At 66.4% G+C, this 113,298-nt stretch carries 108 protein-coding genes, 1 tRNA gene, 1 other RNA gene and 1 pseudogene (1 of these 111 only partly in view); 58 read left to right on the top strand and 53 right to left on the bottom strand.

Translation table 11 applies throughout. The features are described from left to right. Together C4N9_RS05500 and C4N9_RS05495 are read right to left on the bottom strand one after the other, a co-directional pair. Positions 1-1,584, bottom strand: partial view of a xanthine dehydrogenase family protein molybdopterin-binding subunit gene (locus C4N9_RS05500; protein WP_109532303.1) — the 5' portion only. It extends 792 nt beyond the left edge of the window; 1,584 of the gene's 2,376 nt are visible here — the first part of the coding sequence; its start codon is at positions 1,582-1,584; its stop codon lies beyond the left edge, outside the window. A gap of 89 nt (positions 1,585-1,673) precedes the next feature. Further along, entirely contained in the window at positions 1,674-2,162 is a 489-nt protein-coding gene (locus C4N9_RS05495; RefSeq protein ID WP_109532302.1) for a (2Fe-2S)-binding protein, read from the bottom strand. 176 nt (positions 2,163-2,338) lie between these two features. Here C4N9_RS05495 and purQ point away from each other — a divergent pair, with 176 nt between their 5' ends. The 21 genes from purQ (at position 2,339) to C4N9_RS05390 (ending at position 29,235) form a co-directional block, all read left to right on the top strand. Next, entirely contained in the window at positions 2,339-3,007 is a 669-nt protein-coding gene (gene purQ, locus C4N9_RS05490) for a phosphoribosylformylglycinamidine synthase subunit PurQ (protein WP_109532301.1), read from the top strand. Positions 3,008-3,115: 108 nt separating this feature from the next. Further along, complete coding sequence (locus tag C4N9_RS05485; RefSeq protein WP_245902483.1) at positions 3,116-4,846, top strand: sensor histidine kinase; 1,731 nt, start codon at positions 3,116-3,118, stop codon at positions 4,844-4,846. 72 nt (positions 4,847-4,918) lie between these two features. Then, positions 4,919-6,298, top strand: coding sequence for a sigma-54-dependent transcriptional regulator (locus tag C4N9_RS05480; RefSeq protein WP_109532299.1), 1,380 nt, complete (start codon positions 4,919-4,921; stop codon positions 6,296-6,298). A gap of 510 nt (positions 6,299-6,808) precedes the next feature. Beyond that, on the top strand, positions 6,809-9,958 hold the full coding sequence (locus C4N9_RS05475) for an Rne/Rng family ribonuclease (RefSeq protein WP_109532298.1): 3,150 nt from the start codon (positions 6,809-6,811) through the stop codon (positions 9,956-9,958). A 209-nt stretch (positions 9,959-10,167) separates the two neighbouring features. Beyond that, entirely contained in the window at positions 10,168-10,914 is a 747-nt protein-coding gene (locus C4N9_RS05470; RefSeq protein ID WP_109532297.1) for a cytochrome c biogenesis CcdA family protein, read from the top strand. 88 nt (positions 10,915-11,002) lie between these two features. Beyond that, a complete protein-coding gene (locus C4N9_RS05465; protein WP_109532296.1) occupies positions 11,003-12,220 on the top strand; it encodes a lipase family protein in 1,218 nt (405 codons plus the stop codon). A 5-nt stretch (positions 12,221-12,225) separates the two neighbouring features. Continuing rightward, positions 12,226-13,590: a cytochrome P450 gene (locus C4N9_RS05460; RefSeq protein ID WP_109532554.1), complete on the top strand. Its 1,365-nt coding sequence runs from the start codon at positions 12,226-12,228 to the stop codon at positions 13,588-13,590. Between the two features lie 231 nt (positions 13,591-13,821). Beyond that, positions 13,822-14,853, top strand: coding sequence for a TRAP transporter substrate-binding protein (locus C4N9_RS05455; protein WP_109532295.1), 1,032 nt, complete (start codon positions 13,822-13,824; stop codon positions 14,851-14,853). Positions 14,854-14,945: 92 nt separating this feature from the next. Further along, positions 14,946-15,953 (top strand): TRAP transporter small permease subunit, encoded by a 1,008-nt coding sequence (locus C4N9_RS22085; protein WP_210403985.1) that lies wholly within the window; start codon positions 14,946-14,948, stop codon positions 15,951-15,953. Between the two features lie 14 nt (positions 15,954-15,967). Further along, positions 15,968-17,353: a TRAP transporter large permease gene (locus tag C4N9_RS05445; protein WP_109532294.1), complete on the top strand. Its 1,386-nt coding sequence runs from the start codon at positions 15,968-15,970 to the stop codon at positions 17,351-17,353. Positions 17,354-17,423: 70 nt separating this feature from the next. Further along, positions 17,424-18,026 (top strand): LysE family translocator, encoded by a 603-nt coding sequence (locus tag C4N9_RS05440; RefSeq protein WP_109532293.1) that lies wholly within the window; start codon positions 17,424-17,426, stop codon positions 18,024-18,026. Between the two features lie 47 nt (positions 18,027-18,073). After that, on the top strand, positions 18,074-18,424 hold the full coding sequence (locus tag C4N9_RS05435) for a hypothetical protein (RefSeq protein WP_109532292.1): 351 nt from the start codon (positions 18,074-18,076) through the stop codon (positions 18,422-18,424). 101 nt (positions 18,425-18,525) lie between these two features. Beyond that, positions 18,526-19,686, top strand: a complete 1,161-nt coding sequence (locus C4N9_RS05430; protein ID WP_109532291.1) for an isovaleryl-CoA dehydrogenase — start codon at positions 18,526-18,528, stop codon at positions 19,684-19,686. A 35-nt stretch (positions 19,687-19,721) separates the two neighbouring features. Next, a complete protein-coding gene (locus C4N9_RS05425; RefSeq protein ID WP_168192129.1) occupies positions 19,722-20,249 on the top strand; it encodes a lysozyme inhibitor LprI family protein in 528 nt (175 codons plus the stop codon). Continuing rightward, on the top strand, positions 20,246-21,808 hold the full coding sequence (locus C4N9_RS05420) for an AMP-binding protein (RefSeq protein WP_109532289.1): 1,563 nt from the start codon (positions 20,246-20,248) through the stop codon (positions 21,806-21,808). The genes C4N9_RS05425 and C4N9_RS05420 overlap by 4 nt, the downstream gene beginning before the upstream one ends. Continuing rightward, entirely contained in the window at positions 21,805-23,409 is a 1,605-nt protein-coding gene (locus C4N9_RS05415; protein WP_109532288.1) for a carboxyl transferase domain-containing protein, read from the top strand. Before C4N9_RS05420 ends, C4N9_RS05415 begins: the two co-directional genes overlap by 4 nt. Positions 23,410-23,742: 333 nt before the next feature. Continuing rightward, positions 23,743-24,165, top strand: coding sequence for a hypothetical protein (locus C4N9_RS05410; protein WP_109532287.1), 423 nt, complete (start codon positions 23,743-23,745; stop codon positions 24,163-24,165). Positions 24,166-24,288: 123 nt separating this feature from the next. Then, positions 24,289-26,217, top strand: a complete 1,929-nt coding sequence (locus C4N9_RS05405) for an acetyl-CoA carboxylase biotin carboxylase subunit (RefSeq protein WP_109532286.1) — start codon at positions 24,289-24,291, stop codon at positions 26,215-26,217. After that, positions 26,214-27,092 (top strand): ferritin-like domain-containing protein, encoded by an 879-nt coding sequence (locus tag C4N9_RS05400; RefSeq protein ID WP_109532285.1) that lies wholly within the window; start codon positions 26,214-26,216, stop codon positions 27,090-27,092. The genes C4N9_RS05405 and C4N9_RS05400 overlap by 4 nt, the downstream gene beginning before the upstream one ends. A gap of 171 nt (positions 27,093-27,263) precedes the next feature. After that, entirely contained in the window at positions 27,264-28,595 is a 1,332-nt protein-coding gene (locus C4N9_RS05395; RefSeq protein WP_245902470.1) for a DUF5930 domain-containing protein, read from the top strand. After that, positions 28,585-29,235, top strand: a complete 651-nt coding sequence (locus C4N9_RS05390) for a bactofilin family protein (protein WP_109532284.1) — start codon at positions 28,585-28,587, stop codon at positions 29,233-29,235. The genes C4N9_RS05395 and C4N9_RS05390 overlap by 11 nt, the downstream gene beginning before the upstream one ends. A gap of 76 nt (positions 29,236-29,311) precedes the next feature. Here C4N9_RS05390 and C4N9_RS05385 read toward each other — a convergent pair whose 3' ends face one another. Continuing rightward, the gene (locus tag C4N9_RS05385) at positions 29,312-30,112 is read right to left on the bottom strand and encodes a DUF2189 domain-containing protein (protein WP_109532283.1); all 801 of its coding nucleotides are present in this window, start codon (positions 30,110-30,112) and stop codon (positions 29,312-29,314) included. An 89-nt stretch (positions 30,113-30,201) separates the two neighbouring features. Next, positions 30,202-30,672 carry a hypothetical protein gene (locus C4N9_RS05380; protein ID WP_109532282.1) on the bottom strand — a complete coding sequence of 157 codons (471 nt, stop codon included), beginning with the start codon at positions 30,670-30,672 and terminating at the stop codon, positions 30,202-30,204. 280 nt (positions 30,673-30,952) lie between these two features. On the opposite strand from C4N9_RS05380, the gene C4N9_RS21805 reads away from it, so the two are divergent. Next, entirely contained in the window at positions 30,953-31,117 is a 165-nt protein-coding gene (locus C4N9_RS21805) for a hypothetical protein (protein WP_168192128.1), read from the top strand. A gap of 38 nt (positions 31,118-31,155) precedes the next feature. Here C4N9_RS21805 and prfB read toward each other — a convergent pair whose 3' ends face one another. Beyond that, positions 31,156-32,280: a peptide chain release factor 2 gene (prfB, locus tag C4N9_RS05375; protein WP_109532281.1), complete on the bottom strand. Its 1,125-nt coding sequence runs from the start codon at positions 32,278-32,280 to the stop codon at positions 31,156-31,158. 127 nt (positions 32,281-32,407) lie between these two features. Continuing rightward, positions 32,408-32,878, bottom strand: coding sequence for a thioredoxin-dependent thiol peroxidase (gene bcp, locus C4N9_RS05370; protein ID WP_109532280.1), 471 nt, complete (start codon positions 32,876-32,878; stop codon positions 32,408-32,410). An 85-nt stretch (positions 32,879-32,963) separates the two neighbouring features. Here bcp and queA point away from each other — a divergent pair, with 85 nt between their 5' ends. After that, positions 32,964-34,019, top strand: coding sequence for a tRNA preQ1(34) S-adenosylmethionine ribosyltransferase-isomerase QueA (queA, locus tag C4N9_RS05365; RefSeq protein WP_109532279.1), 1,056 nt, complete (start codon positions 32,964-32,966; stop codon positions 34,017-34,019). A gap of 33 nt (positions 34,020-34,052) precedes the next feature. Here the strand turns inward: queA and C4N9_RS05360 are convergent, their stop codons facing one another. Further along, positions 34,053-34,922: a LysR family transcriptional regulator gene (locus C4N9_RS05360; protein WP_109532278.1), complete on the bottom strand. Its 870-nt coding sequence runs from the start codon at positions 34,920-34,922 to the stop codon at positions 34,053-34,055. A 91-nt stretch (positions 34,923-35,013) separates the two neighbouring features. Here C4N9_RS05360 and C4N9_RS05355 point away from each other — a divergent pair, with 91 nt between their 5' ends. Then, entirely contained in the window at positions 35,014-36,234 is a 1,221-nt protein-coding gene (locus C4N9_RS05355) for an acyl-CoA dehydrogenase (protein ID WP_109532277.1), read from the top strand. An 85-nt stretch (positions 36,235-36,319) separates the two neighbouring features. Here C4N9_RS05355 and uvrA read toward each other — a convergent pair whose 3' ends face one another. Continuing rightward, the gene (gene uvrA, locus C4N9_RS05350) at positions 36,320-39,184 is read right to left on the bottom strand and encodes an excinuclease ABC subunit UvrA (protein WP_109532276.1); all 2,865 of its coding nucleotides are present in this window, start codon (positions 39,182-39,184) and stop codon (positions 36,320-36,322) included. Between the two features lie 84 nt (positions 39,185-39,268). Here uvrA and C4N9_RS05345 point away from each other — a divergent pair, with 84 nt between their 5' ends. The 4 genes from C4N9_RS05345 to lpdA all read left to right on the top strand — a co-directional run bounded on the left by C4N9_RS05345 (position 39,269) and on the right by lpdA (position 43,475). Next, complete coding sequence (locus C4N9_RS05345; RefSeq protein ID WP_109532275.1) at positions 39,269-39,805, top strand: rhodanese-like domain-containing protein; 537 nt, start codon at positions 39,269-39,271, stop codon at positions 39,803-39,805. Between the two features lie 179 nt (positions 39,806-39,984). Beyond that, on the top strand, positions 39,985-41,232 hold the full coding sequence (locus C4N9_RS05340) for an MFS transporter (protein WP_109532274.1): 1,248 nt from the start codon (positions 39,985-39,987) through the stop codon (positions 41,230-41,232). A gap of 128 nt (positions 41,233-41,360) precedes the next feature. Beyond that, positions 41,361-41,942: a DUF924 family protein gene (locus C4N9_RS05335; RefSeq protein WP_109532273.1), complete on the top strand. Its 582-nt coding sequence runs from the start codon at positions 41,361-41,363 to the stop codon at positions 41,940-41,942. Between the two features lie 138 nt (positions 41,943-42,080). Beyond that, positions 42,081-43,475 (top strand): dihydrolipoyl dehydrogenase, encoded by a 1,395-nt coding sequence (gene lpdA, locus C4N9_RS05330; protein WP_109532272.1) that lies wholly within the window; start codon positions 42,081-42,083, stop codon positions 43,473-43,475. A 61-nt stretch (positions 43,476-43,536) separates the two neighbouring features. Here lpdA and C4N9_RS05325 read toward each other — a convergent pair whose 3' ends face one another. From C4N9_RS05325 to C4N9_RS05270, 12 genes are all read right to left on the bottom strand, one after another. Next, on the bottom strand, positions 43,537-44,172 hold the full coding sequence (locus C4N9_RS05325; protein WP_109532271.1) for a 5'-methylthioadenosine/S-adenosylhomocysteine nucleosidase: 636 nt from the start codon (positions 44,170-44,172) through the stop codon (positions 43,537-43,539). Then, complete coding sequence (locus C4N9_RS05320; protein WP_109532270.1) at positions 44,169-44,630, bottom strand: hypothetical protein; 462 nt, start codon at positions 44,628-44,630, stop codon at positions 44,169-44,171. The genes C4N9_RS05325 and C4N9_RS05320 overlap by 4 nt, the downstream gene beginning before the upstream one ends. Next, complete coding sequence (gene ilvN, locus C4N9_RS05315) at positions 44,620-45,186, bottom strand: acetolactate synthase small subunit (protein ID WP_109532269.1); 567 nt, start codon at positions 45,184-45,186, stop codon at positions 44,620-44,622. Before ilvN ends, C4N9_RS05320 begins: the two co-directional genes overlap by 11 nt. Positions 45,187-45,210: 24 nt before the next feature. Then, positions 45,211-46,977, bottom strand: coding sequence for an acetolactate synthase 3 large subunit (locus C4N9_RS05310; protein ID WP_109532268.1), 1,767 nt, complete (start codon positions 46,975-46,977; stop codon positions 45,211-45,213). A 434-nt stretch (positions 46,978-47,411) separates the two neighbouring features. Then, positions 47,412-48,275, bottom strand: coding sequence for an arginyltransferase (locus tag C4N9_RS05305; protein WP_109532267.1), 864 nt, complete (start codon positions 48,273-48,275; stop codon positions 47,412-47,414). 166 nt (positions 48,276-48,441) lie between these two features. Further along, positions 48,442-48,876, bottom strand: coding sequence for an RDD family protein (locus tag C4N9_RS05300; protein ID WP_109532266.1), 435 nt, complete (start codon positions 48,874-48,876; stop codon positions 48,442-48,444). Continuing rightward, positions 48,873-49,337, bottom strand: coding sequence for a YbaK/EbsC family protein (locus tag C4N9_RS05295; protein ID WP_109532265.1), 465 nt, complete (start codon positions 49,335-49,337; stop codon positions 48,873-48,875). Before C4N9_RS05295 ends, C4N9_RS05300 begins: the two co-directional genes overlap by 4 nt. A gap of 164 nt (positions 49,338-49,501) precedes the next feature. Further along, complete coding sequence (locus C4N9_RS05290) at positions 49,502-49,969, bottom strand: SspB family protein (RefSeq protein WP_109532264.1); 468 nt, start codon at positions 49,967-49,969, stop codon at positions 49,502-49,504. Positions 49,970-50,047: 78 nt separating this feature from the next. Beyond that, positions 50,048-50,821: a DUF1194 domain-containing protein gene (locus C4N9_RS05285; RefSeq protein ID WP_109532263.1), complete on the bottom strand. Its 774-nt coding sequence runs from the start codon at positions 50,819-50,821 to the stop codon at positions 50,048-50,050. 72 nt (positions 50,822-50,893) lie between these two features. Continuing rightward, positions 50,894-51,248: a transfer-messenger RNA gene (gene ssrA / locus C4N9_RS05280) on the bottom strand. 20 nt (positions 51,249-51,268) lie between these two features. Continuing rightward, complete coding sequence (locus tag C4N9_RS05275; protein WP_109532262.1) at positions 51,269-52,036, bottom strand: potassium channel family protein; 768 nt, start codon at positions 52,034-52,036, stop codon at positions 51,269-51,271. Between the two features lie 9 nt (positions 52,037-52,045). Further along, a complete protein-coding gene (locus C4N9_RS05270; RefSeq protein ID WP_109532261.1) occupies positions 52,046-52,861 on the bottom strand; it encodes a FadR/GntR family transcriptional regulator in 816 nt (271 codons plus the stop codon). Between the two features lie 171 nt (positions 52,862-53,032). Between C4N9_RS05270 and C4N9_RS05265 the strand changes: the two genes are divergently transcribed. The 4 genes from C4N9_RS05265 (at position 53,033) to C4N9_RS05250 (ending at position 57,392) form a co-directional block, all read left to right on the top strand. Then, positions 53,033-54,454 carry a cryptochrome/photolyase family protein gene (locus tag C4N9_RS05265; protein ID WP_109532260.1) on the top strand — a complete coding sequence of 474 codons (1,422 nt, stop codon included), beginning with the start codon at positions 53,033-53,035 and terminating at the stop codon, positions 54,452-54,454. 73 nt (positions 54,455-54,527) lie between these two features. Next, positions 54,528-55,739 carry an SAM-dependent methyltransferase gene (locus tag C4N9_RS05260; RefSeq protein WP_109532259.1) on the top strand — a complete coding sequence of 404 codons (1,212 nt, stop codon included), beginning with the start codon at positions 54,528-54,530 and terminating at the stop codon, positions 55,737-55,739. A 68-nt stretch (positions 55,740-55,807) separates the two neighbouring features. Then, positions 55,808-56,266: a TrgA family protein gene (locus tag C4N9_RS05255; RefSeq protein ID WP_109532258.1), complete on the top strand. Its 459-nt coding sequence runs from the start codon at positions 55,808-55,810 to the stop codon at positions 56,264-56,266. Continuing rightward, complete coding sequence (locus tag C4N9_RS05250) at positions 56,256-57,392, top strand: NUDIX domain-containing protein (protein ID WP_109532257.1); 1,137 nt, start codon at positions 56,256-56,258, stop codon at positions 57,390-57,392. The genes C4N9_RS05255 and C4N9_RS05250 overlap by 11 nt, the downstream gene beginning before the upstream one ends. Before the next feature lie 5 nt (positions 57,393-57,397). Here the strand turns inward: C4N9_RS05250 and C4N9_RS05245 are convergent, their stop codons facing one another. The 3 genes from C4N9_RS05245 to C4N9_RS05235 are packed head-to-tail and all read right to left on the bottom strand — an operon-like array spanning position 57,398 to position 60,752. After that, entirely contained in the window at positions 57,398-58,642 is a 1,245-nt protein-coding gene (locus tag C4N9_RS05245) for a multidrug effflux MFS transporter (RefSeq protein ID WP_109532256.1), read from the bottom strand. After that, entirely contained in the window at positions 58,600-59,238 is a 639-nt protein-coding gene (locus C4N9_RS05240; protein ID WP_109532551.1) for a DsbA family oxidoreductase, read from the bottom strand. The genes C4N9_RS05245 and C4N9_RS05240 overlap by 43 nt, the downstream gene beginning before the upstream one ends. Beyond that, positions 59,235-60,752, bottom strand: a complete 1,518-nt coding sequence (locus C4N9_RS05235) for a class I adenylate-forming enzyme family protein (protein ID WP_109532255.1) — start codon at positions 60,750-60,752, stop codon at positions 59,235-59,237. The genes C4N9_RS05240 and C4N9_RS05235 overlap by 4 nt, the downstream gene beginning before the upstream one ends. A gap of 170 nt (positions 60,753-60,922) precedes the next feature. Here C4N9_RS05235 and C4N9_RS05230 point away from each other — a divergent pair, with 170 nt between their 5' ends. Further along, the gene (locus C4N9_RS05230; RefSeq protein WP_109532254.1) at positions 60,923-61,546 is read left to right on the top strand and encodes a helix-turn-helix domain-containing protein; all 624 of its coding nucleotides are present in this window, start codon (positions 60,923-60,925) and stop codon (positions 61,544-61,546) included. A 19-nt stretch (positions 61,547-61,565) separates the two neighbouring features. Here C4N9_RS05230 and C4N9_RS05225 read toward each other — a convergent pair whose 3' ends face one another. Next, positions 61,566-61,697: an entericidin EcnA/B family protein gene (locus tag C4N9_RS05225; RefSeq protein ID WP_109532253.1), complete on the bottom strand. Its 132-nt coding sequence runs from the start codon at positions 61,695-61,697 to the stop codon at positions 61,566-61,568. Beyond that, a complete protein-coding gene (locus tag C4N9_RS05220; RefSeq protein WP_425440796.1) occupies positions 61,694-63,529 on the bottom strand; it encodes an extracellular solute-binding protein in 1,836 nt (611 codons plus the stop codon). The genes C4N9_RS05225 and C4N9_RS05220 overlap by 4 nt, the downstream gene beginning before the upstream one ends. A 293-nt stretch (positions 63,530-63,822) precedes the next feature. On the opposite strand from C4N9_RS05220, the gene C4N9_RS05215 reads away from it, so the two are divergent. Together C4N9_RS05215 and C4N9_RS05210 are read left to right on the top strand one after the other, a co-directional pair. Continuing rightward, positions 63,823-64,605 carry a 3-hydroxybutyrate dehydrogenase gene (locus C4N9_RS05215; protein ID WP_109532549.1) on the top strand — a complete coding sequence of 261 codons (783 nt, stop codon included), beginning with the start codon at positions 63,823-63,825 and terminating at the stop codon, positions 64,603-64,605. Positions 64,606-64,735: 130 nt separating this feature from the next. Further along, positions 64,736-65,785, top strand: a complete 1,050-nt coding sequence (locus C4N9_RS05210; RefSeq protein ID WP_109532252.1) for a patatin-like phospholipase family protein — start codon at positions 64,736-64,738, stop codon at positions 65,783-65,785. Positions 65,786-65,796: 11 nt separating this feature from the next. Here the strand turns inward: C4N9_RS05210 and C4N9_RS05205 are convergent, their stop codons facing one another. The 9 genes from C4N9_RS05205 to C4N9_RS05170 form a co-directional block, all read right to left on the bottom strand. Continuing rightward, positions 65,797-66,477 carry a DUF502 domain-containing protein gene (locus C4N9_RS05205; protein ID WP_109532251.1) on the bottom strand — a complete coding sequence of 227 codons (681 nt, stop codon included), beginning with the start codon at positions 66,475-66,477 and terminating at the stop codon, positions 65,797-65,799. A 120-nt stretch (positions 66,478-66,597) separates the two neighbouring features. Continuing rightward, the gene (locus tag C4N9_RS05200; RefSeq protein ID WP_109532250.1) at positions 66,598-67,503 is read right to left on the bottom strand and encodes a pseudouridine-5'-phosphate glycosidase; all 906 of its coding nucleotides are present in this window, start codon (positions 67,501-67,503) and stop codon (positions 66,598-66,600) included. Next, positions 67,500-68,393 carry a PfkB family carbohydrate kinase gene (locus C4N9_RS05195; RefSeq protein WP_109532249.1) on the bottom strand — a complete coding sequence of 298 codons (894 nt, stop codon included), beginning with the start codon at positions 68,391-68,393 and terminating at the stop codon, positions 67,500-67,502. Before C4N9_RS05195 ends, C4N9_RS05200 begins: the two co-directional genes overlap by 4 nt. Continuing rightward, positions 68,390-69,022, bottom strand: a complete 633-nt coding sequence (locus tag C4N9_RS05190) for a class I SAM-dependent DNA methyltransferase (protein ID WP_109532248.1) — start codon at positions 69,020-69,022, stop codon at positions 68,390-68,392. Before C4N9_RS05190 ends, C4N9_RS05195 begins: the two co-directional genes overlap by 4 nt. A gap of 42 nt (positions 69,023-69,064) precedes the next feature. Beyond that, on the bottom strand, positions 69,065-71,137 hold the full coding sequence (locus C4N9_RS05185) for a tetratricopeptide repeat protein (RefSeq protein ID WP_109532247.1): 2,073 nt from the start codon (positions 71,135-71,137) through the stop codon (positions 69,065-69,067). A gap of 2 nt (positions 71,138-71,139) precedes the next feature. Continuing rightward, positions 71,140-71,907 (bottom strand): sulfotransferase domain-containing protein, encoded by a 768-nt coding sequence (locus C4N9_RS05180; protein WP_109532246.1) that lies wholly within the window; start codon positions 71,905-71,907, stop codon positions 71,140-71,142. After that, the gene (locus C4N9_RS05175; protein WP_168192127.1) at positions 71,904-72,704 is read right to left on the bottom strand and encodes a sulfotransferase family protein; all 801 of its coding nucleotides are present in this window, start codon (positions 72,702-72,704) and stop codon (positions 71,904-71,906) included. The genes C4N9_RS05180 and C4N9_RS05175 overlap by 4 nt, the downstream gene beginning before the upstream one ends. Continuing rightward, positions 72,701-73,462 carry a hypothetical protein gene (locus tag C4N9_RS21800; RefSeq protein ID WP_168192126.1) on the bottom strand — a complete coding sequence of 254 codons (762 nt, stop codon included), beginning with the start codon at positions 73,460-73,462 and terminating at the stop codon, positions 72,701-72,703. Before C4N9_RS21800 ends, C4N9_RS05175 begins: the two co-directional genes overlap by 4 nt. Positions 73,463-73,474: 12 nt before the next feature. Next, positions 73,475-74,992: a glycosyltransferase family 2 protein gene (locus C4N9_RS05170; protein WP_168192125.1), complete on the bottom strand. Its 1,518-nt coding sequence runs from the start codon at positions 74,990-74,992 to the stop codon at positions 73,475-73,477. Positions 74,993-75,227: 235 nt separating this feature from the next. Here C4N9_RS05170 and C4N9_RS05165 point away from each other — a divergent pair, with 235 nt between their 5' ends. From C4N9_RS05165 to C4N9_RS05135, 7 genes and pseudogenes are all read left to right on the top strand, one after another. Further along, a complete protein-coding gene (locus tag C4N9_RS05165; RefSeq protein WP_146195120.1) occupies positions 75,228-76,493 on the top strand; it encodes a trypsin-like serine peptidase in 1,266 nt (421 codons plus the stop codon). A gap of 244 nt (positions 76,494-76,737) precedes the next feature. Beyond that, positions 76,738-77,199 (top strand): annotated as a pseudogene (gene rplU / locus C4N9_RS05160) (50S ribosomal protein L21); the annotation flags it as partial. Positions 77,200-77,241: 42 nt separating this feature from the next. Next, the gene (rpmA, locus tag C4N9_RS05155; protein WP_109532241.1) at positions 77,242-77,511 is read left to right on the top strand and encodes a 50S ribosomal protein L27; all 270 of its coding nucleotides are present in this window, start codon (positions 77,242-77,244) and stop codon (positions 77,509-77,511) included. Positions 77,512-77,614: 103 nt separating this feature from the next. Continuing rightward, positions 77,615-78,172 (top strand): GNAT family N-acetyltransferase, encoded by a 558-nt coding sequence (locus C4N9_RS05150; protein ID WP_109532240.1) that lies wholly within the window; start codon positions 77,615-77,617, stop codon positions 78,170-78,172. Positions 78,173-78,301: 129 nt separating this feature from the next. Then, a complete protein-coding gene (gene obgE / locus C4N9_RS05145; RefSeq protein ID WP_109532239.1) occupies positions 78,302-79,339 on the top strand; it encodes a GTPase ObgE in 1,038 nt (345 codons plus the stop codon). Beyond that, entirely contained in the window at positions 79,327-80,451 is a 1,125-nt protein-coding gene (proB, locus tag C4N9_RS05140) for a glutamate 5-kinase (RefSeq protein WP_109532238.1), read from the top strand. Before obgE ends, proB begins: the two co-directional genes overlap by 13 nt. Before the next feature lie 11 nt (positions 80,452-80,462). Then, a complete protein-coding gene (locus tag C4N9_RS05135) occupies positions 80,463-81,740 on the top strand; it encodes a glutamate-5-semialdehyde dehydrogenase (protein ID WP_168192124.1) in 1,278 nt (425 codons plus the stop codon). Here C4N9_RS05135 and C4N9_RS05130 read toward each other — a convergent pair. Continuing rightward, entirely contained in the window at positions 81,730-82,329 is a 600-nt protein-coding gene (locus tag C4N9_RS05130; RefSeq protein ID WP_109532237.1) for a histidine phosphotransferase family protein, read from the bottom strand. The two genes, C4N9_RS05135 and C4N9_RS05130, sit on opposite strands and share 11 nt — an antisense overlap. On the opposite strand from C4N9_RS05130, the gene C4N9_RS05125 reads away from it, so the two are divergent. From C4N9_RS05125 to olsA, 3 genes are all read left to right on the top strand, one after another. Further along, positions 82,328-82,501: a DUF3553 domain-containing protein gene (locus C4N9_RS05125; protein ID WP_109532236.1), complete on the top strand. Its 174-nt coding sequence runs from the start codon at positions 82,328-82,330 to the stop codon at positions 82,499-82,501. The genes C4N9_RS05130 and C4N9_RS05125 overlap by 2 nt on opposite strands. A 94-nt stretch (positions 82,502-82,595) precedes the next feature. Further along, a complete protein-coding gene (gene olsB / locus C4N9_RS05120; protein ID WP_109532235.1) occupies positions 82,596-83,402 on the top strand; it encodes an L-ornithine N(alpha)-acyltransferase in 807 nt (268 codons plus the stop codon). Continuing rightward, complete coding sequence (gene olsA, locus C4N9_RS05115) at positions 83,395-84,297, top strand: lyso-ornithine lipid O-acyltransferase (RefSeq protein WP_483875172.1); 903 nt, start codon at positions 83,395-83,397, stop codon at positions 84,295-84,297. The genes olsB and olsA overlap by 8 nt, the downstream gene beginning before the upstream one ends. Before the next feature lie 10 nt (positions 84,298-84,307). On the opposite strand, the gene pgl is transcribed toward olsA, so the two are convergent. The 5 genes from pgl to C4N9_RS05090 form a co-directional block, all read right to left on the bottom strand. Continuing rightward, complete coding sequence (gene pgl, locus C4N9_RS05110) at positions 84,308-84,979, bottom strand: 6-phosphogluconolactonase (protein ID WP_109532234.1); 672 nt, start codon at positions 84,977-84,979, stop codon at positions 84,308-84,310. Next, complete coding sequence (gene zwf, locus C4N9_RS05105) at positions 84,980-86,428, bottom strand: glucose-6-phosphate dehydrogenase (protein ID WP_109532233.1); 1,449 nt, start codon at positions 86,426-86,428, stop codon at positions 84,980-84,982. 98 nt (positions 86,429-86,526) lie between these two features. Then, complete coding sequence (locus C4N9_RS05100; RefSeq protein WP_109532232.1) at positions 86,527-87,111, bottom strand: HNH endonuclease; 585 nt, start codon at positions 87,109-87,111, stop codon at positions 86,527-86,529. 172 nt (positions 87,112-87,283) lie between these two features. Beyond that, positions 87,284-87,949 carry an alpha/beta hydrolase gene (locus tag C4N9_RS05095; RefSeq protein ID WP_109532231.1) on the bottom strand — a complete coding sequence of 222 codons (666 nt, stop codon included), beginning with the start codon at positions 87,947-87,949 and terminating at the stop codon, positions 87,284-87,286. A gap of 19 nt (positions 87,950-87,968) precedes the next feature. Beyond that, positions 87,969-88,616 carry a DNA-3-methyladenine glycosylase family protein gene (locus tag C4N9_RS05090; protein WP_109532546.1) on the bottom strand — a complete coding sequence of 216 codons (648 nt, stop codon included), beginning with the start codon at positions 88,614-88,616 and terminating at the stop codon, positions 87,969-87,971. Positions 88,617-88,781: 165 nt separating this feature from the next. On the opposite strand from C4N9_RS05090, the gene pgi reads away from it, so the two are divergent. Next, positions 88,782-90,404 (top strand): glucose-6-phosphate isomerase, encoded by a 1,623-nt coding sequence (gene pgi, locus C4N9_RS05085; RefSeq protein WP_109532545.1) that lies wholly within the window; start codon positions 88,782-88,784, stop codon positions 90,402-90,404. A 160-nt stretch (positions 90,405-90,564) separates the two neighbouring features. Here the strand turns inward: pgi and C4N9_RS05080 are convergent, their stop codons facing one another. Beyond that, positions 90,565-91,407 carry an alkaline phosphatase family protein gene (locus tag C4N9_RS05080; protein ID WP_109532230.1) on the bottom strand — a complete coding sequence of 281 codons (843 nt, stop codon included), beginning with the start codon at positions 91,405-91,407 and terminating at the stop codon, positions 90,565-90,567. A 146-nt stretch (positions 91,408-91,553) separates the two neighbouring features. On the opposite strand from C4N9_RS05080, the gene betC reads away from it, so the two are divergent. Continuing rightward, positions 91,554-93,059 (top strand): choline-sulfatase, encoded by a 1,506-nt coding sequence (gene betC / locus C4N9_RS05075; RefSeq protein WP_109532229.1) that lies wholly within the window; start codon positions 91,554-91,556, stop codon positions 93,057-93,059. Between the two features lie 28 nt (positions 93,060-93,087). On the opposite strand, the gene C4N9_RS05070 is transcribed toward betC, so the two are convergent. After that, entirely contained in the window at positions 93,088-93,480 is a 393-nt protein-coding gene (locus C4N9_RS05070) for a hypothetical protein (RefSeq protein WP_109532228.1), read from the bottom strand. Between the two features lie 331 nt (positions 93,481-93,811). Beyond that, on the bottom strand, positions 93,812-96,442 hold the full coding sequence (locus tag C4N9_RS05065) for a DUF2339 domain-containing protein (RefSeq protein ID WP_109532227.1): 2,631 nt from the start codon (positions 96,440-96,442) through the stop codon (positions 93,812-93,814). Between the two features lie 100 nt (positions 96,443-96,542). Here C4N9_RS05065 and rpe point away from each other — a divergent pair, with 100 nt between their 5' ends. Next, positions 96,543-97,244: a ribulose-phosphate 3-epimerase gene (gene rpe, locus C4N9_RS05060; RefSeq protein WP_109532226.1), complete on the top strand. Its 702-nt coding sequence runs from the start codon at positions 96,543-96,545 to the stop codon at positions 97,242-97,244. A gap of 453 nt (positions 97,245-97,697) precedes the next feature. Here rpe and C4N9_RS05055 read toward each other — a convergent pair whose 3' ends face one another. The 5 genes from C4N9_RS05055 to C4N9_RS05035 all read right to left on the bottom strand — a co-directional run bounded on the left by C4N9_RS05055 (position 97,698) and on the right by C4N9_RS05035 (position 102,312). Next, positions 97,698-98,570 (bottom strand): helix-turn-helix transcriptional regulator, encoded by an 873-nt coding sequence (locus C4N9_RS05055; RefSeq protein ID WP_168192123.1) that lies wholly within the window; start codon positions 98,568-98,570, stop codon positions 97,698-97,700. A gap of 332 nt (positions 98,571-98,902) precedes the next feature. Next, complete coding sequence (gene tsf, locus C4N9_RS05050; RefSeq protein WP_109532224.1) at positions 98,903-99,811, bottom strand: translation elongation factor Ts; 909 nt, start codon at positions 99,809-99,811, stop codon at positions 98,903-98,905. 95 nt (positions 99,812-99,906) lie between these two features. After that, on the bottom strand, positions 99,907-100,674 hold the full coding sequence (gene rpsB / locus C4N9_RS05045) for a 30S ribosomal protein S2 (protein WP_109532223.1): 768 nt from the start codon (positions 100,672-100,674) through the stop codon (positions 99,907-99,909). Positions 100,675-100,843: 169 nt separating this feature from the next. Next, entirely contained in the window at positions 100,844-101,692 is an 849-nt protein-coding gene (locus C4N9_RS05040; RefSeq protein WP_109532222.1) for a GNAT family N-acyltransferase, read from the bottom strand. A gap of 122 nt (positions 101,693-101,814) precedes the next feature. Next, entirely contained in the window at positions 101,815-102,312 is a 498-nt protein-coding gene (locus tag C4N9_RS05035; RefSeq protein ID WP_245902469.1) for an outer membrane protein assembly factor BamE, read from the bottom strand. A gap of 232 nt (positions 102,313-102,544) precedes the next feature. Between C4N9_RS05035 and C4N9_RS05030 the strand changes: the two genes are divergently transcribed. From C4N9_RS05030 to C4N9_RS04995, 8 genes are all read left to right on the top strand, one after another. Beyond that, the gene (locus C4N9_RS05030) at positions 102,545-103,108 is read left to right on the top strand and encodes a YceD family protein (protein WP_109532221.1); all 564 of its coding nucleotides are present in this window, start codon (positions 102,545-102,547) and stop codon (positions 103,106-103,108) included. Between the two features lie 206 nt (positions 103,109-103,314). Beyond that, on the top strand, positions 103,315-103,518 hold the full coding sequence (rpmF, locus tag C4N9_RS05025; RefSeq protein ID WP_109532220.1) for a 50S ribosomal protein L32: 204 nt from the start codon (positions 103,315-103,317) through the stop codon (positions 103,516-103,518). A 23-nt stretch (positions 103,519-103,541) separates the two neighbouring features. Further along, entirely contained in the window at positions 103,542-104,672 is a 1,131-nt protein-coding gene (plsX, locus tag C4N9_RS05020; protein ID WP_109532543.1) for a phosphate acyltransferase PlsX, read from the top strand. Then, positions 104,669-105,655, top strand: a complete 987-nt coding sequence (locus C4N9_RS05015; RefSeq protein WP_109532219.1) for a beta-ketoacyl-ACP synthase III — start codon at positions 104,669-104,671, stop codon at positions 105,653-105,655. The genes plsX and C4N9_RS05015 overlap by 4 nt, the downstream gene beginning before the upstream one ends. Before the next feature lie 115 nt (positions 105,656-105,770). Further along, on the top strand, positions 105,771-106,082 hold the full coding sequence (gene ihfA, locus C4N9_RS05010) for an integration host factor subunit alpha (RefSeq protein ID WP_109532218.1): 312 nt from the start codon (positions 105,771-105,773) through the stop codon (positions 106,080-106,082). Between the two features lie 9 nt (positions 106,083-106,091). Continuing rightward, positions 106,092-106,985 (top strand): MerR family transcriptional regulator, encoded by an 894-nt coding sequence (locus C4N9_RS22080; protein WP_210403984.1) that lies wholly within the window; start codon positions 106,092-106,094, stop codon positions 106,983-106,985. A 153-nt stretch (positions 106,986-107,138) separates the two neighbouring features. Continuing rightward, positions 107,139-107,216, top strand: a tRNA-Pro gene (locus C4N9_RS05000). A gap of 70 nt (positions 107,217-107,286) precedes the next feature. Further along, a complete protein-coding gene (locus C4N9_RS04995; RefSeq protein WP_109532217.1) occupies positions 107,287-108,381 on the top strand; it encodes a 2'-deoxycytidine 5'-triphosphate deaminase in 1,095 nt (364 codons plus the stop codon). A gap of 27 nt (positions 108,382-108,408) precedes the next feature. On the opposite strand, the gene C4N9_RS04990 is transcribed toward C4N9_RS04995, so the two are convergent. Continuing rightward, positions 108,409-109,431, bottom strand: coding sequence for a TDT family transporter (locus tag C4N9_RS04990; RefSeq protein ID WP_168192122.1), 1,023 nt, complete (start codon positions 109,429-109,431; stop codon positions 108,409-108,411). 172 nt (positions 109,432-109,603) lie between these two features. Here C4N9_RS04990 and C4N9_RS04985 point away from each other — a divergent pair, with 172 nt between their 5' ends. Together C4N9_RS04985 and C4N9_RS04980 are read left to right on the top strand one after the other, a co-directional pair. After that, on the top strand, positions 109,604-110,578 hold the full coding sequence (locus C4N9_RS04985; protein WP_109532215.1) for a glucokinase: 975 nt from the start codon (positions 109,604-109,606) through the stop codon (positions 110,576-110,578). A gap of 68 nt (positions 110,579-110,646) precedes the next feature. Continuing rightward, a complete protein-coding gene (locus C4N9_RS04980; protein ID WP_109532214.1) occupies positions 110,647-111,330 on the top strand; it encodes a M48 family metallopeptidase in 684 nt (227 codons plus the stop codon). A gap of 94 nt (positions 111,331-111,424) precedes the next feature. Here the strand turns inward: C4N9_RS04980 and C4N9_RS04975 are convergent, their stop codons facing one another. The 4 genes from C4N9_RS04975 to csgH form a co-directional block, all read right to left on the bottom strand. Next, positions 111,425-111,973: a VOC family protein gene (locus tag C4N9_RS04975; RefSeq protein ID WP_109532542.1), complete on the bottom strand. Its 549-nt coding sequence runs from the start codon at positions 111,971-111,973 to the stop codon at positions 111,425-111,427. A gap of 172 nt (positions 111,974-112,145) precedes the next feature. Next, positions 112,146-112,556, bottom strand: a complete 411-nt coding sequence (locus C4N9_RS04970) for a hypothetical protein (protein ID WP_109532213.1) — start codon at positions 112,554-112,556, stop codon at positions 112,146-112,148. Between the two features lie 50 nt (positions 112,557-112,606). After that, entirely contained in the window at positions 112,607-113,014 is a 408-nt protein-coding gene (locus tag C4N9_RS04965) for a curlin (RefSeq protein ID WP_109532212.1), read from the bottom strand. A gap of 92 nt (positions 113,015-113,106) precedes the next feature. Beyond that, on the bottom strand, positions 113,107-113,298 hold a 192-nt coding region (gene csgH, locus C4N9_RS21795), incomplete at its 5' end, for a curli-like amyloid fiber formation chaperone CsgH (RefSeq protein WP_168192121.1).

The following is a 113,298-nucleotide window of genomic DNA, read 5'->3' as shown; positions in this document are numbered from 1 at the left end:
CGCATCGATGCCGATCATCTCGGCCACGACCTGCGCGAAGGTGGTCTCGTGCCCCTGACCGTGCGAATGCGAGCCGGTATAGATGCTGATCGAGCCGGTTGCGTTGACCCGCACTGTGGCGGATTCGTAAAGACCGGCGCGGGCGCCCAGTTGTCCGACGAGGTTCGACGGCGCGATGCCGCAGGCCTCGATGTAATGGGCGATGCCGAAGCCGCGCAGCTTGCCGCGTTTCTTCGATTCCTCGGCCCGGGCGGCGAAGCCCGCGTAATCCGAGATCTCGAGCATCTTGTCCATCGTCGCGTCGTAATTCCCGGTATCGTATTCGACCGCCACGGGGGTGGCATAGGGGAATTGATCGGCCTTGATGAAGTTCTGACGCCGCAGCTCGACCGGATCGACGCCCAGCTCGCGCGCGGCCTTGTCGATGACCCGTTCCAGCTGGAACGTGGCCTCGGGGCGGCCGGCGCCGCGATAGGCATCGACCGGCACGGTGTTGGTAAACACGGCCTTCACGTTCACATAGATAAGCGGCGTACGGTAATTGCCGGCCATCAGCGTGCCGTGCAGCCAGGTCGGGACCGAGGGCGCGAAGGTCGACAGATAGGCGCCCATATTGGCGTAGGTCTCGGTGCGGATCGCGGTGAAGTTGTTCGCGTCATCGAGCGCCAACTGGATCTTCGTCACGTGGTCGCGGCCATGCGCATCCGAGATGAAGGCTTCCGACCGCGACGAGGTCCATTTCACCGGGCGCTTCAGCTGACGCGCGGCAAAGGTGCAGAAGGCTTCCTCGGCATAGTGGAAGATCTTGGTGCCGAAACCGCCGCCCACATCGGGCGCGACGACGCGCAGCTTGTGCTCGGGAATGCCCAGCACGAAGGCGCCCATCAGAAGGCGGATCACATGCGGGTTCTGCGAGGTGGTATAAAGCGTGGAATTGTCGTTCCAGGGATCGTAATCGCCCACCGCCACGCGCGGCTCCATCGGGTTGGCGACGAGCCGCTGGTTGACCAGTTCCAGCGTGGTGACATGGGCGGCCTTGGCGAAGGCGTCCTCGACGGCGGCCTTGTTTTCCTCGACGAAGCCCCAGTCGTAGCACAGGTTGGACGTCAGGTCGTCATGCACCTTGGGCGCGCCCTCGGCCAGCGCGGCCTTCATGTCGACGACCGCGGGCAGGTCCTCGATATCGAGCTCGATCGCCTCGGCGGCGTCACGCGCCTGTTCCAGCGTCTCGGCGATGACCACGGCGACGGGATCGCCGACATGGCGCACCTTGCCCTCGGCCAGGATCGGGTGCTTGGGCTCCTGCATCGGCTGGCCGTGTTTGTCGGTGATTTGCCAGCCGCAGGGCATGCCGCCCACGCCCTCGAAATCTTTCGCGGTGAAGACGCGGATCACGCCGTCCATGGCTTCGGCGGCCGCGGTGTCGATGCCGTTGATCTTGCCGTGGGCAACCTGTGAGCGCAGGAAATAGGCATGGGCCTGTCCGCGCAGATTGATGTCGTCGGTATAGCGTCCGTTCCCGGTGAGGAAACGAACGTCTTCGCGCCGCTTCGTGCTGGCGCCGATTCCGCCGTCCTTGGGCATGGAATCCCTCCCTGATGTCGGTGACGGTGCGTGACATCACGCACCCTACAAGTCCTGCGCTGCGGCGGGCGGACCGCCGGCAGCCGTCCTCATTCGGCGGCGACGGCCCCGCCTGCATCCTGACCCGACGCCGCCATCACCGCCTTGACGATGTTGTGGTAGCCCGTGCAGCGGCAGATATTGCCTTCGAGGTAGTGGCGCACCTCGGCCTCGGTCGGCTTGGGATTCTCGGCCAGAAGCGCCGCCGAGGCCATCACCATGCCCGGCGTGCAGAAGCCGCATTGCAGGCCGTGATGGTCCTGGAATGCCTGCTGGATCGTGCCCAGCGACCCGTCGGCATTGGCCATGCCTTCGATCGTGGTGACGCTGGCCCCGTCGACATCCTGCGCCAGCACCGTGCAGCTTTTCACCGCCTGTCCGTCCATATGCACGACGCAGGCGCCGCACTGGCTGGTATCGCAGCCGACATGGGTACCGGTCAGACCCAGTTCCTCGCGCAGGAACGACGACAGAAGCGTGCGTCCCTCGGCCTGTCCCGACATGGACCGGCCGTTCACGGTCAGTGTAACCTTGGTCATGTATCCCTCCCTTGGATGGGCGCATCAAAGCACGCGGGCGCGGCGCATGAAATGCCACCTTAGGCGTATTTTCGCGAAAAGCGCGCGGACCGGGCGCCGATTCCCCCCTTTCTTTGCCTGCCGCATCGCAGTATTGGGGGCGCATCCAGTCCCGCCTGACAGTATCGGAGCCGCGCATGAAAGCCGCCGTGATCACCTTCCCGGGTTCCAATTGCGACCGTGACCTTGCCGTGGCCTTCGAAGCGGCCGGGGCAGAGGTGACGCGCGTGTGGCACAAGGATGCGACGCTGCCCGAGGGCACCGATGTCGTGGGCGTGCCGGGCGGGTTCAGCTTCGGCGATTACCTGCGCTGCGGGGCCATCGCCGCGCGCTCGCCCATCGCCAAGGCCGTGATCGCCCATGCCGAGCGTGGCGGCTATGTTCTGGGCGTGTGCAACGGCTTTCAGGTCCTGTGCGAAACCGGGCTTCTGCCGGGCGTGCTGATGCGCAATGCGGGGCTGAAATTCGTCTGCAAGCCGGTCGCGCTGCGGGTCGAAAGCACCGACAGCGCCTTTACCTCGGCCTATCAGGCGGGCGCCGAGCCGATCATCCCGATCGCCCATCACGACGGCAATTACCAGGCCGACGAAGACACGCTGGCCACGCTGGAAGGCGAGGGACGCGTGGCGTTCCGCTATGTGAGCAACCCCAACGGCTCGCGCAATGACATCGCCGGCATCCTGTCGGCCAATCGCCGGGTGCTGGGCATGATGCCGCATCCCGAGCGCGCGGTCAGCGCGCAGCATGGCGGCACCGATGGCCGGGCGCTGTTCGACGGTCTCATGGGCGCCTTGGCGCTTACCTGAGGCGCGGGGCAGGCGGTGTCGCTTGAGCCGCTCGCGGCGCTTGCGTAAGTTGTGCGCATGAGCACCGACCCGTCGCAATCGCAACCCGTATCGGTCCTGAGGACGGGGATGCCCGCCTGGGGCAAGGCGCTGATCGGCGCCTTGCTGGCCGTCGCGGTGGCGGTGGTCTGGGTGATGGACGACTGGCTGAGCGAAAGCTTCACCGTCGATACCCGCACCCGCGCCGAGCTGCGGCTGGTGCTGTATGCCGGGAATATCGAAGCCGAATTGCAGCGCACGCAGATCGTGCCGATTCTTCTCGCGCGTGACCCGGTGCTGCGCGAAGCGTTGCAGAATTCCAATTATGCCTCGATCTCGCAATTGCTGATCGGGCTGCAAAGCGAGGTCGGCGCGGCGTCTATCGAGCTTCTGGACACATCGGGCCGGGTCGTCGCGGCGACAGACCGCAACCGGCTGGGCAGCGTGCGTGGCAGCGAGGCGCTGTTCATCGAGGCCCGGCGCGCCAATGACACGATCTTCAACGTGCGCCAGCGCGATTCGGGGGGCTACGGCTTTGCCTATGCCCGCGCGATCCGCTCGGGCAGTCAGGTTCTGGGCGTCGTCACCGTCGAGGTCGATCTGGCACAGTTCGAACGCTCGTGGTCGGGGTTTTCGGACGCGGTGGCGGTGCTCGACAGCGAAGGCCGCATCGTTCTGGCCACCGAACCGCGCTGGCGGGGCCGGACCGAGGCCGAGGCGCTGGCAATGCGCGACGCACCGACCGCCATCGAATGGGCGCTGCGCTATACCGCCGACCTGGCGGGGCGGGGGCCCGATGCCTTCCTGTCCAACGAGGCCGTTTTGCGGTCCGAAACCCGGGTACAGCATCGCGGCTGGCGGCTGATCAGCTACACCACCTATGACGGCGTGCGCGAGAAAGTGAACGGCGTTCTGGCGCTGATCATCATGGGCTTCGCGCTGCTGCTGGCGATGGTGTTCTACCTGTTCTCGCGGCGGGCCTATTCGCAATCCGCGCTGTTCGAGCAGGAATCGGTCGAACTGCGGCAACTCAACCTGCGCCTTCAGCGCGAGATCGCCGCGCGCGAGAAGGTGCAGAAAGAGCTGACCGTGGCCGAACAGACGCTGGCGCAATCGTCGAAACTGGCGGTGCTGGGTGAAATGTCGGCCGCCGTCAGCCACGAGCTGAACCAGCCGCTGGCGGCGATGAAGACCTACTTGGCGGGAGCCCGGCTGCTGATGACGCGGCGGCGCACCGAAGAGGCGATGGTCAGTTTCCAGCGCATCGACGACCTGATCGACCGGATGGGCGCGATCACCCGGCAGTTGAAGAGCTTCGCGCGCAAGGGCGGCGATGCCTTTGCCGCGATCGACATCCGCGATTGCGTGACCGAGGCGCTGACGATGATGGAACCGCGCCTGCGCGAGCGGCGGGTGCTGGTCGTGCGAACGCTGCCCAAGGATCCGGTGCGAGTGATGGGCGACCGGCTTCGCATCGAACAGGTGCTCATCAACCTGATGCGCAACGCGGTCGATGCCACGCAGAATGTCAATGCGCCGCAGATCGACCTGATCCTGACACAGGGCGATACTGTGACGCTGACGATCAAGGATAACGGCACCGGCATCCGCGACATCGACAAGATTTTCGAGCCCTTCCACACCACCAAGGGCGCGGGCGACGGCGTCGGGCTGGGGCTGGCGATTTCGTCGGGCATCGTCGCGGATCACGGCGGGCGTCTGACCGCGCGCAATCTGCCCGAAGGCGGCGCCGCGTTCGAGATCGCCTTGCCGGTTCTGGCCGAGGCAGGACAGGACGCGGTCGGACACTCCTCTGTGTAGGGACGGCTGCGGCATTGGGCCTGCGAGGTTTTGGGCTTATATTGAAGACGGAATGGATCAGGAGATCGCTGCATGAATGCAGGCAACACCGCTGAACCGGCTGAAAAGTCCACGAGCGCAGCCCCCCGCACCCCGACGCGGGTGATCGTGATCGACGACGAGCAGGACATGCGCGCGTCGATCAGCCAGTGGCTGTCGCTGTCGGGGTTCGAGCCCGAAACCTATGCCGGCGCGGAAGAGGCGCTGGCCCAGATCGGCGCGGATTTCCCCGGCATCGTCGTCACCGACATCCGCATGCCCGGCATGGACGGGATGGCGCTGCTCAAGCGGCTGATGGGCATGGACGCCTCGCTCCCCGTGATCCTGATCACCGGTCATGGCGATGTGCCGATGGCGGTCGAGGCGATGCGCCTCGGGGCCTATGATTTCCTTGAGAAACCGTTTGACCCCGAACGGATGGCCGATCTGGCCCGCGCCGCGCTGAAGGCGCGCGCGATGGCGCTGGAAAGCCGGGCCCTGCGTCACGAACTGGCCGATGGCGGAGCGATCATGCACCGGCTGGTCGGCGGCTCGAACGAGATGGTGCGCCTGCGCGAGGATATCCTCGATTACGGGCAGGCCGACGGCCATGTGCTGATCGACGGCGAGACGGGCACCGGCAAGACGCTGGTGGCGCATGCGCTTCATGCCGTGGGTCCGCGCGCCGGGCGCAAGTTCGTCAGCGTCTCCTGCGCGGGGATCGAGGACGAGGCGCTGTCAGCCAAGCTGTTCGGCCCGGTGGAATCGGGCGGCCTGCCGCTGGTCGAGGAAGCGCGCGGCGGCACGCTGTGCCTGGAAGATATCGAGGCGATGAGTCCGGTCCTGCAGGGGCGGCTTCTGACCTTCATCAACGATCAGCCAGCGCCGCCGCATACCCGGATCGTCGCCATCTGCAACGATCACAAGCCCGGCCGCACGCTGGAAGACGTGCTGCGACCGGACCTGTACTACCGTCTGGCCGCGATGAAGCTGACCCTGCCGCCGCTCAGGACACGCGGCGAGGATATCCTCGCGCTGTTCAAGAGCTATGCCACGGATTACGCCGAGGAATACGGCTGTCCCGCCCCGGATCTGAGCGCGCAGGACGCGGCCTACCTGCTGCAGGCGCCGTGGCCGGGCAATATCCGTCAGCTCATTTCCATCGCCGAGCAGTCGGTTCTGCAGAGCCGTCGTGGCTCGGGCTCTGTCGTGTCGTTGGTCATGGCCGAGAACGAAGCCTCGGGCGGGGCGCTGACGACCGAGGGCAAACCTCTGAAGGACTACGTGGAAGCCTTTGAAAAGACGCTGATCGACAACACGATGCGGCGTCACAAAGGGTCGATCGTCGCGGTCATGGAAGAGCTCTGCCTGCCGCGCCGGACGCTCAACGAGAAGATGGCGAAATACGGTCTGAGCCGGACAGATTACGTCTGACATTCGGGTCAGAAGGCAGGGCGGGTGCGCGACCGGGCGGACCCGCCCTTTGCCGTGGCGGCGGTGCCATTCGCCGCCTGCCGGCACGCGTCGAATTTCGAAGAAAACGAAACTTTCTTGCGCCGATCTTTCACGCGCGCATTTTCCATATTGAACAGGGCGGGTGTTCCCCCCTATGTTTGTGACAGCTCTGCGATTGTCGCAGGGCCCGAAATTCACAGCCTGACTCTCCCTTCGGGTGAGACGATGGCGGGATCGGCCCACGGGCCGTAGAACTGCCCTAAGCGGCCCCGCCGCGAGGGCCTGTCATGGACGCAACGCTCAGTCGGGTGCGTCGGAGCCTGAAACCGTGATGCCACTTGGCGCATCAGCTTTGACCGAGACCGGGACGCGCGAAGGCGCCGCCCGCCGTCAGCTGACGCATGGCATTGCCCATAATTCCCCAAATGACTCTCTGCCGCGCGGCCCTTCGGGGCCGGGGGGCGGATGGCCGGGGACACGTGAGAGACTATGGGAAAGAAACTACTTATTGACGCGACACATGCGGAAGAGACCCGCGTTGTCGTTCTGGATGGCAACAAGGTCGAGGAATTCGATTTCGAAACCATCCACAAGCGCCAGCTGGCAGGGAACATCTACCTCGCCAAGGTAACGCGCGTCGAACCGTCGCTGCAGGCCGCTTTCGTCGATTACGGCGGCAACCGGCACGGTTTCCTCGCCTTCGCCGAGATCCACCCCGATTATTACCAGATCCCCGTTGCCGACCGTCTGGCGCTTCTGGAAGAAGAGCGCGCGCTGGTCCGCGATCAGGAAGAGGAAACCACCCGCCGCACCCGCCGCCGCCGGAACGACAAGTCCGAGAAGGGCGGCAAATCCGCCCGCGACACGCACGGTGACGAGAATAGCGATGACGAGACCTCCGAGGGCGACACCCCCGAGGTTGATGCCGCTCTGACCGCCGCGCAAGACAGCGCTGCGGTGATGGAGGCGCCGGCGGAAGACGTGACGCCGGAAGTCGCGGAGGAAACCGGGCCCGTGGCCGAGGCCCTGCAGCCCGTCGCCGAAGACGCGCCCGCCTCCGACGAGGCCGAGGATGCCGCGCCCGCCGAGGCCGAAACGTCCTCCGACGCGGCCTCTGACACGCCTGCGGACGAGGACAAGCCCGCGCCCCGCGCGCCGATGGCCGCGAATGCCGACGGGATGGAGCACCGCACCTACGGCGCGATGGACATCGTCGAGCTCGACGAGGATGACAGCGCCAGCGCCGACGACACCGACGACGCGCAGGGTGACGACCACGGTCACGATCACGCGGATGGCGACGACAAGGACGACAAGAAACCCTATCGCGCCGCCGATCACGCCGCCGACAATGACAGCGACATCGAATCCGTCGCCGACGAGGACGTCTCGGACGAGGTGCGTCCGCCGCGCCGCTCGCGTGCGCGCCGCTACAAGATCCAGGAAGTGATCAAGGTTCGGCAGATCATGCTGGTCCAGGTCGTGAAGGAGGAACGCGGCAACAAGGGGGCCGCGCTGACCACCTATCTGTCGCTGGCGGGCCGCTACTGCGTGCTCATGCCCAACACCGCGCGCGGTGGTGGCATCAGCCGCAAGATCACCAATGCCGCCGACCGCAAGAAGCTCAAGGACATCGCGTCCGAGTTCGACGTGCCGGAAGGCGCGGGGCTGATCATCCGCACGGCGGGTGCAAACCGCACGAAATCCGAGATCAAGCGCGATTACGAATACCTGTTCCGCGTGTGGGAGCAGATCCGCGAGCTGACGCTGAAATCCATCGCGCCCGCGCCGATCTATGAAGAGGGCAACCTCATCAAGCGGTCGATCCGCGATCTGTACAACAAGGACATCGACGAGGTCCTGGTCGAAGGCGAAGCGGGCTACCGCACCGCTAAGGACTTCATGAAGATGATCATGCCGTCCCACGCCAAGAACGTGAAACTCTATGGCGAGGGTCTGCCGCTTTTCGCGCGCTACCAGGTGGAAAGCTATCTGGGCCAGATGTTCAACCCAACGGTCCAGCTGAAATCGGGCGGCTACATCGTCATCGGCGTGACCGAAGCGCTGGTCGCCATCGACGTGAACTCGGGCAAGTCGACGCGCGAAGGCTCGATCGAAGACACCGCGCTGAAGACCAACCTTGAAGCCGCCGACGAGGTGGCCCGCCAGCTGCGCCTGCGCGACCTTGCCGGTCTGATCGTCATCGACTTCATCGACATGGAAGAGCGCAAGAACAACGCGGCGGTGGAAAAGCGTCTGAAGGACGCCCTGCGCACCGATCGCGCGCGCATTCAGGTTGGCCGCATCTCGGCCTTCGGGCTTCTGGAGATGAGCCGCCAGCGCCTGCGCCCCGGCATGATCGAGGCCACGACGCAGCCCTGCCAACATTGCCACGGCACGGGCCTGATCCGCTCGGACAATTCGCTGGCGCTGCAGATCCTGCGCTCGCTGGAAGAAGAGGGCACGCGCAACCGCTCGAAAGAGGTGCTGGTCAAGGCGCCGATCGGGATCGTCAACTACCTGTTCAACACCAAGCGCGAGCATCTGCAGCAGATCGAGCTGCGCTATGGCATGGCGATCCGGATCGAGGCCGACCCCTCGCTCATCAGCCCCGACTACTCGATCGAGAAGTTCAAGACCGCGACGCGGATCGTGACGGCGCCGGCGACCCCGGTCGTGTCGCTGGATGCGAAGACAATGTCCGACCTGGACGATTACGAGGACGAGGACGAGACCGAAACCGACGACACCCCCGAGGCAAAAGCCGACGAATCCGGCGAGACCGAGGCCAAGGGCGACGGTAACGAGGATGGCAACGGCGAAGGGGGCAAGCGCAAGCGTCGCCGTCGTCGGCGTCGGCGGGGTGGCCAGTCGAATGGCAACCGCAACGAAGGCGATACCGACGGCGACGACTCGTCCGACGACGACACCGGATCCGAGGACGCGCCTGCGGCCGAACCCGCCGCCGAGCGGGTCGCACAGGCCCCCGCCGAGGCTGTCGAGGAAACGGCAGACGAAACCGCAAAGGCTGACGCCGCGCCGGTCGAAGAGCCCAAGCCCGCACGGCGCCGTCGGTCGCGTCGCAAGAGCACCGACGCCGAAGGGGACGCCGCCAAGGAGGACGCCAAGCAGGAGGCTCCGGCAGAACCCGTGAGCGAAGCGCCTGCGGAAGCCGAGGCCGAGGCCGAGAAGCCCAAGCGTCGCCGCGCGCCGCGCCGCAAGAAGGCCGAGATCGAGGCCGAGAAGGCGGCAAAGGCCGAGGAAGCCGCGAAAGCGGCGGAGCCGGTCGCGGCGGGCGGCACCGAACTGCCGGACGAGACGCCGAGCGAGGCACCGGTCGAGAACCCGATCGAAGCCCCGGTCCCCTCGACCCCCGAGGACGCGCCGGCCACCCCGGTCGAGGCGCCCGACGATCAGCCCGCCGAGATCCCGGTCGAAGCGCCTGTGGAAACGCCTGTGGAAACGCCGGATGAAAGCGTTGCCAACGTGTCCGAGGCCGAGGCGCCGCCTGCGGAAGTTCAGCCGGTCGTGACGACCGGCGAAGAAGCCCAGGCGGAACCGGCGCCAGAAGCGGAACCGGCGGCAGAGACGAAGCCCACGAAACCGCGTCGTGCGGGCTGGTGGGCGCGCAAGAGCTGAGCTTGCCGGGGTCGCCCCGGCGACCCCGCGAGGCGAGGTCGTAATACCAGGCCCGCGACCCGAGGTCGCAATATCAGGCCCGCGACCCGAGGTCGCAATATCAGGAACGTGAGCGCGCCCCCCGTGACGAACGGGGGGCGCTTCGCTATCAGGGGCAGGGGTCCGGAACAGGACCGTGCCCTCAGGACAAAACCGGGAGACGCCACGCCATGTTCGGGATCGACCTGTTCGACGCAGCCCTGCTGCCCGCGTTGTTCGTGGCGGTCGCGGCCGGGCTGTTGTCCTTTCTCAGCCCCTGCGTGCTGCCCATCGTGCCGCCGTATCTGGCCTATATGTCTGGCATCTCGATGCGCGACCTGACCGAAAGCCGGGGCCTCAGCCCGGCCACGATTCCCGCCTTGTTCTTCGTCATGGGGCTGAGCACGGTGTTCCTGTTCCTGGGCTTCACCGCCTCGTCCCTGGGGCGGCTGTTCCTGGCCTATCGGCAGGAATTCGCGATGGCCGCGGGCGTCGTGGTGATGGTGATGGGGCTGCATTTTCTGGGCCTGTTCCGGCTGTCCTTCCTGATGCGCGAGGCGCGGTTCGAGGGCGGCAAGGGCGGTTCGGCCTTCGGGGCCTATGTGCTGGGGCTGGCTTTTGCCTTTGGCTGGACGCCCTGCATCGGGCCCATCCTGGGCATGATCATCACGCTCGCCGCGACCGAGGAGTCGGTGGCGCGCGGCACCGGGCTGCTGGCGGCTTACGCGTTGGGGCTGGGCCTGCCGTTCCTGCTGGCCGCGATCTTCATCAACCGGGCGATGGGCCTGATGAACCGGCTGAAGCCATGGATGGGCTGGGTCGAGAAGGGAATGGGCGCGCTTCTGGTGCTGGTCGGCCTTGCGCTGATCACCGGCTGGCTTGCAGACTTCTCGTTCTGGTTGCTCGACATGTTCCCGGCGCTGGGGCGGATCGGCTGAGGTCGCCTGAGTATTTTCAGCAGAGTGAAGGGGCGGGTTTGCGCGCCTGCCTTTTTCGCGTAGCCTGTTGAAAACGCGTGAGGGTGGCATGGGTGACGGGCAGGCGAGGGTGCGCAGGCGGCGGGTGTTCTACGTCCCGGGCTACGACCCGTTCCCGCCCCGCCGCTACCGCGAATTCTACCGCAAGGAGGGCGCGGCGCAGGCGGCGATTTCCGGCTACGATTTTGCCATGCAGGCCGAGACCGGCGGCGGGCACTATGTCTGGCGCGTCGAAACCGTGATCGACGGGCAGGACAGCGAGGCGCGGGTCGAGGTGCTGGTCTGGTCGGACCTCGTGCAGGCGTCGATGCGGCGCGGGATCCTGGCGACCTATCTGCTGATGCTGCGCACGCTCTGGATCTTCTTTTCCACCGGCGCGCTGGGGGCGATGATCCGCCTGCGTCCGGGCCCGATGCTGACGGGCGCCTGGCCGGTGGGGATGTTGAGCCTGCAGATGCTGGTGGCGCTGCTGGGTCTTTGCGCCGTCTGGTGGGGCGCTCATGCGCTGATCGGGGGATGGGCGGGACATCTGGCGGGGCTGGTCCTTGGCGCGGGCGCCATGGCGGCGATCCTGACCGGGTTTCGCCGGCTCGATACCAAGTTCTTCGCCTATTACATGCTTTACGATTTCGCCCAGGTCGCGGCGCATCGCGGCGACTATGGCACCGACCTTGCGGCGCGGCTGGACGGCTTTGCCGATGCCGTTCACGCGGCCCTGAGCGAGGGCAACGACGAGGTGCTGATCGTCGGCCATTCCTCGGGCGCGGCGCTGGCGGTGACGCTGGCGGCGGCGGTCGAGCGGCGCGGTCTGCCCGCGGATGGCGCGCGGCTGGCGCTTCTGACGCTGGGACAGGCGATCCCGATGCAGGCTTTCCTGCCCGAGGCGACGCGGCTGCGTGCCGATCTGAACCAGCTGGCGCAAAGCGAGGCCGTGGCCTGGGTCGATGTCACCGCGAAGGGCGACGGGGTGTGTTTCTGGCTGACCGATCCGCCCGCCGTCTGCGGCGTGGCGCCCGAGGCGCCGGTCAATCCGCTGGTCTTCAGCGCCGCGTTTTCCGAGACCGTATCGCCCGAGAAATGGCGCCAGATCCGGCGGCAGTTCTTCCGGCTGCATATCCAGTATCTCGCCTGTTTCGAGCGTCCGCGCGACTACGATTATTTCCAGATCACCGCCGGCCCGGTGCTGCTGGCTGATCGCTACCGGGGGCGCATGGCCTCGCCGCAGGTCGAGCGGCGGGTCTATTCGCCGCATCGGAGCCGGGCGTGAGCGCGATCATTCCGCCGAGACCCGCCTCGCGTGCGGGGCGGTTTGCCTTCTGGCGCTATGTGCGCGCCTTCCGGCGCGACATTCTGAGCGCCAATCCCGAGCGCCTGTACAGCGCGAAGATGGCCGAGTTCCGGCTGCCTTTCCTGCATACTTTCCTGACGAACGAGCCCGCGCTCTGGCGGCGGGTGCTGACCGAGGAGCCCGCCGATTTTCCGAAATCGCCGCGCATGGCGGCGGGGCTGGAGCCGCTTCTGGGGCAGGGGGTTTTCCTGAGCAACGGCGCGCTCTGGCAGCGGCAGCGGCGGATCATCGACCCGGCTTTCGAGGGCGGGCGGCTGCGCGGGACGTTCCCGGCGATGCTGGCGGCGGGCGAGGCTTCGGTCTCGCGGCTTGCGGGATTGGCGACGCGCGGGCCGGTCGATATCGACGCCGAGATGAGCCACGCGACGGCGGATGTGATCTTCCGGACGCTGTTCTCGGTTCCGATCGAGGATGCGGTCGCGGGCGGAGTCTATGCGGCGTTTCGCGACTACCAGCGCACGCAGCCGCTCTTGAACCTTGCGGCCTTCCTGCCCCTGCCACGCTGGGTGCCGCGCTTTCACCGTCGGGCGACCTTGCGCGCGGCGCGGCGCATCCGCGCGCTGATCCGCCAGCTGGTCGAGGCGCGCAGGATCGCCATCGCCCAAGGCCGCGCGCCCGACGATCTGGCGACCAAGATCATGACCATGGCCGATCCCGTGGACGGCCGGCGTTTCGACGACGATGAGATGATCGATCAGGTGGCGGTGTTCTTCCTGGCCGGGCACGAGACCTCGGCCTCGGTTCTGAGCTGGGCGTTGTACCTCTTGGCGCTCGATCCCGTACTGCAGGAGACGCTTGCGACCGAGGCGGCAGAGGTCCTGGGCGGGGCGCCGGATTTCGGCGCGGTGAGCCGGCTGAAACTGGCGCGCGACGTGTTCCGCGAGGCGTTGCGGCTCTATCCGCCGGTGCCGATGATGGTGCGCGAGGCGCGCTGCCCGGTCACGTTCAGGAACCGGCGGGTCGGGGCGGGGTCGCAGGTGGTGATCTCGCCCTGGCATCTGGGGCGCCACCGCGCCATCTGGGACGCGCCCGATGCCTTCTGTCCCGCGCGCTGGCAGGGCGCGGAAGGTCGCGCGGCGGCGCGCGACGGGTTCATTCCGTTCTCGGCCGGGCCGCGCGTCTGTCCGGGCGCGGGCTTCGCGATGATCGAGGGGCCCTTGCTGCTGGCGCTGATCGCGCGGGCGTTCCGGATCACCCGCGCGCCGGGGCCCGAGCCGGTGCCGGTGGCGCAACTGACCGTCCGCGCCCGTGACGGGATCCGGGTGAGACTCGATCCGCGCAATCCCTGACCAATCCCGTGAAACGGTTTTGAAAAATCCGGTCAGCCGGAGTTTTTCTTGGACAGATTGGTAAGATTATTTTACCTCTTGAGGCAGTGGCGAAGAATCTTCGGCCGGAAGCCGGGCGCAGCGCGTGCAGGTTTCCGGGCGGTCCGGGGCTTCGTCATGGTTCGAGTGAAGAACAGGCGGCCGGGGGAGAGGGGAGTTTCCCACGGGATTTCCGCCAACAGGGAGAAAGACATGAAAAAAATTCTGACCACCACGGCGCTGGTCGCTGGCATGTTCGCGGGCGGCGCGCAGGCGCAGCAAAGCTGGAACCTGCAATCGACCTATCCGGGCTCGCTGCCGCAGCTTGGCACGCTGGGCCAACGCATTGCCGACCAGATCACCCGCATCACCGGCGGCGAGATCGAGGTGACGTTCCAGAACCCCGGCGGTGTCGTTCCGGCGCTGGAAGTGTTCGACGCCGTGGGGTCGGGCGCGGTCGAGGCCGGATGGTCCACGCCGGGTTACTGGGCGGGCCGCGTTCCCGCGCTGCAGCTTCTGGCCGCGGTGCCGTTCGGGCCGCAGGCGGGCGAATACCTGGCCTGGCTGAAATTCGGCGGCGGCGAGGAATTCCTCGACGAGCTTTACGAGCCTCACAACATCAAGTCGATCATCTGCGCGGTGATCGCGCCCGAAGCCTCGGGCTGGTTCCGCAACGAGATCACGTCGGTCGAGGACCTGCGCGGCCTGTCGATGCGCTTCTTCGGTCTGGGCGCCAAGGTCATGGAGCGGATGGGCGTGTCGACCCAGCTTCTGGCCGGCGGCGACATCTTCCCGGCGCTGGAGCTGGGCACGATCGACGCGACCGAGTTCTCGATGCCCGCCATCGACCTCAATCTCGGCTTCTATCAGGTTGCGAGCTATTACTACTTCCCCGGCTGGCACCAGCAATCGACCTTCTTCGACCTGATGATCAACCTCGATCTGTGGGAAGAGCTGGACGAGGACACGCAATTCGCCATCGAGACCGTCTGTGACGCCAATATCGCCTATGGTCTGGCCGAGGGCGAGGCGCTGCAATTCGATGCGCTGCGTGAGCTGGAAGAAGAGCATGGCGTGAATATCCGCCAGTGGTCGGACGAGGATCTGGCCGCGCTGGAAGCCGCCTGGGACGAGGTTGCCGCCGAGCTGGTGGCCGAGGACGAGGACTTCGCCCGCGTCTATGAAAGCTACACCACCTTCCGGCAGAACTATGCCCGGTGGCGCGAGATCGGCTATCTGGACTGATCGCGTGACCTCCTGAAACCAGGGGGGCATCCCGCGCGCGGGATGCCCCTTTCCTGGCACCTTCCTTCCAAATATCGAGAGGCCGCACCGTCATGGGTACGCTTTTGTCGATCATCACCATCGCGGCTTCGGCCGTCATCGTCGTGGTCGATCCAACCTCGCTTTGGGTGTTCTACGCGCTGGGGGTCATCCTTGTGTCGCATCTGGGCGCGTGGCTGTTGCGCGCGCAGCCGGGCTGGTTCTCGGCCGCGACGCTTCTGGGCTGGGCCTCGGTCATGGTGGCGACGCCGCTGGCCCTGCAGCGCTCGGATATCCGCGCGCTGGAACGCATCGTCCGCAACGAGCGCGATGGCTGGGAAGAGGCTCAGCGCACGCTGGATTTCTTCGCGCCGCTGGTCGATTACGCCGTGCCGCTCCTGATCGCCGTGACGATCTTCTTTGCCGTCATCGCCTTCCTGGCGCTGCGCGGCGCGCGCGAGGGCTGGGCACAATACCTGATCGACGCCTCGGAGCAGCTGGCGCGGGCCTGCACCATGGTCGGCAAGACCGCGGCGCTGCTGTTCATCCCGATGATGATCATCATCCTCTATGACGTCGCGCAGCGGAAATACCTGGGCTGGAGCCCGGATTTCACGCAGACCGACTGGTACCGGATGTTCACCTCGACCCGGCTGCAAGAGATGGAATGGCACCTGCACGCGGCGCTGTTCCTGTTCGCGCTGGGTTTCGGATATGTGCGCGACGCGCATGTCCGCATCGAGCTGGTGCGCGATGCGCTGAAACCGCGCACGCGGGCGTGGATCGAGCTTCTGGGCGCGATCCTGTTCATGGTGCCCTATTGCTACGTGGTCATGGAATACGGCGTCGAGAACGCGATGCGGGCCTACAATATCGGCGAAGGATCTGACGCGCTGACCGGCCTGCCACATCGCTTCATCGTCAAGGGCATGCTGCCCGCGGGCTTCGTCTTCGTGGCGCTGGCCGCGCTGTCGGCGGCGTTCAAATGCGTGGTCTACCTGTTCGGGCCGCTGAGGCTGCGACCACAGGCCGGGCAATATGCGGGCGACACTGAAACCAACGGCCAGACGGCCGAGGCCTGATCGGAAAACTGAGCATGGATATTCTCATTCACTACATGCCGCTGCTCATGTTCGCGGTTCTGGCGGTGCTGTTGTTTACCGGCTACCCCGTGGCGTTCATCCTGGGCGGCGTGGCGCTTCTGTTCGCGGTTCTGGGCGACTGGGCGGGCGTGTTCCGTCTGGACCAGATCCAGCTGGTTCCGCTTCGGATCTATGGCGGGACGATGGCCTCGCTCGTGCTGGTGGCGATTCCGATGTTCACCTTCATGGGGACGATGCTGGAGAAATCGGGCGTCGCCTCGGACCTGCTGGAAGCGTTGCAGGTGCTGCTGCGCCGGGTGCCGGGGGGGCTTGCGCTGTCGGTCACGCTGATGGGCACGATCATGGCCGCGACCACGGGGATCATCGGCGCGTCGGTCGTCATGATGACGCTGATGGCGCTGCCCGTGATGATGAAGGCGAATTACTCGATCCCGCTGGCCACAGGCACGATTGCCGCCTCGGGCACGCTGGGCATCCTGATCCCGCCCTCGATCATGCTGGTGATCATGTCGGACCTGCTGTCGGTGCCGGTGGGGACGGTGTTCATCGCCGCCATCGTGCCGGGGCTGCTGCTGGCGCTGCTCTACACGTTCTACATCTTCTTCCTGTGCCGCTGGAAACCGCATCTGGCGCCGCCCATGGCCGAGGATATCGGCCCCTCGACGCGGGCCGAGTTCTGGCGGATGATCTTCCGCTCGTTCCTGCCGCCGATCCTGCTGATCGTGGCGGTGCTGGGCTCGATCTTCGCGGGCATCGCCACCCCGACCGAGGCGTCGGGCGTGGGCGCGGCGGGCTCGGTCGTGCTGGCCGCGTTCAACCGCCGCCTCAACTGGTCGACACTGATGGATGTCTGCGTGCGCTCGGCGCTGACCGGCGCGATGCTGTTCGGCATCTTCGTCGGCGCCACGGCGTTCAGCTTCGTGTTCAAGTCGATCGGCGGCGAAGAGCTGATCATCGAGTTCATCGAAAGCTCGTCGGCGGGTCCGTGGTCCATCCTGTTCGTGCTGATGGCGATGGTCTTCGCGCTGGGGTTCTTCTTCGACTGGATCGAGATCACCCTGATCGTGCTGCCGATCTTCGCACCGATCGTGGGGCTTCTGGATTTCGGCGGCCATGTCGGCGAATGGGACGGGGTGACGACGCCGATCGTGATCTGGTTCCTGATACTGGTGGCGGTGAACCTGCAGACCAGCTTCCTGACACCGCCCTTCGGCTTTGCGCTGTTCTATCTCAAGGGCGTGGCGCCGCCCGAGGTGAAGATCCAGCAGATCTATGCGGGCATCATCCCCTTCGTTCTACTGCAGGTGCTGGGGCTGACATTGTGCGTGTTCTTCCCCGCGCTGGTTCTGTGGTTGCCAAGCTTCGCTCTGGGCGGCTAGAACCGGCGGACCGGGTCAACCGGGCGGGCGGCGGGACTACCGCCGCCCGTTCTCGTTCGGGGACTGCGCCATGCTGCATCTGTATTTCGATCCGCTGCTTTACGGCTTCGTCTTCCTGGGCCTGTTCACGCCCGGGCCCAACGTGATCATGCTCACCGCCTCGGGCGCGCGCTTCGGCTTCTGGCGCACCTTGCCGCATCTGTTCGGCGTCGTGGTGGGGGTGGGCATCACCGCCGGTGTCACCGCTATGGGGGTTGGCGCGGCGGTGCAGGCCTCGTCGCTTCTGAACCTGATCCTGCGTCTGGGTGCCGGGGGCTTCATCCTGTGGATGGCCTGGGGCTTGTGGAAAGCCTCGGGCCGGCCCCGCGCGGCGGACGGCCCCGACGCGAAGCCGCTCAGCTTCAGGGGGGCGGTGCTGTTCCAGTGGATCAATCCCAAGGTCTGGGCCGTGGCCTTTGCCGCTTCGGCGGGCTATGGCGCGGGGCAGGCTGCATGGTTCGAAGCGGCGCGGCTGGCTACGGCGTTTTCCTCGCTCAACCTGATCGTCTGCCTGTTCTGGACCGCCGCCGGCACCCTGCTGACCGCGCTTCTGGCCGCGCCGCGCGCGTGGAAGGTCTTCCTGCGGATCATGGCCGTTCTTCTGGGCTTCACCGCGCTTCTGGTCTTCCGGTAACGCGGTTTTGGCTTGAGGCAGGGCGCCGCCCGTGGCGCCATGGCCGCATGAGAGACGAACCCCGAGATCCCGCCGCAGAGAAGGCCCGCGGCCGCAAACGCCAGCGCAAGATCGCCGCGAATTCGTCGGACAAGGCCGCGCGCCGACATGCGCCGCGCATCAAGGCCGTGGCGAACCGGCAGGTCCGTCGCGCCGGCCGGCAGGCGCTGGCCGAGGCGCCGGAGGATGCGGCCAGCCAACCCGACGGCCTGCACACCCGGCCGCGCCACTGGGGCACCGAGAACGCGGCGCAGCGCCGGGCCGAGCGGCAGGCCGAACGCGCCTGGCTTGACGACAACCCGGTCGAGGGTCGCAAGGGCCGGGGGCGGGCGCAGCACCGTCCGTGGCAGCAGGAATAGCGTCAGCCGCAGCGTCACGACGCGCAGACACGGTTTTTCATTTGACCGAATCCCTCTGTCCGGGTTTATTGAACGAGTGTTCAATTCGGGAGGAAGAGGGCATGTTTGCCGCATCCATGACGTTCGATCTGGGCGAGGACGTGAACGCACTGCGCGACACGGTCCATCGCTGGGCGCAGGACCGCGTGAAGCCGATGGCGGCCGAGATTGACCGCACCAACGCGTTCCCCAACGAACTGTGGCCCGAAATGGGCGAGCTGGGCTTGCTGGGGATCACCGTACCCGAAGAATACGGCGGGGCGGGGATGGGCTATCTGGCCCATGCCGTCGCGGTGGAGGAGATCGCGCGCGCCTCGGCCTCGGTCAGCCTGTCCTATGGCGCGCATTCGAACCTGTGCGTCAACCAGATCAAGCTGAACGGCAACCCCGAGCAGAAGGCGAAATACCTGCCCGGTCTGGTCAGCGGTCAGGCCATCGGTGCGCTGGCGATGTCCGAAGCGGGCGCGGGGTCGGACGTGGTGTCGATGACGCTCAGGGCCGAGAAGAAGAATGACCGCTTCATCCTCAACGGCACCAAGTATTGGATCACCAACGGCCCCGATGCCGATACGCTGGTGGTCTATGCCAAGACCGACCCGCAGGCGGGCTCGAAAGGCATCACGGCGTTCCTGATCGAAAAGAGCATGGCGGGTTTCTCGACCTCGGTGCATTTCGACAAGATGGGGATGCGCGGATCCAACACCGCCGAGCTGGTCTTCGAGAATGTCGAAGTCCCCTACGAGAACATCCTCGGTGAAGAGGGCAAGGGCGTGCGCGTCCTGATGTCGGGCCTCGATTACGAGCGCGTGGTGCTGGCGGCCATCGGGCCGGGGATCATCGCCGCCTGCCTCGACGAGGTGATGCCCTACATGAAAGAGCGCAAGCAATTCGGCCAGCCCATCGGGAATTTCCAGCTCATGCAGGCCAAGATCGCCGACATGTACACGGCTATGAACTCGGCCCGCGCCTATGTCTACGAGGTCGCCAAGGCCTGTGACAGGGGCGAGGTGACGCGCGCCGATGCCGCCGCCTGCTGCCTCTACGCCAGTGAACAGGCGATGGTTCAGGCGCATCAGGCGGTTCAGGCCATGGGCGGGGCGGGCTTCATGAACGACTCGGCGGTCTCGCGGCTGTTCCGCGACGCAAAGTTGATGGAGATCGGCGCCGGCACCAGCGAAATCCGGCGTATGCTGGTCGGGCGCGAGTTGATGGCGGCGATCTAAGCCGCCCGCTTGCCCGACATGAAGGAGCGATGCCGATGACCCGATCAATCCCCCTCTGCCCGATCCTGGGGGCGCTTGTTGCCCTCGTCCTGGGTGGTCCCGCGCTGGCCGAGGCGCCCTATGACGGTTTCATGGGCCGTGTCCCGGATTGCGTCGTCAGTGCAGCATCGCGCGAGGATGCGCGCGCCTGTATCGGCATCGGCACGCAAGCCTGCATCGAGGGCGCGCCCGACGGGCAGACCACGGTGGGGATGATGCAATGCGCTCAGGCCGAAGCCGACGCCTGGGACGCGCTGCTGAATGCCGAGTACCAACGCGCGCGCGAAAGCGCCCGTCAGGGCGATGCCGCCGAAGGCCGGCCCGAATTCCAGAACGCCGCGCAGACGCTTCTGGAGGCGCAGCGCGCGTGGATCGCGTTCCGCGACGCCAATTGCGCGATGGAATATGCGCGCTGGGGCTCGGGTTCGATGCGGATGACGGCGGGGGCGTCCTGTCTTCTGGACATGACCGCCGAGCGCACGCTGGATCTGCGCGCCTATGCCGGGGGCTTCGGCGACCGATGACCCGCCCCGTGCTGGCCGCCAACGGAGGCTACGACGCCCTGCGCCGCGATTTCCGCTGGCGGCTGCCTGCGCGCCTGAACATGGCCGCGCAGGTCTGCGACGACTGGGTCGAGCGCGACCCCGAGCGGCTGGCGATCATCGACCTGACCCACGGCGCGCGGCGCGATGTCAGCTACGGCGACTTGCAGACGCTGTCGCTGCGCGCCGAGGCCGCGCTTCATGCGCATGGCGTGGGGCAGGGTGACCGGGTGGGTGTGCTGCTCAGCCAGTCGCCCTGGACCGCGGCGGTCCATATCGCCTGCTGGCGGATCGGCGCGATCTCGGTGCCGTTGTTCACGCTGTTTCGCCACGATGCGCTGGCCGTGCGGATTGAGGATGCGGGCGCGGCTTTGGTCGTCACCGATGACGAAGGTGGGCCCTTGCTGAACGGGCTGGGCGTGCCGGTCCTGCACCTGTCGGACATGCCGGTCAGTGTGGCCGGGCGCCATCCCGTAGCGCAGACCGGCCCCGAGGATCCGGCGGTGTTGATCTATACCTCGGGCACAACGGGCGCGCCCAAGGGGGCGCTGCATGGCCACCGCGTGCTGACCGGCCATCTGCCCGGCGTCGAGATCAGCCATGACCGGCTGGGTCAGCCCGGTGACGTGCTGTGGACGCCCGCCGACTGGGCGTGGATCGGCGGCCTGTTCGACGTGCTGATGCCGGGGCTGGCGCTGGGGGTGCCGGTGGTCGCGGCACGATTGCCCCGGTTCACGCCCGAAGCCGCGCGCGACGTGATCCGCGCGGGCACGGTGCGCAACGTGTTCTTCCCGCCGACCGCTTTGCGCATGCTCAAGGCGTCGGGCATGGCGCTGCCCGGCCTGCGCTCGGTCGCATCGGGGGGCGAGCCCCTGGGGGCCGAGATGCTCGACTGGGGCAAGAAAGCCTTCGGGCTGACCATCAACGAATTCTACGGCCAGACCGAATGCAACATGGTGGCGTCCTCGGCGGCCTCCCTGTTCGCGCCGCGGCCGGGCTGCATCGGCAAACCGGTGCCGGGGGTCGAGCTGGCGGTGTTGGGCCCCGACGGGCCCATCGACCGGGGCGAGGGGGATATCGCGATCCGGCGGGGCGCGGCCTCGATGTTTCTGGGCTACTGGAACCGCGCCGAGGCCACGGCCGAGAAGTTCCGCGGCGACTGGATGCTGACCGGCGACCGGGGGGCCTGGGAGGCAGGCTATCTGCGCTTCGTCGGGCGCGAGGATGACGTCATCACCTCAGCCGGCTACCGGATCGGCCCTGCCGAGATCGAGGATTGCCTGCTGCGCCATACCGCCGTCGCCGCGGCGGCGGTGATCGGGGTTCCTGATGCCGAGCGGACCGAGCGGGTGCGGGCGCATGTGGTGCTCAGGGACGGGGCCGAGGCCGACGGAGAAGCGTTGCGCGATCATGTCCGCGCGCATCTGTCGGCGCATCTGGTCCCGCGCGAGGTGCGCTTCGAGACGGCGCTGCCGATGACCGTCACGGGTAAGATCATCCGCAAGGAACTGAAACGACGGGCGCTGGAGGGCGACGCATGAAACTGAGATCCCAAATCCTCACCGGCTCGGACGCGTTCAGAACCAACCGTGCCGCGCATCTCGACGCGCTGGAACAGGTGGCGCGGGCAGCCGCTCTGGCGGCCGAGGGGGGCGGCGAGAAGGCGCGGGCGCGGCATGTGGCGCGCGGCAAGATGCCCCCGCGCGAGCGCGTGGCGAACCTGCTCGATCCCGGTTCGCCCTTTCTGGAAGTGGGCGCGGTTGCGGCGCACGGGATGTATGACGGCGCGGCCCCCGGTGCGGGGGCGATCGCGGGGATCGGTCGGGTCCACGGGCAGGAGGTCATGGTCGTGTGCAACGACGCCACCGTGAAGGGCGGCACCTATTACCCGATGACAGTGAAAAAACACCTGCGCGCGCAGGAGATCGCGGCGGAAAACAACCTGCCCTGTATCTATCTGGTCGATTCGGGCGGCGCCAACCTGCCCAACCAGGACGAAGTTTTCCCCGACCGCGATCATTTCGGGCGCATCTTCTACAATCAGGCCAACATGTCGGCGCGCGGCATCCCGCAGATCGCCGTGGTGATGGGGTCGTGTACCGCCGGGGGCGCCTATGTGCCCGCGATGTCGGACGTGACGATCATCGTGCGCGATCAGGGCACGATCTTTCTGGCCGGGCCGCCGCTGGTCAAGGCCGCAACCGGCGAGGTGGTCAGTGCCGAGGATCTGGGCGGGGGCGAGGTGCATACGCGGCTGTCGGGCGTCGCGGATTATCTGGCTGAGGACGACGCCCATGCGCTGGCGCTGGCTCGGCGCGCGGTGGCGCAGCTCAACCGCCGCAAGCCCGACAGCGTGCTGATGCAGACGCCCGAAGATCCGGCCTATGACCCCGATGAGATCCTCGGCGCCGTGCCCGCCGACCTGCGCACGCCCTATGACATCCGCGAGGTGATCGCGCGGGTGGTGGACGGGTCCTATTTCGACGAGTTCAAGCCGCGCTTCGGCGAAACGCTGGTCACGGGGTTCGCGCATGTGATGGGCTATCCGGTCGGCATCGTCGCCAATAACGGCGTGCTGTTCTCGGAAGCCGCGATCAAGGGCGCGCATTTCGTCGAACTCTGCTCGCAGCGCAAGATCCCCTTGGTTTTCCTGCAGAATATCACCGGTTTCATGGTCGGGCGGAAATACGAAAACGAAGGCATCGCGCGCCACGGCGCCAAGATGGTGACGGCGGTGGCGACGACCTCGGTGCCGAAGATCACGATGCTGGTGGGCGGCTCGTTCGGGGCGGGGAATTACGGCATGGCGGGCCGGGCCTATCAGCCGCGCTTCCTGTGGACCTGGCCCAACAGCCGGATCTCGGTCATGGGGGGGGCGCAGGCGGCGGGCGTTCTGGCGACCGTCAAGCGCGACGGGATCGAGCGCGCGGGCGGCACCTGGTCGGCCGAGGACGAGGCCGAGTTCAAGCGCCCCACGATCGAGATGTTCGAACGCCAGTCGCATCCGCTCTATGCCTCGGCCCGGTTGTGGGACGACGGGATCGTCGATCCGCGCAAGACCCGGCAGGTTCTGGCGCTGTCGTTGTCGGCCGCACTGAACGCCCCCATCGAGGACACGCGGTTCGGCGTGTTCCGGATGTGAGGGGCGCGAGGATGGTCGCCTCCGTCGAGAACGAATCACCTGGGCGGATGGTACACGCGCCGGTTGCCGGGCTTTCCGGGCTTAGCGTCACGTCGCGAGCGTGGGGTCGATCCATGTCGGCGGGCGCGGCGGGCAGGGCGCGCCCGGGGACTTGTCCAGTGCCTCAAGCCCAGCAAAACAAGGCTTTCGGCACGGAAACGGGCGTGTTTCGCCGTATTGATGCCTTGATCTGGGGCGAGTGTGTTACTCATGTACGCACCCGCCTCCTCTCGCCGGTCTTCCTCGCTGCGACCCTCGCCGTCGCAGGCGGATCTGTCCGGCCTGCGCCGCAGCATGACGCGCGAGTTCCGCAAGAAACGGCGGCGCAAGGAGACGCTTGTGCGCCGGATCGCGGCGGTTCTTCTGGTGCTCATGGTCGTACCGGTCGCCGCGGCCTTCGCCGGCGCCTCGCGCGAGGCCGAGGGATGCACGCTGGTGCATGTGGTGGATGGCGACACGGTGCAGCTGTCCTGCCCGGGCACCGGCACGCAGCCGCACGACGTGATGGGCCTGTCATCGCCGCCGCTGATGGGGGCGTCCTGCCTCGCCGAAGCCTGGTGGGGCCTGCGCGCCCGGGTCGCGCTGCGGGCGCGTCTGTGGCAGGCGTCGCAGGTGCGCTTCGTAACCGAACCGCGTGCACGGCTGACGGTGATCTATCTCGACGACCGCCCCGTGCATCGGGTGATTACGCCGGTACCCGCCCATCTCTGCGCCTAGGCGCGGTCTGCTTCCCTGTTCTTTCTGAACGCCTGCCCCGCGCGTCGGGTCGCGGGCGCTTGCCCTTTCGTCCAGCCGGCCGCGTTTCGCGCGCCGGTTTTTCCTGTCTGACCGGAGAGAGTGATGTTTGACACGATCCTGATTGCCAATCGTGGCGAAATCGCCTGCCGCGTAATCAAGACCGCGCAGTCGATGGGGCTGCGCTGCGTCGCCGTCTATTCCGATGCCGATGCAAAAGCCGCGCATGTCGCCATGGCTGACCGCGCGGTGCATCTGGGCGGCGCGCGCCCGGCGGACAGCTATCTGCGCGGCGATGCAATCATCGAGGCCGCGCTTGCCACAGGCGCGCAGGCGATCCATCCGGGCTATGGCTTCCTGTCCGAGAACCCGGATTTCGTCGACGCGGTCGAGGCGGCGGGGCTGGTCTTCATCGGCCCCTCGGCCAAGGCGATCCGGGCGATGGGGCTGAAAGACGCGGCCAAGGCGCTGATGGAAAAGGCGGGCGTGCCCATCGTGCCCGGCTACATGGGCGACAATCAGGACCCCGCGCATCTGCAGGCGCAGGCCGACGCGATCGGCTATCCGGTGCTGATCAAGGCCGTGGCGGGCGGCGGCGGCAAGGGGATGCGGCTGGTCGAACACGCGCGCGACTTCGCGGATGCGCTGGCCTCGGCCCAGGGCGAGGCATCGACGGCGTTCGGCAATTCGGCGGTGCTGATCGAGAAATACATCGAACAGCCGCGCCATATTGAAGTGCAGGTCTTCGGCGACGGCACGAAGGCCGTGCATTTGTTCGAGCGCGACTGTTCGCTGCAGCGCCGGCATCAGAAGGTGATCGAAGAAGCGCCCGCGCCCGGCATGACGGACGAGATGCGCGCAGCGATGGGGCAGGCCGCCGTGCGCGCCGCCGAGGCCATCGGCTACAAGGGCGCGGGCACGGTCGAGTTCATCGTCGATGGCTCGCAGGGGCTGCGGCCCGATGGCTTCTGGTTCATGGAAATGAACACCCGCCTGCAGGTCGAACATCCGGTGACCGAGGCGATCACGGGCGTCGATCTGGTGGAATGGCAATTGCGCGTGGCAGCGGGCGAAAGCCTGCCCTGCGCACAGGAAGACCTGACGATCTCGGGCCACGCGTTTGAGGCCCGGCTCTATGCCGAGGACGTGCCCGCAGGCTTCCTGCCCGCGACCGGTACGCTGTCGCGGCTGGCTTTCCCCGAGGGCGCGCGCATCGATTCCGGGGTGCGCGAGGGCGACACGATCAGCCCGTGGTACGACCCGATGATCGCCAAGGTCATCACCCACGGCCCGACCCGCGCCGTGGCGCTGGCACGGCTGGGCGCGGCGCTGGCGGGAACGCAGGTGGCCGGTTCGGTGACCAATCTGGAATTCCTGGGTGCGCTGACCCGGCACACCGGCTTCCGCGCGGGCGAGGTCGATACCGGCCTGATCGCGCGCGATATCGACGCGCTGACCGCAACGGAGCCGGTGACATCCCTTCAGGTGGCAAGCGCGGCTATGGCGGCCTTCGATCCGGGGGACGAGGCCCTGGCTGGCTTCACGCTCTGGGCGCCGCTGACGCAGGCGCTTGAGGTGGTGCAGGGCGACGATCGCTACGCGGTGCGGATTTCGCGGGCGGGCGCGGGCTGGCAGGTGGCTCTGGGCGACGAGACGCTTCAGGCCGAACGGCGCGCGGGGGCATGGTGGATAAATGGCGCGCGGGCGCCCGAGGCGGTGCGCACGGGTCGGGACTCGGTCAGCGTGTTCGGCGCGCGCACGCTGCATTTCACCATCCCCGATCCGCTGAGCGTGGCCGAAGTCGCGGGCGCCGGGGCGGGCGTGGTGCTGGCCCCGATGCCGGGGCTGGTGAAGGCGGTGTTTGTCTCGGCGGGCGATATGGTGGAAAAGGGCGCGCGTCTGGCGATTCTGGAAGCCATGAAGATGGAACACACGCTGAGTGCCGGGCGCGACGGAACAGTGGCCGAGATTCTGGCGCAGGCGGGCGATCAGGTCGAGGCCGGCGCCGCGCTGATCGCGCTGGAGGATGAATGACGGATCTGCCCCCGCAAGACCTTGCGGACCTGCCACAGACCTTGGCCGAATGCGCCATTGCCGTGCTGAACACGGCAGACGGGCGGGCGAAGACGGCGCTGTCGAAACGTTGCGCCGAGGCGTGGTTCGAAAGGCGCGCGGCGGGCGATCCGATGCCGGTCGGGCAGGGCGCGCCCCCCGATACACCCGCACGGCCCGACAAGCCCGAGCTTCTGAACCCGCGCGACATGCCCCGGCGCAGGCCCGGCTCGCCCGCCGGGCGGATCGCGCTGTTGCACGCGGTCGCGCATATCGAGCTGAACGCCGTGGACCTGCACTGGGACATCATCGCGCGCTTCACCGATGTCAGGATGCCCATCGGGTTCTATGACGACTGGGTGAAATCAGCGGCGGAAGAATCCAAGCATTTCAACCTTGTCTGCGATGTCCTGGAAAGCCTGGGCTCGTCCTACGGCGCGTTGCCCGCCCATGCCTTCATGTGGCGCGCGGCGCTGGACACCAAAGACGATTTCCTGGGCCGGCTGGCGGTGGTGCCGATGGTGCTGGAAGCGCGGGGGCTCGACGTGACGCCGGGCATGATCGAGCTTTTTCGCAAGGCCGGGATCGAAAATGCGGTCGCGGCGCTCGAGACGATCTATGCCGAAGAGGTGGGGCATGTCGCCTATGGCTCGAAATGGTTTCACTTCCTGTGCGGACGCCATGACGAGGATCCGAAGGACGCGTTTCACCGGCTGGTCCAGCGCTATTTCCATGGCGCCCTGAAGCCGCCCTTCAACGAGGAAAAGCGCGCCGAGGCCGGGATCCCGCCCGATTTCTACTGGCCGCTGACGGAAGAACATCGCGAGAACACCGCGGGTTTCGACACAAACGCGTAAGTGATTCAAAATCGGCGGTTTTTTGCCGAATGGGCCGAGTCCCGCCTATGGGGGCGATTCGGCATGGGCAAAATGGTTGCCCGACTAAGGTCTGGCGATTAACAGAGTCCAAGGTTTCGCATTGACGCGTCGAAGAGGCGTTGAATCGCCCGGATAAAGTGAGGGGAACCCGTGGGGGCCTGGATCGATACTCTGAACGCCGCGCTTGAGCGCTATCTTCCCGAACGTCGTTTGTTTCTCCGCTCGGAGACCAGCACCCGCTTCGTCCGCCTGAAACCCGCAGCGCAGGCGGTCATCCTGACCGGCACCGTGGGCTACATGGCCTGGAGCCTTGTCGCGACCTCGATCCTGTTCTTCGAAATCCTCGGCTCGAACGATCTGCGAGAGAACACGCGCCGCGAGCAGACCTATTTCGAAACCCGTCTCAACGATATGGCCGCGCAACGCGACCGGGCGCTGGCGGAAGCGCAGCAATCCCATGCCCGTTTCGGCGAGGCGATGGACCGCGTGGCGCATATGCAGGCCACGCTGATGGAAGGCGAGCAGCGCAACGCGGAACTCGCGCGCGGGATCGACGCGCTGCAGGCGACGCTGAGCGGCGCGCTGGACGAGCGCGACGACGCCCTGTCGCGGCTGGCCGAGCTGGAGGCTCTGGACGCCAACACCCAGCTGGCCGAGGCCAACGAGGATCTGGGCGAGGTGCAGGAAACCCTGGACTTCGTGCTGACCGCGCTGGACCGGACCGCCGCCGAACGCGAGATGATCCGCACCGTGGCCGAGGGCGCCACGCGCGAGGCCGAGCATCTGGCGCTGGAATACCGGCTGATCCAGGACCGCAATACCCGCATCTTCACGCAGCTTGAGGACGCGGTCGAAGCCTCGATCCAGCCGATCGAGCGGATGTTCAACGCCGCCGGCCTGTCGAGCGAGACGCTCTTGCGGCAGGTGCGCGCGGGCTATCAGTCGCAATCCGCCTCGCTGCAGCCGATCTCGATCTCGACCTCGGGCACGCTGGATCCGGCCAGCGACGAAGTGCGCGCCAATTCGGTTCTGGCGGCGCTGGAAGAAATCGACATGTACCGTATCGCTCTCGCCCGCACGCCCTTCGCGCTGCCGGTCACGGGTGCGCGGCTGACCTCGCCTTTCGGGCGCCGGACCGACCCCATTACCGGCGGACGCCGTCTGCATGCCGGGCAGGATTGGGGGGGCGCGCGCGGCACGCCGATCCACGCGACCGCCGATGGCGTCGTCACCTTCGCCGGCCGTCAGAGCGGCTACGGCAACATGGTGACCATCCGGCACGATTTCGGATTCGAAACCCGGTACGCGCATATGAGTAGTATCGCCGTGAGCGAGGGCCAAAGAGTCTCGCGCGGGGACCGGATCGGTGGTATGGGCTCGACAGGCCGCTCCACCGGGACGCATCTGCACTACGAAATCCGTGTCGGCGGCGATCCCATCAATCCCATGACCTACATAAGGGCAGCACAGAATGTTTTCTAAGAGCAGGATCAACGAGACCGCCGCTCGTCCTGAAGCCGCGCGTCCGACCGAATCGTCTTCGCCCGCGCCATCCTCTTCCGCGCCGCGCCCCAACATGGACTTCGGCGGCGCTGCCGCGCCCGGCGGGGCTCCGAAAAGCAAGCCGGCGGCCTCGGTGCTGTCGGCCGATCTGCAGATCTCGGGCAACCTGCGCACTTCGGGCGACGTGGTGATCGAGGGTGTCGTGGACGGCGATATCCGCGCGCATCTGCTGACCGTGGGCGAAAGCGCGACGATCCGCGGCGAGATCGTTGCCGATGACATCGTCATCAATGGCCGCGTGATCGGTCGCGTGCGCGGGCTGAAAGTGCGCCTGACCTCGACCGCGCGGGTCGAAGGCGACATCATCCACAAGACCATCGCCATCGAATCGGGCGCCCATTTCGAAGGCTCGGTCCAGCGCCAGGACGATCCGCTGGCCCAGGCGTCGCAAAGCGCGCCGAGCGCCGGGTCGGGCAACGCCCAGCCCGCGCAGCAATCCTCGGCCCCGCGTCCCGCGCAAAGCCCGGCACCGGCCGCCGCAGCGGCGCGTCCGGCCTCGGCGCCCTCGGGCTCGTCCGCGCCCAAAGCGCCGGTCGACAGCAAGGCTGCCGGCAAGTAAGCGCCAGACGCGACAAACGGAATGCTGACGGGGGGCCATGGCCCCCCGTTTTCGTTTGGGTTGTCCGTCCGGAGCTTCAGTCGGCGGGCAGGAGCCGGCGGTAAAGGTGCCACGTCGCGTGGCCGAAGACCGGCAGCACGACGAAGAGGCCCAGAAACAGCGGCAGCATGCCGATGAACAGTGCCAGAGCGATCAGCGCGGCCCAGCCAACCATCGCCGCCGGATTGCGGGTCACGCAACCGAAGCTGGTGATCATGGCGGTGATGAAATCGACCTCGCGGTCCAGAAGCAGCGGCAGGCTGATCACGGTCAGCGCGTAGAACAGAGCAGCCATGATCCCGCCGATGGCCGAGCCCACGAGCAGCATCATCAGCCCGTTCGCGCTGAGCAGCATCGACAGGGTTGACCCGGTGATCGGGGTCAGCCCGAAGAACAGCGCGAAGATCGTATGGGCGATGAACACCCAGAACATGAAGACAAGCAGGATGAACATCGCCATCGACGGCACCTGCCGGTCCTTCTGTGCGAAGACGATGGCGAAGACCGCGCGCGGGGTCAGCGCCTCGCCCGTCTCGAGCCGGCGCGACACCTCGTAAAGGCCGGTCGCGGCGAAGGGCGCGAGGATGGGAAAACCGACGGCGATCGGGATGAACCAGTATTCGGCGGCAGCGGCGGAAAAGATCGCGTACATGATCAGTCCGCCCAGCACATAGACCGCACTGAAAGCGATGCCGTAGAGCGGCGCGCGGGTGAAATCACGCCAGCCGGCGGCCAGCACCTGCCCCAGCTCGGCCCGGGTGATGCTGCGCGGTTCAGGGATGATCGAAGGGTGTGACGCAAGGCCCGTCGGTGGCAGGTCGGGTTGGATCTCGGTCAAGGTTGTGGCCTCCCATGGCACGTTCGCGCCGGGAAAGGCTACCCAGCTTGTCGGGGCGGATCAATCGCCCCGACAGGCCGGGTGTTCTGTCAATAGCGGTAGCCAGCCGTGCGCAGGCATTGCGCGTTGTAAAGCGCATCGCCCGCCGTGGTGGTGTAGCGGCAGCGGCCCGGGAGATTGCGGAACCCCGCATCGCTCAGGCAAGCGGCCCAGTAACCGTCGCGGCGCCCGTCACCCTGTCGATACGTCATCGCGCAATGCGCGGGCAGGGGATCGGCATAGGCGGCGGGGGGATGACCCACCGGCGGACGGAAGCCCGGCCACCACGGATGGACGGGATGGCCCGGGCGGACGGGATAGCCCGGATGCTGCGGCGGGCGGACATCGCCGCAATTGCGACCGGGCGGGCAGGGGCGATCACAATAGAGGTCGAAACAGCGGGTCGGATCGTTGATGGCAAAGCCCGGCGGGCCTTCGGCGAAGGCGGCGCCCGACCCGGCGACGGTGACGGTGGCGGCAAGAGCAAGAGGCGACAGAAGACGCGCAAGACGTCGGGACATGGGATCCTCCGATTTCAAGAAGCGGGGTTTGACCCATCATGGCAAGGCAAAACCCGTCTGGATAGAGGCTCACACGCAGAGTTGACGCCCTGCGTCAACGCGCGAGCGGAGGGCCGCCATGCGCCCTCTGGTTGTTCGACGCAAGCCGATGGCGCCCATATCGCCGGGGATGAAACAATATTTCCCTTTTGTGTCGGGAAAATTTGAACCTTTGGCAGGGTTCGCTCGTTCTTACTGTAACACCGCCCGAAAACGGGCGCAGACATTCGGAGATCGATCCATGAGCCGCAACCCGACGACCCGTCCCGCCCTGGATATCTATGACGACCTGATGGCAATCTCGCGTATCGAAGCCTCGATGGCCGTCAAGGAACGCCGCAACCGCGCGCAGGCGCCGCGCGATTTCAGCCGCCTTGGCCGCTACCTGCCCGGCATCAAGCTGTGATCGGCTCCGGGATCGGGCAGGGCGGCGCGGTCTGAGGATCAGTCCTCGCCCTGCGCGTCCGCCCGGCTTTTGCCGGAAACCTGCATGGCCAGCGTGGCGGCCATGAAGCCGTCCAGATCGCCGTCCAGCACGCCTTGCGTGTCGGAGGTTTCGTACTGCGTGCGCAGGTCCTTGACCATCTGGTAGGGCTGCAGGACATAGCTGCGGATCTGGTTGCCCCAGCCCGCGCTGCCCTTGTTTTCATGCGCCTCGTTGATGGCGGCGTTCCGCTTGTCCAGTTCCATCTGATAAAGCCGCGATTTCAGCGCTTTCATGGCAATATCGCGGTTCTGGTGCTGGGACTTTTCCGACGACGTGACGACGATCCCGGTCGGGTGGTGGGTGATCCGCACCGCCGAGTCGGTCGTGTTGACGTGCTGACCACCGGCCCCGGATGAGCGGTAGGTGTCGATGCGGATATCGGCGGGATTGACCTCGATATCGATATTGTCGTCGACCACCGGGTAGACCCAGACCGAGGCAAAGGACGTCTCGCGCGTGCCCTTGCCGAAGGGCGAGATGCGCACCAGCCGATGCACGCCCGATTCCGATTTCAGCCAGCCATAGGCATTGGGGCCGCTGATCTTGTAGGCGCAGGATTTGATCCCCGCCTCGGCGCCGCCTTCTTCCGATTGCAGCTCGACCTTGTAGCCGGCCTTCTCGGCCCAGCGGACATACATCCGCTGCAGCATCGACGCCCAGTCGCAGGCTTCGGTCCCGCCGGCACCGGCGTTGATTTCCAGGAACGTATCGTTGCCGTCGGCCTCGCCGTCCAGAAGCGCCTCGAGCTCTTTCGCCGCCGCCTTCTCCTTGAGCGCGGCGATGGCCTGCTCGGCTTCGGTGACGACCTCGGCATCGTCTTCCATCTCGCCCAGTTCGATCAGTTCGACATTGTCGCTCAGATCGCGGCTGATCGCGTCATAGGTACCCATCGCGTCCATCAGCTGCTGACGCTCGCGCATCAGCTTCTGCGCGCGCGCGGGATCGTTCCACAGGTTGGGATCCTCGATCATCGCGTCGAATTCTTCCAGCCGGTGGGCGGCGGTTTCGCGATCCATGCGCTGTGCGAGCAGGGCCAGCGATTTCTTGATCGCTTCGACGCTGTTCTGGGTTTCTGCGCGCATTCAGGTCACCTGTGTCAGCAAGAAAGGAAGATCGCCAAAGGCGAGGGGGCCGCGATGGCCCCCGGGAAGGTCTTGGTCTGATATAATGCCGCGCGCGGGCAGGCAAGGGCAGGGCGCGGCGGGGGCTTCACTCGATCCGCTGCATCTCGTGCACGGCGGCAAGCACCTCTTCGGCATGGCCCTTGACGCTGACCTTGGGCCAGATGCGGGCGATATTGCCCTGGCCGTCGATCAGGAAGGTGGCGCGGGTGATGCCCATGAAGGTCTTGCCGTACATCTTCTTTTCACCCCAGACACCGTAACGCTCGCAGATATCGCCCTCGGCATCCGACACCAGCGTGACGCCCAGATCGTATTTCAGCCCGAACTTTTCCAGCTTCGCGGGCGCGTCCTTGCTGACGCCGATCACCTTGGCGCCGAGCTTTTCGAAATCGTGGCCCAGCTCGGTGAAATCCTTGGCTTCCTGGGTGCAGCCCGGGGTATCGGCCTTGGGATAGAAATACAGCACCACGGGCTGACCGCGGAACTCGGAGAGGGTGATGGTGCCCCCATCCTGTGTGGGAGCGGTGAAATCGGGGGCTTGGTCGTCGATGTCCATGGGAGACTCCTTCGTCGTCACCTAAGTTGTAGTCAAACTGCGGCAGCGTTAAAGGGCGGCAGGCGGAAATTTGCGGAGAGACCGCGTGAAACTGAGCGATTTCGACTTCGACCTGCCCGAAGAGCTGATTGCCACCCGGCCCGTGAAACCGCGCCCGGCGGCGCGGCTGCTCCTGGCCGAGGGCGACACGATCGCCGACCGGCATGTCCGGGACCTGACCCAGATCCTGCAGCCGGGTGACCGGCTGGTTCTGAACAATACCCGCGTGATCCCCGCGCGGCTGTTCGGCACGCGGAGCCGGGCGACGAAAGACGGCTCGGGCGTCGCGCGGATCGAGGCCACGCTTCTGAACCCCGACCCCTCGGGCGGCTGGCGGGTGCTGGCGCGGCCCCTGCGCAAGCTGGCGCCGGGCGACCGCGTGGATTTCGGCGCGGGCCTGACCGCCACCGTCAGCGCGCGCGACGAGACCGAGGCCGTTCTGGATTTCGACCTGAAAGGGCCTGATTTCGATGCCGCGCTCGACGCGGCGGGACGTATGCCACTGCCCCCCTATATCGAAAGCCGCCGCCCCGCCGACGCGCAGGATGCCGAGGATTACCAGACCGTTTTCGCGCGCCTGCGCGGCGCGGTGGCGGCGCCGACCGCGAGCCTGCATTTCGACGCGGCCCTTCTCGATGCGCTGAAGGCGCGCGGTGTCGCGTTCACCGAGGTGACGCTGCATGTCGGCGCGGGAACCTTCCTGCCGGTGAAGGTGGAGGATGTGAAAACCCACCGGATGCATGCCGAATGGGGCGAGGTCACGCCGGACGCCGCCGACGCGATCAATGCCACCAAGGCCGCGGGCGGTCGGGTGATCCCGGTCGGCACCACGGCGCTGCGCCTGATTGAAAGCGCGGCCCGCTCGGGCCGCGTCGAGCCCTGGCGCGGCGAGACCGACATCTTCATCTATCCCGGCTTCGAGTTCCACGCGGCCGATGCCTTGATGACCAATTTCCACCTGCCGAAATCGACGCTGCTGATGCTGGTTTCGGCCCTGATGGGCAAGGAGCGGATCGACGCGATCTATGCCCATGCCGTGGCCTCTGGTTACCGCTTCTTCAGCTACGGCGACGCCTCGCTTCTGGTGCCCCGGCGCGAGTGAGTATTTGTGGCAGAATGAAAGAGGCGGGCCGGGCTAGACCACCGTGTCGCGGTCGGTCTCGGTCAGCAGCCAGTCCTTGAAGCGCGCGGTGGCGGGCTTGGGTGCTGCATCGGGTTCGACGAACCAATAGCCGAAGCCGGTCGAGGTCTCGGGGCCCAGCGGCACCAGCGCGCCGCTGTCCAGTTCGGGCCGGATCAGGAAAGCGGGCATCAGCGCCACCCCCATGCCTGCCGCTGCCGCCTGCGCCAGCGTCGCCACCTGTTCAAGCCGCATCGACGGCGCGGGCAGGGCGCCGCGCTGCCCGCTATGCGCCCACCAGTCGGGCCAGGCCTGCGGGCGGGTGGCGAGCGCCAGAAGCGGCTGACCGGCGACGCCGGGCGTGCCGGGGGCCGCGACCGGGATCACCGTTTCGGCCATCAGGAGCGTCAGCCGCGCGCCGGGCCAGTCGCCGCGCCCCGAATGGATCGCCGCGTCGATCCCGGCACCGGCCAGGTCGAACTGGCCGATCCGGGTGGTAACATGCAGCGTGATCTCGGGATGGCGGCGCACGAAGCGGGGGATACGCGGCATCAGCCAGCGGGTGCCGAAGGTGGGCAGGATCGCCAGATGCAGGCCGGGTTCGGGCGCCTGTCCGAGTGCCTCCATCGCGCCCTGTCCCAGCGTGTCGAGCGCCGAGCGCACGGCGCGGGCATAAGCGCGCCCCGGTTCGGTCAGCCGGGCCGCGCGCGCGCCTCGCGTCACCAGCGCGACGCCCAGCTGCGCTTCAAGCTGCGCCACCTGCCGCGAGACCGCACCCTGCGTCTGGCCCAGATCGCGCGCGGCGGCGGTGAAATTGCCGGTCCGCGCCACGGCGTCGAAGGCCAGAAGCGCGGGCGTATTCGGCAGAAGGCGGCGTTGTAGCATTCCGTTCCCTCATGGTTCTATGCCGAATTATCCGTTTTTTGCGCCGCTGTCTCATGGTAATTCAGGTCATCCCGGAAACTGAGAGGCCCCCATGACCGATCGCCCCACGCTCAAACCCAAGGACGCTCCCGATCTTTCGCGCTTTCAATGGGACGACGCGCTGCGTCTCGACACCCAGCTCAGCGAAGACGAGCGGATGCTGCGCGACGCCGCGCGCGATTTCGCGCAATCGGTGCTGCAGCCGCGCGTGATCAAGGCCTTCCGCGAGGAAACCTCGGACCCGTCGCTGTTCCCGCTGATGGGCGAGGCCGGGCTTCTGGGCGTCACCGTGCCCGAGGAATATGGCGGGCTGGGTGCAGGCTACGTGACCTATGGCCTGGTCGCGCGCGAGATCGAGCGCGTCGATAGCGGTTATCGCTCGATGATGTCGGTGCAAAGCTCGCTGGTGATGTATCCGATCTACGCCTATGGCTCGGAAGAGCAGCGGCAGAAATACCTGCCGGGGCTGGCCTCGGGTCAGCTGATCGGCTGTTTCGGTCTGACCGAGCCCGATGCCGGGTCGGACCCGGCGGGGATGAAGACCCGCGCGGTCAAGACCGACAGCGGCTACCGCCTGACCGGCTCGAAGATGTGGATCTCGAACGCGCCCTTTGCCGATGTCTTCGTCGTCTGGGCCAAGTCCGAGGCGCATGGCGGGCGGATTCGCGGCTTCGTGCTGGAGAAAGGCATGGAAGGGCTCAGCGCGCCCGTGATCGAAGGCAAGCTCAGCCTCCGCGCCTCGACCACCGGCGAGATCGTGATGAACAATGTCGAGGTCGGCGAAGACGCGCTGCTGCCCCATGTCGAGGGGCTCAAGGGGCCGTTCGGCTGTCTCAACCGTGCGCGCTACGGCATTGCCTGGGGCGTGATGGGCGCGGCCGAGTTCTGCTGGCACGCGGCGCGGCAATACGGGCTCGACCGCAAGCAGTTCGACAAGCCGATCGCGGGCACGCAGCTGTTCCAGAAGAAGCTCGCCGATATGCAGACAGAGATCACGCTGGGCCTGCAGGCGGCGCTTCAGGTCGGGCGTCTCCTGGACGAGGCGCAGGGCGCGCCCGAGATGATCAGCCTGATCAAGCGCAACAATTGCGGCAAGGCGCTGGATATCGCCCGCGTCGCGCGCGACATGCATGGCGGCAACGGGATTTCCGAAGAATTCCAGGTCATTCGCCACATGGTGAACCTGGAAACCGTCAACACCTATGAGGGTACGCATGACGTCCATGCGCTGATCCTCGGCCGGGCGCAGACCGGGCTTCAGGCCTTCTTCTGACGCGTTGCTTGTTCATTCTGCCCGAAATACTCTCGGGGGGTGAATTTGCCGGAAGGCAAAGAGGGGGGCGGAAAGCCCCCCTTTCTCACTCCGCCGCCCGGCGCCGCTGCTTGAGCAGGGGGGCCAGGTAATGCCCGGTATGGCTGCCTGCGACCTTCACCACCTCTTCGGGCGTGCCCTCGGCCACGATCATGCCGCCGCCATCGCCGCCCTCGGGGCCGATATCGATGATCCAGTCGGCGGTCTTGATGACGTCGAGATTGTGCTCGATCACCACCACCGTGTTGCCCTGCTCGACCAGTTCGTGCAGCACCTCCAGAAGCTTGCGCACGTCTTCGAAATGCAGCCCCGTGGTCGGTTCGTCGAGGATATACAGCGTCTTGCCGGTCGACCGGCGGGCCAGTTCCTTGGACAGCTTGACGCGCTGCGCCTCGCCGCCCGACAGCGTCGTCGCCTGCTGCCCCACCTTGATATAGCCCAGCCCCACGCGCATCAGCGCGTCCATCTTCTCGCGGATCGACGGCACGGCGGTGAAGAAATCCTGCGCTTCCTCGACCGTCATTTCCAGCACGTCGGAAATTGATTTACCCTTGAACAAAACTTCGAGCGTTTCGCGGTTATAGCGTTTGCCCTTGCAGGTTTCGCAGGTCACATAGACGTCGGGCAGGAAGTTCATCTCGATCTTCAGCACGCCGTCGCCCTGACAGGCCTCGCAGCGCCCGCCCTTGACGTTGAACGAGAACCGCCCCGGCTTGTAGCCGCGCGCCTTGGCTTCGGGCAGGCCCGCGAACCAGTCACGGATCGGACCGAAGGCGCCGGTATAGGTGGCCGGGTTCGAGCGCGGCGTGCGGCCGATGGGGCGCTGGTCGATATCGATCACTTTGTCCAGATGCTGCAGCCCCTGAACCGTTTCGCAGGGCGCGGGTGTCTGGCGCGCACCGTTCAGACGCATGGACGCCGTCTTGAACAGCGTCTCGATCGTCAGCGTCGACTTGCCGCCGCCAGACACGCCTGCGACGCAGACGAACTTGCCCAGCGGGAAATCGACCGTCACGTCGCGCAGGTTGTTGCCGGTGGCCTTGACCACGCGAATATTCTTCCCATTGCCTTCGCGCCGCGTGGCCGGAACGGCGATCTCGCGTGCGCCCGACAGGTATTGCCCGGTCAGGCTGACGGGGTCCGCGGCGATATCCTCGGGCGTGCCCTGACTGACGATGCGCCCGCCATGGACGCCGGCGCCGGGCCCGATATCCAGCACGAAATCGGCGGTACGGATCGCGTCTTCGTCATGTTCGACCACCAGGACCGTGTTGCCCTGATCGCGCAGGTTCCTGAGCGTGGTCAGCAATCGGTCGTTGTCGCGCTGGTGCAGGCCGATGGACGGCTCGTCGAGCACATAAAGCACGCCGGTCAGGCCCGAGCCGATCTGGCTGGCCAGGCGGATCCGCTGGCTTTCACCTCCCGAGAGCGTGCCCGCCGCGCGGCTGAGCGTTAGGTAATCGAGCCCCACATTGACCAGAAAGCCCAGACGCTCGCGGATCTCTTTCAGGATCGCTGTGGCAATCTGGTTCTTCTGTTTCGACAGGTGGTTCGGCGCGTCCTCGATCCAGGCGAGCGCGTCGCGGATCGACATTTCCGAGACCTGGCTGATATGCAGCCCGGCGATCTTGACCGCCAGCGCTTCGGGTTTCAGACGCGCGCCGCCGCAGGCCGAGCAGGGGCGGTTGTTCTGATACCGCTCGAATTCCTCGCGGATATAGGCGGAATCCGTCTCGCGCCAGCGGCGTTCCATGTTCGGAATGACGCCTTCGAAGGCGCGGCTGACCTTGTAGACACGGCCGGAATCGTCATAGCGGAACGCGATCTCCTCGCCGCCCGAGCCGTGCAGCAGCACCTGTTTCGCGGCGTCCGGCAGGTCGCGCCACGGCTTCTTGGCGTTGAACTTGTAGTGTTTCGCCAGCGCCTCGATGGTTTGCAGGAAATAGGGCGTCTTGCCCTTGCGCCAGGGCGCGATGGCGCCGTCTTCCAGCCGCAGCATCGCATCCGGCACGACCAGCCGTTCGTCGAAGAACAGCTCGACGCCGAGCCCGTCACAGGCCGGACAGGCGCCAAAGGGCGCGTTGAACGAGAAAAGGCGCGGCTCGATCTCGGGGATGGTGAAGCCCGACACCGGGCAGGCGAAATTCTCGGAGAAGGTGATGCGTTCGGGCGCTTCGCCCTCCGGCGCCTGCGCCATTTCCAGGACCGCGATCCCGTCGGCCAGGTCCAGAGCGGTGCGGAAACTGTCGGCAAGCCGCGTTTCCATGCCCGGGCGCACGACGATCCGGTCGACCACCACATCGATATCGTGACGAAATTTCTTGTCCAGCTCGGGCGGCGTGTCGAGTTCATGGAAGGTGCCGTCGACCTTCACGCGCTGGAACCCCTGCTTTCTGAGTTCCAGCATCTCTTTTTTGTACTCGCCCTTGCGGTCGCGGACGATCGGGGCCAGCAGATAGGCGCGGGTGCCTTCCTCAAGCTGCAGCACGCGGTCGACCATGTCCTGCACCTGCTGCGCCTCGATGGGCAGGCCGGTGGCAGGCGAATAGGGCGTCCCGGCGCGCGCGAACAGAAGGCGGAGGTAATCGTGGATCTCGGTCACCGTGCCGACGGTCGAGCGCGGGTTCTTCGAGGTCGTCTTCTGCTCGATGGAAATCGCCGGGCTGAGACCGGCGATATGATCGACATCGGGCTTCTGCATCATGTCGAGGAACTGACGCGCATAGGCCGACAGCGATTCCACGTAGCGGCGCTGCCCCTCGGCATAGATCGTGTCGAAGGCCAGCGAGGATTTGCCCGACCCCGACAGCCCGGTCATCACCACCAGCTTGTCGCGGGGAATGTCGACATCGACGCCCTTGAGATTGTGCTCGCGCGCGCCGCGGATCTCGATGAACTTCTGTTCCGCCATGTTTTTCGCTTCCGGCTCGTGTGGTGTTGCGGCCCCCAGCGCGAGCCTTCGGCGCGAAGATAGTGCAGGCTGCGCGAGTCTCCAATGGGCGAGAGTGAACAAATAGTAAACTTTCGTGTTTCACGCGGCGTGCCGGGGCAAAAAATTCCGCAACGCAGCGGAATACAAATTCCATATCTTGAATATTACTGCCGGGTCTGCTATCTGACCGTCAACCGATCCTGTCATCCCTTGGGGAGCCTGACGATGTTCAACCTGTTTTCTGCGTTCATGGGCGGCACGGCCGCCGTCGATCCTGCCGAGGCCGTTGCCGCGGTCGGGGACAATCGCGCGCTTCTCATCGATGTGCGCGAAGAGGCCGAGACGCGCTCGGGCATGGCGCGGGGCGCGCTGAACCTGCCGCTGAGCCGCCTGCACCTCGCCGCCGATCCGGCGTCGGGTCATCACGACACGCGGCTGGCGGCGGCCCGGAAGGCGGGGAAGCCGCTCTATCTGTACTGCGCTTCGGGGGCGCGGTCGGGCCGGGCGGCGGGCATCCTGAAACAGCACGGGTTCCCGGAAGTGCACAACCTTGGCAATCTGGGTGCGTGGCAGCGGGGCGGCGGCGCGGTCCTGCGCTGAGGCAATCGTGACCGGACCCTGCCGTCGCGCGCCCGGTTGACGAGCGGCGCGAACATCTGGTTAAGCCGGGGCCTCGTCTGCACGGTTCGGGCAAAGCGTTGCCGAGGTGCCGCTTTTCGGCCTTTACGTTCCTGTAACTGTGCTAGGTGAGAAACGCACAGACTGACCGGAGCGCGCCCATGTTAAAAGTTCTCGCATCGACCTGGCCCCTCTTGTTCGGGCTGATGCTGCTGATGCTGGGCAACGGCATGCAGGGCACGCTTCTGGGTATCCGCGGCGGGATCGAGGAATTCTCGACCACGCAGATGTCCATCGTCATGTCGTGCTATTTCGTGGGCTTCCTGTTCGGCTCGCGCTTGGCGCCGGAAATGATCCGCCGGGTCGGGCATGTCCGCGTCTATGCCGCGCTCGGCTCGCTCATTTCGGCGGTGCTGATCCTTTACGCGGCGGCGCCCAACTGGATCGCTTGGTCGGTGATGCGGGTGCTGATCGGCTTTTCATTCTCGGGCGTCTACATCACCGCCGAAAGCTGGCTGAACAACGCCTCGACGAACGAGACGCGCGGACAGGCGCTGTCGCTGTATCTGATCGTGCAGATGATCGGGATCATCGCCGCGCAGGCGCTTCTGAACTTCGGCGATCCGTCGGGCTATATTCTGTTCGTCATCCCGTCGGTGCTGGTGTCGCTGTCCTTCACGCCGATCCTGCTGTCGATCTCGCCCGCGCCCGCGTTCGACACGACCAAGCGGCTGAGTTTCAAGGCGCTGTATCAGGCGTCGCCGCTGGGCTGCGTGGGAATGTTCCTGCTGGGTGGCGTGTTCTCGGCGCAGTTCGGCATGGCCTCGGTCTGGGGCACGCAGGCGGGGCTGAACATCCGCGACCTGTCGATCTTCATCGCCTCGATCTATGTGGGCGGGCTGTTCCTGCAATTCCCCATCGGCATGCTGAGCGACCGGATGGACCGCCGCGTGCTGATCCTGGCGCTGGCCATCGCGGGGGGGATCGTGCTGATGGTGCCGGTGCTGTTCGACGTGCCCTTCGTGATGTTGATCGGCGTGGGCGTCCTGATGGGCGGGATTTCGAACCCGCTGTATTCGCTGCTGCTGGCCTATGTGAACGATTACCTCGACAACAGCGACATGGCGGCGGCCTCGGCGGGGCTGATGTTCATCAACGGGATCGGCGCGATCTCGGGGCCTATCGTCACCGGCTGGCTGATGGGGGCGATCGGGCCGTCGGGCTTTTTCCTGTATATGGGCATCATTTTCATCCTGCTTGCAGCCTATGCCGGCTGGCGGATGACGCAGCGCCGTGCCACGCCCGATGCACAGGGTGGCTACACGGCGATTTCGCCCACCGCCTCGGTGGTGACGATCGAGGCCGCGCTTGAGCAATCCGACGCCGACTCGCAGACGACGCAAAGCTGAAGGCGGCCGGATAAAGGACCAAAGACCGGGCAGGGGCCGCTTCCGGGCGGCCCTCGCTACAGGGTGATCGACGCCGGGCTTGACCGCCGCCCCGCGCTCGGCGCAGGCTGGCGAAAAAGGAGCCAGCCATGACCACCACCGCCCGCGCCGACGCGATCCTCGATTACTGGGACGATCTGGGCCCCGAAGGCTGGTATGCCGGGGGCGAGGCGCTGGATGACGAGATCCGCGCGCGCTTCGAAGAGGACTGGAACGATGCGCAGGCGGGGCGGCTGCGCCACTGGATGTCCTGCCCCGAAGGGATGCTGGCCTTTCTTCTGCTGACCGACCAGTTCCCGCGCAACATGTTCCGCGGGCAGGCCAAGGCCTTCGCCACCGATTACAAGGCGCGGCGGGTGTCGCATTACATGTGGCTGAACATGGCCGATCTGAAGATCGACGAGCCGCTTCGCCAATTCTGCTACCTGCCGCTGATGCATTCCGAAAGCCCGTTCGACCAGGACCGCTGCGTGGCGCTGATGATCGCGCGGCTGCCCGAAACGGGGGCCGACAACGTCGTCCATGCCTGCGCGCATCGCAACGTGATCCGCCGCTTCCGCCGCTTTCCCTTCCGTAACGAGGCGCTCGGGCGCGAGACCACCCCGGACGAGGCCGCCTGGCTTGCCGAGGGCGGCTATGGCGCCATCGTCCGCCAGCTTCAGGCGGCGTGAACGGCCGCGGGCGCACCGCGGGCCGTTTCCGTATGTGCAAGGCGGCTATTCACCGGACGCAGCGGCTTTCGGGATGCTCCGGTTGCGCGCGTCCCGAATTTAGTTTAATGCTAAATCATATTCATCCGGGAGGGATCCATGGCAGAGCACAGCTTTGATGTCGTCGTGATCGGGGCGGGCCCCGGCGGCTATGTGGCGGCGATCCGCGCCGCCCAGCTTGGCAAGAAGGTCGCCATTGTCGAGCGCGAGCATCTGGGCGGCATCTGCCTGAACTGGGGCTGCATCCCGACCAAGGCGCTGCTGCGCTCGGCCGAGGTCTTCCACCTGATGCACCGCGCGAAGGATTTCGGGCTGAGCGCCGACAAGATCGGCTTCGACCTGGCCGCCGTGGTCAAACGCTCGCGCGGGGTGGCCGGGCAGTTGTCGGGCGGAATCGGCCATCTGATGAAGAAGAACAAGATCACCGTCTTCATGGGCAAGGCCACGATCCCCGCCGTGGGCAAGGTCTCGGTAAAGGGGGACAAGGGCGAGGAAACGCTCAAGGCCCCCGACGTGATCCTGGCCACCGGCGCGCGGGCGCGCGAATTGCCGGGTCTGGAAGCCGATGGCGACCTGGTCTGGACCTACAAGCACGCGCTGGATCCCAAGCGGATGCCGAAGAAGCTGCTGGTCATCGGCTCGGGCGCGATCGGCATCGAATTCGCCAGCTTCTTCAACACGCTGGGCGCCGATACCACGGTCGTCGAAGTGATGGACCGGGTGCTGCCGGTGGAAGATGCCGAGATCTCGGCCTTCGCCAAGAAGCAGTTCACCAAGCAGGGCATGAAGATCAAGGAAAAGACCACGGTCAAGAAACTGGACCGCGGCAACGGCAAGGTCACCGCGCATCTGGAAGCGGGCGGCAAGACCACGACCGAGGAGTTCGACACGGTGATCTCGGCCGTGGGCATCGTCGGTAATGTCGAAGGGCTGGGCCTGGAAGAGCTGGGCGTCAAGATCGACCGCACCCATGTGGTGGTCGACGAATGTTGCCGCACCGGGGTCAAGGGGCTGTGGGCGATCGGCGATATCGCCGGCGCGCCGTGGCTGGCGCACAAGGCCAGCCACGAGGGCGTCATTGTCGCCGAGATGATCGCGGGCCAGCATCCGCATCCGATCAAGCCCAACACCATCGCCGGCTGCACTTATTGCCACCCGCAGGTGGCCTCGGTCGGGCTGACCGAGGCGAAGGCGAAGGAAGCGGGCTACGACATCAAGGTCGGGCGCTTCCCGTTCATCGGCAACGGCAAGGCGATTGCCCTGGGCGAACCCGAAGGCCTGGTGAAAACGATTTTCGACGCGAAGACCGGCGAGCTTCTGGGCGCCCACATGGTCGGCGCGGAAGTGACCGAGCTGATCCAGGGCTATGTCATCGGCCGCACGCTGGAGACGACCGAGGAAGACCTGATGCATACCGTCTTCCCGCATCCGACGCTGAGCGAGATGATGCATGAAAGCGTGCTCGACGCTTACGGTCGGGCGCTGCATTACTGAGACGGGAAGGGGCCTTGGGCCTCTTTTTCGGGGCCGGAACGGTGCGTGCAGAGCACGCACCCTACAGCGTCAGGCTGCCGTCCCCCAGCGCGGCGCCCAGCCTGTCGACGGCGCCGGCGAGCTTTTCATCAACCACATGCAGGTATTCCTGCCAGTCATGCAGCCCGGTGAGCTCGGCCTTGCCGTCCGAGATGCCGCGCAGGGCGATCAGCGGCACCTCGGCCAGCATGCAGGCGCGCAGGATGGCGAAGGTCTCCATGTCCACCATGTCCTGCACGATGCCGTCATAGCCCGCGCCCGAGACGATATTCGCCCCGGTCGACAGGGTCGCCCGCTTGAGCCCCGGAATGGCATGACCCAGTTCCAGGATCGCGGGCAGGTCGAGAAAGGGCGTGGTCCCCCGCTCGAATCCCAGCGCTGACGCGTCGATATCGCGCCAGGCGACATGGCTGGCCTGATAGAGCCCGCAATGATCGAGCCGCGCGGACCCGGCCGAGCCAAGCGACACGACGAGCGCGGGTTTGCGCGCTTGGGATTCCAGAAGTGTCAGCGCGCGGCTGGTCTGGACCGCGGCCTCGATCGGACCCACACCGCAGATCAGCGGGGTGATGCGGGCTTGCAGATGCGGGCCGTATTCGGCTTGGGCGGCCATGACGAACAGCACGTCATGGCCGGCAATCGGGGTGAGGGGGATCATGCGGGTCTCAGCATCCGGGTGGCGAGCCCCGAGATTGCGGCAAGCGACAGGGTGAGGGCAAGAGCGATCAGCGTGACGCGGTTGTGCCGCTCGCGCGCGGTCGGCCAATAGGCAACCTGCGGCGGATGCCCCGGGGTCACGGCGACCTCGACCAGGGCGCCGGGCCAGATCTCGGTCACCGAGACGGGCGGGTGATCGGTCGCGATGGTGAAGGTGCCCAGTTGCGGGTCCGAGACAAAGAGCCGCGCGCGCCCTTCATACCACGGTTCGGTCTGCGTGGGCGGGCGCAGGTCGACGGTGAGAACCGTGGCCTCGACCCGGGTGCCCGGGGGCCGCGCGCGCATCAGGCCCAGCGTCTGGACCATCGCCACGCCCGTCAGCACCAGCGCCGCCGCGAGGGAGGCGCCGGTGAAAAAGGGCAGAACCCTCAGCAGAAAGGCGCGAGGCTCAGGCCGCACCGCCGCGCGCCAGCGCCGCGACGCCGGTGCGCGCGATTTCGCACAGGCCCAGGGGACGCATGAGGTCGGCGAAGGCGTCGATCTTGGACGGTGCGCCGGTCATCTCGAACACGAAGCTTTCCAGCGTGGAATCGACGACATTGGCGCGGAAGATCTCGGCCAGGCGCAGCGCCTCGATCCGGGCATCGCCCTTGCCTTCGACCTTCAGAAGCGCCAGCTCGCGCTCGACCGAGGCGCCCTCGACCGTCAGGTCATGGACCTCGTGCACCGGCACAATGCGGCCCAGCTGCGCCTTGATCTGCTCGATCACCTGCGGCGTGCCCACGGTGACGATGGTGATGCGCGAGCGATGGCCCTTGTGGTCGGTTTCGGCGACCGTGAGGCTTTCGATGTTGTAGCCCCGGCCCGAGAACAGGCCGATGACCCGGGCCAGGACGCCCGGTTCGTTGGCGACGATGACGGCGAGCGTATGGCGTTCGAGAACCTCGGAATTCGGGTCGCGAAGGTCATAGGCCGAATGCTTGGACGAGCCTTGCTGGATGTGAAGCGGGGACATCAATTTCTTCCTTGCACCAAGGGCTTACACAAGCGCCGCGCCAGCGCCGGTAATGGCGCGGACATCGTCGGACGGCAGCAGCATGTCGTTATGCGCATTGCCCGAGGGGATCATCGGCAGGCAGTTTTCATGCTTTTCGACGAGGCAGTCGAAGATCACCGGGCCGTCGTAGTTGATCATCTCCATGATCGCGTCATCCAGCTGATCGGGGTGATCGACCTTGATCCCCTTGCAGCCGAAAGCCTCGGCCAGTTTCACGAAATCGGGCAACGATTCCGACCAGGAATGCGAATACCGCTCGCCATGCAGCAATTGCTGCCACTGGCGCACCATGCCCAGACGTTCGTTGTTCAGGATGAACTGCTTGACCGGCGCGCGGAACTGCACCGCGGTACCCATTTCCTGCATGTTCATCAGCCAAGAGGCCTCGCCGGCGACGTTGATCACCAGCGCGTCGGGATGCGCCACCTGCACCCCGATCGAGGCGGGCAGGCCGTAGCCCATCGTGCCCAGACCGCCCGAGGTCATCCAGCGGTTGGGCGCGTCGAAATGCAGGAACTGCGCGGCCCACATCTGATGTTGCCCCACTTCGGTGGTGATGTAGCGGTCGCGGCCCTTGGTCAGCGCTTCCAGCCGCTGCATGGCGTATTGCGGCTTGATGATGCTGTCCGACCCCTTGTAGGCGAGGCAGTTCACCGCTTTCCATTCCTCGATCTGGCTCCGCCACTTGGCCAGACCTTCCTTGTTGGTCTTGCGGCCGCGCGATTTCCAGATCCGCAGCAGGTCTTCCAGAACGTGGCCCACATCGCCGATGATCGGCAGATCGACGCGGATCACCTTGTTGACCGAGGAGGGATCGATATCGATATGCGCCTTGGTCGAATGGGGGCTGAAGGCGTTGACCCGGCCGGTGATCCGGTCGTCGAAACGCGCGCCGACATTGATCATCAGGTCGCAGTCATGCATCGCCATGTTGGCCTCGTAGAGACCATGCATGCCCAGCATCCCCAGCCAGTTCTTGCCCGACGCCGGATAGGCGCCCAGACCCATCAGGGTCGAGGTGACGGGGAAGCCGGTGCTGTCGGCCAGCTCGCACAGCAGCTGGCAGGCGGCGGGCCCCGAGTTGATCACGCCGCCGCCTGTATAAAAGACCGGGCGCTCGGCCTGTTCGATCAGCTCGACCAGAGCGGTGATCGCGGCGATATCGCCCTTCACGCGGGGCTGGTAGTGATCGACCTTCGCTTTTTGCGGGGGCGTATAGGTCCCGTCAGCGAATTGCACGTCCTTGGGGATATCGACCAGAACCGGGCCGGGACGGCCGGTCGTGGCGACGTGGAACGCCTGATGGATCGTCTCGGCCAGGTTGTCGGGATCCTTCACCAGCCAGTTGTTTTTTGTGCAGGGGCGGGTGATGCCCACGGTGTCGGCTTCCTGAAAGCCGTCGGTGCCGATCAGGAAGGTGGGCACCTGGCCCGAGATCACGACAAGCGGGATCGAATCCATCAGCGCGTCGGTCAGGCCGGTCACCGCGTTGGTCGCGCCGGGACCCGAGGTCACCAGCACCACGCCGGGCTTGCCGGTCGAGCGGGCATAGCCTTCGGCCATGTGGGTCGCGCCCTGTTCGTGACGCACGAGGATATGGCGGATCTCGTTCTGTTGGAACAATTCGTCATAGATCGGCAGAACCGCGCCGCCGGGATAGCCGAACACGACTTCGACACCCTGGTCCTTGAGCGCCTGAACGACCATCTTGGCGCCGGTCATCTGCGCTGCGTTCGTCTGCTGGGACATGACTTTCTCCACCTTAGGATCTCGCTTCGGATCTTGTGCCAGCCTTTGCCCCAGGCCAGCCGATAGGGCAACAAAAAACCCCCGGTCAGGGGGGCGCATGGGGAACGGTCGGTGTCGGCCTCATGCCGATCCGGTGCGATCCCCTGAACTGATAAGTACGACGGTCATCCGTCTCTCCTGTAGCGTTCGGCGGGACATTACGTCCGCTGCAGGGCAGCGTCAAGCGCCCTTGACAGCGGTTTGCGTCAAAAATGGTCGAAAATCTTTGCGGATATTGCGTGATCATGGGGTTTCCACGCACGAAATGGAAATTCCGGTGCCCGATTCGGGGGCTGGGCGCCCCGACGGGACGAAATGCCGCCGGGTGGACGGGCCTTGAAACGCAAAACGCCGCGCGAAAGGGCGCGGCGCAGGGCGGGAAGCATGAAACCGGATCAGCCGTTGCGCGGGCCGCGCGCTGGGGGGGCGGGCGGCAGGCTGATGGCCGCGACCTGTTCGGTGATCGGGCGGACCGACAGCGGATGCGGCTGGCGGCCGTAATCCTCGGGGTCGCCCAGATTGTGCCAGTCGCCGTCGCGATAGACCTCCAGCCCGCTGAACTTGGCCTTGTAGGCCATCTTCGCGCTGCCGGGCACCCAATAGCCCAGATAGACATAGGGCAGCCCCACCTGCCGCGCCAACGCGATATGGTCGAGGATCATGTAGGTCCCCAGCCCGTCCTTGATCCGGTCGGGATCGTAGAAGGAATAGACAAGGCTCAGCCCGTCATCGAGCACATCTGTCAGGCAGACCGCCGAAAGATGCCGTCCCGATCCGCGCCGTTTCTCGCCCGGATTGGCGGGTTTCTCGGTGTATTCGATCACGCGTGAGCGGACCGGCGTCTCTTCGATCATCGCGGCGAATTCGAAGATGTCCATATCGGCCATGCCGCCATCGGCATGGCGGCTGTCGAGATAGCGGCGAAACAGCGTGAACTGTTCATCCGTGGCCCAGGGGCTGGTCGCCTCGCGATGCAGGTGCTGGTTGCGCTTGATGTTGCGCCGCTGGCTGCGCGAGGGCTCGAAATCCGCCACGCGGATCCGCGCCGAAAGGCAGGCTGCGCATTCCGAACAGGCCGGACGATAGAGCACGTTCTGCGACCGGCGGAATCCCTGTTTGGACAGCGTGTCATTGAGCGCGCGCGCCCCTTCGCCGGTCAGGGCGGTGAACAGCTTGCGCTCGCTCTGCCCGGGCAGATAGGGGCAGGGCTGCGGAGCCGTGACATAGAATTGCGGCGCTATGGGCAGCGTGTGGCGCATGGGGGGCGCACATCCTTCGAACGGGGCAATGAAGACGTAGGGCCGGGGTCGTGAAACTCAACGCATTGCGCCCGGGGGCACAACATAGATCAACCTAGCAACGGTTTTCCGCCCCGCCAAGGGGCATGGCGTCGCAATCCCGCATGACCTGAAGGCGCCTCACCGATCAGTGTTCGATGTAGCGGTTCACGATGGTCGTGCCGAGGATCCAGTCATTGAGCCCCTGCCGGTAGGGCGTGATCATCATCATCGCGACCGAGGCGATCTGCGGGATCACGAAGCTCATCGAGCCTGCATAGATCACCGAATGCCACAGCGCCAGGGTCTGGTCTGGGCGCGTGGCGTCCAGCCGCACCCAGCGGACCGAGGCGACCATCATCCCCAGGGTCGCGCCGTAGCGCGTCAGCATCACCGTGCGATAGGCAATGGCGATGGCGGCCCAGACAAAGGGCAGGATGAAGATCGCAAGAAACCCGGTCAGCACCAGCGCGATCAGCACCATGACAAGCGTGATCACCAGGTCGATCACCCAGGCCATGAAGCGTTTGATCATCAGGTGATCGTAGAATTCCGGCTCGTCGAGGGGATGGGGCAGGCTCATTGCGTGAAATCGGCCTCTTTGGCGTGACAGGCGGCGAACAGGGCATCGGGCGCGACCGCGAAGACGTGGTCGGGCGTTCCCGCCGCAGCATAGACGGTGTCGAATTCCTTCAGCCGGGGATCGGCGAAAATGCGGGGCGCCGAAAGATGGCCGATCGGGGCCACGCCGCCGATCGCGAAGCCCGTGACCTTGCGCACCGTGTTCGCATCGGCGCGCAGCAGGGTCTCGCCCGCGACGGCGGCGCCCTTGTCCGCGTCCAGCCGCTTGCCGCCCGCCGTCAGGAACAGGTAGATCTGGCCGCTTTCCCCCTGGAAGATCAGCGATTTCACGATCTGGTCGATGTCGCAGTCACAGGCGCGCGCCGCATCCTCGGCGGTGCGGCTCTGTCCGGGGTGAAGGATCTCGGCGTCGAGGCCGATCTCTTCGATGGCTTGGCGCACGCGCGCCAGCGACTTGCTCATGGCGTATCCGATTCCGGTTTCGTCTGGACCAGAACATGAAGGCTCCGGCGCAAACGAACAACCCCGCGACCGGGGGCGCGGGGTGTTTTGCCGGGTGCTTTGAGGGGTCGGAACGCGAAGTGATCCGATGTCGCCCCCCGCAAGGCGAGGCCGGGGCTCGGTGCTTACTTGCGGAACTTGTCGAGGCTCACGACCTCGCCCGCTTTCTGCGGTTCCGGTTCGGAATGCATCATCGGCGCTTCCTCGTCCTCGAACTCGTCGTCCTCATCCTCGTCATCGGCATGGGTTTCGAATTTCAGGCCGAACTCGACCGAGGGATCCACGAAGGTCGTGATCGCGTCGTAAGGAATATAGAGCGGCTCGGGCTGGTTGCCGAAATTCAGCGTGATGGCAAAGCCTTGCTCGTCGACGCTGAGATTCTCGAACCAGTGCTGGATGACGATGGTGATCTCGTCGGGATAGCGCGCCTGCAGCCAGTCGGCCATCTGCACGCCGGGATTGCGGGTGTTCAGCGTGATGAAGAAATGATGCTCGCCGGGCAGGCCGTTTTCGGCGATTCCGGTCAGAACCTCTCGGATCAGGCCGCGCATGGCCTGGTGCATGAGGTTTCCATAATCGATTCCGCGCGCCATGATCGTCCTCTTGAAGTCCCCCGGTCGCGGGGGCGGTCTTATCGTCACCATAGGGTTTTCAGGGCCGAAGAAAACCCTTCACCGCGCCGGCATCCGCAGAAACATGTCGAGCGCGGCGTATTCCGGCAGCGGGGGCGCGGGCGGGGCAAGGGCCGGTTCCGGACCGGGCAGGGCGGCCACCGGGGCGATCAGCTCGCGCAGCATCTTCTCGCGCATGGCGCGGGCGAAATCGTCGTGCTGGCGGGCGGTGATGACGAACCCGCCGGGCGTCACCACATGGCGGTTGTAGAAATTGGTGATGGACTGGGATTGTCCCGCCGCCTCGATCGCCAGCCCGTTGATCTGAATGCCGCGCCGATAGGCCGCGACGCGCTCGGTGCCCAGGGTGAAGCTTTCGTTCTCGTCCCCGTCGCCCGAGACGTCGATCACCCAGCGCACGCAATCGCCCACCTGCGCAAACAGCGCGGCCGACACGCGGATCGCTTCGCCCACCGCCGTGTTGCCACCGGCATGGGCGCGGGGCATCACCTGCACGCGGGTGGCCACGGCCTGGGCGTCGGCCGGTTCGGTGATCCGGGTCCAGGGCAGGGTGACGCTCTGCTCCATGGCGCCCGACCATTGCACAACCGCCAACGCCGCGCGGCCATGGACCAGCGCGTCCTGCACCTGGGGATCGCGGATCGCCTGCGCGATGCCCTGCGACTGCAGCGTATATTCATAGGCATCGACCGAGCCCGAGACGTCCATGGCAAGCACCAGCGCCACGTCACACGCCAAGGCGCGCCCGGGGAACAGGGCCAGCCACAAGCTCGCGGCAAGGCAGATCGGACGGAGACTGCGTCGCTCGGACATGGCGCATGGTCGCACGCAGCCCGAGGGGCAGGGATCACGAAGCCGTGAGGCCGGGCGCTGCGAAGGGGGGAAAGTGCAGGTTTCTGTTGCCAGGTACCTGCGAACCCCGCCTTACGCGGCTAAGCGCAAGGGCTTAAGATCGGTTTAGGTCAACTGCTTACGCAGCGACGGCCACCGGAGCACGGTTGTCATTGGCAACTGTACGTTTCGGACCGATAACGGTGGTACCTCACCGGGACAAAGCAAACCCCTTTAGACGTTCGTCGATCCTGTTTCGGCCCCATTCGCCCCCAATGAGGGAAGTCTGGTGGAGCCGCCGGGTACCGCCCCCGGGTCCGAACCGCTTATTACGAGCGCGTTTATGTCCATAGTCCCCGTTGCCGGGAACACGCTCTATATAGGGCGGCATTCGGCGCGGCTCAAGGGGGCGCGGCAGGGCAAACGGGTTCAGTCGTGGCGGTGCCGGCGCTCTTCGCGCGACTGGCGCATCGCGTCGGAAAACGCGCCCGCCAGCAGGCCCGTGGGCAGCGCGATGAACCCGATGCCGCACAAGGCCGTCAGCGCGGCCAGGAAACGGCCCAGCGGTGTCACCGGCACCACGTCGCCATAGCCCACCGTGGTCAGCGTTTCGACCGCCCACCACAGGGCGCGGGGGATCGAGCCGAAAGCCTCGGGCTGGACCTCTCCCTCGACGATGTAGAGCAGCGTCGAGGCCGCCAGCATCAGCGACAGGGCCATCACCATGCTGAGCCAAAGCTCGGTCGCGCGCGAGCGCAGCGCGTCATAGAGCAGGTTCATGCCGCGCGAATACCGCCCGAGCCGGGCAAGCCGCAGGATGCGCAGCAATTGCAGCAGGCGGAACACCGTCGCCTCAAGTCCCAGAAAGGGCGAGGCAAGGGTGACCAGAACCGCCAGATCCAGAAGCGCGCTGGGGCTGAACGCGTAATGCCAGACATTGCGGATGCGCGGGTTGAGCGGCGCAACCCAGAGCCTGAGCCCGTATTCCACCAGGAAAAAGACGAAAAGCGCCGCCTTGATCATTTCGAGTACGCCGCCGAAACGGCGGATCACATGCACCTCGGTTTCCAGCACGCCCACCAGGATCAGCAGCAGGATGCCGCTGACCACAAGCCGGTTGAAGGGCGAAAGTCCGTCATCCTCGCGCATCTCGGGATCGACGGCCACGGACAGGCGATGCCGCAACGAGGGCTGCATGGCGCGTGCTTACTCTGGCGGGGACTGGTCCGGCAGCGGCGTGAGACGCTGCACCGGCGGCAGTCGCAGATCGCGCATCCGCGGCGGGCGTTCGACCGGCTGGGCGTCGTCGGCCTCACCGTTCGCGCGGTCGGATTCGAAGCTCCACAATTCCATGATCGCCGCGCGGGTATCCTCGCCGCGCAGCCCGGCGATGCCATTGGCGATGCGCACGTGATAGGACAGGAAGCGCGCGCGGATGCGGGTGGGGTAGTCGGTCTTCGGCGTGACGGCGAACTCGGCCTCGATCAGCCCCTGCGTCAGCATCGTCATCGCGTTGTTGCCCGACGCCGCAGCCAGCGCCAGGTTCATGCGGCGCATCGAGCCGACGAAGGTCTCGTCATCGATGGAAAAGTCGGATTGCAGGTCGATCTCGGCGCGCAGATCGGTGATCTCTGCCTTGCGCAGGATCGCCAGTTCGGCGCAGCCCAGCATCATCTGGATGCGCGCTTCGGTCAGGAAGGGCCGATGCGCGTTATCCGGCGCGCGGGTCGACAGGGCGACCAGCGCCGCCACCTGCTCACCCGCCACTTCCGGCGTGGGCTGGGTGACGAAGGCGCCACCGCCGGCCCCGCGCCGCGCGGTGATCATGCCCCGGGCATTCAGTCGCCCCAGCGCTTCGCGCAAGGTCGGGCGCGAGACCTTGAAATGCGCGCAGAGATCGGCCTCAGACGGAAGACGGTCGCCCGGCGCGTAGTGACCCGAAAGGATGTTGTCCTGAAGAAGCGACGCGATCGCCGAGGCCCGGTCCGGCGTGCGCTTGTCCAGGGAAGACCCGCTGCTCATGCGTCAACCCACTGTGTTATCGGTGTTTTTATTGTCTGTCATTAGGATGACAGAGGCCCCGAGTCGTGTCAATCGCATAGGTTGTTTCTCGGTCCATACGGTTGCGGCCGGACGGCTATTGACGTCACATCTGGCACGCTAGATCGCGTTTTACGCAATGCGAAAGACGACATGACCGACAAAGACCGTGCCGATACCCCGCTGATCGTCTGGTTTCGCCGCGATCTGCGGCTGGACGACCATCCGATGCTGGCCGCCGCCGCCGCGACCGGCCGGCCGTTGATCCCCGTCTTCATCGCCGACCGCGCCGTCACCGATATCGGCGCCGCGGCACGCTGGCGCTATGGCGAGGCGATCGGCAGCTTCGCCGCGCGGCTCAAGGATCGCGGCACGCGGCTGATCCTGCGCAGGGGGGCGGCTTTGCCCGTATTGCTGGAACTTCTCGACGAAACCGGCGCGGGCGGCGTGTGGTGGACGCGGCTCTACGATCCGCTGTCGCGCGACCGCGACAGCGAGATCAAGGATACGCTGAAAAGCAAGGATTTCGAGGCGCGGTCGTTCCCCGGCCACACGCTGGTCGAACCCTGGGAGATCGAGACCAAGGCGGGCGACCCCTACAAGGTCTATTCGCCCTTCTTCCGCGCCCTTGACGAAAAGGGCGTGGCGCAGCCCTGCGAGGCGCCGGATGATCTGAACCCGCCGGATCGCTGGCCCGAGAGCGAGGACCTGGCCGACTGGGATCTGGGGGCGGCAATGAAAAGGGGCGCCGACATCGTCGCGAAACACGCCATCGTCGGTGAAGAAGCAGCCCGCAAGCGGCTGGAGAATTTCCTGGACGGTCCGGTGCTGGACTACAAGGACGACCGCGATTTTCCGGCGAAACCCGCGGTTTCGGGCCTGTCCGAGAACCTGACCTATGGCGAGATCGGCCCCCGGCGCGTCTGGCACGCGGCCAAGGTGCATACAGGCAAGGGCGGCACGCATTTTCGCAAGGAACTGGCCTGGCGCGATTTCGCCCACCACCTGATGTTCCATTTCCCGCAACTGCTGGAAAGCAACTGGCGCGAGGAATGGGACGATTTCCCCTGGCGGCAGGACAACAAGGATGCCGAGCGGTGGCGGCGGGGCATGACGGGCGAGCCCTTCGTCGATGCCGGTCTGCGCGAGATGTATGTCACCGGAACGATGCATAACCGGGTGCGGATGGTGGTCGCAAGTTATCTGACCAAGCACCTGACAACGCATTGGAAAATCGGCATGGAGTGGTTTGCCGATTGCCTGATCGACTGGGATCCGGCTTCGAACGCGATGGGGTGGCAGTGGGTGGCGGGGTCGGGGCCCGATGCGGCCCCCTATTTCCGCGTGTTCAATCCCGAGACGCAGGCGGAAAAGTTCGATAAAACAGAAGAGTACCGCAAACGCTTCATCGCCGAGCTGAGCGACGATCCGGGCGAGGAGGCGCTCGATTACTTCAAGGCCGTCCCGCGTGCCTGGAAGCTGGACGCGAAAGCGGATTACCCCGAGCGCATGATCGCGCTGTCAAAGGGACGCGAGGCGGCGCTCGAAGCCTATGACAGCCTTAAGAAATCGTGACGAAACGGGATTGCGTATACATCCAGCGGCCTTAATCTTTCGTACAACAAACAGACAGACGACAGGGACGCGGATGGACATCATCACCACCACCGAGGGGCAGTCCGATCTGCCCCGATATTTCAAACCCGTTTTCGCGCAGCTTCAGCGCATGAATTACGGGCGCCTCGACCTGATCCTGCCCGACGGGCGGCGGTTCCGCGCGCAGGGCAGCGAGCCGGGCCTCGCCGCCGAGATCACCATCCACAATCCCGACGCCTTCGCCCGGCTGATCCGCGAGGGGGATCTGGGTTTCGCCGATGCCTATATCGACGGCTGGTGGACGACGCCCGACCTGCAGGATCTGATGGACATCGTGTTCAAGGACAACCCCGCACTTCTGGACGATTTCACCGGCATGGCGCTGGTGCGTGTCTATGAACGCGTGCGCCACTGGTTGCGGGGCAACTCGAAGCAGCAGGCGCGCAAGAACATCTCGTATCACTATGATCTGGGAAACGATTTCTACGCCCAGTGGCTCGACGATTCGATGACCTATTCCTCGGCGCTGTTCCACACGGGGCAGGAAAGCCTAGAGCGCGCGCAAGAGCAGAAATACGCGGCGCTGGTCGACTCGCTGGGGCTGCAACCGGGCGACCATGTGCTGGAAATCGGCTGCGGCTGGGGCGGGTTCGCGGAATACGCGGCCGGTCAGCGCGGGCTGAAAGTCACCGGGCTGACGATCTCGAAGGCGCAGCACGATTTCGCCGTGGCGCGGATGGCGCGGGCCGGGCTGTCGGACAAGGTCGAGATCAAGATGCAGGATTACCGCGACGAGCGCGGCACCTATGACGGAATCGCCTCGATCGAGATGTTCGAAGCGGTGGGCGAAAGCTATTGGCCCGCCTATTTCGAAACGGTGCGTGACCGGCTGAAGGCCGGGGCGAAGGCGACGATCCAGGTCATCACGGTGCCCAATGACCGCTTCCCGACCTATCGCAAGAATGTGGATTTCATCCAGAAATACATCTTCCCCGGCGGCATGCTGATCTCGCCCGCGCGTTTCGCGCAGGAGGCGCAGAAAGCGGGTCTGGGCTGGCTGTCCTCGATCGAGTTCGGCGAAAGCTATTCGATCACGCTCCGACGCTGGCACGAAAGCTTTACCAATGCGTGGGATCGTATCCAGACAATGGGTTACGACATGCGCTTCAAGCGGATGTGGGACTTCTACCTCACCTCTTGCGCGGGGGCGTTTCACACGGGTATCTGTGACGTGACTCAGATCACCCTGCGCCGTCCGGCCTGACCTGCGGGTCGGGGGCCGAGCGGTGCACGCCGCCTGAGCGCCCGACGCAGACAGCCGATGGAGACGCCATGTTCACGTTGATCCGGCCGATTGCCGCGATCCTGCTGGGGGTCTTCGGCTATTTTGCCGCGAAGGGGTACGAACCGCTCTTCGACCCGCTGGCGCGCATGGGGGCCTTTGCCGTCTGGACGGCGGGGATCAGCGCGCTGATCGGCTGGCTTTTCGTCGGCGGGCGGATCGGGCGCGCGCTTTGGTTCTCGATCTATATCGTTGCGCAGGGGATCGTGTTGTCGGCCCTTGTCACCGCGATGGTGATGGGCGTGCGCGAGGTCTTCATCCTGGGCTTCCGCCGCCGTTATGGCGAGGTGATGGACGCGCTGACGGGCTATATCGACATCATCATCGGCTGGCTGAAAAAGGCGCTGGTGCAGGAATACCTGATTTTTCTGGGCGCGGGTGCGGTGGTGATCGGCATCGTGCTGCATGTCATCTGGCGGATGATGGAACGGCGCCGGAATGCCCGCTAAGCCGCTCTTTCTGTTCGGAACCCTGCGCCACGCGCCGTTGCTTGACGCTGTCGCGGGCGCCCCCCTTGACGGTGAGGCCGCGACGCTGACGGACCACGCGGTAAGCCGGGCCGTCGATGGCGCGGGGATCGCGCAGCGTTTCCCGCTTTGCGCCGCGCAGCCGGGCGCCGTTGCCCAGGGGCTGCTGGTACGCCCCGATGCGCGGGCGATGGCGCGGCTCGACGCCTACGAGCAGCTTTGGCACTATCGCCCCGAGCCGGTGACCGTGCAGGCCACGGACGGGCCGGTCGAGGCGCTGGTCTATCGCCCCGAGGCGGGGCTTTTCACGCCGGGTGAGCCGTGGTCCCTGGCGGAGTGGGTGGCGCTTGAAGGGCGGCTGCGGACCGAGGTCGCGCAGGCGCTGATGCCGCTGTTCGACCGGCTGCCGCCCGCCATCATTGCCGAACGCTATCCGCTGCTGGCAGGCCATGTGGCGAGCCGGCTGCGCGCGGCGGACGAGCCTGCGCCCGCGACACTGCGCCACGACGCGATGCCCGACGATGTCGCGCTTCTGGCCCGCGAGGAACCCTATACGCGGTTCTTTGCGGTGTTCGAGGACCGCCTGCGCCATCGTCGTTTCGGCGGCGGGAGCAGCGAGACGGTGCTGCGCGCGGCCTTCCTGATGTCGGATGCCGTGACCGTGCTTCCCTATGATCCGGTGCGCGACCGCGTGATGGTGGTCGAGCAATTCCGTGCCGGTCCGTTCGCGCGCGGCGACCGCAATCCCTGGTCAATCGAGGCAATCGCCGGCCGCATCGACGCGGGTGAGGAGCCCGAAGCGGCGGCGCGGCGCGAGGCCCGCGAAGAGGCCGCGCTGGATCTGGGCGTGCTTCATTCATCGGGCCGCTATTATCCCAGCCCGGGGGCGGTGACGGAATACCTGTACACCTATATCGGGCTCGCCGCGCTTCCCGACGAGGCGGCGGGGATCCATGGCCTTGCCTCCGAGGCCGAGGATATCCGCTCGCATATCCTGCCCTTCGAGCGTCTGATGGACCTGATCCGCTCGGGCGAGGTCGCCAATGGTCCGCTGATCACCAGCGCCTATTGGCTGGCGCTGAACCGCGAGCGGCTGCGCCAGCCATAGGTGCCTCAATCCTCGCTGAACCGACGGGCCCAGAGCATGAACCCCGAGGCGCAGAGGATGCAGAACAACACCCCAGCCGCCAAGGGCACCGGGGTGCCGTCGCCCAGGGTCGCCAGCGCGGTGGCGATCAGCGCGGACAGCACCGTCGAGACCCCGCCGATGACCGATGCCGCCATGCCCGCGACATGGCCCATCGGTTCCAGCGCCAAAGCGTTCAGGTTGCCCACCAGGAAGCCGATGGCGAAGAACTGGGTGAACATGAACAGCATGAAGAATGCGAAGCCGGCAAAGGGCAGGTTCAGCGCGAAGACCAGCAGCGTCGCGGTGATGACGACGATCTGCACGCTCAACGCCGTGCCGACCATCCGCCGCATCCCCAGTTTGACCACCACGCGGGCATTGATCAGGCTGGCGGGCGCCGAGACCAGCGCGACCATCGCGAACCAGACGGGGAATTGATCGAGCCGGCCGAAGCTTTCGTCGAAGATGCGCGCGACCGAGCTGAGCCATGTCAGCATGGTCGAGAAGTTGAAGGTCAGCGCCATCAGGCAAAGCCGCACGCGCGGATGCGCCAGGACGGTTTTCAGCGCCTCCCAGAGCGGCCCCACGGCCAGTTTGCGACGGTTCTCGGGCGCCAGTGTTTCGGGCTGGCGCAGGCCCAGCCACAGGATGGTGACAAAGCCGAAGACCACGAAGCTCCAGAAGATCGCGCGCCAATGGAACAGCTCGGCCAGCTCGGCCCCCATGAACGGCGCGACGGCGGGAAACAGCGTGAACACGGTCATGCCGAAGGAAATCACCCGCGCCATCATCCGGCCCGAATAGAGGTCGCGCACCATGGCCTGCGCGACGATGCGCGGCGCGGCGGCGCCGAAGCCGTGCAGGAAGCGCGTGATCAGAAGCGTCGTCAGGTCGCCCGACACGGCGGCGATCCCGGCGGCGGTCATGTAAAGCAGCGTGCCGCCCAGAATGACGGACTTTCGCCCGAACGCGTCGGAAAGCGGCCCCATGACGAAGGTGCCCATGCCCAGCCCCACCATGAAGACGGTGATGACAAGCTGCGCGCTTTCGGGCGATTGCGGGGACAGCTCGTCTCCGATGATGCCGATAAGCGGCAGCATCGCGTCGACCGAATAGGCGACGGTGGCCATGAGCAGCGCCAGAAGCGCGATGAATTCCGCAAACGAAAGCGGTTTCGAAGGCCCCGTCACCGAGAGGCCGCCGTCAGCTGGTCGATGATGTCGAGCCATGTCTCGACCGGCTGGGCGCCGTTGATGACGTATTGCCGACCCAGAAGGAAACCGGGCACGCCGCGCAGCCCGCGTTCACGGATCTCAGCGTCCCGGGCGCGGATCTCGGTCACGTCGGCCTCGCTGTCGAGAAGCCGTGCGATCATGGCGCGGTCCAGACCGGCCTTTTCCGCGATGTCGAGCAGCGTGTCGCGGTCGCCGATATCGCGGCCTTCGGCGAAATTGGCACGGAAAAGCCCGTTGACCACGGCGCTCTGACGCCCTTCGAGGCCCGCCCAGTGGATCAGCCGGTGCGCGTTCAGCGTCGAGGGCTGATAGTGCATCTTTTCCAGCTCGAACGGCAGGCCCAGCTCCTGGCAGGCCTCGACGATGGGGACATGGACGCGCACGACCTCGTCGGGCGGGCCGAACTTGGCCTGCAGGTATTCGCGCCGGTCCATGCCTTCGGGCGGCATCGTCGGGTTCAGCATGTAGGGGTGCCATTCGATCACCAGAGGATGATCGGGGCGCTGCTCCATCGCGCGGTCGAGCCGGGCCTTGCCGATATAGCACCACGGGCAGACGGGGTCGGAGAAGATGTCGAGTTTCGTGCTCATGCGGTCACGTTTCCTTGCCGCAGCGCGCGGCGGTTGATCTTGTTGTTGGCGCCCTTGGGCAGGGCGTCGATGGCGATGAACTGGCGCGGCTGCTTGTAGCGGGCAAGGCTGCGGCGCGCATGCTCTTCAAGCGCGGCGGTTTCGGGCGCCTCGCCTTCGGGCACGAAATACAGCGCCACGACACTTGTCGTCGCATTGACGCGCGCCTCGACCGCCGCGCATTCGCGGATCGCGGGATGGGTGTTCATGGCGCTTTCGACCTCGAGCGGCGAGACGCGGTAGCCGCCCGCGTTCATCATGTCGTCGTCGCGGCCCAGATAATGGATGGCGCCGTCGTCGTCCATGCGTACCGTGTCGCCGGTGACGAACCAGGACCCGCTGAATGTCGCCGCTGTCTCCTCGGGCTGGCCCCAATAGCCCAGGAACAGGCCCGGATCGCTGCGTGCCACCGCCATCACGCCCGGCTCGCCCCGCAAGGCAGGCTGGCCGTCCTCGCCCAGCACCGCGACGCTGCGCCCGGGTTGCGGATAGCCCGAGGCCCCACCTGACGAGGGCCGCGCGGGCGAAGCCGACACATAGGTCGACACTTCGGACATGCCGAGCGCCTCGTAGACCGGCGTTCCGGTGGCCTGCTCCCACCGCGCGCGGGTTTCGTCGGGCAATTTTTCGCCCGCCGACAGCCCGTGGCGCAGGCGCGGCATCGGTGCCATGGGCTGGCGCAGCATCTGCCGGTAGACGCCCGGCGCGGCGGCGAAAATCGTCGTGTCGAAGCGCTTCAGCAGCAGCGGCAGTTGCGTCAGCTCTACACCCGCCGCCGGGATCAGGGCGGTGGCGCCGATGGCCCAGGGATCCATCAGCCCGGTGCCCAGCGTGTAGGTCCAGTTGAACGCGCCCGCGTGCAATAGCCGGTCATCGGGTCTGAGCCCGTACCAGCCGTCCCACATCATCCGCCGCGCCCAGACCGCGCGATGGGCATGCATCACCGCGCGCGGCTTGCCCGAGGTGCCCGAGGTGAAGACAAGGTAAGCCACCCTGTCCGGGTCGCCCATCTGCCAGTCGCAAGGCGCAAGCGCGCGAAAGCCGTGCAGGGTCTCGGTTGTGAGGATCGGCCTGTCTCCGTCGGGCAGCGCGATACCAGGCGCGGCGATGATCGCGGCGGGGCTGACCTGTTCGGCCATGGCGGTGATCTCGGGCGCGGTCAGCTGAGACGAGGTCGGCATCGGCACCAGCCCCACGGCGCAGGCGCCCAGGAACGCCAGCGGGAAATCGACGCTGTTGTCCAGTCGTAGCAGCACGCGGTCGCCGGGCGTCAGGCCCGATTGCAGCAACCCGGTACCGATGCCGCGCACCGCCTCTTCCAGCGCGCGGTATGACCAGCGCTCGGCCCCCGTCAGGCGCAGGATCTGCAGCGCGATCTTGTCGGGGGTCGTCCGCCCCTGTTCCAGAACATAGGCGGCCAGGTTGAACGGCGCGGGGCAGGGCGGGAAGGGCGCGGATTCGATTAACGCGTGCATGAATTTCAGCTAATCCGACCGCGCCGCAAGAGCAAGGGCGGAGTGCCCCGGCGCGGGCTCTGCCTTGCCGCAGGGGCGCGGCGCAGGGCGGGGCGGGGAGTGCCAAGCCTCGACAAGCCCGGCGGGATGGCGCAAAAGAGCGTCCTGCCTTCCCTCGCAGCGAAAATCCGATGAGCGACCTGTCCAATCCCAGCATTATCCGCATTGCCCGTTCCGATGGCGAAGAGGCCCTGGCCGCGCCGATCGATCTGGCCGACCGCGTGCGCACCCTGCGCAAAGAGCGCGGCTGGACGCTGGAACAGGCGGCGCAGGCGGCGGGGTTGGCACGCTCGACGCTGTCGAAGATCGAAAACGGGCAGATGTCGCCCACCTATGACGGGCTGAAGAAACTGGCCGAGGGTCTGGGCATCACCGTGCCGCAGCTCTTCACGCCGCCCCGAAACAGCGCGCCCGGTGGCCGGATGACCACGACCCGCGCGGGCGAGGGCGAGGCGCATGTCACCACGACCTACGAGCACGAGCTGCTGGCGGGCGCGCTGACGCGCAAGGCGATGCTGCCCTACCGCGCCACCATCCATGCCCGCAGCTTCGACGATTTCGACGGCTGGGTGCGCCATGACGGCGAGGAATTCCTGTACGTGCTGACCGGGCAGATCCGGCTGTTCACGGAATTCTACGCGCCCATCGACATGAAACGCGGCGACAGCGCCTATTACGATGCGTCCATGGGGCACAACGTGATCAGCCTCAGCCCCGAAGACGCGACCATCCTGTGGGTCACGTCGCTGGAATAGGGCCGAGGGCGGGCCGGGTTCAGTAGAACCAGCCCCGCACCACGTTCGCGCCGCCCGAAATGTCCTGTCCGACGCCTTCGATCGTGTTGCACGCGCCAAGCGCGGACAGGGCGAGGGCAAGCAAAAGGGCGGGTCCGAAAGCGCGTTTCATTCCTGATACCACCAAGTTTCGGGCAGAAAGCCGGTCCAGTCCCCGTATATCGGCAAAGTCTCGGGGAAGTGCAAGTTTGCGTCGATCGCCATGCGGCTGACCGGCGAGAACCAGAGCGGGATCGCGTAGCGCCCGGCCATCAGCACCCGGTCGAGCGCGCGCACGGCGGCGGTGAAATCCTCGTCCGACTGCGCGGTCAGCATGGCGCCGATCATCGCCTCGACCGCCGGATCGTGCACCCCGGCCAGGTTGCGCGTGCCGGGCTGCTCGACGCCCTCGGCGCCCCAGTAGAGATATTGCTCGTTGCCCGGCGACAGCGACATCAGCCGCAGCGAATGGGTCATGTCGAAATCATAGGCATTCGTGCGCTGAACGTATTGCGCCGAGTCGATGACGTTCATCCGCGCCTCGATCCCCAGCCGGCGCAGATCCTCGACATAGGCGGCGACGCTCGACTGGATCTCGGACTGGCCCTGAAGCAGCAGGATCTCGAAGGCCAGCGGCGCGCCCTCTGCGTTGCGGATCTGGCCCTGCGCATCGGGCTGCCAGCCGGCCTCGGCCAGAAGGCGCAGCGCGGTGCGGCGGTTGCGCCGGGCGTTGCGCCCGTCGCTGTCGGGAAGAACCTCGCCCGACAAGGCGCCGGGCGCCAGGTCGTCCGCGAAAGGCGCCAGCAGATCGGCCACGCGCCCCTCGGCCGCGCCGGGGCGCATTCCCAGAACGGAATTGCCGAAATAGGACGCGATGCGTGGCTCGGCGCCCCCGGTGACGAGCGTGTTGATCCGTTCGAAATCGAACGCCAGCAGCAGCGCCTCGCGCACGCGCCAGTCGTCAAAGGGCGCGCGGCGGGTGTTGAACCACAGCCCCGACATGCCCGAAGGCCGCTGATGCGGGATCTCGACCTGGCGCATCCGCCCGTCATTCATCGCCGGGAAATCGTAGCTGTCGTTCCAGCGCGCGGCGTTGGGCTCGCGCCAGACCGAGATCAGACCGGCCTTGAACCCCTCGAAGGCGACGGCGAGGTCGCTGTAATACTCGTAGCGGATTTCCTGCGCGTTGTGCTGACCGGCATAGAAGGGAAGATCCTCTGCCCACCAGTCCTCGACGCGGGTGAAGGTGACCGAGCGGCCCGGATCGACCGTGCTGACCCGGTAGGGGCCCGAGCCGATCACGGGTTCGAGCGAGCTGTCGGCGAAAGGCCGCCCACCCGCGCTCACGTCGAATTGAGCGCGCTGCACGATGGGCCGAAGGCCCAGGATCAGCGGCAATTCGCGGTCGGGTTCGGTGAAGGTGAAACGCAAGCTCCGTTCGCCAACCCGCTCCATCGATTCGATCTTTGTCCAGGCATTGCGGTAGCGGGGGTGGCCCTCGGTGCCCATCGTCTCGAAAGACCAGATCACATCTTCGAGCGTGACCGGACTGCCATCCGAAAAGCGTGCGCCCTCGCGCAGCGTGAACTCGACGAAGGAGCGGGCCGAATCAGTCTCGACGCTTTCGGCGAGAACGGCGTAAAGGGTAAAGGGTTCGTCGTAAGAGCGGCCCAGAAGACTCTGAACCGTCAACAGGTTGACTCCCCAGGGCGCCGAGCCGCGCAGGATGAACGGATTGAGCGAATCGAAGCTGCCCACTTCGGCGAAAACGAATCGTCCGCCCTGCGGCGCATCGGGATTGGCATAGGGCAGGGACACGAAATCTTGTGGCAGCGCAGGCTCTCCGTACATAGCGATGCCATGTTGCGGACCCTCCTGCGCCCCGGCACCGGCCCCTCCGCCCAGCGTCGCGATGAGTGCCGCGATCGCGAAATAGCGGCATTTCCGGGGGCTGAATCGGGGCATGGTCGGGGTTTTCCTTTCGTCGCACCGTCCGTCTGCAAGGGGCGCATGGCGGCCCTGACGGGGTAAAGCACCCGCTAGGTGCCTGTAAACTTTACACTTGGAACGATCTGAACAAAGCGCTATAAGTAACTCACTGCTCGATAGGTTTCTTGCCTGTATGAAACCTGCCTCAACGACTGACGCCCGCCTTGTGCGGGCGTTTTTTTTGGCGTCACGGATTTCTGGTAATCGCGTCGCAACATCTTATGTTGCAGGTGCAGCATCGTGCGCTGCCGGATTACCAGGAGGGTACCATGACCGAGAAAACACTGAGCGGACGCCGGGCCATCGTGACCGGATCGACGTCGGGCATCGGCCACGGGGTCGCCGTGGCGCTCGCCGCCGCCGGGGCCGACGTGGTGCTGAACTCATTCACCGATACGGAAGACGATCACAAACAGGCTGCGGACCTTGCTGCCCAATACGGCGTTTCGGTCACCTATATCAAGGCCGATATGTCGAAGCCGGAGGAATGCCGCGCGCTGATCGAGAAGGCAGGCGGCTGCGACATCCTGGTCAACAATGCCGGCATCCAGCACGTGGCGAAGATCGAGGACTTCCCGGTCGAGAAATGGAACGCGATCATCGCGATCAACATGTCCTCGGCGTTTCACACCACGGCCGCCGCGCTGCCGGGGATGTATGACAAGGGCTGGGGCCGGATCATCAACATCGCCTCGGCGCACGGGCTGCGCGCCTCGCCCTACAAGGGCGCCTATGTCGCCGCCAAGCACGGCGTGGTGGGCTTTACCAAGGTCACCGCGCTGGAAGCGGCGGGCAAGGGCGTGACCGCCAACGCGATCTGCCCGGGCTATGTGCTGACGCCGCTGGTCGAAGCGCAGATCCCCGACCAGATGAAGACCCACGACATGGACCGCGAGACGGTGATCCGCGAGGTCATGCTGGACCGCCAGCCGTCGAAGGAATTCGCCACGACCGAAGAAATCGGCGGCACCGCGCTGTTCCTGTGCACCGACGCGGCCAAGCAGATCACCGGCACGACGATCAGCGTCGATGGCGGCTGGACGGCGATGTGATCGCCAGTTGAAGGGGCGGCGGCGAAGGGGGGCATCGAGCCCCCCTTCGCCGCCTCGGGGGGGCGCTGCCCCCCGCCGGGCCTGCGGCCCGCCCCCCGGGATATTTTCGAACAAAGACGAGGAGCCCCCCATGGCTGCCAAGGCGCGCAAGACGAAGCGGATCAACCTGGCCCTGCAGGGGGGCGGCGCGCATGGTGCGCTGACCTGGGGGGTGCTGGACCGGCTTCTGGACGAGGAATGGCTGGATGTCGCGGCGATCTCGGGGACATCGGCGGGGGCGCTGAACGGGGCGGCCTTCAAGGCGGGCTACGCGGCGGGCGGTCGCGAGGGCGCGCGCGAGACGCTGGCCACGCTTTGGGACACGGTCGGGCGCGGCGCGTCGGATCTGGTGCCGGGTTTCGCGCAATCCGACTGGGCGCGGGCGTTTTTCTATCCGCTCGACATGGCGATCAGCGTGAGCGAGGCCCTGTTGCCCTTCACGCCCGTGGACCTGGCCGCGCAGATGTTCAGCCCCTATGACTGGGCGCCGTTCTGGGGCAATCCGCTGGAACCCGCCGTGCGCGCGCTCGATATCGACAATGTCTGCGCCGAGGGCGGGCCCGCGCTGTACGTGGCCGCGACGAATGCCCATACCGGGAAGGTGCGGGTTTTCGGCGGGGCAGAGGTGACGCATCAGGCGATCATGGCCTCGGCCTGTCTGCCGACCTTTTTCCGCGCGGTGGAAATCGACGGCGAAAGCTATTGGGATGGGGGGTACTCGGCCAATCCCGCCTTGTTCCCGCTCTACGACAAGGGGCTGCCCGACGATATCGTCATCGTCTCGCTGAACCCGTTATACCGGCCTGTCGTGCCCGAGACGTCGCAGGAAATCCTGAACCGGATCAACGAGATCAGCTTCAACGCCGCCTTGCTGTCCGATCTGCGCGCGATTGCCTTCGTCAAGCGGCTGCTGGCGCAGGGCGTGATCGAGCACGGCGCGATGAAGGATGTGCTGGTGCATATCATCTCGGATGACGACACGATGCGCGAGCTGTCGGCGCGGACCAAGATGGCGCCGAACGCGGCGCTTCTGGAGCGTCTGTTCAAGGCCGGGCGCAACGCTGCGGACCGGTTCCTGCGCGCCCATTGCGACGATCTGGGCGAGCGGGCGACGGTGGATCTGCAGGCGATGTTCCGCTAGGCGCGGGCCGTTCAGGCCCGGCGGCGGCGGGTGGTGATCTGTCCCGGCTTGTCGGGATCGGGCGCCACAAGGCCCGCCGAGATGATCAGCTTGGCCGCGTCCTCGACGCTCATGTCGAGCATGCGGACGTCGGATTCGGGCACGAAGAGCAGGAAGCCCGAGGTCGGGTTCGGCGTCGTCGGCAGGAAGACCGAGATCAACCCCTCGCCGCCGATCTTCGTCGCGACCTCGCCGCGGGTTTCGGTCGACACGAAGGCCACGGCCCAGAGGCCCGGCCGGGGATACTCGACGAGGCAGGCGCGCGAGAAGGAATTGTTCGATTGCGAGAAGATCGTCTCGGCAATCTGCTTGATCGCGTTGTAGATCGAGCGGATCACCGGCATGCGGGCGACGATATCCTCGGCCCAGGAGATCAACGAGCGGCCGATGAAACCCTTGGCCAGCCAGCCCACGATCAGCACGAAGAGCAGGGCGATGACGACGCCGATGCCGGGGATTTCCAGCGTCGCCAGCTGCTCGGGCAGATAGCGCAGCGGGATGAGCGGGACGACACGGCTGTCCACGAACTCGACGAAGGCCGTGATCAGCCAGATCGTCAGCGCGGCGGGCGCCACGACGACCAGCCCGGTCAGGAACGAGGTTCGCAACCAGGCGAAGATTCCGCGACGGGGCGGACGGGGGGAGGGCGACATGGCGAGGCGGCCTTGGGACAGAGCACGAGCCCACAGATAGGGGGGCGCGGGGCGGATCGCAAGGGTCCGTGCCCCGGGCCGTGATGTCAGACCTTCATGCCCCGAAAGGCCGCCTGAATGTCAGACCAATTCGCGGGCGATTTTTGCGGCCAGACGCGCATTGTTGAGCACCAGCGCGATGTTGGCATCGAGCGAGCGGCCCTCGGTCGCGTCGAACAGGCGGGAGAGCAGGAAGGGTGTGACCTCTTTCGCGGTGATGCCCTGCACCGCGGCGGCCTTCAACGCCTCTTCCACCACCGGCATGATCTCGGCGCGGGGAATCTCGGCCTCGACCGGGATCGGGTTGGTGACGAGCTGACCGCCCGCCAGACCCAGCGCGCCGCGCAGGCGATGGGATTTGGCGATGGCGGCGGGGTCGTCCATCCGCAAGGGCGCTTTCAGGCCCGAGGCGCGCGACCAGAAGGCGGGCAGCTCGTCCTGGCCGACCGCGATCACCGGTACGCCCAGCGTTTCAAGCACTTCGAGCGTCTTGGGCAGGTCGAGGATCGCCTTCGCGCCCGCCGCGACCACGGTGACGGGGGTCTTCGACAGCTCCTGCAGGTCGGCGGAAATGTCGAAGCTGTCCTCGGCGCCGCGATGCACGCCGCCGATGCCGCCGGTGGCAAAGACCGCAATCCCGGCGAGATGGGCGCAGATCATCGTCGCGGCCACGGTGGTGGCGCCGGTCCTGCCCTGCGCAAGACACACGGCCAGATCGGCGCGCGAGAGTTTCATCACGTCCTGCGCCTGTCCCAGCTGATCGAGCTGGGCGTCGGTCAGGCCGACATGGATCGTGCCATCCAGAATGGCGATCGTTGCGGGCACGGCGCCCTGGGCGCGGATCTCGGCCTCGACCGCGCGGGCGGTTTCGACATTCTGCGGAAAGGGCATGCCGTGGGTGATGATCGTCGATTCCAGCGCGACGAGGGGCAGGCCCTTGGCGCGGGCTTCGGCGACGTCGGGCGAATAGGAGAGGGGCAGGGTCACGGGTGGAAATCCTCGTAGGCGACATAGGCGGCGGCGGCATCCTGGGCGCGCGTCAGCGCCTGCAGGCGGTCGGCACCGCGGGTTTCTGCGAAAAGATGCGCGGCCATGAAGGTGTCGCCGGCGCCGGTGACGCGGCGGGCCTGCACGGCGCGGGCGGGGTGGCTGAGCGGCTCGAGCCCCCGGGCGCAATCGGCGGCGGGCCGGGCGCCGTCGGTAACGAGCGCGCGCGCGGCGCCCGCCGCGACCAGCGCCTGTGCGGCTTCAAGCGCGGTGTCGGCGGCACGGCCGGTGATCAGTCCCGCTTCCTGCCGGTTCACATAGAGCGTGGCGCGGGCGTGCCGCATGACCGGGATCAGGCGTTCGGCCTTGCCGGGCGAGGCGGGAGCGATGCGCAGATCGGCCTCGGCAAAAAGCGGCGAGGCGGCGATCTGTTCCAGAAGCCCGGCGGTCAGGTTGCCGTCCAGCGCGATGGGCCCGCGCCACGGCGCCTGCGCGCGGCCCAGCCGGCCATCCGCCAGCGGGGTCAGGATCGCCTCGCCCGCCGCCTCGAGCGAATGCGCATCGGCGATGGCGGCGATCAGGCCCGAGGCGTCCTCGATCGCCATGTAGCGGTCGGTGGGCAGCTCGGTGCGGAAGACATAGGCGGTCGACACGCCCAGCGCATCGGTGGCGGCGATGAGTTCGTCGCCTTCTGGGTCCGCGCCGATGGCGGTCAGCACGGCGGGTTTCAGCCCGAAACGCGCCAGCGTCATGGCGATGTTCATCGCCACCCCGCCCGGAATCCGGGTGATGCGGCCGGCCACGTCGCCCCGCGCGCGCAGGGCGCCGTCGGTCCGGCCGATGATGTCCCACAGGACAGAGCCGATGCAGAGAATGTCGGGTGAGGTCATGCCTTGCGGAACGTCACGATCTGGGCCTTGTCGGTGGCATGCGCAGGGTCCTTGCCCTGCGCCGCCTGCCCGTAGATCGCGACTTCGGCGCGGTCAAGCCCGGTGATCTGCCCGCCAAGCGCGGCAAAGGCCGGGCCAAAGCCCTTGTCGCGCCAGACCACGTCGTTGATGGACAAGGCAAAAAGCGCGCCGGGCAGGGCTGCGGCCAGAAGAGGGGCCAGCGCCTCGGTCCCGACATGACCATGCGTGAAGGTACCCGAACAGACGATCCCGGCATAACCCGCGCAGGGCAGGGGCTTTGTCACGTCCGCGGCGATCAGGTCACGATACAGGCCCTTCTGGCCGGCGCGTGCCAGCATTTCTTCAGAAAGGTCCAGCGCATCGACCACGCCCTGAAAGCCCAGCCCCCGCAAAGCCGCCGTCAACAGACCGGTCCCCGCGCCCACATCCAGCACCGGCCCCTCGGGCGGGTGCGCGCGCAGGAAGGCGGCGGCGACTTCGGCAGGCAGGCGGTAATCCATGTCCTGCGCGAAATCCTGATCATAGGTATCGGCCCAGTCGGCATAGAGTCGCCGGCAGGAATCGGGTCCGTCGAGCGCGTAGGCGCCGGAAAGGTCAGGTTTCTGCATGCCGCGATTGGGCCATGAGCGCGGCGCAGAGTCCAGTCCGGATCACCGCCAATGCGCGGCGCTGCGCTTGTGGGGGAAGGGCAGGTTCGTGGCGATGCGGGTCTCGTAATCGGGCTGCGTCAGAAAGCGGATCCCGGGCGCCCCGACAAGCCCGGCTGCGGCCTGCGTGATCCGGGCGGGGCCGGAATGCCACCACGGATAGGGGGTTTCCGTTTCTGCCAGCGTCGCGGCGACGCGGTCGCGCAGGCCTGCCATGAAGGGCAGCCCCGGTTCGGCGGCCAGGAAGTTGTTGGCGATGGTCGCGTGGCCTTCCTCGATCACCAGGACGAGCCGCGCGCCCTCCAGCCAGTCGGCCAGCCCCGCGCGCGGGTATTCGTCGAGATCCACGAAGATCCCGCCTTCGGCGGCCAGCAGCGCAAGGCGGAACAGGTCAGCGCGGGTGGCGGGGTCGGGCAGGCGGTCGAAAAGCGGGGCCAGCGCGGTATTGCGTTCCAGCCAGTCGCGTGCGCTTTCGGCATCGAACAAGCGTTGCGGGCAGAGCGCGGCCCAAGCGGCAAGGCTGCGCGTAATGGCGGAGGAGCGCGGTCCCTCCCAGTAATGCGCGACGCGCTCCGGGATGGGGCTGTCGGCAAGCGGGATAAAAGCGGGAACGGCGCAGGCAAAGCCCAGCGCCGCCTGCGCCGGGCCGGGTGCTGCGCCGAGCGCGTCGGCGACGATCCGGTCGCGCAGATCGAGGCCGGGATCCATGCCCAGCTCGGCGGTTTTCAGGGCCCGGAAGGCATCGAGCTGATCCTGTGCCCCCGGCGCGTCGCCCGACAGGAACGCCACCCGCGCCGCGGTCAGCCGCAGACCCATGCGCGTGGGGCTTGTGTCCAGCGCTTCTGACAGCACCGTGCGGGCGGTGGTGAGGTCGCGCGACGCGGCGGCGATCTCGGCCTGCCAGAAGGCGTGTTCGGCGCGCATCGGGATGGCAGCGGGGGCGGGGCCCAGCGCCTGCATCGCCGCATCCGTGCGGCCCATCCGCAAAAGCGTCTCGGCCCGCCTGAGCCTTGTGCGCAGCGCGTCGTCGGGCAGCGCCGGATCGGGCGGCGCCAGCCGGGCAAGCGCGGCCTCGGGCAGGCCCAGCCGCAACAGGCTGCGCGCGGCCATCCTGGCGTCGGGGTGGGAGTCCAGATCGCGCGCCAGAGCCGCCCAGTCATCCGCCAGTTCGCGCGCCTGAACGTGCAGCCCCTGAAGAACCCGGTTGCGGGGAAAGAGCCGCAGCGCCCGCGTGGCATGGTCCAGGACGGGCGCGTAATCCGGCCGCGACCCGGCCGAGAGCGTATCGAGCAGACAGCGCAGGTGTTGGATATGGCGTTGCGCGCTCCAGAGCCACGGCGTGTCCCGCGCCCCCTGCGCGTCAACCTGCGCGTCAAGCAGGCGCCGCGCTTCGACCGTGCGCCCCTGTTCCAGCGCCAGACGGATGCGCTGAGCGGCGGTGGCGGGGTGATCGGGCTGGCGCGCGGCGAGCCGGGCGAAGGCCGCGCCCGCGCTGTCGAAGTCGCGCTCGGCCACGAAGGTGTCGATCAGCCACGACCACAGCCCCGGATGGGCGGGAAGCGCCGGGGATTCGAGCGTCATGCGCCGCGCCAGCGCCGCCGCGCCCTCGCGTCGCCATGTCTGCAGCAGCGACAGCCGCGCGCCCTGCGGGCCGGGCGGCGGATCGGCGGGCAGATCGAGCAGGATGCGGATCTCGGCCTGCGCGGCCAGATCGCCGTCATGGCTGGGCGACGCCGGGTCGAGCCGTGAGACAGCGGCCAGCGCGCGGTCGGGATCGTCGAGCGACCAATGCGCCCAGGCCAGCGCCGCCCGCCGCCGGTTTGCCCGCTTGACCACCGTTTCCAGCGGACCGGCGTCGCGCGTGGCCTCGACCGAAAGCCGCGCCAGGTCGACCGAACCCGGCCAGCGTTTTTGCAGCGGGTCCAGATCGACGGGCAGGTCCATGCGCACCAGCGTCGCGGCCCCGGCCAGCGCCGCATCGTAATCGAGCCGCGCAAGCCCCGCGACCAGGTCGCGGCCCGGCGCCGACGGGTCGGGCAGCGGCGCCGTCCACATCTGTTGCGCCAGCGCTGGCATCCCTAGCCGCCGAGCAGACGCTCGCCTTCGGCAAAGCGCATGTCCAGCTCGGCCTCGCAGGCCAGGCGGAAGCGGTAGGTCAGGCCCTGAAGGAACATCAGCGCGTCGCGCTCGATGGGAAATTGCTCGGACGCCCAGACGCGCGAGCCCATCAGCCGCGACAGCCGTCCCTGATTGGCCTCGGCGATATCCAGATCCAGATGCGCGAAGATGCGCGCGACGCTGCCTTCGCGGTCGGTATGAAAATCCTCGTAGTTCAGCAAAAGCAGGTCGGGATAGGCCGCGCGCCAGCGGGCCAGGTTGCCGGTGAAGTCGCCATGCAGACCCAGCCGTGCGTCGCGCACGAGGGACAACAGCGTGTCGTCCAACCGCAAGGGCTGATCGTGATCTTTGCCGAAGCGCCACAGCATGTGCATCCGGATCGCCGACACCGCCCGCGCGAGCGGATCGCGCAGGATATAGAACACCTTGGCGCTGGGACTGAGCGCCTTGCATTCGGCGATCTGGGCGGGCGTGAGGAAGGCGTATTCCGGCGTGAAATCCATCGACAGCTTGCCCGGATCGGCGGGCGTCATCAGCGTCCGATACCAATCGACGCCGCGCTTGTGGTTCCAGTCCCAGAAATGCGCCTCCTTGTCGGTCGAGGTCTGAGGCCGGCTGTCCGGGAAGGCGTGGGTGCGCGGATGGGTGCTGACCACCGAATGCAGCCAGCTGGTCGAGCCCTTCTGGCAGCCGATGCACAGGATGTCCGTCACGTTTTCGCGGGTCATGCCGGGCTCTCCTCTCGCGCGCGAAGGATCGCCTCGCCCTCGGTGAAGGTGATGCCGGTGTCTTTCTCCAACGCCTCGCGCATGGGCCACATCGCGCCGTGCAGGAAATCGAGGCAATCGCGCGACAGGGGATAGGCGGGCGTTTCCCAGACCCGGCGCCCGGCGCGTTCGGCCAGCGTTTCGCGCAGGCTTCCCGACAGCGCGTCCCAGCTCAGCCCGCAATGGTCGAGTACAAGCCGCAGCCCGGCCAGCGGATCGGCGCGCAGATCCTCGTAATTCAGGATCAGCATGTCGGGATAATGCCGCTTCCAGCGGGCGATATTCCTGGCATAGGCGCCGTGATCCCACAGCCGCGCGTTCTTGCAGCGGGCAAGGAAATGCTGGTCGTAATCGAGCCGCGCTTCATCGGCGGCGGCGTGTTTGGTGGCCCAGACCGTGTGCATCCGCAACCCCGAGACCGCCCGCGCCAACGGATCGCGCAGGATGTAGATCACCCGCGCACCGGGGTTGAGATGCTTGCACTCGGTCAGCTGCGCTTCGTTCAGAAAGGCGTATTCCGGGGTGATATCGACACTTTTCTTGCCGGCCACGAGCGGTCGCATCGTCACGCGGTACCAGTCCGGCCCGCGATGGTGGTTCCAGTCCCAGTAATGCGCTTCCTTGGTATGCGCGGTGATCGGGTGGAAATTGGGAAAGCTCCAGACCCCCGGATGCGCGGACAGGCATTGATGCAGCCAGGTCGTCATCGCGCGCTGTGCGCCGATGCACAGGATGTCGGCGACGTTTTCGCGGGTCATGCCGGGTCCTCCGCCTGCGCAAGGTCCGCGGGCAATTGCCAGCGCAACTGATAGGCCGCGCGATGGCGTTCGATCGCGGCGCGGTCTCGGGCGAGCCGCGCGGCCTCGATCGCCTTGCGCCGGCGGAACGGGTTGTCGCCCGCCGCGACGGAGGTTTCGAAACAGGACAGGGCAAGGGCGGGGTCGCCACCGCGCAGGCATAGATCTCCGAGCATCCGCAAGGCGTAGCCGGTTCCGCCATGGCTGTCATCCCGAAAGGCGGGGGATTGCACACGCGTCGCCAATACCGGCTGGCAGAGCCGGGCGATCGACATGCCCAGCGCGATGCGGTTGAAATCGAGCACCGGTGCCACCGAACTGGCCAGTGTTCCGGGCTCTGGCGGCAGGCTCTCGGGATCGCGTGTGAGCCGGGCCTCGAAGCGGGTTGCGGCCAGATCGGCCACCTGCCACGCGCGGAAGAATTCGGTATAGAGAAACAGCCGCAGCGGGTCGCCCGCCGCCGCCCGTGGCCAACCCTGCGGATCGGTCAGCGAAAAGGGCGCCGCGCAGGTCAGGGCGCCGATCCCCTGCGCCAGCGCCGTCAGCGCTTTTTCCTGTTTCCCTGCGGCGGGATCGAGGGGCTCGAACCGGCCATCGTCGGACAGGATGGCGATGCAGCGAAAGCGCGCGCGGCGGTGGTTGGGGTCGGAGATCCGGGTGAACAGGTCAATCCCGGTTTCACCGCGCACCGCCAGCTCGGTCGGGTCGTCGTCGAACATCGGGCGCGGATCCTATGGCAAGCGGCTGATCACCAGATCGTGGATCATCAGCCGGAAGTTGCGCGCCTGACGGGGCAGGGCGATGGACAATTTGGCGCTGGCTGCGGGACCCACCGCCGAGGCGTCGAAATACCGCGTGACCTGCACCGCGCCGCCGGGCTGGCAGGCATGGACATGCCCGTCGGAGAAGGCATGGCTGCGCCGGCCCAGCCGGTCGCGGGTTTCGACCGAGAGCGCGGTTTCGAAAAGACAGCCCTGCAGGTCGGACACGATCAGGTCGGCGCGGATCCCCGAAAGCGTGGGGTCGGCCTTTGCCCCCAGCCAACCTTCGAGCGACATTTCCAGCGCCGTCCAGTCGCGCGTATCGGGAATCTGCAGGATGGCGCGCTGGGTGCCGGGATCGGCATGGAACAGCAGTCCTGCCGGGGTCTCGGCCATCGACAACGCGAAACGGTCGAGAAACGGGGTGCCCGCGCCCAAAGTGTAGCCGATGGGCGAGGAGCCGACGGCGGGCCAGAGCGACCACAAGCGTTCCTCGGCCTGGATATCGACCTCGTGCCCGCCCGCACCGCCCTGCAGCGCCGTTTCCAGCCGCGAAAGCCGCGCCTCGATGCCTGACCGCGTGCCGTCGAGCTTGTGCCAGAGCGCGCTGGTTTCGTCGTTGAGCTCGCGCACGACCGACGCCGCGGCGGCCCGGACCAGGGCGGCCGTGGCAACCGGGGAGGCGGTCGCGTCGCCGGTCTCGGCGCGCGGCGTGTTCAGTCCGACCTTCGCCAGATCCGAGAACAGCCGCCAGTCATAGGACGGGTTGTCGAGCGTGTTGAGCGTCACGCTGCGCTGGGTATCGTCGGTGCGGCGCACGCGGCGATGGTGAAAGGCAAGCTTCTTGTCCAGAACGGCCAGCCGCCGCGATTGCAGGAAGATCGTCATGAAGGCGCGGTCCTCCATGACGTTGAAATCCGGGGGAAAGCCGCCCGCCTCGATCACCGCGTCGCGGCGCAGCATCCACTGCACCGGGTACAGGTCGTGGCGATAGGTCGTATAGGCCACGGGATCGACGAAGAAATCCTTGCGCCCGAAGGCATGGGGCAGCCCCTCTTCGCCCAGCGCGCGAATCGTCTCGACCCCGTCCTCGACCACGATGTCCTCGCGGATGGCCGTCACCAGCGCGGCCACGCCACCCAGATCGGGAGCGAGCGGCAGCGTGCGGTCGAAAAACGCCAGAAGCTCGTCCAGAAAATGCGCGTCCCAGGTATCGTCATCGTCGAGACAACAGACGAATTCGGTGTCCAGCGCGTGCAGTCCCCGGTTGAACGCCTCGGCCCGGCCCACCGATGCGGGCAGATCCAGCCGGACCACCGATCCCGAACGAAAGGCGGGGGGACGCACGAAATCGCCCAACGCTGCGTCGAGCGCGGCCTCGTCCCCGCCGTCATTGACCAGACAGATCCTCCAGCCCCGATAGCTTTGCGCCGCAATGCTCGTCAGCGCGCGCGCGACGAAGCCGGGACGGTCCTTTGTGCGGACCACAACGCCCACCCGATCCACCGATGAAACCATGTAACCCACTGCCCCGGATGCCGTCTTTTGTCGTTCGCGCGCAGAGTAGAGCAAGGGCCGTGAACGGGTCCATCCCGAAATTTGTGATCAGCTTATGATTGATGGGGCAGCGCAAAGCGTCTAATCTTCGCGCATTCAGCATGGCTTTTCAGCCAGACGAATAGCCAAGAACCCTTTGGGTTGTTTTCTAAATCGGAGTTTCTCCATGACTATCCAGACCAGATTTCCTGGCCGATTGAGCGCGCTCAGCGTGGCGGCTGCCCTCGGCATGGCTCTCTCGGCCATGCCCGCCCTTGCTCAAGGCATCATGGCCTCGCCCGAGCAGCCGATGATGCGGACCACCATGAGCCAGGCCCAGATGGCCGAGATCATGGCGATCGCTCAGCCCGCCGATCAGGTGTTTGCCGCCGACCGCGCCGCGCCCACCGGACGCACGATGCGCGCCGCCACCGCAGCGCCGCTGGCCGATCCGATGATCGCCGAAGGCTTCGCCGGCCTTCCGACCCGCATGATGGTCGATGAAAGCGCCCTGCGCGAGCTTCAGGCCGAAGCGGACGCCGCGGTCGCCGCCTCGGGCGGGATGTCCACCGACGATGCGGGTATCGGGAACGCCGACACCATTTACCATTACAGCGATGCGCTTGTGCCGCCGCAATATTTCCAGTGGCCCTATCGCTCGATCGGGAAATATTACTTCCAGGCGTCGGACAGCAGCTGGTATTCGTGCTCGGCCTCGCTCATCCACCGCGCGATCATCGTGACCGCCGGTCACTGCGTCTTCGACGGCGGGCGCAACAACCAGTCGGGCTGGAACCTGCAAGGCTTCTTCGTGCCGGGTTACAACGCGAATAACGGCAACTCGCATCTCTACGGCGTGTGCGACATCCGCATGATGTACACCACCTGGGGCTGGTACAGCGAAGGCGATCTGAACGGCGGCTACGACGTGGCCCTGGCGGTCTGCGGCCGCCTGCGTGATGCGCGTTACGCGCAGAACTACAACGGCTACCTGCCGGGCGGGCGTCTGGGTTACCTGGGCTTCTGCTACATGAACTGCGCGCGGAACTACTTCCATCTGACGCAGTTCGGCTATCCCAGCAACCTCTATGACGGCGACGTCATGACCTCGGGCGCGCACCTCTCGGTGATCGGCCAGCCGCTGCCGCCGCAGCCCAGCCTGAACGGCGTCGACTTTGTGTATGGCAGCAGCCATTCGAGCGGCACCTCGGGTGGCCCGCACATCGCCAATGTCGGCTACATGCAGGAAGACCCCGCGATTGCGACCTACTACTCGAACCGCAACGTGGTCTTCGCGGTCAGCTCGTGGGGCTATACCAACCGGTCGATCCGGATCAGCGGGGCGTCGCCGCTCAGCGGGTACAACAACACCAACTGGTTCCGCGCGATGTTCAACCGCGCCTGCGCCCAGTCGCGCACCTATTACGGCGCGTGGTCCTGCACCAATATCTGAGGCTTTCCTGCCCGGCGTTTTTCGCGCCGGGCAGGACCTGATCGCTTGACTTTCCGCCCCGTTCGGGGCTATGAGCAGCCCGTGCCCCGCATCGACCTGCCGGTTGGTGCGGGGCACATATCTTTATCATACCCGCAAGGGGCGCTGTTCGAGGCGGTGCCGGCATCCGATGCCGGGTCACGAAACACCAGGAAACGCCGGGCAACCGGGGCCACAGAACGCGGAAATCGAAGGAAACAAGGACATGTTCGCAGTCCTCAAGACCGGCGGCAAACAGTACCGCGTCCAGGCGGGCGACGTTCTGCGCGTCGAGCGTCTCGCGGCGGAAGCCGGTGAGAAAGTGCAATTCAACGAGGTTCTGATGGTCGGCGGTGACTCGCTGGTCGTCGGTGCCCCGCTCGTGGCCGGTGCCGGCGTGCAGGCGGAAGTGATCGACCAGATCAAGGGCGAGAAGGTCATTCACTACGTCAAGCGTCGCCGCAAGCACAGCTCGCAGCGCACCAAGGGCCATCGTCAGCAGCTGACGCTGCTGCGCGTGACCGACATCCTCGCCGAAGGTGCGGACAAGTCGGGCGTGAAAGCCGCGATCGGCTCGGGCACCAAGGTCGAGGTCGCCGAAAGCCAGCCCGCCGCCAAGAAGCCCGCTGCCAAGAAAGCGGCGCCGAAGGCCGAGGCCGGGGATGCCGCCGAGAAACCGAAACGTGCGCCGCGCAAGAAAGCGGCCGCCAAAGCTGAGGAGTAAGATCCCATGGCTCACAAGAAAGCAGGCGGTTCGTCCCGCAACGGTCGCGACTCTGCGGGCCGTCGCCTTGGCGTGAAGATCTACGGTGGCCAGGACGCCATCGCGGGAAACATCATCGTGCGTCAGCGCGGCACCAAGCACTGGGCCGGCGCCAATGTCGGCATGGGCCGCGACCACACGCTGTTCGCGCTCACCGATGGCGTGGTGACCTTCACCAAGGGCCTCAAGGGCCGCAGCTTCGTGTCGATCGTCCCGGTGGCCGAGGCCGCCGAGTAACGCTGTCGTCACAGTTACAAGTTACTGGGGGGCCGACAGGAAACTGCCGGCCCCCTTCGTTTTTTCCGTGTTCTTCCTGTCCCCTCTGACCGCGAGCAGATGCATGAGCTATTCCTACGGCACCATCGACGCTTCGACCCGGCTGCAGCCGACGATTCCCGGCGAGCGACTGGTCCTGCGACCGTTGCGCGCGCTCGATGCACCGCTTCTGGGCGCCTATGTGGGCGACCGGCGGCTGGCTGAGGGAACACGCTCGATCCCGCATCCCCTGCCCAAGGGCGCGGCGGACGCCTTCATCGAGGCGGCACAATCGGCGTCGCGCGATGAAGACGTCTGGGCGATCGATGGCACCGCCTTTGGCTCGGCGCCGCTTCTGGGCGTGATTTCGCTCAAGGCGCTGGATCGGGGGCAAAGCCAGATAGGTTACTGGGTCGCGCCATCCTATTGGCGGGGGGGCATCGCCTCGGCGGCCGTGCGCGCGTTGCTCGACGCCAATCCGCATGACAACGCGACCGTCTTTGCCGAGGTGTTTCAGGATAACCCGGCTTCGGCGCGGGTGCTGACCAATGCCGGGTTCGAATATATCGGCGATGCCGAGGCCTGGTCGGTCGCGCGCGGTCGTTCGGTCCCAACCTGGACCTATCTGCGCCGCATGGGCTGACCCGCCCTCCGCGCTTTTCCATACGGCCCGCGCCCAAGCGCGGGCCTTGATCCGCCACGCGCATAGAGCTATCGCCAAGGCGACGCCGTTCTCAGATGGCCATGACACCGCGCAAACCGGGATTCCGACATGAAATTCCTCGATCTCGCCAAAGTCACGATCCGCTCGGGCTCGGGCGGTAACGGCTGTGCCAGCTTCCGGCGCGAAAAATACATCGAATTCGGCGGCCCCGATGGCGGCGATGGCGGCACAGGCGGCGACGTCTGGGCCGAAGTCGTGCCCGCGCTGAACACGCTGATCGATTTCCGCTATCAGCAGCATTTCTTTGCTGGCAACGGCAAGCCCGGCATGGGTAAACAGCGCACCGGCAAGGATGGCGATGACATCGTGCTGAAGGTCCCGCAGGGGACCGAGATTCTGGAAGACGACGGCGAGACGGTGATCGCCGATCTGACCGAGATCGGGCAGAAGGTGCTGCTGGCCAAGGGCGGCAATGGTGGCTGGGGCAACCTGCGGTTCAAGTCCTCGACCAACCAGTCGCCGCGCAAGGCCAATCCGGGCCAGCCGGGCGTCGAACGCGAGATCTGGCTGCGGCTGAAGCTGATCGCCGATGCGGGGCTGGCAGGGCTGCCCAATGCCGGCAAGTCGACCTTCCTGTCGGCCACCTCGAACGCGCGTCCGAAGATCGCCGATTATCCCTTCACCACGCTGCACCCCAATCTGGGCGTCGTCGGCGTGGACCAGAAGGAATTCGTGCTGGCCGATATTCCCGGCCTGATCGAAGGCGCGTCCGAGGGCAGGGGGCTGGGCGACCAGTTCCTTGGCCATATCGAGCGCTGCGCGGTGCTGTTGCATCTGGTCGATGGCACGGCCGAGGACGTGGCCGAGGATTTCCGCATCATCGACCGCGAGCTCGAGCTGTATTCGGATATCGTCTACGCCAAGCCCCGCGTCGTGGGGCTGAACAAGATCGACGCGCTCACGGACGAGGAAATCGCCGAGAAACGCGAAGCCTTGCAACAAGCCGCCGGCGCGCGGGTCTATCTGCTGTCGGCGGCGTCGGGCAAGGGCGTGACCGAGGTCCTGCGCGCGCTGTGGACCGAGATTTCTGCGCAACGGACCGAGGCCGCGGCCGAGGACGAGGACGACGCACCGTGGCAACCCTGACGGAAAGCGCGCTGTCGCTGGCTCAGGCGCGGCGGCTGGTCATCAAGATCGGATCGGCGTTGCTGGTCGATGCTGCAACCGGCGCGCTCAACAGCGAGTGGCTGCACGCGCTGGCGCAGGACGTGGCCCGCGCGAAAGCGCGGGGCGCGGACGTGGTGCTGGTCTCGTCGGGCTCAATCGCGCTGGGGCGCCGGGTGTTGAACCTGCCGCGGGGCGAGCTGGCGCTGGAACAATCGCAGGCCGCCGCCGCCGTGGGCCAGATCCGTCTGGCGCGGGCCTATGAAGAGGCGCTGGCGCCGCACGGGATCACCACCGCGCAGGTGCTGGTGACGCTGGAAGACACCGAGGACCGGCGCCGCTATCTGAACACGCGCGCCACGATGGAGACGCTGCTGTCGCTGGGCGTCGTGCCCATCGTCAATGAAAACGACACCGTCGCCACGGACGAGATCCGCTATGGCGATAACGACCGGCTGGCCGCCCAGGTGGCGATCACCATCGGTGCCGATCAGTTGGCGCTGCTGTCGGATGTGGACGGGCTTTACACCGGCAACCCCCATGTCGATCCCGCCGCACGCAGGCTCGATTTCGTCCCCGCCGTCACGCCCGAGATCGAGGCGATGGCGGGCGACCCGGTGTCGGGCGTGTCCAAGGGCGGGATGAAGACCAAGATCATGGCCGCCCGCACCGCGACGCATGGCGGCTGCGCCATGGTGATCGCGGCGGGTAATGTCAGACATCCGCTGCAGGCGATTGAAAACGGGGCGAACTGCACCTGGTTCGGCGCGCTGGATGACCCGCAGGCGGCGCGCAAGCGCTGGATCGCGGCCATGAAACCGCGCGGTGTCGTGCATGTGGACGCGGGCGCGGTCGCGGCGCTGATGCAGGGCAAATCGCTGTTGCCCGCGGGTGTCACGGCGGTCGAAGGCCGGTTCGGACGCGGCGAACCCGTCTCCATTGCCGGGCCCGACGGCGTTCTCGGCATCGGTCTTGTCCGCTACACGCAGGACGAGGCGCACAAGATCAAGGGCAAGCGGTCGGACCTGATCGCCGAGACGCTGGGCTATCCCGGCCGTGCGGCGCTCATCCACCGTGACGACATGGTACTTTGAGGGAGGGCAGCATGATGGACGGCAGCACCGAACAGATGGATATCGCCGCGCTGATGAAAGGCCTGGGCGAGAAGGCCCGCGCGGCCTCGGCCGAGCTGGCCTTTGCCGAACCGGCGCAGAAGGAAGCCGCCCTCAACGCCGCCGCCGATGCGGTCTGGGCCAAGCGCGACGCGATCCTTGCCGCCAATGCCAAGGACCTGGAATTCGGGCGCGGCAAGGGGCTGAGCGACGCGATGATGGACCGGCTGGCGCTGGACGAAGCCCGCATCAAGGGCATCGTCGCGGGCCTGCGCTCGGTCGCGGGGCAGAAGGACCCGGTCGGAGAGACGATCACCGAATGGGACATGCAATCGGGCCTGCATATCCGGCGCGTGCGCACGCCTCTGGGGGTGATCGGCGTGATCTATGAAAGCCGTCCCAACGTCACCGCCGATGCGGCCGCGCTGTGCCTGAAATCCGGCAACGCCGTGATCCTGCGCGGTGGCTCGGAAAGCTACCACAGTTCGACCGCGCTTCATGATTGCATCCTTGACGGGCTGCGCGAAGCCGGATTGCCCGAAGCCTCGGTGCAGATGGTGCCGACCCGCGACCGCGCCGCCGTGGCCGAGATGCTGCGCATGGTGCCCTATATCGACGTGATCGTGCCGCGCGGGGGCAAGGGGCTGGTCGGGCTGGTACAGGCCGAGGCCCGCGTGCCCGTCTTCGCGCATCTCGAAGGCATCTGCCATGTCTATGCCGATGGCGAGGCCGATCTGGAGAAAGCGCGCCGCGTGGTGCTGAACGCCAAGACCCGGCGCACCGGGATCTGCGGTTCGGCCGAATGCCTGCTGATCGACCGGGCTTTCTTCGAAAGGCACGGCGGCGTGTTGATCGAGGATCTGCTGAAAGCCGGTGTCGAGGTGCGCACCGAAGGCGAATTGCTGAGCATTCCCGGGACGGTAGAGGCCAATGCTGACGATTTCGGACGCGAATTCCTGGACATGATCATCGCCGCGAAACTGGTCGACGGGGTGGATGGGGCGATAGCGCATATCCGGCGCTACGGCTCGCAGCATACCGAGTCTATTTTGACGGAAAATCAAGCGGTTGCTGATCGTTTCTTCCAGCGACTCGACAGCGCGATCCTGATGCACAACGCCTCGACCCAGTTCGCCGATGGCGGCGAGTTCGGGATGGGCGCCGAGATCGGCATCGCCACGGGCAAGATGCATGCGCGCGGGCCGGTGGGTGCCGAGCAGTTGACCAGCTTCAAGTACCTCGTGACCGGGGACGGGACGATCAGACCCTGATCGCCAAGTGGCCCTCGGCCTCGTCGACAACGACGGGGCCGGTCCGGACAAGCAGGATGAACTGCACGATGTCGCTGCGCGGCTCGGCGGGCGGCTGACCCGCCGCCAGCGCGCTCCATGGATCGGGGTCGATGCGCAGCCGCGCCGCATGGGCGCTGACCCCGTCGGGCGTGATCACCACTTCGCCGCCATAGGCCAGTGCGGATTCGAGGCAGAGCAGGGCCAGCATCAGCCGCTTGACCCGCATCCGGGGCAGGGGCTGCGCAATGTCGTTGCGGATCCGCAACCGCCCGGCGGCGGACAGGCTGGATGCCGCTTCCTCGATCTCGGAGGGGCGGATATCCTGCATATCATGCGCCCGGCCAAAGGCGAGGCGGAACAGCTTGATCCGCGCCTGCGCCACCTGCACCGCGTCTTCGACGAGACCCAGCTCGTCCGAGGCATTCTGGATCATGCCCAGAAGCTCGACCCCGTTGCCGATCGCGCCCAGAGGGCTTACCAGATCATGGCACAGCCGCGAGCCGACCAAGGCGGCAAGTTCGTCATCGGCCATCATGCGGCCCCCGATACTGGACTGGAGAGTTACCATGGCTCAACTCCTCGAACCCGGGATGTTCGTCCGTCATCCGTCGCAACCCGACTGGGGCCTTGGACAGGTCCAGTCCGTGGTCGGTGCGCGCGTGACGGTGAATTTCGAAGAAGCGGGCAAAGTCGTCGTGGATACACAGGTGATCGATCTCGAATGGGTTCCCGGAATCTGAACGGATCGGAGACTAAGTTAACAAGGTTAACGAAACTGTAAGCGACAACGGACGCGTTCGTCAAACGCGTAGGTTGTGCAAAGGGATACGGGGTATGGAGCAACGCATCAGCGGGGAAGAGGGCGCGCGCGACGCCCATTATGCCGTCCGGCTGGCTGCGGACGAGGCCGACCTGCTGTCGGCGCAGCGCCTGCGCTACGCGGTCTTCGTTGAGGAACTGGGCGCGCAATGCGCCGGGGCCGACCACGCCGCGCGGCTGGAACGCGATGCGCTGGATCCGTATTTCGACCATCTGGTGCTGGTGGACCGCCATGCCGATCCCGCGACGCTGAACCATGTTGTGGGTGTTTACCGGTTGCTGCCTCAAGACCGCGCCGACCATCTGGGCTGTTTCTATTCGGATGCCGAGTTCGACCTGACCCCGTTGCGCGCCAGCGGTCGGAAACTGGTCGAGCTGGGGCGCAGCTGCGTGCACCGGGGGCATCGGCGCGGCGCGTCGATGGTGCATCTGTGGAACGGACTGGCCGAGTACGTGATCGCGCGCAAGATCGAGATCATGTTCGGCGTGGCCTCGTTCCACGGCGCCGATCCGCAGCGCCATGCCCACGCGCTGAGCTTCCTGTACGCCCATCATCTGGCTCCCGAGGCGCTGCGCGTCCATGCCCGTCCCGAGGGCGCGGCAAGGCCCGACCTGCCCGATCCGGCCGGGATCGACGCGCGCGCGGCGATGGCGGCGATCCCGCCCCTGATCCGCGCCTATCTGCGGCTCGGCGGCTTCGTGGGGCAGGGCGCCTTTGTCGATCACGATTTCAACACCACCGATATCTGCCTGATCATGGACACCTCGGCGATGTCCGGTCGGGCCTTCGATTACTACACCCGGAAGTCGCCGCGTGGCTGAGAACACCCCCCCCTCCCCGGATCCGCGCCGCTACGGCGCCAAAAGCGCCCCGCCCGCCTGGGTCTTCACCGAGGGCACGCCCGCGCCCGTGCGGATCGGGCCGTTTGGCTGGCTGGTCGTGGCGCTGCGGTTGCCGGTGCTGGTGGTCGTGGTCTTCGGCGGGCTGCTGGTTCACCTGACGTTGCGGCTGTTCGAGCGTCCGGTTTTCGGGCTGCGGCGTCCGGTGACGCCCTTCGTCACGCAGGGTGTGTGCAAGGCCGCGCTGGCAATCCTGGGGCTGCGGCTGAGAACCCAGGGACGGCCGATGCGGCGGCGCGGCGCGGTGGTGGCCAATCATGCAAGCTGGCTGGACATCTTCGTCATGAACGCGCCCCAGCGGATCTATTTCGTCGCCAAGGACGAGATCGCCACCTGGCCCGGCATCGGATGGCTTGCCCGCGCGACGGGGACGATCTTCATCCGGCGCGCGGCGCGCGAGGCGCGAGCGCAGAAGCTGACCTTCGAGGCCCGGCTGCGCGCGGGGCATCACCTGTGCTTTTTCCCCGAAGGCACCAGCTCGGACGGGATTCGCGTGCTGCCGTTCAAGCCTACGCTTTTTGCCGCTTTCTTTGCCGAGGAACTGGCTGGCATCCTGTCGATCCAGCCCGTCAGCGTGATCTATATCGCGCCCAAAGGCCGCGACGCGCGGTTCTATGGCTGGTGGGGCGACCTGGGATTCGGCGCGCATTTCCTGCGGGTCCTGGCCCAGCCGCGGCAGGGACGGGTCGAGCTGATCTTCCACGAGCCGTTGCCCATCACGGAAACCAGCGACCGCAAGGCCCTGGCCCGCGCCTGCGAGGAGCGGGTGCGCGCGGGGCTTGCCGCGCATCTGCCCGACGGGGTCATGGCGCGCTAGGCGCCGGCCCTCAGGGCGCCCAGTGCACCGTGGCCTTCGACAGAAGGGCGGCGATCGGCGCCTCCATCGGCGAAAGCTTCTGTGCCCGCTCGATGGCCGCGCGTTTCTCGTCCCCGGTGATCAGCACATGCAGCGCAAAAGCCTCGCGCAGGATGCGCGCGCTCAGCGTGACGCGCGGTTCGGGCGCGCCGGGGGCGCTGATCGGCAGCACGGCGGGCGCGTCGGAGGCCAGCGCGGCTTCCAACCCCTCCGCGCCGGGAAAGAGCGAGGCCGTGTGCATGTCCGTACCCATCCCCACCAGTGCCACGTCGACGGGCAGATGCGGCGCCAGAGCCTCGGCCACGAGGGGCGCGCCCTCTTCGGGCGTCGGCACGTCGCGCCAGAGAGACAACAGGGTCGCCGCCGCGGCCTTGTCACGCAAGAGCCGCGCCCGTACCTGCCCGGCATTCGAGCGGGGATGATCCTCGGGCAGCCAGCGTTCATCGCCGGGCACGATATCGACCGCTTCCCATTCCATATCGACCGCTGCCAGCATGTCGAAAACCGGCCCGGGCGTCGTGCCCCCCGGCACCGCGAACAGCACCCGGTCGCGCCGCGCCAGCGCCTCGCGCAGGTCGCGCGACAGGTGCCGCGCAACGGAAATCATCATCATGTCGGCGTCGGAATATTCGACAAAGTCCATTCAACGGATCTCGCGCCAGCTTCTGTTGTCCATGTGGATCAACTTAAGCGCTTCGTCCGGCCCCGACGACCCCGGATCGTACATTGCCGGTTTGTCGGCGGAGCCTTGCCACGCTGCGATGATGGGATCGGTCCAGGCCCAGGCGGCCTCGACCTCGTCGCCGCGCATGAACAGCGTCTGGTTGCCCCGGATCACGTCCATGATCAGCCGCTCATAGGCGTCGGGGATATGCAGATCATCGCCCAGAGCCTCGGCAAAGGACATGTCCAGCGCCACGTTCTTCAGCCGCATCCCCCCGGGGCCGGGTTCCTTGATCATCACTTTCAGCGTCATGCCCTCGTCGGGCTGCAGGCGGATGACCAGCAGGTTGGCTTTCCAAGGTGCATCCTCGCCGAAGATCGAATGCGGCGGGTCGCGGAAGGCCACGGCGATTTCCGACACGCGCGAGCGCAGCCGCTTGCCGGTACGCAGATAGAACGGTGTGCCCTTCCAGCGCCAGTTGGAAATCCCCACTTTCAGCGCGATATAGCTTTCGGTCGCGGTATTGGCGTTCTCGACCTCGTCCGCGAAGGACGCGGTTTCGGGCCCGGCCGCGTACTGACCCCGGACCACATCCGCCGGCGCCACCGGGTCGAGCGCGTGGATCACCTTGAGCTTTTCGTCGCGCACCGCGTCGGGATCGAATTTATAGGGCGGCTCCATCGCCATAAGGCACAGAAGCTGCATCAGATGGTTCTGCACCATGTCCCGCATCGCGCCCGACTTGTCGTAATAGGGACCGCGCCCGCCAACGCCGACGGTCTCGGCCACGGTGATCTGCACATGATCGACGAAGCGCGCGTTCCACAGTGGTTCGAAGAAGATATTGGCAAAGCGCACGGCCATCAGGTTCTGGACCGTTTCCTTGCCCAGATAATGGTCGATCCGGTAGATCTGCGTTTCGTCGAAGAACTCGGCCAGCGTGTGATTGAGCGCGCGCGCGGTCTGCAGATCGTTGCCGAAGGGCTTTTCCACCACGATCCGCGTCTGCGGCGTGATCATCCGGAACTTGCCCAGATTGGCCGCCAGCGGGCCAAAGAGCGAGGGCGCGACCGAGAAATAGAAAGCGCGCACGACATCTTCACGCATCTGTCCGGCCAGCGTGGTCCAGCCGTCATCGCCCATCGCATCGATGGCGACGTAGTCGAGACGCTCGAAGAAAGCCGCGCGTTGGGCGGCGTCGGGCGCCTGTGCGCCCAGGAATTCGTCGAAAGCCTGCGAGACCATCTCGATGAAGTCATCGCGCGACATCTCGCTGCGCGCGGCACCGATGATGCGCGCGCCCTCGGGCATCTGACCTTCGCCGAAGCGACGGCAGAGCGCAGGCAGGATCTTGCGCCGGGCAAGGTCGCCGGTGGCACCAAAGATGACAAGGTCGAACGGATCGACGGGAATGACGCGGGCGACCATGGGCGGGCTCCTGCGGTGTTAGCGGTAACTTCAGGCCGGGATAGGCCGCTTGGCGCCCAAAGTCCAGCACAAAGCCGCGCTGTCAAGCCTCGGACCGGTCAGGCTTCCAGTTCGGTATCCCAGTAGAGATAATCGGCCCAGCTTTCATGCAGGTGGTTGGGCGGGAAGCGGCGGCCCTTGTCGATGAGTTCGGCGGCATGGGGCCGGCGCGCGGGCCGCGCCAGCCGCATCCCCGAGGCGCGCAGGCTCTTCGATCCCTTGCGCAGGTTGCACGGCGCGCAGGCGGCCACGACGTTTTCCCAGCTGGTCACGCCGCCCATCGCGCGGGGCACCACGTGGTCGAAGGTCAGGTCATGGCGCGAGCCGCAATACTGGCAGGTGAATTCGTCGCGCAGGAAAAGATTAAAGCGCGTGAAGGCCACGCGCTTTCGGGGTTTGACGAAATCTTTCAGCACGACGACCGAGGGTATTCGCATCTCGAGCTTCTGGCTGTGTACCGTCTGCTCGTACTCGGCGGCAATCGTCACGCGGTCCATCCAGACCGCCTTGACCGCTTCCTGCCACGGCCAGAGCGAAAGCGGGTAATAGCTGAGCGGACGGTAATCGGCGTTCAGGACGAGTGCCGGAAAATGTTTCAAAGCCGCGGGTTCGTGCACGAAGCTTTGCCTGAAGTCGCCGTCCATTCTGCGTGTCTCCTGCCTTGGACTGGTCGGAGCGGTCGTGTGCTTCGACTATATCCGGTGTTTTCCCTCTGGCAAGCCCGCGACATCGCGGGCTTGGCCGCATTCTGGCGCGGTTGCATCACACTTGTGCAACAGCGCCGTGATCGCGGGCAGAAGGGGGCAGGTGGCCTGTTCAGCCCGGCAGCTTGTCCTTCAGGAAACCCAGCGCCAGCGACAGGCCTTCATTGTCGATCGAATGGCCGACACCCTTGCAGACATGGGCATAGGTTTCGAACCCGGCCTTGACCAGCGCATCGGCGGCCTCGGGCAGGCTTTGGACCGGCACCATCGGGTCGGCATCGCCGTGGATCAGAAGGACGGGCGGCTTGCTGAGCGCCTCGGCCTCCAGCGTTTCGGGCTGCAGCATCCGGCCCGAAAAGCCCACCAGCGCGGCAATCGGCTGGCCGCGGCGGGGCGCGATATGCAGGCTCATCATCGTGCCCTGCGAAAAGCCCACCAGCGCCAGGGCATCGGAGCTCAGCCCCTCGGCCTCGAGCACCTGATCGATGAAGGCGTTCAGGTCCTCGGAGGCCTGCACCTGTCCCGCCAGCGCCACCTCTTCGGGGGAACCATCCAGCCACGGGATCGGAAACCACTGGAACCCGAACGGGTTGCCCTGGCATTTCTCGGGCGCATCGGGGGCATAGAAGGCCGTGTCAGGCATATGCGGCGCCAGCGGATCGGCAAGCCCCAGCAGGTCGGCGCCGTTGGCACCATAGCCATGCACGAAGATCACCAGTGATTTCGCAGCACCCTTGGGCGCACCCTTGCGGTCCGAGGTCAGCGGGCGAGGGGGCATGGAACGTCCTTTCCGAATGTCAGACAACGCCTTCGCGGCGCTTCGCGTGATGGTAGTAATGCCACAGCATCCCCGCGGCAACCGTGCGCCACGGCGCCCAGGCTTCGGCCATCTGGCGCAGCGGCTTTTCGCGCGGGCGCTCGGGTAGCGCGAACAGAAGCCGCGCAGCTTCCTGCAAGGCCAGATCGTTGGGCGCGAAGGTGTCGGCACGGCCCAGGCTGAACATGACATAGATTTCGGCGGTCCAGCGGCCGATGCCGGGCACGGCGGTCAGGGTTGACAGGATCTCGTCCTCGGGCGCCTCGCGCAGCGCGTCGAAATCGATTGCCGCGTCCGCCAGGGCCTTGACGTAACGGGCTTTCTGTCGTGACAGACCATGTGCGCGCAGATGTTCTTCATCCACCGCCGCGATCCGGTCGGCGCGCAGCAGATCGGCCGCTTGCAGCTTCGCGCTGATCGCCCGCGCCGAGGCCACGGAAACCTGCTGGCTGACGATCGCGCCGACCAGGCTGTCGAACCCGTCGGGGCGCCGGCGCAAGGGCGGCGGGCCGCACAGCTCCAGCGCCTGCGCGAAACGCGGCTCGGTACGGGCCAGCCATTCGGCGCCTTCGGCCATGCAGGCCTCGGTCGTCAGGATGCGGGTGTCGGCGGAAAAAGCGCGGGTCATGGCGGGCATTGTGCGCAGGATGGAGCGGGGCGCAAGCCCGGCTGTTGCCCGAACACGTCACAACCCAAGCGAATACCCCTCGGGGGGCGCGCGGGGACATTTTGCTCTGGGCAAGTCATGCGCGAATTGGCATGAATGGCGGGACACAACATCTGGAACGTTTTGATGACCAACTGGGCCGCATTGCGCGACCGCCTGCGCGAGGTTGCACAGCAGCCGATCCTCGATCTTTTCGCCGACGAAAGCCGCGCTCAGATCTTCTCGATCAGCCTCGAATCGTCCGAGACCGGCGAGATTTTCTTCGATTATTCAAAAACTAACATAGATCAGTCGACTCGCGACGCGCTGCTTGAACTGGCGCGCGAGGCGGGCGTCGAAGACCGCCGCGAGGCGATGTTCTCGGGGGCTGCGATCAACGAGACCGAAGGCCGCGCGGTGCTGCATACGGCCCTGCGCAACCTCGACGCGGAAGTGCTTGTCGACGGCAGCGATGTCATGCCCGACGTGCGCGCCACGCTCGCCCGGATGGAGAGCTTCGCACGCGATCTGCGCGACGGGCGGATCCGCGGCAGCAGCGGGCGGATCACCGATGTCGTCAATATCGGCATCGGCGGCTCGGATCTGGGGCCGGCCATGGCGGTGCAGGCGCTCAGCCCGTATTGCGACGGGCCGGCCTGTCACTTTGTCTCGAATGTGGACGGCGCGCAGATCCAGCAGGTGCTTGACGGGCTCAATCCCGATACCACGCTGGTGATCGTCGCCTCGAAGACCTTCACCACGATCGAGACGATGACCAATGCGCAGACCGCGAAGGCGTGGATGGCGCGCTCGGTCGCCGATCCGGCGCGGCAATTCGTGGCGCTGTCGACCGCGCTCGACAAGACCGCGGCCTTCGGCATCGACCCCGCGCGCGTCTTCGGCTTCGCCGACTGGGTCGGCGGGCGCTATTCGATGTGGGGGCCGATCGGGCTGAGCCTGATGATCGCCATCGGGCCCGAGAATTTCCGCGCCTTCCTCGCGGGGGCCGCGCAGATGGATCAGCATTTCCGCTCGGCGCCGCTGGGTGAAAACATGCCCGCGATGCTGGCGCTGGTGGGGATCTGGCACCGGCAGGTCTGCGGCTATCCCGCCCGCGCGGTTCTGCCCTATGATCAGCGTCTGGCGCGTCTGCCGGCCTATCTGCAGCAGCTGGAGATGGAATCGAACGGCAAGCGCGTGTCGATGGACGGCGCCGATCTCGAGGTGCCCTCGGGCCCCATCGTGTTTGGCGAGCCGGGCACCAACGGGCAACACGCCTTCTATCAGCTGATCCATCAGGGCACCGATATCGTCCCTTGCGAGTTCCTGCTGGCGGGCAAGGGGCACGAGCCCGCGCTGGCGCATCAGCATCGGCTTCTGGCTGCCAATTGTCTGGCACAAGCCGAGGCGCTGATGCGGGGCCGGTCGCTGGAGGAAGCGCGGGCGCTGATGGCCGAGACCGGGCTCGAGGGCGACGAGCTGGAGCGCCAGGCGCGCCACCGGGTGTTTCCGGGCAACCGCCCCTCGACCATGCTGATCTATCCCAAGCTGACCCCCGCCGTGCTGGGCGCGATCATCGCGCTGTACGAGCACCGCGTTTTCGTCGAGGGCGTGGTGCTGGGCATCAATTCCTTCGACCAATGGGGTGTCGAGCTGGGCAAGGTGCTGGCCGGAGAGATCCTGCCGATGCTCGAAGGTCAGGCGCCCGCCGCAGCGCGCGACGCCTCGACCGCCGGGCTGGTGGACAAGCTGCGCGATTTCGGCATCTGAGACGCGCTTGAGGGGCAGGGGCCCCATCGGTGAAGCGGGGCCTCCGCCCCGGTAAGCCATGTTTAAGGGGGGCTCTGCCCCATTGAGTTAAGTTAAAGGGGGGCTCTGCCCCCCAGGCCCCCCGGAGTATTTTTCGCAAAGTGAAGGGGCACGGTTTTCCTCAGCGCAGGAAGGGGGCGTGTTTCATCGTCCCGGGGAGGGTGGCGCCCAGCCGGGTCAGCACGGTGGGCGCAAGCTGACGCTGGTCGAGCAGGGTGTCCTTGGACGGCCCGTCGCCCGCGCCGAAGTAGTAAAGCGCGAAATCCTGCTGATCCTCGCCCGCGCCGCCGTGATGGCCCCGCAGCGACTGGCCGTGATCGGCGGTGACGATCACCTCGTAACCCATCTGCCGCCAGGCGGGCAGGAACTTGGCCAGCATCGCGTCGAGAAGCGCGCAGGCATGGTCCATCTCGGGGCATTCATGGCCGAAACGGTGGCCCATGCTGTCGAGCGTACAGGTATGAAGGATGCCGTAATCCAGCGAGAAGCGCGCGCAGAGCGAGGTCAGCGTGGCGAAGAGATCCACATCCGACGGCGTCGCCTGGTTCTTCAGGTCGTAGCCGGTCATGGTGTGGAAGCGCCCGTGATTGATCGCGTCGCTCTCGGGCTCGTCGTATTCGATGTCGCGGATATAGTCGAAGGGCGCGCGGTTGAAGAATTCCGACCACCAGGAATGCGTCACCGCGCCGGTCACGAGCCCGGCCTTGCGCGCTTCGCTGAAGATATCGGGCATGTCGACGCGGTGGATATGGCCGTTCGACAACACGCCATGGACCTGCGGCGCGACGCCGGTATGGATCGTGGCATAGCAGGGCCCCGACATCGAGGGCAGCGTGGCGCGCATCTTCCAGGTCCGCGCCTCGCCGCTGTCGACCCAGCCTTCGAGGCAACCGAAATAGCGGCGCCAATTGGCGTAGGGGACGCCGTCGAGAAGGATCAGCAGAAGCTTGGACTTGCGGCTCATGGGGCACCTGTGGCAGCGATAACGCATGCAGCCTAAGCCATGCGCCCCGCTGTCGCAATTGCCGCGTCACAGGGTCGCAATTGTCGGGTCCGGGCTGAATGTTCCGCGTCAGCATCGGCGCACAACCCGTTGAAAAAAGGCTTGCAATGACCCGTCCCAACATCCTGATCCTGATGGTCGACCAATTGACCGGAACGCTGATGGAGGACGGCCCGGCCGATTTCCTGCATGCGCCAAATCTCAGACGGCTGGCCGAGGGTTCGGCGCGGTTCTCGCGCGCCTATTGCCCCAGCCCGCTTTGCGCGCCCGCGCGGGCCAGCGTGATGGCCGGGCAGTTGCCGCGCCGCACCGGGGTCTATGACAACGCGGCCGAGTTCCGCTCGGACACCCCGTGCTATACCCATCACCTGCGCGCTCAGGGTTACCAGACCACGCTGTCGGGCAAGATGCATTTCGTTGGCCCCGACCAGTTGCACGGGTTCGAAGAGCGGCTGACCACGGACATTTACCCCGCCGATTTCGGCTGGACCCCCGATTACCGCAAACCCGGCGAGCGGATCGACTGGTGGTATCACAATCTGGGATCGGTGACCGGGGCAGGGGTCGCGGAAATCACCAACCAGCTGGAATACGACGACGATGTCGCGCATCTGGCCTGCCAGAAGCTTTACGATCTGGCGCGCGGACAGGATGCGCGTCCGTGGTGTCTGCATGTCAGTTTCACCCATCCGCACGATCCTTTCGTGGCGCGGCGCAAATACTGGGATCTCTACGAGGGCTCGCCCGAACTGGAGCCGTCCGAGGCGATCCCGTATGACGCGCAGGACGCGCATGGAAAACGGTTGCTCGAGAGCTTCGATTATAAGAATTTCGATGCGAGCGACGATCAGATACGCCGGGCAAAGCGCGGTTACTATGCGAATATCTCGTATATCGATGACAAGGTGGGCGAGATCCTCGACACGCTCGACCGCACGCGGCAGGAGGCGGTGATCGTCTTCCTGTCCGATCATGGCGAGATGCTGGGCGACCGGGGTCTGTGGTTCAAGATGGCGTTCTACGAGAATTCGGGCCGCGTGCCGTTCTGGCTGTCGGGTCCGGGTATCACGCCGCAGCGGGTGGATCAGCCGGTTTCGACGCTCGACATGTTGCCGACGCTTTGTGACCTGGCGGGCTGCGATATGAGCGCGATCGGCGCGTGGACCGATGGCGAAAGCCTGTTGCCGCTGCTGCATGGCACGGGCGGGCGTGGTCCGGTTCCGATGGAATACGCGGCCGAGGGCAGCATCGCGCCCATGGTCGGGCTGGTGGAGGGGGCGTGGAAGTACATCGCCTGCGACGCCGATCCCGAATTGCTGTTCAATCTCGAGGACGATCCGGGGGAACGGCACAATCTGGCGGATGATCCGGCCTATGCGGCGGTGCTTGATCGCTTCCGGCAGATGGCGAAAGCCCGCTGGGATCTCAAGGCCTTCGACGCCGAAGTTCGCGCAAGCCAGGCGCGGCGCTGGGTGGTGTACGACGCCTTGCGCGCCGGGCGCTATACCGACTGGGATTTCCAGCCGTATCGCGATGCCAGCCAGCGCTACATGCGCAACCACATGGATCTCAACGTGCTGGAAGACAATCAGCGCTTTCCGCGCGGCGAGTGAGCGACGTGATGCGCGATGACCGGCGGGTTCAGCCCTGCCGGTCGTAGAGCAGATGAACCGACAGGCGCGGGCAGATCGCCGTCAGTTCGCGCAGGATCAGTTCCGCATGCGGCAAAGGCCGTGACAGCGCGAAGAGGTCGCCGCGATAGCCCATTGCTTCCAGTATGAGGCCCAGATCGACGATATCCCAGTCTGCCGCCATGAGCGGCGCGATGACTGCATCGGGATTGGTCGAGGACAGCATGGCGGGTGTCAGGTGCCGCATGCGGGTCAGCACGACGCTTTGTCTGTTCGGACGGGCATCGAGGAAGCGCATCGCGTCGGAGGCATCGACCAGCAGCACCGACCGGCATCCCGTCAGCGGATGAAAGACGGGTTCGACACCGGAATGCTGTTCTTGGGGCGCGTGGCCTAGGATCATGCGTCGTCTTCCTTCGTCACCGCGAAGCGAAACAGGGGCGTGCAAGGTCGGGTACCGGCATAGGGGTCAAACATTAAGAACTCGTAAAGGCATGATTTCAGGGCATTTCGCCGCTGAACGGAACAGGCGGCCGACCTTGGCGCGACACCTTTGCGTCCAAGATCGTCGCCAGTTCTTCACACCTCTGCACAAATTGCAAGGCCGGGACACATTTCGACGGGTTTCAGGGGCGTTACAAACTGTTGCTGTACCGAAATATGATGCTTGGGGTACTACCGCAAGTTACATAATACAGATTATAGGACTCAGGCATCGAGCCTGGCCGGGCCCCTCATTCCGGCGTTTCCGGCAGGTCTTTTCCCCCCGGCATCCGCGCCGTGACCCATGCGTTGAGCCAGGCCAGCGCGACCAGCGACAGACCCAGACCCAGGAACGCCCCCACGCGCATCAGCCCCGACAGGCCCGACGCGTCGATCAGAAACGCCTTGGCCGCCGCCACGCCGATCAGCGCCAGCCCGGCCACGCGGATCATGTGGCGCCCGGTCCGCAGTGCAACCGCCATGGCCACGGCGCCGGCGGCCAGCAGCGCCAGCGTATAGGCATAGAGCTCGCCCTGCAGGAAGCCTGCGCCCAGCGACATTCCGGCGCTGCCGTGCCACAGGTGCCGGATCACCGTGGCGATCCAGATCCCGACCAGCGCCAGCGCCATCAGGCGGCCCAGCAGGCCCCGTTTGCCGCCCTGCCTCCGCAACGCCCCCCACAACAGCAGCGCCGGCACGGCATAGGCCAAGGCCAGATCGTTCAGGATCGGCCAGCCCGAAACCGAACTGCCAAAGCCAAAGCCGAAAACCGGCGACAGGATGACCGCACCGATCCACAGACAGAACGCCGCCGCGATACCCAGCCCCCAGCACAGGATGCGTCGCACCCATAGCATCGCCCGGCTGGATGACAGCCGCTCGGCGCGTTGCGCCTGAACCCAGGCCAGCACGATCAACACGCTGGCCTCGACACCCAGCGCGGCATGGGCCGAGATGCCGTCGAGAAACCGTGCGAAGATCACGATCAGAACCACCGGAACGCTTGCGCTCAGCGCCGTCTCGGTCACCACGCGTCCCCAATCGCGCGCGGGATGCGGTGCCAGGCCGCGGATCAGCGCAAGCGCGCCCAAGGGCCCGGCCAGCACCGCGACAAAGGTCAGCCAGACATCGAGCGTGGAAACCTCGCCGTCGATCAGCGCGCCCAGTCCCGGCACCAGCATCAACCGCCAGCCCATCGCCATCGCGCCGAGGCCCAGGATCCAGCCGAGCGCGGGCAGATCGAAACGGCGGTCCATCGCGCCCGCGGTGACCAGGAGAACCGCCAGCGCCAGCGACAGCGCCGCGTCCGAGATCAGCAGCGTCATCGCCAGGGCGATCATCGTATAGGCGCCCACGATGGCCGCCCCCAGCCGCGCGCCCTGCCCCGCATCGCGCCGCGCCGCCCAGAGCGCCACCGCGGCGGCGGCTCCGGCAAGCGCCATCACGGCAAAGGGCCACAGAACGGGAAGCAGGCTGAGCGGGCGCCACAGCAGCTCGATCGCGATAGCCGTCGCGCCGGGGGTGGCGATGGCAAGGATCCCCCAGAAGCCGCGCTGCGCCGCGTCGGCCTCGCTGCGCCAGAGCATCGCCGCGCCGGCCAGCGCGGACAGCGCCAGCGTTGCGATCACGTTCCATGTCGCGGCGTTCAGTACGAAGGACAGAAACAACGGCGTGGTGATCAGGCTTGCGCCGACCGCCAAGGGGATCGCGGCAGAGACGGGCAGCGCGAGGCTGGTAAAGACCGGGGCGCGCCGGGTCCAGAGCGGCAGCACCGCGGCCAGAAGTCCCAGCGCCAGCGTGTTCGCGGGCGCGGGGACGGTGCTCAGGATCGCCAGAAGCGCGCCCAGAACCGCCAGCGCCCCGGCCAGCACGGTCAGCGACGGCCGCGCCTGCCGCCAGCGATGCAGCATCGGCCCCTCGGCCTGCGGGATCAGCGTGCCACCGGGCAGCGCCAGCGCGGGCAACGCGATGCCAAGCGCCATCGCAGCCAGCGCCCATCCGGGTCCTCCGGCCTGCGACATCAGCCAGCCGCCGGCCATCGGCAGGGTCACGGCAAGCACCGAAACCCAGCCCCAGCGGCGATAGCCGTCGATCCCCTGGCCAAGCCACGACAGGATCAGGAAATAACCGAAGACCGGCGCGCCGGGGACGGTGCCGCCTCCCAGAAGAAAGGGCGCGGCGCTGCCGCCGATCACGCCGATGGCGGCCAGAAGCGGCCCGTGGACCCACCCCAGCGCCATGGCCAGCGCGGCGATGGCCGCCAGCATGGCAAAGGCGCCCATCTGGCCGAGCATCGCGTAGAGATGCAGCGCGGCAAGCGTGGCCGAGAACAGCGCGACAACGCCCGCCCCGGCCAGCGTCGCGGGGACCAGGCGCGCCCCGCTGTCCCCGTCGCCCCAGCGCCGGCGCAAGGCTTCGGCCCCGGCGATCAACACAGCCCCGAGCGCGACGGCCAGCGCGATCCGTGCGGATGGCGACAACAGGCCCTTTTCGATGGAATACTGCACAAGGTAGATCGCCGCCATGATCAGCGCCGTGCCCGCCACCGGGTAGATCCAGTTGGCCCGCAGCCAGTCCATGACCCGGCGCAGTGCCTGTCCGGCTGCGAAAGGCGCGGGTCGCCAGGCTTGTCCCGTGCGCGTGTCGCCCCGGGGTGCTGCGATCGGCGGAGTCTCGTCAGGGGGGGCCGCCTGCGGAACCCGGGGGGCCGCGCCGCCGGGCGCCATCGGCGCGCCCTGCCCCGGAACGCGCGATCCAGGCGTGCCCTGCGCCTCGGTCTCGAGCCCGCGCAACCGTTTCTCCAGCGCGCGGATCCGGCGAAAGGCCACGACCAGCGCCACGCCAAGCAGAAGCGTCAGAAGGAAGTTCAGGTCATCGCGCATGCAGCGCTCCTTGCTGGGCCTGCGGTTTGGTATGGACGGGCGCGCGGCGATGGCTTAGGGCACCACGCATCGACCCTGCCATACCGGAGCTATGCCTGTCATGAGTTTCCCGTCGCCGATCAAGATCGCGCCCTCGATTCTGTCCGCCGATTTCGCCGATTTCGGCCGCGAGATCCAGGCCATCGAGGCGCAGGGCGCCGACTGGGTCCATGTCGACGTGATGGACGGCCATTTCGTGCCGAACCTGACCTTCGGCCCGCCCGCCGTCGCCGCGTTCCGCAAGCATGTGAAGACGGTGATGGACGTGCATCTTATGATCGCGCCGGTCGACCCCTATATCGACGCCTTCGCCGAGGCCGGGGCCGATATCATCACCGCCCATGTCGAGGCCGGGCCGCACATTCACCGCACCCTGCAAGCCATTCGCGCGACGGGGAAAAAGGCGGGCGTGGCGCTCAATCCCGGCACCCCGGCCGAGGCCGTGGCGCATGTGCTCGACCTGACGGACCTGATCTGCGTGATGACGGTCAATCCGGGGTTCGGCGGGCAGAAATTCATCGACATGACCGCCAAGATCCGCGCCCTGCGCGCGATGATCGGCGACCGCCCGATCCATATCGAGATCGATGGCGGCGTCACGCCCGAGACGGCGCCGAAAGTCGTCGCGGCGGGCGCGGATGTGCTGGTGGCGGGATCGGCGGTGTTCAAGGGCGGCTCGGTCGACAACCCGGCGCCCTATGGCGCGAACATGCGCGCGATCCGCGACGCTGCCGAACGCGCCTCGGGCGCCCGTATGGCCTGATTGTCCCTGGCCCGGCGGCGTTTGGCCTGAGCGCCACGGCGTTCGGGTGAGTATCACTTGCGTTACGAGACTGTCCCTGCCCGTCTTCCGGATCCGTGCGACCCGGGCAAGGGGGGCATGAGCGGGGCCGGAACCTTCAGGTCGGGCCCAATGCTTATCATCGCAACAGGAACGAAACTTCCCGCCAAAGCATCCCGGCGCGACCAGAAGGTCGCGCCGGACTGTCTTGCTGCATCGGGTTGGGAAAGGACACGGCAAGAATACGCATATGACAGAAAAACGCACCCGAACTGGTTGGCAAGCGGGCACGTCCGTCATTACTCATTACTGACCTTAGACTAAGGGAATTGCGCCCTGCATGTCAGTACGAAAAACCATACCTGAACGCAAAAACTCGGTTGCAAGTTGCACAAGCGTTCCGTTGCAATATGCGATTTCTGTGCAAAATGAGAGTCAGGCGTCCCAGGCGGACACGGTTGTCATCGTTCCGTGCTCTGCCGGGGTCGCCACGAAGACCTGATTGAGATAGGCAGCCTTGCTGATCGCATGGGCCGTCGTTTCGACCCCCAGCGTCTCGCGGGCGAGTCGCAGGTGTTTTTCCACCGTCGAGACGGTGATTCCCATGATCGTCGCGATATCGGCCGAGGTCTTTCCGTCCGCCACCCATTCCAGCACTTCGCGCTGCCGGCGCGACAGGCGGCGGCCCGGCGGATGATAGGGCAGGATCGACAGGCTGCGATGCGCCACGGCGGCGACGGTGAAGATCACGTCATGCAGATCGGACAGAAGCTTGTCCACCTCGTCTTGCGAGACGACCGCCGGCGCGATGAGCGCCATCACCGCCCTGCCCCGCGTCCGCTCTTTCTGAAAGCCGATGCAACAGCCATTGATCAACCCGTGTTCGGCGAAGAAATCCAGCCCTTCCTGCCGGACCTCGATCTGGCCGGCCAGCCCGGCTTCTTCATGGGTCATCGACCACGACGCGATCCCGGTATTCTCGACCGCCCACTGAAAGGTACAGCTCATCCGGAAATAGCCGCGGTCGACCAGTTCGGTGACGATGGCCTTGGGCATGGTCGATAACAGCAGGAAATCCTCGGGCGCGCCCAGGTTCTGACCGCGGGAATCGGGGGAATAGCCGTAGAGCACATGCTCGAATCCCAGGCCGCGGAAGAAATCGCAGGCCAGTTTCCAGATCACCGCCTGATCTCGGCTGGCCAGCATCTGCGCCAGCCGGGCCGAGAGCCCTTCGACCGTCAGGTTCTGCAAGGGTTTTGCAGGGACCGGAGAGACGTCCGACCAGGTAAAGGATGTCTGTTCAAGCATCATGCGATCCCGTTAGCGCGTCGACCGCGCATCAAGCGCAGGCGAGTCGTGACGACCGGCACAAGTGTAGCAGGAAGCATGGCCAGAAAATGTTACAATCGCCGAAAGTCGTGGCATGAATGTGCGGCGCGGAAACAAAGAATTCAAGCATTTACGGCAAATGCGCCATGATTGCCCGCTCGCTTGCGCCGGAGGGTGGCATTGCGTCAGCCAGCTTACTCTCCCTCGCCGTGTATGCACTGCCTTCGGCTCGCCACGGGTTTCCGCGTGACGCCCAGCGAAAAAAGGGCGGCCCCGAAGGACCGCCCTTTTCGATACGGATCGGTTCCGGCTCAGCCGGCGAGGGTTTTAGCCACCTCGGCTGCGAAATCCTCTTCCTTCTTCTCGACGCCTTCGCCCACGGCGACACGCGCGAAGCCGGTGATCTCGACACCCGCGTCCTTGGCCGCCTGCTCGACGGTCACGTCGGGATTGATCACGAAGGCCTGGCCCAGAAGCGTGTTCTCGGCGAGGAACTTCTTCATCCGGCCGGGGATGATGTTGTTGTGGATCACCTGCTCAGGCTTCGGCTTGGCGGCGGTGGCGTTCTCTTCCAGCGCCTTGGCGGTCTGCACCTGCAGCTCGCGCTCGACGACGTCTTTGTCCATCGTCGCTTCCGACAGCGACATCGGCGCGGTGGCGGCGATGTGCATAGCGAATTGCTTGCCGATTTCCTGCGCCTTGTCGGCCGGACCGTTCAGCGCGACCAGCACGCCGATCTTGCCCATGCCTTCGGCGGCGGCGTTGTGGACATAGGTCACAACGGTTTCGCCTTCGAGCAGGTGCATGCGGCGGAAGGTCATGTTCTCGCCGATGCGCGCGATGGCACCGTTGATGACGTTCTCGACCGTGTCGCCGTTCAGGTCGGCGGCCTTGACCACCTCGATCGACTCGCCGGTCTGCAGGGCGACTTTCGCCACTTCCCGCACGAGGCTCTGGAAGTCTTCGTTCTTGGCGACGAAGTCGGTTTCCGAGTTGATCTCGATCGCGACGCCGCGGCCACCGTCGACGGCCACGCCGACAAGACCCTCGGCCGCCACGCGGTCCGATTTCTTCGCGGCCTTGGCCAGACCCTTGGTGCGCAGCCAGTCGATGGCGGCGTCCATGTTGCCGTCGTTTTCGACGAGCGCCTTCTTGGCGTCCATCATGCCCGCGCCCGACATCTCGCGCAGTTCTTTCACCATCGCAGCAGTAATCGCCATGATCTCTCTCCTTGAATTGGGGATGCGGGCAGGGTTGCCCCTGCCCGGTCTCACGCCTGTCTCAGCGGCACCCTGTTAGGGCAGCCGCATGACGATCAGGCGTCGGCGTTTTCCGACACGGTTTCCTCGGCGGGCGCGTCTTCCAGCTCGCCAAGGTCGACACCCGCGGCGCCCAGCTGCGCCGACATGCCGTCAAGCGCGGCGCGGGCCACGAGGTCGCAATAGAGCGCGATGGCGCGCGATGCGTCGTCGTTGCCGGGGATGATGTAATCCACGCCTTCGGGCGAGCAGTTGGTATCGACCACGGCCACGACCGGAATGCCCAGTTTCTTGGCTTCCAGGATGGCGAGGTCTTCCTTGTTCACGTCGATCACGAACAGCAGGTCCGGCAGACCGCCCATTTCGCGGATCCCGCCCAGCGAGGCTTGCAGTTTCGTCTGCTCGCGCTCCATGCCCAGACGCTCTTTCTTGGTCAGGCCGGCGGCGCCGCGCTCCATGACCTCGTCGATCTGCTTCAGGCGCTGGATCGATTGCGACACGGTTTTCCAGTTGGTCAGCGTGCCACCCAGCCAGCGGTGGTTCATGTAGTATTGCGCGCATTTCTCGGCGGCTTCGGCGACCTGGCGCGACGCCTGACGCTTGGTGCCGACGAACAGAACGCGGCCACCCTTGGCGACGGTCTCGCGGATGACGCTCAGCGCCTGGTCCAGCATCGGGACGGTCTGCGTCAGGTCGATGATGTGGATGCCGTTACGGTCGCCATAGATGTACTGGCCCATGCGCGGGTTCCAGCGCTGGGTCTGGTGGCCGTAGTGAACGCCAGCTTCCAAGAGCTGACGCATGGAGAATTCGGGAAGCGCCATGTCCGTGTTCCTTTCCGGTTTACGCCTTGGACGGGGCTTATGGGCAGGTGCCCAACCGGTGGACCGTTGCGGGATGTCTCCCCGCAGGGCCCGACCCCGCCTGTGAAGTGCGCGCGCAATACCCCAGCGCGGGACGGGGCGCAAGTGGTTCCGGCGGGCTACCCGCGCATCAGGGCGTCAAACCCGCCATCTGGCGCAGGATTCGCAGCCGCGCGGGGGGCATCGCGGCGATATCGACGCAGGTGAAGACGTGACAGGTTCCCAGATCGCGGTCGATCACCGCGTGATCCGACACCCAGCCGCCCAGCGACAGATAGGCGCGCAGAAGCGGCGGGACCTGCGATTGCCCCTCGGGGCCGGGCTGAGCAGGGACCGCCTCGAACGGGTAGATCTCGGGCGCCTTGCGACCGGGGGTCAGAGTCGAGGGACCGGCAGCGCGGGTCTTCAGGAAGGACCAGGCGGGATCGAGCGACGCGGGGTCGGTGCTGTGGAACGAGGTGCAGCCGACCAGCCGGCCCGCACCCACGCCAAAGGCGATCCGGGTGACGCCCGCCCACAGAAGCCGCAACAGGTCGCCGCCCCCTGCCCCGAGGCCGCTGCCGGGTTCGACGCAGAGCCGGCCCAGCTCCAGCGTCTCGGCGCCTTCGGCCTCGCCCGCGCGCGCCAGAGCGCACAGGTCGTAATGCTGCGCGACATAGCCCGACAACAGCGCGCGCGCATCGGGATGGCGCAGGATGCGCAGCGTCGCCAGAGGCGGCGCGCCCGGCGCATCCGCGCCGACCCACAGATGCAGGCAATCGCGGTCATAGGCATCGCCATCCTCGGCGCCGCCGCGAAAGGCCCGCCCGCGCAAGGCCAGCACGCCCGGCATGTCCCCGGGGCCGGCCAGCCGCACGATGCGCCCGCCGGTGCGGATCGGCGGGCCGAAGGGATCGGTCGCGGGGATCGGCGCGGCGGCCAGGTCGCGGGCGGCGCCAGTTGTGGCACTGGTGGCAGTGGAAAAATCGGCGTGTCTCACGCGGGCTCCGGCAGGTTGCACAAGGCCCAGTCTATCACCGTTTCATGACATTTGTCAGACGCCGCGCGACGCAGGCCGCGCGGTCTTTCCGGCATTGTCACAGGGTTGTCGGGTCACAGGGTTTACTGGAACGACCCGGCTGTGAAGTTGCCCAGAACCGCCAGCACCTGCGAGACGATGCTCGGACGCGGCCCGGCATCGGTGACGCGGCGCGACAGGGCGATGACTTCGCCGTCCTGCAGGCCGAAGCGCTCGATATTCGAGACGCGGTCATTGGCGTCGAAGCTGATGGCGACGACCTGGCGGTCGATCTCTTCCCGCTCGCGCCAGCCGCGCTGACGCCAGTCGGACTGGACGTAGAACCAGCCCGATCCCTCCATCACGCCGCCCATGCCGGGACGCCCGATGGTTTCGGCCACGGTCTCGCGCGTGTCGCGACCGACCTCGATTTCGGCCAACAGGTCGTCGGGCGGCGCGTAGCCGTGATAGGTCATGATGGGCGAACAGGCCCCGACCAGCAGCGCGGCCCCCACAAGCGGAGCGATCAGGCGGCGGGCAAACCCCGCGCCGACACGTTGCTTGCCCGAAGCCAGCCTGTCCTGCATCGCGCGATCCGTCATGCCCGTCTCCGTGCGTTCTGTCCGGTGTCCGTGTTGAGTGCCGCCCTTACCGGAGCGGTCGGCGCCTCTGGGGTTACTAAAACCCCGAGCGGTGTTCAAGAAAGGAACCGGCCCGCGCCGCGCTGTTGACCAGCGCTCGCGGGATTGTGCGGCGCCCGGGCGGTGGGCGCGCCATTTCCAAAGCGGCAAAACACAGGCATAGGGGGCAAAAGCATTCCACAGGAGGTCCCCGATGAGCGATCAATCCAGCCCCTCCGGTCCGCTGCGCGAAAGCGACAGTCTTAAACTGACGCTGCGCCTGCGCGACCTGTCGCCGAAGGCGGTGACACGGTTCCATCTCGCCCCGACTGCAGAGGCGCGGGCGGAGCTGACGCAGACCCTCGGCATCCAGAAGATCCGCAAGCTCGACTTCCGCGGCACGGTCGAGGCCGAGGGCAAGCATGACTGGCGGCTCGAAGGCGTGCTCGGCGCGACCGTCGTGCAGGATTGCGTCATCACCGCCGAGCCGGTGACGACCCGCATCGACACGCCCGTCACCCGAATCTTCGTGCGCGACATGGACGAGCCCAGCGAGATCGAGACCGAGATCCCCGAGGACGACACCCGCGAGCCGCTGGGCCCGGTGATCGATCCGGGCGCGGTCATGGTCGAGGCTCTGGCGCTGGCGCTGCCCGATTATCCGCGCATCGAGGGCGCCGAACTGCCCGACTCGGCCACCGACGACCTGGGCGAGGACGAGCGCCCGAATCCCTTTGCCGCGCTTGCAGCGCTGAAAAAGGACGCCGATCAGGGCTGAGCCGCGCCGCGGCGCGGAAAACCTTGCACGACAGGCGCGAATCGTCCCGCAACGCCCCTTGCACGGCGCGAAAAACCTTCTATGTTCCGCGCCTCATGCACGTTAGGTCTTTCATTGCCTGCCTTGGCGGTGTAAGGCCCCGTCGCAGCAAGTTTCCACGAACTCGGGCCGCCCGGTCGGTCCCCTGAATAAGAGCAGAGGTTAACATGGCCGTTCAACAGAACCGCGTGACCCGTTCCCGCCGCAACATGCGTCGTTCGCACGACGCGCTGGTCGCGGGCAACCCGAACGAATGCACCAGCTGCGGTGAGCTGAAGCGCCCGCACCACGTGTGCCCGTCCTGCGGCCATTACGACAACCGTGAAGTCGTCGTGCAGGCCGAAGTCGATCTGGAAGACGACGCGGCCTGACGGTTTCGACCGGCGGGGCCATGATGCAATCCGAACAGGACCATCCGCACGCCGGTCAGCCGGTTGACAGCCAGCCGGTTGAGCGGGAGTCGACCGGACGGATCGTGATATCCGTCGACGCCATGGGTGGCGATCGGGGTCCTTCGGCCGTGGTCGCCGGCTGCGTGCAGTCGCTCCGGGACAATCCCCGCATAGATATCCTCCTGCACGGAGACAGCGCGGCGCTCGAGCCGCTGATCGCCCGCGAGCCTGCGCTTGCGGGCCGTCTGTCGTTGGTCCATGCCGACCGCGCCGTGACCATGAACGACAAGCCCAGCCACGTGATGCGCCACGGCAAGGACACGTCGATGTGGTCCGCCATTGCCGCGCTCAAGGACGGGCGCGGCCACGCGGCGGTAAGCTGCGGCAATACCGGCGCGCTGATGGCGGTGTCGATGCTGCAACTGCGCCGGATGGAAGGCGTGAACCGCCCGGCCATCGCCTGCCTGTGGCCCGCGCGCGGGCATCACGGCTTCAACACGATGCTCGATGTGGGCGCCGACGTGAAGGCCGAGGCCGAGGATCTTCTGGCCTACGCGATCATGGGCGTGACCTATTTCCGCAACGGCTTCGGCGAGCCCCGGCCCCGCGTCGGGCTGCTCAATGTCGGGACCGAGGAACACAAGGGCCGGGCCGAGATCAAGGCCGCGCATGAACTGATCGCGCGGCACGAAGAAACCGGGCGCTACGAATATGTGGGATTCGTCGAAGGATCCGACATCCCGTCCGAGCGCGTGGATGTCATCGTCACCGACGGCTTCACCGGCAATGTCGCGCTGAAAACCGGCGAAGGCACGGCCAAGCTTATTTCGGATCTGCTGCGCCAGTCGCTGACCTCGGGGCCGCTGGCGATGCTGGCCGCCCTTCTCGCTCGCGGCGCGCTGCGCCGCCTGAGCACCCGAATCGATCCGCGCCGCGTCAATGGCGGCGTGTTTCTCGGTCTGAACGGGACCGTCGTGAAATCGCACGGCTCGGCCGATGCCACGGGCGTTGCCGCGGCCATTGGGCTTGCCGCCAAGCTGGCGCAGTCGGGCTATCAGGGCCGGATGGCGGAACGGCTTGTGATTGCCGCCAAGACGGCTCAGGATGCGGCCCCAAGCGGAGAGCAGGAATGAGCCAGAATACCGTCACGCGCGCTGTGGTCATCGGCCACGGCCATTATCTTCCCGAGCGCGTGGTCGAAAATGAAGCCTTTACCCAGACGCTGGATACCTCGGACGAGTGGATCAAGTCCCGCTCGGGGATCGAGCGTCGCCATTTCGCCGCCGAAGGTGAGATGACCTCGCATCTGGCGATCAAGGCCGCGCGCGCCGCGCTCGAGACGGCCGGCGTGGGCGCCGACACGCTGGATGCGATCATCGTCGCGACCTCGACGCCCGACCTGACCTTTCCATCCGTCGCAACGATGGTGCAGGATGGAATCGACGCGGGCGGCGCCTTTGCCTTCGACGTGCAGGCAGTCTGCGCGGGCTTTGTCTACGCGCTCGGCAATGCCAGCGCGCTGATCGCCGCCGGACAGGCGCGCCGCGTCATGGTGATCGGGGCCGAGACGTTCAGCCGCATCATGGACTGGACCGACCGCTCGACCTGCGTGCTGTTTGGTGACGGTGCCGGGGCGATCATCCTGGATGCCCAATCCGGCAACGGCACATCCGACGATCGCGGCGTGCTGTCGGTCGATCTGCATTCCGACGGCAAACTGCGCGACCTGCTTTATGTCGATGGCGGCGTCGGCACCACGGGAACCGCCGGCTACCTGCGCATGCAGGGCAACCAGGTCTTCCGCCACGCCGTTGAAAAGCTTGCCGATACCGCCAATACCGCGCTGTCGCGCGCAGGGCTGGGCGCAGGCGATGTCGACTGGGTCGTGCCGCATCAGGCGAATATCCGCATCATTCAGGGCACGGCGAAGAAGCTGGGCCTGTCGATGGATAACGTGATCGTCACCGTGCAGGATCACGGCAATACTTCGGCCGCGTCGATCCCGTTGGCACTGTCGGTGGGGGCCGCCGATGGCCGCATCAAGAAGGGCGATCTGATCGTCACCGAAGCGATCGGCGGCGGGCTGGCCTGGGGCGCGGTGGTGCTGCGCTGGTAAGCGGCGCCCCGCTTGTCACCCAGCACAAACAACGCGCTGCAAACCCCGCTGTTGACAGGATAATTTTCTTGGCTCATTTTCCAACAAAAGCCTGTCAATCGCCGGGGAGATCGGGATGAGCGGAAAGACTCTGACACGGATGGATCTGAGCGAGGCGGTGTTTCGCGAAGTCGGCCTGTCGCGCAACGAATCCGCGGCGCTCGTGGAATCGGTGATCCAGTACATGTCGGATGCGCTGGTGAAGGGCGAACAGGTCAAGATTTCGTCTTTCGGCACGTTCAGCGTCCGCTCCAAGGCCGAGCGCCTGGGCCGCAATCCGAAGACCGGCGAAGAGGTGCCGATCAGCCCGCGCCGCGTGCTGTCCTTCCGGCCCTCGCATCTGATGAAAGATCGTGTCTCGCGCGGGAACTTGCGCGACAAAGCGTAAGCGGACCCTATGAAAAAGGCCCCCGACGCCTTTCGCACCATTAGCGAAGTGGCTGAAATCCTTGACACTCCCGCGCATGTTCTTCGGTTCTGGGAAAGCAAGTTCTATCAGATCCGGCCGGTCAAGCGGGCGGGCGGGCGGCGCTATTACCGTCCCGACGACGTCGCGCTGATCAACGGCATCAAGTCGCTTCTGCAGGAGCATCACGTCACCATCCGGGGCGTGCAGCGCGTGTTGCAGGAGCAGGGCGTGAAGCATGTGGCCTCGCTGGGCGGCCCGCTGCCGGCGCTGGTGGGCGAGGATGCGGTGGACGAGACCGAAGACCTTGCCGCGACGCGCGCCGTGGCCGATCCCGATACCGGAACGGAAACCGAGGCCGAGACCCCGCCGCCGTTGGACGAGATCTTCGCCACGCGCCGCAGCGACGCGCCCGCGCACGAGCCCGTGGCCGATCCGGACGATATGCCGGACGCTCCGCTGGGCACCGAGATCGCCGATGACGAGGACACGACCGAGGCGCTGGATACCGCGCCCGAGACCGCGCCGGAAATGCCGCAAACCGCTCCGTCAGCAGCCCCGGCAGAGGCTCCGGCGGCGGAACGCAGTGGCGAGCCGGCGGATGACCCTCAGGCCGTCGTGGCTGAAACCCCGCAAAACGCTCCCGCCGCGCTGCCCGGGAAACCTGCGCCGCGCCCTGCCCCCGCGCCGGCTGCGGAACCGCCCGTGCCCGCCGACGCCCTGTCGCTGAGCGAGCCGTCCGAGCGTGCGCAGATCGCCCGCCGCCTGAGGGCGATGAAGCGCGGGGCTCTGGGACCGCAGCGCGACCGCGCCGACATGCTGGCCCGCCGCATCGATTCGCTGCTGGAGCGGATGTCCGAAGCCTCGGGCGCCGGACGCTGGTAAACGCGCAGCCGCTTCCCGAGCCATCCCGGCGTGCCCCCTCGGGTCGCGCCCTTTCGCGTGTTCCCGTCGCTGCGGGCGCGTGCGAAAATTTCCCGCCGCCCGAGGCAAATTGTTGCTTGCCCCCGCCGTCAAAAGCGGTAGAAAGCGCCTCGTCGGGCTGTGGCGCAGCTTGGTTAGCGCGTCCGTCTGGGGGACGGAAGGTCGTGAGTTCGAATCTCGCCAGCCCGACCAATTCAAACCGCCCGTGGCCACCCGGTCACGGGCGGTTTGCACATGAGCGGTTTGCCCACGAGGAGGTGTCATGCCCGCATCAACCCTGTCCGAGCCCGCCGGCGTCCTGCCGTCGCAAAGCCTGCGCCGGTTGATCGAACAGGGCATCGTCGCCGCCCGACCCGAGATCCGCGCCGAACAGATCCAGCCCGCCAGCCTGGACCTGCGGCTGGGCGACACGGCGGTGCGGCTACGCGCCTCGTTCCTGCCGGGACGGGGCAAGACGGTGGCCGAGCGCCTGCCCGAATTCGAGATGCATCGATTCTCCATCGCCTCGGGGATGGTCTTGGAAAAGGGCTGCGTCTATGTCGTCGAACTGGCCGAAACGCTGGCACTGCCGCGTGAGTTGAGCGCGGTCACCAATGCCAAAAGCTCGACGGGGCGGCTGGACCTTCTGGTCCGGGTGATCACCGATGACGGCGTGGAATTCGACCGCGTGCCAGCGGGTTACACCGGAAAGCTGTATGCCGAGATCTGCCCGCGCTCGTTCTCGGTGCTGGTGCGTCCGGGGATGCGGCTGAACCAGATCCGGCTGCGTCATGGCCAGTCGGTTCTGTCGGATGCCGAGCTTTCGGCGCTGCACGCCGGGACCCCGCTTGTCAGTGGCGAGGCGCTGATTTCCGAAGGGCTGGGCTTTTCCGTCGACCTGAAGCCCGAAACCGGCGATCTGGTGGGCTACCGTGCAAAACCCCATGCCGGCGTGATCGATCTGGACCGCATCGGTGCCTATGACCCGGCCGAGTTCTGGGAAGAGCTGCACACCACGACCGGGCAGCTGATCCTCGATCCCGGCGCGTTCTATATCCTTGTCAGCCGCGAAGCCGTCTGCATCCCGCCGCTCTATGCCGCTGAAATGGCGCCTTATCTGGCGATGGTGGGCGAGTTCCGTGTGCATTACGCGGGGTTCTTCGATCCCGGTTTCGGCCATGCCGCGGCCGATGGCGTGGGCTCGCGCGGGGTGCTGGAGGTGCGCTGCCACGAGGCGCCCTTCGCGCTGGAACACGGACAGATCGTCGGGCGGCTGGTCTACGAGCGCATGAGCGCCGAGCCGGATCTGCTGTACGGCGCGGGGATCGCGTCGAATTACCAGGGACAGGGGCTGAAACTGTCCAAGCACTTCAAGTGAAACGGGGGCCGTGCGGCCCCTGTTTCGTTACGCGATCGCCGCGTTCGTCTTTGCGCCCAGCTCGCCCTTGGCCCAGGATTTGAACACCTGAAAGGCCACGAACAGGTTGAAGCCCGTGGCGAAGACCAGAAGCACCGCGCCGATCCACAATCCCGGCTGTCCCAGCGCCAGGACCGAAGCCGAGGCCGTCGCCGCCAGCGGAAAGGTCAGCGCCCCCCAGAGCGGCGAAAAACCCGACGCCAGCAGCCACTTGGCCGACGCTGCGAAGACCGCGACGAAGGCCAGCGCGAGCAGCGCGAAGCCCGCGCCGATCAGCGGATAGCCCAGCCAGACCGCGACGCCCGCGAAAACCGCGGCGGGAGCGGCGTGGATCGCCATCAGCGGGCGCAGCGGCGCGGGCGGGTTGCGGCGCAGGAATTGCGCAAGGCTCGCCAGCCAGATCAGCACCGCGCTGACCATCGTCACCCAGAAGATCACGCGCGAGAGCCCCTCGAAGCCCAGCGGGATCAGCGTCTGCGGCGCAAGGATGTATCCCACATAGGTCAGGTGAAAGACCGGCGTGACGCCGCGCCCCTCTTTGGGGCCGGTGCCCACCTTCCAGGTGATCAGCGCGCCGACGACCGCCAGAGCGGCCATGCCCAGAAAGACCAGCACCAGCGCCAGTTCCGGCGCATAGGGGCGCAGCGCCGAGGCGGCCAGCACCATCGACAGCGTCAGCGCGACCATGCCCGCCCGGCCGGGCAGGATGTTGAGTTCGTCCAGCACGACCCGGGGACGGCGCAGGGGCTTCGACAGCCACGCGATCAGCGAGAACGCGTAGAGCAGCAGCACCGCGCCGAGGATCGCCTCGCCGAGTGGCTGAAGCGGCAGAAGACCGGGCTGCAGCGCGAGGATGCGCCATGCCAGCCCCAGCCCGAACAGCCCCATGATCGCGGGAAACAAAGCGGGCGGCGTCCGGCGCCACAGGCCCGGCGTTTTCTCGATCAGCGGCGGCGGGGGCGGGAAATGGCGCGATTTCACCGGCGGGACGGGTTTGCTTTTGTCAGACATCGGACCCTCACTGGATACACGGTCACTCAACCGCAGCCCTTCTTCGGGCGCAAGAGGACAGGGCGTCGCGCGCAGGTGGCAACAGGCCTGCCTTCGCCCCGTATTCGCCATAGTGCAGCCGGGCCAATCCGGCTATGAAGAACCGACCCCGACAAACCCGAAGATCCCAAGCATGACCGACCGCCCGCTGAAATCCTGGCCCTTCACCCCTGCCCCGCAGCTTGTCGCCGATATCGGCGGCACCAATACCCGCGTGGCGCTGGCCGATGAGGGCGTGCTGCGGCAGGGCTCGATCCGGAAATATCCCAATGCCGGGCGCGGCTCGCTGTCCGAGATCCTGACGCAATACCTGACCGACACCGCGACAGGCGATTGCGCGGGCGTCTGCGTGGCGGCGGCGGGTCCGGTGCGTGGCGGGGTCGCGCGGATGACCAATCTGGACTGGGAAATCACGGCCGGGGATCTGGCCCGCGTCGGCGGTACGTCGCGGGTCTCGATCCTCAATGACCTGCAGGCCCAGGGCCACGCGCTGGCCTCGCTGGACCGGCGGCATCTGCGCTGCCTGCTGCCCGGCCAAGCTGCCGAGCCGGGCGCGGCCCAGCTTGTCGTCGGCGCGGGCACCGGCTTCAACGCGGCGCCGGTGCATCACCTGCCCGGCGGCACCTATGTCGCGCCGTCTGAATGCGGCCATATCCACCTGCCGCGCAAGGGCGATCAGGAGGCCGCGCTGGCCCGCCATCTGGCCGAGAAACACGGCATCGCCACGATCGAAGAGGTTCTTTGCGGGCGCGGTCTGGTCGCGCTGCATCACTGGGTCACGGGCCAGACCCTGCCCGGCAACGCGCTGACCGCCGCCATCGTCGCGGGCGAGGCCGAAGCACAGGAAACCGGCCGACTTTATGCCCGCATCATGGGCCGCGCGCTGGCCTCGCTGGCAATGGTGCATCTGCCCTTCGGCGGGATTTTCCTGATCGGCAGTGTCGCGCGCGCGATGGCACCCGTTCTCGCGCCCCTCGGCATGGCCGAGACCTTTCGCGACATGGGCCGGTTTTCGGATTTCATGGACGCGTTCCCGGTCTCGGTCGTCGAAGACGATTACGCCGCGCTTCTGGGCTGCGCCGCGCATGTGACCGCCCTGCCCGCCTGACGCGGGATTGATGGCGGACCGGCCCCGTCCACCTTGTCGAGACGCGCAGAAACCGCCATATCCGGATCATGCTGCGCTTGGCTCCGATCCTTCTCGCCGTCGCTTACGGCCTGATCTACTGGCATTTCTCGGCCTGGCGCACGAAGCGCGAGCTCGATGAACGCTCGACGCCGCTCAAGGATCCGATGCTCGAAGCGCTGACCGCACGGCTTGCGCGCGCGCTGGATCTCAAACGCATTCAGGTCAATGTCTATGAAATCCCCACCATCAACGGGCTTGCCGCGCCCGATGGCCGGATCTTCCTGACGCGCGGTTTTCTCGACCGCTACAAGGCGGGCGAGGTCAGCGCCGAAGAGCTGGTCTCGGTCATCGCGCATGAGCTGGGCCATGTGGCGCTTGGCCATACCCGCAAGCGGATGATCGACTTTTCCGGCCAGAACGCGGTGCGCGTCGTTCTGGCCACGGTTCTGGGCCGCCTGTTGCCGGGGATCGGTGTGCTGGTGGCGAACGGCCTTGTTCATCTGCTGGCCGCGGGTCTCAGCCGCAAGGACGAATACGAGGCCGACGAATACGCCGCCGCCCTTCTGACCAAGGCCGGAATCGGCACGGGCGGGCAGAAATCCCTGCTCACGCGGCTCGAATCGCTGACGGGGATGCGCGGCGCTCCGCCCGTCTGGCTGGCCTCGCATCCCAAGACCGCCGACCGCGTGGCCGCCATCGAAGAGCTGGAACGCCGCTGGCGCGTCACCTGAAAAAAATGGGTGAGGCCGAAGCCCCACCCGGACGATCACTTGGTGCTCGAAAACGAGATCACCCTGCCATGCAGGAGTGACAGCGCCGTGACACTCACGCCTCTTCCTTGCGCAATTCCTTCGCGTGCAGCCAGGCCGCGTGCTGCGGCGCGCGCTTGGTCCGGCTCCATTCCTCCAGCATGTCCCATTTCACCGCATCAAGCCGCTTGAGCAGCGCCTCTTCCTCGGGATCCGGGCAGGCCAGCTCGATCCGGTGGCCATTGGGATCGAAGAAATAGATCGAGTGGAAGATCGAGTGATCGGTCACCCCCAGCACCTCGACGCCCTTCGCCTCCAGATGCTCCTTGAACGCCACCAGCGTATCGCGGTCCTTTACCTTGAAGGCGATATGCTGCACCCAGGCCGGCGTGTTCGGGTCGCGCCCCATCTCGGGCTTGGTGGGCAGTTCGAAGAAAGCCAGGATATTGCCGTTCCCGGCATCGAGAAACAGATGCATGTAGGGATCGGGCTCATGGGTCGAGGGCACCTGATCCTCGGCGATGGCCAGCACGAAATCCATGTTCAGCATCTGCGTGTACCATTCGACTGTCTCCTTCGCGTCCTTGCAGCGATAGGCGACGTGGTGCATCTGCTCGATCTTCAGAATGGGGGCGGTCATCGGGTCCTCCGTATTTATTGCAAGTGCAACGTTATGGCGCCCACAAATCACGAATCGCCATCGCCTGTCAATATCGTTGCATATGCAATGAAATGATAAGGCAAGGCGGAGGCATCCGGCCCCCGCCCTGAGAACTGCCCGGCGGGCAATCGGTTCGTCAGCGATCCATGCGCGACAGGACCCGGCCCATCATTGCCTCGGCGCGGTTCACGCCGGACTCGGCCGGGGCCACGCGCGGACGGATCTCTGCGCGTGGCGCACGCGCGACGGGTTCCGCGCCCCAGTTCCACGGCAGCAGGTACCACAGAAACGACATCCGCGGCACTTGGGCAAAGCCCGGCTCCTGCAGCTCCACGATCACGCGGGTTTCCTCGAACCGCAGGGGGGTGGCCGACCGCAGCACGCTCACGCGCGCATCGGGACCGCCCTGCCGGATCACCGTGCCGCCGGGCGACTGGTGCACGAAGACCGTGTTGGTACCCGAAACGAGGGTGGTCGCCCCCGCCGCCCCGGCGCCCAGAGCGGCGGCAGCGGCGAGAAGCATGGAAATCTTGCGGGGATGGGTCATGGGAAATCTCCTTTCAGAAGCGGTTTCAAGGGGGTCGTGGCGTCTGTCCCTCACCATCCGAACTGGACGGTTAGGCCGGTCTGTCCGCCGGTCTGGCTGACATGGGAGGTGGTGTTCTGGCCGAACTGGAAGAGGCCATAGGCGTTGTGGCCGCCGGTTTGCGAGACGGTGCCGGTATGGCCGGTGCCGTCCTGGTGGATGATCGCCTGGTCGGTCGCGCCCTGGGCGATGCCGGCGGCGTTATGGGCGCCCTGCTGGGTGACATGGCCGTTGGTCTCGATGTCCTGGTGCAGCGCATAGGCGGCTAGGCCGAGGCGCAGGAGCCGGGCTTCGCGCGCATTCGACGGCGCGATGTTGATCGAGATCCCGCCCGAGGCCTCGGCCGGGCTGGCCAGCGGCAGGCTGGCGGGCATGGCGAGGGCGGCGGCGAGAAGGGCGGCTTTGGGGAAAGCGATCATGGGTCTGGTCCTTTGCAAATGGGGCGGTCCGGCGGGAAGGGCGAGGTGCTGAAATGCGGAATCCGGACCGCGCAGGAGGGTACGGGCGGGGTTCAGAAAGCGGGTTGGCGGCAGCTCTGGCGCTCACCGTCATGGCGGATCTCGAGCGCCACCTGCTGGCCTGCGCGCGGACCCACCAGCTCGGTCTCGGCAAGGGTGATGCGCTCGCCGGGCCGGGCCTCGAAATCGCCGCCCTGCCGGATCGAGGCCGAGCCCGAGCGGATCTGCAGGTCATAGGTCCCGGC

The sequence above is a fragment of the Pararhodobacter marinus genome, from assembly GCF_003122215.1.
In the GTDB taxonomy this organism is placed as follows: Bacteria; Pseudomonadota; Alphaproteobacteria; order Rhodobacterales; family Rhodobacteraceae; genus Pararhodobacter; species Pararhodobacter marinus.
This window is presented reverse-complemented; position numbering and strand designations above follow the sequence as displayed.

Coding starts and splice junctions, on each gene's coding strand:
- C4N9_RS05495 (WP_109532302.1), bottom strand. CDS start 2,162: ATGACCAAGGTTACACTGACCGTGAACGGCCGGTCCATGTCGGGACAG.
- purQ (WP_109532301.1), top strand. CDS start 2,339: ATGAAAGCCGCCGTGATCACCTTCCCGGGTTCCAATTGCGACCGTGAC.
- C4N9_RS05485 (WP_245902483.1), top strand. CDS start 3,116: ATGCCCGCCTGGGGCAAGGCGCTGATCGGCGCCTTGCTGGCCGTCGCG.
- C4N9_RS05480 (WP_109532299.1), top strand. CDS start 4,919: ATGAATGCAGGCAACACCGCTGAACCGGCTGAAAAGTCCACGAGCGCA.
- C4N9_RS05475 (WP_109532298.1), top strand. CDS start 6,809: ATGGGAAAGAAACTACTTATTGACGCGACACATGCGGAAGAGACCCGC.
- C4N9_RS05470 (WP_109532297.1), top strand. CDS start 10,168: ATGTTCGGGATCGACCTGTTCGACGCAGCCCTGCTGCCCGCGTTGTTC.
- C4N9_RS05465 (WP_109532296.1), top strand. CDS start 11,003: ATGGGTGACGGGCAGGCGAGGGTGCGCAGGCGGCGGGTGTTCTACGTC.
- C4N9_RS05455 (WP_109532295.1), top strand. CDS start 13,822: ATGAAAAAAATTCTGACCACCACGGCGCTGGTCGCTGGCATGTTCGCG.
- C4N9_RS22085 (WP_210403985.1), top strand. CDS start 14,946: ATGGGTACGCTTTTGTCGATCATCACCATCGCGGCTTCGGCCGTCATC.
- C4N9_RS05445 (WP_109532294.1), top strand. CDS start 15,968: ATGGATATTCTCATTCACTACATGCCGCTGCTCATGTTCGCGGTTCTG.
- C4N9_RS05440 (WP_109532293.1), top strand. CDS start 17,424: ATGCTGCATCTGTATTTCGATCCGCTGCTTTACGGCTTCGTCTTCCTG.
- C4N9_RS05435 (WP_109532292.1), top strand. CDS start 18,074: ATGAGAGACGAACCCCGAGATCCCGCCGCAGAGAAGGCCCGCGGCCGC.
- C4N9_RS05430 (WP_109532291.1), top strand. CDS start 18,526: ATGTTTGCCGCATCCATGACGTTCGATCTGGGCGAGGACGTGAACGCA.
- C4N9_RS05425 (WP_168192129.1), top strand. CDS start 19,722: ATGACCCGATCAATCCCCCTCTGCCCGATCCTGGGGGCGCTTGTTGCC.
- C4N9_RS05420 (WP_109532289.1), top strand. CDS start 20,246: ATGACCCGCCCCGTGCTGGCCGCCAACGGAGGCTACGACGCCCTGCGC.
- C4N9_RS05415 (WP_109532288.1), top strand. CDS start 21,805: ATGAAACTGAGATCCCAAATCCTCACCGGCTCGGACGCGTTCAGAACC.
- C4N9_RS05410 (WP_109532287.1), top strand. CDS start 23,743: ATGACGCGCGAGTTCCGCAAGAAACGGCGGCGCAAGGAGACGCTTGTG.
- C4N9_RS05405 (WP_109532286.1), top strand. CDS start 24,289: ATGTTTGACACGATCCTGATTGCCAATCGTGGCGAAATCGCCTGCCGC.
- C4N9_RS05400 (WP_109532285.1), top strand. CDS start 26,214: ATGACGGATCTGCCCCCGCAAGACCTTGCGGACCTGCCACAGACCTTG.
- C4N9_RS05390 (WP_109532284.1), top strand. CDS start 28,585: ATGTTTTCTAAGAGCAGGATCAACGAGACCGCCGCTCGTCCTGAAGCC.
- C4N9_RS05380 (WP_109532282.1), bottom strand. CDS start 30,672: ATGTCCCGACGTCTTGCGCGTCTTCTGTCGCCTCTTGCTCTTGCCGCC.
- C4N9_RS21805 (WP_168192128.1), top strand. CDS start 30,953: ATGAGCCGCAACCCGACGACCCGTCCCGCCCTGGATATCTATGACGAC.
- prfB (WP_109532281.1), bottom strand. CDS start 32,280: ATGCGCGCAGAAACCCAGAACAGCGTCGAAGCGATCAAGAAATCGCTG.
- bcp (WP_109532280.1), bottom strand. CDS start 32,878: ATGGACATCGACGACCAAGCCCCCGATTTCACCGCTCCCACACAGGAT.
- C4N9_RS05360 (WP_109532278.1), bottom strand. CDS start 34,922: ATGCTACAACGCCGCCTTCTGCCGAATACGCCCGCGCTTCTGGCCTTC.
- C4N9_RS05355 (WP_109532277.1), top strand. CDS start 35,014: ATGACCGATCGCCCCACGCTCAAACCCAAGGACGCTCCCGATCTTTCG.
- uvrA (WP_109532276.1), bottom strand. CDS start 39,184: ATGGCGGAACAGAAGTTCATCGAGATCCGCGGCGCGCGCGAGCACAAT.
- C4N9_RS05345 (WP_109532275.1), top strand. CDS start 39,269: ATGGGCGAGAGTGAACAAATAGTAAACTTTCGTGTTTCACGCGGCGTG.
- C4N9_RS05340 (WP_109532274.1), top strand. CDS start 39,985: ATGTTAAAAGTTCTCGCATCGACCTGGCCCCTCTTGTTCGGGCTGATG.
- C4N9_RS05335 (WP_109532273.1), top strand. CDS start 41,361: ATGACCACCACCGCCCGCGCCGACGCGATCCTCGATTACTGGGACGAT.
- lpdA (WP_109532272.1), top strand. CDS start 42,081: ATGGCAGAGCACAGCTTTGATGTCGTCGTGATCGGGGCGGGCCCCGGC.
- C4N9_RS05325 (WP_109532271.1), bottom strand. CDS start 44,172: ATGATCCCCCTCACCCCGATTGCCGGCCATGACGTGCTGTTCGTCATG.
- ilvN (WP_109532269.1), bottom strand. CDS start 45,186: ATGTCCCCGCTTCACATCCAGCAAGGCTCGTCCAAGCATTCGGCCTAT.
- C4N9_RS05310 (WP_109532268.1), bottom strand. CDS start 46,977: ATGTCCCAGCAGACGAACGCAGCGCAGATGACCGGCGCCAAGATGGTC.
- C4N9_RS05305 (WP_109532267.1), bottom strand. CDS start 48,275: ATGCGCCACACGCTGCCCATAGCGCCGCAATTCTATGTCACGGCTCCG.
- C4N9_RS05300 (WP_109532266.1), bottom strand. CDS start 48,876: ATGAGCCTGCCCCATCCCCTCGACGAGCCGGAATTCTACGATCACCTG.
- C4N9_RS05295 (WP_109532265.1), bottom strand. CDS start 49,337: ATGAGCAAGTCGCTGGCGCGCGTGCGCCAAGCCATCGAAGAGATCGGC.
- C4N9_RS05290 (WP_109532264.1), bottom strand. CDS start 49,969: ATGGCGCGCGGAATCGATTATGGAAACCTCATGCACCAGGCCATGCGC.
- C4N9_RS05285 (WP_109532263.1), bottom strand. CDS start 50,821: ATGTCCGAGCGACGCAGTCTCCGTCCGATCTGCCTTGCCGCGAGCTTG.
- C4N9_RS05275 (WP_109532262.1), bottom strand. CDS start 52,036: ATGCAGCCCTCGTTGCGGCATCGCCTGTCCGTGGCCGTCGATCCCGAG.
- C4N9_RS05270 (WP_109532261.1), bottom strand. CDS start 52,861: ATGAGCAGCGGGTCTTCCCTGGACAAGCGCACGCCGGACCGGGCCTCG.
- C4N9_RS05265 (WP_109532260.1), top strand. CDS start 53,033: ATGACCGACAAAGACCGTGCCGATACCCCGCTGATCGTCTGGTTTCGC.
- C4N9_RS05260 (WP_109532259.1), top strand. CDS start 54,528: ATGGACATCATCACCACCACCGAGGGGCAGTCCGATCTGCCCCGATAT.
- C4N9_RS05255 (WP_109532258.1), top strand. CDS start 55,808: ATGTTCACGTTGATCCGGCCGATTGCCGCGATCCTGCTGGGGGTCTTC.
- C4N9_RS05250 (WP_109532257.1), top strand. CDS start 56,256: ATGCCCGCTAAGCCGCTCTTTCTGTTCGGAACCCTGCGCCACGCGCCG.
- C4N9_RS05245 (WP_109532256.1), bottom strand. CDS start 58,642: ATGGCTCGACATCATCGACCAGCTGACGGCGGCCTCTCGGTGACGGGG.
- C4N9_RS05240 (WP_109532551.1), bottom strand. CDS start 59,238: ATGAGCACGAAACTCGACATCTTCTCCGACCCCGTCTGCCCGTGGTGC.
- C4N9_RS05235 (WP_109532255.1), bottom strand. CDS start 60,752: ATGCACGCGTTAATCGAATCCGCGCCCTTCCCGCCCTGCCCCGCGCCG.
- C4N9_RS05230 (WP_109532254.1), top strand. CDS start 60,923: ATGAGCGACCTGTCCAATCCCAGCATTATCCGCATTGCCCGTTCCGAT.
- C4N9_RS05225 (WP_109532253.1), bottom strand. CDS start 61,697: ATGAAACGCGCTTTCGGACCCGCCCTTTTGCTTGCCCTCGCCCTGTCC.
- C4N9_RS05220 (WP_425440796.1), bottom strand. CDS start 63,529: ATGCCCCGATTCAGCCCCCGGAAATGCCGCTATTTCGCGATCGCGGCA.
- C4N9_RS05215 (WP_109532549.1), top strand. CDS start 63,823: ATGACCGAGAAAACACTGAGCGGACGCCGGGCCATCGTGACCGGATCG.
- C4N9_RS05210 (WP_109532252.1), top strand. CDS start 64,736: ATGGCTGCCAAGGCGCGCAAGACGAAGCGGATCAACCTGGCCCTGCAG.
- C4N9_RS05205 (WP_109532251.1), bottom strand. CDS start 66,477: ATGTCGCCCTCCCCCCGTCCGCCCCGTCGCGGAATCTTCGCCTGGTTG.
- C4N9_RS05195 (WP_109532249.1), bottom strand. CDS start 68,393: ATGACCTCACCCGACATTCTCTGCATCGGCTCTGTCCTGTGGGACATC.
- C4N9_RS05190 (WP_109532248.1), bottom strand. CDS start 69,022: ATGCAGAAACCTGACCTTTCCGGCGCCTACGCGCTCGACGGACCCGAT.
- C4N9_RS05185 (WP_109532247.1), bottom strand. CDS start 71,137: ATGCCAGCGCTGGCGCAACAGATGTGGACGGCGCCGCTGCCCGACCCG.
- C4N9_RS05180 (WP_109532246.1), bottom strand. CDS start 71,907: ATGACCCGCGAAAACGTGACGGACATCCTGTGCATCGGCTGCCAGAAG.
- C4N9_RS05175 (WP_168192127.1), bottom strand. CDS start 72,704: ATGACCCGCGAAAACGTCGCCGACATCCTGTGCATCGGCGCACAGCGC.
- C4N9_RS21800 (WP_168192126.1), bottom strand. CDS start 73,462: ATGTTCGACGACGACCCGACCGAGCTGGCGGTGCGCGGTGAAACCGGG.
- C4N9_RS05165 (WP_146195120.1), top strand. CDS start 75,228: ATGACTATCCAGACCAGATTTCCTGGCCGATTGAGCGCGCTCAGCGTG.
- rpmA (WP_109532241.1), top strand. CDS start 77,242: ATGGCTCACAAGAAAGCAGGCGGTTCGTCCCGCAACGGTCGCGACTCT.
- C4N9_RS05150 (WP_109532240.1), top strand. CDS start 77,615: ATGAGCTATTCCTACGGCACCATCGACGCTTCGACCCGGCTGCAGCCG.
- obgE (WP_109532239.1), top strand. CDS start 78,302: ATGAAATTCCTCGATCTCGCCAAAGTCACGATCCGCTCGGGCTCGGGC.
- C4N9_RS05135 (WP_168192124.1), top strand. CDS start 80,463: ATGATGGACGGCAGCACCGAACAGATGGATATCGCCGCGCTGATGAAA.
- C4N9_RS05125 (WP_109532236.1), top strand. CDS start 82,328: ATGGCTCAACTCCTCGAACCCGGGATGTTCGTCCGTCATCCGTCGCAA.
- C4N9_RS05130 (WP_109532237.1), bottom strand. CDS start 82,329: ATGGTAACTCTCCAGTCCAGTATCGGGGGCCGCATGATGGCCGATGAC.
- olsB (WP_109532235.1), top strand. CDS start 82,596: ATGGAGCAACGCATCAGCGGGGAAGAGGGCGCGCGCGACGCCCATTAT.
- pgl (WP_109532234.1), bottom strand. CDS start 84,979: ATGGACTTTGTCGAATATTCCGACGCCGACATGATGATGATTTCCGTT.
- zwf (WP_109532233.1), bottom strand. CDS start 86,428: ATGGTCGCCCGCGTCATTCCCGTCGATCCGTTCGACCTTGTCATCTTT.
- C4N9_RS05100 (WP_109532232.1), bottom strand. CDS start 87,111: ATGGACGGCGACTTCAGGCAAAGCTTCGTGCACGAACCCGCGGCTTTG.
- C4N9_RS05095 (WP_109532231.1), bottom strand. CDS start 87,949: ATGCCCCCTCGCCCGCTGACCTCGGACCGCAAGGGTGCGCCCAAGGGT.
- C4N9_RS05090 (WP_109532546.1), bottom strand. CDS start 88,616: ATGACCCGCGCTTTTTCCGCCGACACCCGCATCCTGACGACCGAGGCC.
- pgi (WP_109532545.1), top strand. CDS start 88,782: ATGACCAACTGGGCCGCATTGCGCGACCGCCTGCGCGAGGTTGCACAG.
- C4N9_RS05080 (WP_109532230.1), bottom strand. CDS start 91,407: ATGAGCCGCAAGTCCAAGCTTCTGCTGATCCTTCTCGACGGCGTCCCC.
- betC (WP_109532229.1), top strand. CDS start 91,554: ATGACCCGTCCCAACATCCTGATCCTGATGGTCGACCAATTGACCGGA.
- C4N9_RS05070 (WP_109532228.1), bottom strand. CDS start 93,480: ATGATCCTAGGCCACGCGCCCCAAGAACAGCATTCCGGTGTCGAACCC.
- C4N9_RS05065 (WP_109532227.1), bottom strand. CDS start 96,442: ATGCGCGATGACCTGAACTTCCTTCTGACGCTTCTGCTTGGCGTGGCG.
- rpe (WP_109532226.1), top strand. CDS start 96,543: ATGAGTTTCCCGTCGCCGATCAAGATCGCGCCCTCGATTCTGTCCGCC.
- C4N9_RS05055 (WP_168192123.1), bottom strand. CDS start 98,570: ATGCTTGAACAGACATCCTTTACCTGGTCGGACGTCTCTCCGGTCCCT.
- tsf (WP_109532224.1), bottom strand. CDS start 99,811: ATGGCGATTACTGCTGCGATGGTGAAAGAACTGCGCGAGATGTCGGGC.
- rpsB (WP_109532223.1), bottom strand. CDS start 100,674: ATGGCGCTTCCCGAATTCTCCATGCGTCAGCTCTTGGAAGCTGGCGTT.
- C4N9_RS05035 (WP_245902469.1), bottom strand. CDS start 102,312: ATGACGGATCGCGCGATGCAGGACAGGCTGGCTTCGGGCAAGCAACGT.
- C4N9_RS05030 (WP_109532221.1), top strand. CDS start 102,545: ATGAGCGATCAATCCAGCCCCTCCGGTCCGCTGCGCGAAAGCGACAGT.
- rpmF (WP_109532220.1), top strand. CDS start 103,315: ATGGCCGTTCAACAGAACCGCGTGACCCGTTCCCGCCGCAACATGCGT.
- plsX (WP_109532543.1), top strand. CDS start 103,542: ATGCAATCCGAACAGGACCATCCGCACGCCGGTCAGCCGGTTGACAGC.
- C4N9_RS05015 (WP_109532219.1), top strand. CDS start 104,669: ATGAGCCAGAATACCGTCACGCGCGCTGTGGTCATCGGCCACGGCCAT.
- ihfA (WP_109532218.1), top strand. CDS start 105,771: ATGAGCGGAAAGACTCTGACACGGATGGATCTGAGCGAGGCGGTGTTT.
- C4N9_RS22080 (WP_210403984.1), top strand. CDS start 106,092: ATGAAAAAGGCCCCCGACGCCTTTCGCACCATTAGCGAAGTGGCTGAA.
- C4N9_RS04995 (WP_109532217.1), top strand. CDS start 107,287: ATGCCCGCATCAACCCTGTCCGAGCCCGCCGGCGTCCTGCCGTCGCAA.
- C4N9_RS04990 (WP_168192122.1), bottom strand. CDS start 109,431: ATGTCTGACAAAAGCAAACCCGTCCCGCCGGTGAAATCGCGCCATTTC.
- C4N9_RS04985 (WP_109532215.1), top strand. CDS start 109,604: ATGACCGACCGCCCGCTGAAATCCTGGCCCTTCACCCCTGCCCCGCAG.
- C4N9_RS04980 (WP_109532214.1), top strand. CDS start 110,647: ATGCTGCGCTTGGCTCCGATCCTTCTCGCCGTCGCTTACGGCCTGATC.
- C4N9_RS04970 (WP_109532213.1), bottom strand. CDS start 112,556: ATGACCCATCCCCGCAAGATTTCCATGCTTCTCGCCGCTGCCGCCGCT.
- C4N9_RS04965 (WP_109532212.1), bottom strand. CDS start 113,014: ATGATCGCTTTCCCCAAAGCCGCCCTTCTCGCCGCCGCCCTCGCCATG.